The sequence below is a fragment of the Microlunatus endophyticus genome (assembly GCF_014646195.1).
In the GTDB taxonomy this organism is placed as follows: domain Bacteria; phylum Actinomycetota; class Actinomycetes; order Propionibacteriales; family Propionibacteriaceae; genus Microlunatus; species Microlunatus endophyticus.
This window is the reverse complement of the sequence record NZ_BMMZ01000002.1, coordinates 230268-345610: the sequence shown is the minus strand read 5'-3', so window position 1 is coordinate 345610 and position 115343 is coordinate 230268. Positions and strand designations below refer to the sequence as shown.

Below are 115343 nucleotides of genomic sequence, written 5' to 3'. Positions count from 1 at the left end.
CGACCGCGTCGGCGACCAGATTGGTCGCCAGGTTCGAGGACCGGATGATGCTGCGGCGACACAGCCAGCGCAGCGGCACCTGCTGACCGACTCTCGCCCATACCTCCGGGTCGGAGTCCTCGTCCGGATCGATGGCGTAGGGCTCGCCGGTGCGAGAGGTGAAGCTGTTGTGGACGGTGAGCGTCGAGTCCAGGTCGAGGGTTCCGTGGTCGTGCAGGCGGTAGGCGGCCAGTACCAACGGAAGTTTCATGGTGCTGGCGGAGTAGTGCTGCAGGTCGGGTTGCCTGGTATCGACCACTCCGTCGGTCGTCGCCAACTCGTAGGAGATCCGCAGGTGCGCCGCTGCGCTGAGCTCTTCGGCGACCAATGCGGTCAGGACGTCGTGCAGGTCGGCGGTCCAGGCGTCGGCGGCAGCCGCAACGGTGGCCGTCTCGGGCTTCATCACGCGGACAGTCTGACGGATGCTGCGCCGGACCAGGTAGCTCGATCGGTCAGCTGGATCGGTCAGCTGGATCGGTCAGCTGGATCGGTTAGCTGGGTCGGTTAGCTGGGTCGGTTAGCTGGGTCGGTCAGCTCGACCAGATCGCTCGAGTGGGCGGTTGCCGGTACTGGGCGGCTGCTGCTCGGCTGGTGGCCGGTGGGCGTCCGACCGGGCCGGAACGTAAGAATGCGATGTGACCTCTGATCCGGCCAGCTCCGAACCGCACCGCATCCTGTCGATCCAGTCCTCGGTGGCGTACGGTCATGTGGGCAACAGCGCGGCGACCTTCCCGCTGATGCGCCGTGGGATCGAGGTCTGGCCGGTCTACACGGTGCACTTCTCCAACAACACCGGCTACGAGTCCTGGCGCGGCCCGATGCTGACCGCCTCCGATGTGCTCGAGGTGGTACGCGGAATCGACGACCGCGGCGTACTCGGCAGCTGCGACGCAGTCTTGTCGGGCTATCAGGGCGGCGAGGACGTCGGCGCGGCGATCCTGGAAGCCGTACGCCTGGTCAAGGACCGCAATCCGGCCGCGATCTACTGCTGCGACCCGGTGCTGGGTGATGTCGACCGTGGGATATACGTCCGCCCGTCGATCCCCGAATTCATGTCCTCGACCGTGGTCCCGGCCGCGGATGTGATCACGCCCAACCAGTTCGAGCTGGGATTGCTGACCGGCCTGCCGACCGGCTCGCTGAATGAAGTGCTGACCGCCGCCGAAGCCGCCCGTGATCTTGGTCCGGGAGCGGTGCTGGTCACCAGCGTGACCACTCCGGACGACCTGGACTCGGTGTCGATGGTGCTGGTCGACCACTCGGGCGGCTGGCGGGTGACCACACCCCTCATCCCGCAGACCTTCACCGGCGCGGGCGACCTGACCGCCGCGGTGTTCCTCGGCGGCCTGCTCCAGCACGGCAGGGATGCGGCGGCCGAGGCTCTCGCCGAGACGGCTGCGGTCGCCTATGGGGTGCTGTCGCTCACCCGGGCCCGGGGCGCCCGGGAACTGCAGCTGGTTGCGGCACAGGACGAGATCGCGAGCCCGAGCCGCAGCTTCCCGGTCGTCCGGATCCGGTGAGGTCGGGGCCGAGGTAGTTGAAATTGACGTTTCCAGCCGCGTTTCGCGGGGCGATTCGCAGTCGGGTGGACCGAAGCTCGCGATAGCGTACGTGCGTCGTATAACCAACCCGGCTACCACTCGGCCGCTATGTGACGACGTCTCGAGACGTCAGGAGGAGAGTCATGAGGGGCTTCAAAAACTTCTTGATGCGCGGTGATGTGATCGTCATCGCCGTCGGCCTGGTCGTTGCCACCGCCTTCAGTACCTTGATCAAGGCGTTCACCGACAGCATCATCCTGCCGATCGTCGCGCGGGCGCAGGGCGCGAGCCCGGACACCCAGGGTCTGGGTATCCAGCTCGGTGCCCCCGGAGCCAAGGCGACCTTCATCGACCTGGGCTCGCTGATCTCGGCGATCATCTACTTCCTGATCTTCATGGCGGTCGTCTACTTCGTGATCGTCGTTCCGTACAAGCACATCCAGGCCCGTCGGGGGATCACCGTGTTCGGCGATCCGGCACCGGCCCAGACCTGCCCGGCCTGCCTGTCGGATGACCTCCCAGTCGGCGCGACCAAGTGCAAGTACTGCACCTCGGACCTGCCTGCGGCTGCCGCCTGAGCTTCTGCGACCCCGACCTGATCCCACCGTGGAGCCCGCGGTGACCATGTCGCCGCGGGCTTTCTGTTGCGCTTTTCTGTGGTGCGCCGCTGGGTAATGGCTGAGTGCCGGAAGCCTGGGGAAGGAGCACGATGGCACGAGCGGTATGGACCGGCGCCCTGTCGTTCGGACTGGTCAGCGTCCCGATCGGGCTTTATCCGGCGACCCAGGAACACGAGGTCCGCTTCCATCAGTTCGAACGGGGGACGAATTCGCGGATTCGCTACCGACGGGTCAACCAGGACTCCGGCGACGAGGTCGACTACAACGACATCGTCAAGGGTGCCGAGCTGCCGGACGGGGAGTATGTCGTCCTGACCGACGAGGAGCTCGAAGAGGTCGAACCACAGCGGACCAAGGCGATCGAGATCCTGGACTTCGTCGAGTTGGCGCAGATCGATCCGGTCTACTTCCAGAAGAGCTACTTCCTCAGCCCGCGTGACGAGAATGCCCGCAAGCCGTACGCTCTGCTCAGCGCCGCCATCGAGAAGTCCGGTCGGGCTGCCGTCGCCTCCTTTGTGCTGCGGAACAAGGAATATCTCGCGGTGATCAGGCCGTACCAAGGCGCAATGATCTTGGAGACGATGTACTTCGCCGACGAGGTCCGCGATCTCGACCAGGTGATCAACGACCGGCCGGACCATCGGTCACTGCGTAAGCAGGATCTTGAGATGGCAACCAATCTGATCGAATCGATGAGCTCGGGCTGGGACCCGAAGCGCTACCACGACAGCTACACCGAGCGGGTCAACGCCCTGGTCGAGGCCAAGGGTCGCGACGAGAAGTTCGAGGTGGACGAAGAGGAGCCGGAGTCGACCGTGGTCGACCTGACTGCTGCTCTGCGCGCCTCTGTCGAGCGCGCCCGTGCGAAGAACAAGGGGACGAGCAAGATCCGGGCCGGCAAGAAGCGCGCAAGCACGAAGATCGCTGCCAGGAGGAGTGCAGGCACGGCCAAGAGCGGCCGGGCCCTCCAGCAAGGGCAGGATCTGTCCGAGCTGTCGAAATCGGAGTTGTACGACCTGGCCCAGGAGTTGAAGATCGCCGGCCGGTCCTCGATGAGTCGCTCCGACCTGGAGCTGGCCGTCGGCGCCGCTCAGCAGCGTCGCGCTTCCTGAATCTGGGTGTCGCCTAGGTGTTGCCTGAGCAACCTGAAGGGCGAACCCCCGAGGAACCTGAGACCGACGACAGTTGGCTCCGCGTGACATATCGTTAGCGAGCTATGGCACGACTTACGGCAGTACGCAGAGCTGTGGCCGGGTGGACCAAGCCGCTCGCCGCCCGGATCCCCGGTCCTGCCCGCCGTCGGTTGCGGTCAGTGGCAGCCCCGCTGGCCGCACAGGGTTCGAGGCCGCCGGTCACCCGGATGCGGACGGTCGAGGAGGTGCTGTCCAATCAGCTGAAGCAGATCGCGGATCCAGTGGTGGTGATTATCGCCCATCGCCCGCTGCAACGGCTCCGTGAGACGGTGCTCGCAGGTCGGCCGCAGGCCACAGTGCACGACGTCGGAGCCGGTCTCTCGGATGCACAGCTGCACGTCGCGCTGGCCGCGATCGGGCCGTGCGATCTGATCATCGACGACAGCACGGTGCCGGACAGGTTGCCGCGCGTCCGGCGCTACATCTACTGCGTCCGTCCGGGCGGGGTGGTCCTGGTCCGCAAACTCGGCCGCGGCAACGGTGCCGAGGCTCTGCGCAAGCAACTCGGCGCGGTGCTGGCCGATGTGGCCGGTCAGTACGGCACAGAGCAGGGACCTGGGGATCCCCAGTGGGGCCGTACGGACCGGGCGCGGTTCGGTCAGGCGGTCCGGGAGCTGAAGCTCGGACGGGACTACCTGGTCCTGGTGGCCGGCGTTGCGGCACAGGCGAAGATCCGCGAGGAGCAGATCGACGACCTGCTCGACCAGCGCCCCGATCTCGGCCGCGTCCTCGCCCGCCGGCCGGGCGCTCCGGTTCCGCAGCCTCCGAGCCTGCGGATGAGCGACTACGACCACCTGCTTTCGGTCAGATCCCTGGAGCAGGCTCCGGCGCTGGCGCTGCGCGAGTACCAGGGGGTGCTGACGATTCCGGGCCAGATCGCGACGATCGGCTCCATCATCCTTCCCGACAGCTACCGGCACTGGCCGGTGGGACGGCTCCGAAACCCCTTCATGCGCGAGATCGCCCGCGATTTCGCCGACGCGACAGCAGTGCCCGAGTTCGCCGATGATCCGGGCCCGGAATCGGTCCGTACGCTGCCCGGCTCGTACTTCTACCTCGACGACGAGGTCCGGGGACACTTCGGGCACATGACCACGGAGGTCCTCGCCCGGCTCTGGGCCTGGGACGAGGCCAAGGCCGCCGACCCGTCGCTGAAGGCGATCCTGCACGCCAACCGGCGCCGGCAGCTGTCCGACTGGGAGGTACGGCTGCTCGGCGCAGCCGGCATCGACCGGGACGACATTGTGTTCGCCCGTGAGCCCGTCCGTGTCGAGCGTCTCGTCGCTGCGACGCCGATGCTGTCCAATCCGTACTACGTGCACCCCGGGATCGGCGAGATCTGGCGTCGCGTCGGTGACGATCTGGCCGCACAGTCCGAGCTGGGCGCCTCGCCCGACCGGATCTTCATCGCGCGGCGGATCAAGAAGCGGTCGTGCCGCAACGCAACCGACGTCGAGCAGCTGTTCGAGTCGCTGGGCTTCACCCTGGTCTATCCCGAGGACCATCCGCTTCCCGACCAGATCCGCATGTTCCGGCAAGCGGACGCGATCGCCGGCTTCGCCGGCAGCGGCATGTTCCACCTGATGTTCACCCCCGAGCCGAAGCAGGTGATCCTGGTTACCTCCGAGTCGTACACCGGCCGCAACGAGTGGTTGATCGCCGGAGTGTTCGGTCATGCAATCAATGTGGCCTGGTGCCGGTCCGAGGCCGAGTGGCGCGGTGACCACTTCGCGTCCGGCGGCTACCAGTCCGCATTCAGCTTCGACTTCGACCGCGAGGGCGTCTTCGTACGCGACACCGCGGCCGCGATGGAGCGCGGGTGAGCCGGCCGAGGTCGGCCCGATCGGTCGATCGGGGCCGGCGCGCCGTGACCGTGACCCGACGCGGACTCGGCCGGACACTGAAGGTGATCGACGGCCGGTCACCCGCGGTCGTCCGGCGGGCTGCCAGGGATGTGGCCCGCAATCTCGCCGGAGACCGCTTCGGACGATCACTGGTCACAATCGTGCTCAGTGCCTCCGACGACGACCTGGAGTATCTGGACGCGGCGATCCGGTCGGCCGTCGACCAAACCCATCCGAGCCTGGAGATCCTGGTGCTGGCCTACGGCGCCGCGGATCGGCTGCCGACAGCCCTGAAGGGATGGCTGGCGGCTGATCACCGGGTCCGGCTGGTCCGCGGTAGCAGCCCGACGCTGGCCGCGGCCCGGGACCGGGGCGCTCGATTGGCCAAGGGCCGGCTGCTGTGCTTTCTGCGGGGACACGACACGCTGCCTCCCCGCGCGGTCGCGGAAGCGTTCGATGCGCTGCACCGCAGCGGGTCCGATTTCGTGATCGGCCGGATGACATCGCCACCGTCACTGCTGCCCTCGGCCCTGCCGCGCCGCGATGTGGTCCACGACAGCGAGCGGCTGCACACGACGCTGGCGGACTTCCCGGCCGCGATCACCGAGATGTCGCTGGGGAATCGGATGTTCGCGACCGGCTTCTGGCGGCGCGCGCGGCTGTCGTTCAGTGGTGCCGAGGGCGAGACTCTGCTGGTGTTGCAAGGATTCGAGAAGGCGACCTCCTTCGACGTCATCACTGCCTCGACCTACACCGAACGTTCCCGGGGTGACGCACTGCCGGTCGAGCAGATGTACGACTCGACGGCCGACCTGTCGGACTGGCTGACCGACACGTCTGCTGTCGGGCAGCGGTTGCGGCGGCTGGGCGACCGGCTCTACGAGACCTGGCTGGTCGGAGTCTGCGAGAACCAGGTGCAGACCTTCCTTGGCGATGTCGAGCGGATCTCCGCCGAGCATTGGCGCCAACTCCGCGACGGCATCGTCGCCTTGCGGGAAGGGGTCGAGGCGCGGGTCTGGAACCGGCTGCGCGCCGAGCCGCGGGTCAAGCTCGAGCTGCTGATCAATGATCGGCGCGGGTTGCTGGAGGAATTCGTCGCCGCCCGCTGGTTCGAACGCGACAACGTCGCGACCACGATCGAGTCCGGCCGGATCTACGCACGACTGCCGTATTTCGACGAGCCGGTGACCGACGGTCCGGGTCTGGTCGTCGACCGGGAGGCGTACGTGCTGGCGGAATCCGAGACGCCGGCACGCGCGCACTTGCGGTCGGTGCGCTCCGGTCCCGGCGATCAGTTGGAGCTCGACCTGCTGGTACGGATGGAGTTGGTCGACCTGGCCGGCAGACAGCCGACGATCACCGCTCGGCTAGTCCCCGGCGATGTCGACAGTGCCGGCGATGTCGACGGTGTCGGCGACAGTCCCGAACCGATCGAGCCCGAACCGAGCGAGCCCGAACCGATCGAGCTGCCGGTCCGTGCTCGGTTCGACGATCAGGCCAATCTGACGGTCAGCCATCGGTACCAGGACTACCGGGCCGGCGGCTGCACGGTCACCATCGACCGGGCTGCGCTGCTCCAGGGGAGCTGGCACCTGGAGACGACGATTGAGGTCGACGGCCTCATCCGCAGCACTGAGGAGATCACGGTCGACCGGCGGGGCTCGGCCTTCCTGCTGGGCACTCGCTATGGCCCGGTGCACAACACTCGGTCCGGTACCGCCGTCACGCTCGCTGAGCGGCAGCGTCGACTGCTCATCCAGGTCAGGGACTGTGAGCCGATCGGACTCGGCGCGGTCTCGGTCCGGGGTCGTTCGGCACGGCTGACCGTCGGGCCCCGGCCGGGCAGCCTGCCCGGGGTCGAGGTGACCGCTGTCACCGCGCGCTGTGGCAGCGTACGAACCCAGGCCGCGGTCACCGACTCGGTCGCCGAGCTGGTACTGCCGGAGCATCCCGCCGGCAACTCGCCGATCTGGCAGTTGCGGGCCATCGGCAGCGACCGGGTGAGCTATCCGATCGCCTGGCCCGGGTCCGCGCACGCGCCCCAGGGAAGCCCGTCCGAGCGCCAGGATCCGGGTCCGTGGCTGGGGGAGGGTGAGGGCGATGTGGTCGCTGCCCGCAGCGAATGGGGCAACGCGATGCTGGTCGAGACGTCGCAGGTGGTCCTGCTGGACTCGGTCGAGCTTCGACCGCGGGCGGTCCGGGTGCGCGGGCACTGGATCGGGGCGACACCACCGCAGGACCTGGAGATCGTGGTGAAGGGGCCGCGCCACCAGACCAGTTACCTGATCGGCTCCGGTGATTTCAGCTTCGACGTACCGCTCTACTGGGATCCCTGGGGACTGGGCGAGGTCGGTGTGCCGCGCGGGGAGTACAGGTTGACCGTCCAGCGGGCCGGTGAGGACGCCGGCCCGGGCAGCGTCGATCCGTCCTCCGACGGGAGCACGACGCCGCGGCCGCCGGCTCCGGCGCGAGTCTGGGCGAGCCCGGAGTGGGTCGGCGCGCTGGCGGGATTCCAGTTCAACGACGTGGTCCGGCTGGGGCGGCTACTCCGCCGCGGCGGCACGATCGGCTTCACCCTGGCAGCCCCGATTCCGTTGGAGCACGCGGGCGCCTACCAACAGCAGCGGTTGCAGCAGGCCTGTCTGGATGGTCTGGGCCCGATCGACCAACAACTGGCGTACTTCGCCAGCTACGACGGGTCGCAGCCGACCGACAGCGGCGTGGCCATCCAGGAGGAGCTGCTTCGCAGCCGGCCTGGGGCGCGCGCGGTCTGGGGCGTCGCGGATCTACGGACCCCGGTGCCAGACGGTGCTGAGAAGGTGCTGATCAACAGCGCCGAGTGGTACCGGGTGCTGAGTACGGCCGGCTATCTGGTGCAGAATGTCGACTTCCCCCGCTGGTGGCGCAAACGACCCGGCCAGCAGTTCCTGCAGACCTTCCACGGCTACCCGGCGAAGTCGATGGGATTGCGGATGTGGCGGGCCAAGGAATTCACCCCGCGCCGGTTGCAGGCCGAGCTCGCGCGGACCATGGCCGGGTGGGACCTGATCCTGACACCGGCACCGGAGATGGATCGCTACTACCGCGAGGAGTACGCCTACCAGGGTCCGATCCACAACCAGGGCTACCCGCGCGACGACGCGCTGGTGCTCCCGAGTGCCCGGGAGCGCCGCCAGTTAGTCCGCGACCTGCTCGGGATCCGTGATGATCAGAAGGCGATCCTGTACGCGCCGACCTGGCGTGATCATCTGGCCAGCAGCTATCAGTCGGCCGCCATGGTGGACAACCTCGATGTGGCATCCGCGAGCGCGGAACTCGGCGACGACTACGTACTGCTGCTGCGCGGCCACCGGTTTACCTCGAAAGCGCGCCGGGTCGAGCGTCGTACCACCCGGATCATCGATCTGACCGAGTATCCGGAGATCAACGACCTGATCGTCGCTGCCGACGCGGCGGTGCTGGACTACTCGAGCCTGCGCTTCGATTTCGCGCTGACCGGACGTCCGATGGTCTTCCTGGTGCCGGATCTGGCCGACTACACCGGTGGTGTCCGGGGATTCCTGTACGACTTCACCGACACCGCTCCGGGCCCGTTGGCGGAGACTGCCGACGAGGTGATCGCCGCACTGCGTGATCTTGACGGACTGGCAGCCGGCTATCGGGAGCAACTAGCCGCCTTTCATGCCAAGTACCAGTACTTGCAGGACGGGCACGCTGCCGAGCGGGTGGTTGAGAGATTCTTCGGCGAATCCAGGGAATGACGCAGTCGCCGCGGCCGCGGCGGCATCCCGTCTTCCGGGACAGCCACTGCTGATTCGTCCACCTCCGTCCGGCGAAGCGTGCCGCACATGATGGCCGAGTACGATCACCGCGATGAATTCTGTTGCAGAAGGACCGGAGAGTGCCGAGCGCTCCGTCGATCCCTTGGCGGACGCGTTCGCCTCGGCTGTGCGGCTGCGGCTCACGGAACGCCGGCTGGCGTCGTCGCGGCTCGCCCGGTCCCGTTCCGATGCGGCGATTCGCGCGGTCGCCACCGCAGCGTCGTCGCGCCATGCTGGAAGCCCGGAGACCGACCCTCTGCTGGACCTCGACGTTGCGGCACAAGTACCGCTGGCGGTGCTGCGTACCGAAGTCGAGGGTCCCGTCGAGTCCGCCGAGCCGGTGGATGCTGCAACGATGGATCCCGGCTCGACGGACGACGGCTTGACCGCCACCAAGCAGCAACTGCAGGACGAACTCGGCATCGCCACCGAGGAACTGCAAAGGCGGCGCGCGGATCCGACGAACCTGCACCGACTGCCGCTGACAGCTCTGGCTCGACAGCTGCTCACCGGGCGCATGCCGGGAACCCGCCGTGGATGACCCGGCCACCGGACCTGGTGCCACCCGATCAGACACCGGAACGCCGATGAAGTCCGGGCCGACCGGCTTGCCTGCGATGGTGCTGCACATCGGCCCGCACAAGACGGGTACGACGACCCTGCAGGCGGGGCTGGGGCAGAATCGGGCGAGTCTACGGGAGCAGGGTGTCGTCTATCCCGGTCGGCAGAACCACGAACTCAATGCAGCGACCGCCGTCTCGAGCAGAACTGTCGAACCCGGGCAGAGTGTCGAAACCTCGACGGCAGCTTGGTTCGAGATGCTCGACGAGATCAGGTCGTCCGGGGCCCGGCTCGGCGTTCTGAGCAGCGAGTTCTATTCCGAGACGCCCCAGGAGCGGATCGAGTGGCTGCTCGAACGCCTCGGCAGTGACGTGCAGGTGGTGATCACCCTGCGTCCGCTGGCCTCGATCCTTCCTTCCCAATGGCAGCAATACATCCAGAACCGTCTGGTCTACCCCTGGGACGAGTGGCTGCAGGCGATTCTTTCCGAGCCCCGCTCCGGCAAGATCACCCCGACCTTCTGGCTTCGCCATCGCCACGACCTTCTGGTCCGCCGCTGGGTGGAGGTCGCCGGACGCGAGCGCGTCACCGTGATCGCGGTCGACGAGCGCGACCCGGAATTCGTGGTGCGGAGCTTCGAGGAGCTCCTCGACGTGGTCCCGGGAACGCTGACACCCCGCGATCTGCGATCCAACCGATCCCTCGCGCTCGAGGAGGTAGAGCTGGTCCGTCGCTTCAACCAGCTCTACCGTTCGGCCGGCTATACCGGCACCGACTACACCACTCTGATCAGATACGGCGCCATCCGCCGTCTGCAGGAGCAGCCGGTCGCGGCGGGAAGTCACAGCATCCGGCTGCCCGGCTGGGCCGCACAGCGAGCCGGCGAGATCGCGCGGATGATGGTCACCGACATCATCGACTCGGGTGTGAAGATCATGGGACCGATCCGTGATCTGGACCGGTCGGCCCGGACACCGGCCGACAACGATCCTGCGGTCGACAATCCCACGATCGATTCCGTCAGCGCGGATCTGGCGGCCCGGCTGACGGTCGGGCTGGTCGAGACGATGGGCCGATATACACCGACCAGACCGCCGGATCCCGAACGTGCTCCAGTCTTGACGGCCATCGATCGTCGTAACCGCGAGCAGCGCGCGGCGGAACGGCGTCGGCGAACCGAGTCCGAGATCGAGGCCCTTCGGCACAAGATCGACTCGGTCCGCCGGCAGATCGCAAACCAACCGCTCGTCGCCGAGGCGACGCGGCGCGACCTGTTCAGCGAGCTGAGGCGACGGGCGCTGCGGCGTCTTCGCCCGAGGCGTTAGCCCGCAGCGCTAAGCCGCAGCTTCAGTCCCGGAACACCTCGATGTTGGCGCCGATCGCGTTCAGCCGGTTCGGCAGGTCCTCGTAGCCACGGTTGATCATGTAGACGTCGCGCAGCACCGACTCGCCACGGGCCGCCAGCATGCCGAGCAGGATGCAGACGCTGGGCCGCAGGGCCTGCGGGCAGACGATCTCGTAGCCTCGCCACCGGGTCGGGCCGTTGACGCGCAGCCGGTGCGGATCCAGCAGGGAGATGTCGGCGCCGAGTTTGTTCAACTCCAGCAGGTGGATCGCGCGGTTCTCGTAGACCCAGTCGTGGATCAGCGTGCTGCCCTCGGCGGCAGCGGCGATCACGGCGAAGAACGGCAGGTTGTCCATATTGAGGCCAGGGAACGGCATCGGGTGGATCTTGTCGATCGGCGCCCGCAGCAGGCTCGGCCGGACGGTGATGTCGACCAGTCGGGTCTGGCCGTTCTGGGCGCGGTATTCCTCGCTCAGGAAGAAATCCAAGCCCATCTCGTACAAGATCGACAACTCGATCTCCAGAAATTCGATGGGTGCGCGGCTGATCGTCAACTCGGAGTTGGTGACGATGCCGGCCGTGATCAGGCTCATGGCCTCGATCGGGTCTTCCGACGGGTAGTACTCGACGTCGGTGCTGATCTCGGACTTGCCGCGGATGGTCAGTGTCGTGGTGCCGATGCCGTCGATCTCGACGCCGAGCTTGGTCAGGAAGAAGCACAGGTCCTGCACCATGTAGTTCGGGCTGGCATTGCGCAGCACGGTCACGCCCGGATTCATCGCCGCCGCCAGCAGAGCGTTCTCGGTGCCGGTGTCGCTGCGTTCGGTCAGCGTGATCGGCCGGGTCGGCTCGACGCTGGTATTGACGATGCTCTGGTAGTAGCCGTTGGTAGCGGTGACGTCCAGGCCGAAGTGCCGCAGCACCTGCAGATGCGGTTCGATCGTCCGCGCACCCAGGTCGCAGCCGCCGGCGTACGGCAGCTGGAACTTGTCGTAGGCGTGCAACAGCGGCCCGAAGAACATGATGATGCTGCGGGTCCGGCGGGCGGCCTCGACGTCCATCGCATCGAGGTCGAGCTCGTCGGGACGGATGATCTCCAGATCGGCCTTGTCCGCCGACCATGTCGCCTTGACCCCGATCGACGTCAGCACCTCGACGATCCGGTTGACCTCCTCGATCCGGGCGATGTCCTTGATGACCGTACGGCCCCGGTTCAGCAGGCTGGCGCAGAGCACTGCGACGGCGGCGTTCTTGGACGAGCGGACCTCGATGCTGCCATGCAGCTTGTTGCCGCCGCGGACCCGGAGGTGGGTCGGGCCGTTGCCGCCGACCGAGATGATCGGACTGTCCAGCGCTTCGGCGATCCGGGTGACCATGTCCAGACTGAGGTTCTGATTGCCCGCCTCGATCCGGTGGACCGCGCTCTGACTGGTGCCGAGACGGGACGCCAGTTGGGTCTGGGTGAGTCCGCGGTGCTTGCGCGCGTCGCGGATCAGTCCGCCGATGTGGTCGAGAGTCAATTCAGTCACCACAGGACAATAACTCATGGGCGAGATATTTCTTCGTTCCAACTTGGTCACGAAGTGGGTGTCGCGGAGGGTGATACCCATTTGTCATTCAGTAGCCGACGACGCCGCCGCAAGGACCCCGCGACGCGGCCGGGGTTCGGTCCCACACTAGAGTTCGGTTCATGACCGAACACTTCGATGTCGTCGTCCTCGGGGCCGGTCCCGGTGGATATGAAGCCGCCATCCGCGCCGCGCAGCTCGGCAAGTCGGTGGCGATCGTGGAGACCAAGTACTGGGGCGGTGTCTGCCTGAACGTCGGCTGCATCCCCTCCAAGGCGTTGCTGCGCAACGCCGAACTGGCCCACGTGTTCAACCACGAGGCTTCGACCTTCGGCATCAGCGGTGAAGTGACCTTCGATTTCGGCGCGGCCTACAAGCGCAGCCGGTCGGTCGCGGACCGGATGAGCAAGGGCGTGCACTTCCTGATGCGCAAGAACAAGATCAAGGAGTTCGAGGGCTGGGGCACCTTCACCGGCCCGAACGCGCTCACCGTCGCGCTGGGTGGCGGGGGAGAGACCGAGATCACTTTTGACAACGCGATCGTCGCGACCGGAGCCACAACCCGACTGTTGCCCGGCACCCAGCTCAGCGAGCGGGTCGTCACCTACGAGGAGCAGATCCTCACCGACAACCTGCCCGGCTCGATCATCATCGCCGGCGCCGGTGCGATCGGTGTCGAATTCGGCTACGTCCTGGCCAATTACGGCGTGGATGTGACGATCGTGGAGTTCCTGGACCGGATGGTCCCGACCGAGGACGCCGAGATCTCCGCCGAACTGGCCAGGGCGTACCGCAAGCTGGGCGTCAAGGTGCTGACCGGCACCAAGGTCGGGACGATCGACGATTCGGGCGAGAAGGTCAAGGTCACGGTCAGTCCTGCCGCAGGCGGCGACCAGCAGGTGCTGGAGGCCGACAAGGTGCTGCAGGCGATCGGCTTCGCGCCGCGCACAGAGGGCTACGGGCTGGAGGCCACCGGTGTGAAGCTCACCGAGCGCGGTGCCATCGAGATCGACGAATACTGCCGGACCTCAGTGCCGAACATCTTCGCCATCGGCGATGTCACGGCCAAGATCATGCTGGCCCACAACGCCTCGGCGATGGGCCTGGTCGCGGCCGAGACGATCGCCGGCGCCGAGACGATGCCGATCGACTACGCCAATATCCCGCGGGCGACCTACTGCCAGCCGCAGATCGGCTCCTTCGGGCTGTCGGAGGAGCAGGCCAAGGCTGCCGGCCACGAGGTCAAGGTCGCGAAGTTCCCGTTCACCGCCAACGGCAAGGCCCACGGCTTGGGCGAGGCGGTCGGCTTCGTCAAGATCGTCGCCGACGCCCAGTACGGCGAGCTGCTCGGCGCCCACATGATCGGGCCGGACGTGACCGAATTGCTGCCGGAGCTGACCCTGGCCCAGAAGTGGGATCTGACCGCGGCCGAGGTCGGCCGCAATGTGCACGCCCACCCGACACTGTCCGAGGCGATCAAGGAAGCGATCCACGGCATCGAAGGGCACATGATCAATCTGTAGGCGTCCGTCTGGGTGCCGCTGCCGCCGGTCTTGGTCTTGTGGTGGCGGTTCCGGGGGACGACCCCCGTACCCCCCGTGCGCACTGGCGTCCATGATGAGCGAGACCCAGCCCCTTCGTACCTCGGGGCCGGCTCGCTGCGCTCGCGGGTGCCGTTCCCCGGTTCGGCGCGCCGGTTCTGGGGTCACTGGGCAGGGGTCACTGGGCAGGGCGAAAGTCGTGACAACTCGAGTTCGGCGGCCGAAATCGGTGCCTGACGGCGTGGAACTCATGACAACTCGAGTTTGTCGTAAGTCGTACCGGTCGGCTACGTGCTGACGTAGGCCTCTAGTTCGTCGCGCTCGGAAGTGAGCTCGCCGATCCGGGTCTTGAGCACGTCGCCGATGCTGACGATGCCGGCGAGCAGGCCGTCGTCGTCGAGGACGGGGATGTGCCGGACCCGGCGCTCGGTCATGAGCTGGGCGAGACTGTCGACGGTGTCGGATGCGGTGCAGGTGTGCATCCGGTCGGCCGGTGTCATGATCAGGTGAACCGGCTGGTCGAGGGTGGTGGGGCCATCCGTCAGGTGGCGCACGACATCGCGTTCGGAGACGATGCCCAGCGCGACACGGTCTTCGACCGAGACGACGACGGCGCCGAGATTGCGCGCCTTGAAAACGTCGAGCAGTTCCCGCACGAGCAGATCCGGTGGCACCATGACCACCTCGGTGCCCTTGGTCCGCAGGATGTCTGAGATATGCATGGGGCCTCCCGTGCTCCGCACGCGGTCGCTCAGGGTGTGATGGCGATCACACCGCCCACTGTAGTCGGCCCTCCCGCCGAAACACAGGGGGCGACTCCCTCCGGTCCGAGCTGTCAGGTGGCGATCCCGTAGCGGCCGAGCACCGCTGACGGGAACTGGTCAAGACCCTGACTGACGGGACACAATGGCCGCATGAGCGCACCGGAACTGCACCTGACCGGCAACGACGAGGCCGATCACCTGTTGTCGGCCAGCCCCAGCGCATTGCTGGTCGGGATGACCCTGGATCAGCAGGTGCCGATGGAGAAGGCGTTCAGTGGGCCGGCGGTGATAGCCGAGCGGATGGGCGGCAGCTTCGACGTCGGCCGGATCGCTGCGATGGAAGTCGACGACTTCGTCGCGCTCTGTGCCGAGCGACCGGCGATCCACCGCTTCCCGGGCTCGATGGGCAAGCGGGTGCACGCCGTCTGCCAGGCGCTGGTGGAGGAGTACGACGGTGACGCGGCCAATCTGTGGGCCGATGTCAGCGACGGGACCGAGTTGAAGAAGCGGATCGCGGCACTACCGGGTTTCGGCGATCAGAAGGCTTCGATCTTCGTTGCCCTGTTGGGAAAACAACGCGGTGTCACGCCTGCGGGCTGGCGCGAGGCGGCCGGCCGCTACGGCGAGGACGGTGTCTTCCGCTCGGTCGCCGACATCGTCGACCCGTCGTCGTTGATCAAGGTGCGGCAGACCAAGAAGGAGGAGAAGGCCCGGCAGCGGGCCGAGGTCGAGGTCAAATGATCAACTCCGCCGGCGCACGCCGTCCGGTATCGGCAGGGCTGGACTTGCTTTCCTGCCAGGTAACGGAAAGTCGGCGTACGGCTTCGGTCAGCACCGCTGGCTCCCCGACATAGGGCACCCGGAGATGCCGACGCCCGCCGCCACGCGGATAGAACCGCGGTCCCGGCGTCAGCACAAGATCGCGCTTGCGCGCCAGTGCGGTGATCAGATTCGATGACTCGGTTGGCAGCTCGAACCACAGTGACAGCCCACCGTGCGGAACGACGACGTTCCACTCCGGCAGCAGCCGGGCGGCCTGGTCGACAAGATGATCACGCTGGGACCGGATCCGCCGCCGCTGGTGCTCCAGGATCCGGTCCGCATCGGTCATCAGCTCGGTGACCACCAGCTGCTCGTAGGGCGCCGCACCGTTGTCCATCGTCGCCTGGGTCTCGATCAACCTGCGGACATAGGGCTTCGGCGCGCGGATCCAGCCGATGCGCAACCCTCCCCAGAACGACTTGCTCGCCGAGCCGATGGTGATCGCGTTGTCCAGCAGACTCCCCATCGGCGTCCGCTCATCATCTCCGTCCAGCCGCAACTCCAGCAGTGTCTCGTCGATGACAGTGACCACCTGGTGCCGGTTGAGCACCCGGGCGGCGGCCCGCCGTTGCTCCTCGTCCAGCCAGATCCCGGTCGGATTCTGAAACTCCGGGATCAGGAAGGCCAGCCGCGCCCGCGACCGCGCCAGCAAGGTCTGCAGCCGGCCCGGATCCCAGCTGTCGGCCGAGATCGGGAACGGCACCAACCGGGTCCCCAGGCGCCGGCAGGCCTCGATGGCGTTGTAGTAGGTCGGAGATTCCAGCAGCACAGGATCACCGGGATCGACCAGCGCCTGCAGGATCACGTTCCAGGCCGAGAGCGATCCGACCGTGATGATCAACTGCTCGGGGCTGGTCGGCAGTCCGCGACGACCGAACCAATCGGCCAGCGCGGACCGCAGCGGCTCCACCCCGTCGGGAAAATAGCCGGTGCCGCTGAGCAGCGACGGCAGCCTTTCGGCAGCAGCGTGATAGGCACGACTCAGCCCCGGAGGAGCGGTCGAGGACGCGGTGTTGAGCGCCACCAGCGCGTTGTCCTCGTCGGCGGCCAGGGTCACCGGCAGCAGACTGCTGGCCATCCCGCCCTCGGGCTGCTGGACGAAATTGCCGGCCCCGCGGCGGGCCGCCAGCACGCTCAGATCCCGGAGTGCGGCGTACGCATTGGTCACGGTGGTGCGGCTCAGCCCGAGGCCCGCGGACAGATCCCGTTCGCTTGGCAGCCGGACCCCGTCGGGCAGCTGGCCGTCGATCACCAACAGCCGCAACCGCTCGGCCAGGTCGCGGTAGACCGGCGGCTGCCAGCTCCGATCGCCCAACAGCTCGGCCAGCTGCGCCGCGGTGACCCAATGAGTCGTCGCCATGGGTCCACTCCTGTCCAGGTCCGCCGATCCAGAATTGGATATTGAGTATGAGGCCAATTTTGCCAGAATGCTCTGCATGCCGCGCAATCGATCCAGTACCGGGCTGTTGCCGCTCACGCCTTTGGGCCAACTCCGTGCCGGTCGGCTGCCGTCGCGCCTGACCCAGCTGATCGTCGGCCTGCTGATCTACGGCTTCTCATTGTCGATGATGCTCCAGGGCGCGCTCGGGGTCGCGCCGTGGGACGTGCTGCACCAGGGCATCGCCCGCAATCTGCATCTCAGCTACGGCCTGGTGGTGATCGCGGTGAGTTTCCTGGTGCTCGGATTGTGGATCCCACTGCGCCAGTGGCCAGGCGTCGGCACTATCGCCAACGCCGTGCTGGTCGGGGTTTCGGTCGACATCGGCCTGGCGCTGCTACCGACGCCACACCTGTTGGCTGAGCGGATCGGTTTCCTGGTCATCGGCATCGTGCTCAACGGGTTCGCCGGTGCCCTCTACATCGGAGCGCAGCTCGGCCCGGGCACCCGGGACGGGCTGATGACCGGGTTGGTCGCCAGGACCGGGCTGCCGGTGTGGGTGGTCCGGACCGGGATCGAGGTGCTGGTGGTGATCGGCGGCTTCCTGCTCGGCGGCGACCTGTGGATCGGCACGGTCGCGTACGCGGTCTGCATCGGGCCGCTGGTCCAGCTCTTCCTGCCGTGGGTGACGGTCCGGCTAGCGGTTGCGGACCCGATCGACACCCCGGCGGACACGCCGCAGGCCCGTCCGGCCGGCGGCGACAAGACGGTCTGCGACCGGGCCTGAACGCCTCCGGCTCTCGGTCCGCAGCCGGTTCAGCTCGTCCCGCATCGCATAGAGCTCGTGCAGCGGCAGGCCCTTCAGCGTCCGGACGGGGCCGGGGAAGTCGGTTGCCGCCAGCCGCCGGTCGAAGTCAGCGCCGCGGTCCTCGCCGGCCGCGAAGACCGTACGCAATCCGTGCTGGGACAGGAATTCGTCGAAGACCGCCCAGCGGTCCGGGTGGGACTTGGTCATCGGATCCCAGTCGGTGGCCGCATACAGCTCGGCGGCGTCGAGCTCCTCCGGACGGTCGCTGATCAGCCGATGCGGGATCTGGTGGTATTCGGCGAGCTCGCGGGTCCGGGCGTCGTGGACCAGCACCAGGGCCGGCACACCGGCCAGCAGCGCGGCGATGTTGCCGTGGATCCGGGTGCCGAAGGAGAACTCATAGCTCTTCAGGTGCTCGATCCAGGTGGTCGCGTCGAGGAAGAACCTGGTCCGGTCCTGCTCGAGCAGCGGATGGTCAAGGTCGACCGGGCCGCCCACCGAGCGCACCTTGGCATCGGGGTCGGCCGGGTAATGGCCCGTGATCAGCAGCCCCAGGGTCTGCAGGTTCTGGCCGAAGTAGATCATGTTCGGGTACCTGGCCGGCTGGTCGCGGGAGATCGCACCGACCTGGGGGACGTACGGGCTGATGTTGAGCGCGATCGGCGAATACCGGTCGAGCTCGCGCACACGCTTGGTGACCTGAAGATCCGGACCCCACATGAACATCGACGGGCAGCCGATGATCGCGACCTCGTCGTCGGCGAAGCCCAGACCGACGAGATAGTCGCGGGTGAACTCGCCGCGAACACCGATCGGTCCGGTGCCGATCCGGAGCGCCGCGGTGACGAAGCGGCGAACGGTCCGGTCGAGCCGGCGGTCGGGTTTGCCGTTCAAGCCTGCTTGGGCACCGACCCCGAGCACCGTCGTCGGCACCGATGTCCGCTCCAGCAACTCCGTCAGCCGGTCGATCGTCTGGCCGAAGCCCGGCCGGAATGCGTTGGCCAACGGGAGCACCAGCCGCTCGTACGGTGCCGGGTCCTGTTTCCGCGGTAGTGCGGCCGTACGGATCTGGGCGTCGGACGTGCTGAGCAGGCGGCAGACGGACTGGCTGAAGACGAGGTTGCCGACGTTGCCGCCGATCAGGTTGCGCCGCAGTGTCTGCCCGGCGGTCGCTACTCGGAAGGGGTCCTTATGGGCCCGGATCAGGATCGTGGTCACAGCGTGTTTCGTCGCTCCCTCGAGGTGGTTGCCGGGAATCCTAACCGGACCAGGGGACAATCCGGCGGCAGCCGGTCTCAATCGCGTCGGCCCGCACGGCAGGATGGGGGAGTGACGAACGAACAGTCGGCGGGCCGGGCGCTGCACCAGTCGGTCTACCAGATCGGACCCGAGTCCGCGGACGATGCGACAGATACTTTGGCCCCGCTCCGCAGCCGGTACGCCTACTGGCTCGGCCTGGACACGGGTGAAGTCCTCGACGACCGTGACGAGAACCCGGATCAGATTCGCGCAATGCAGCTGATCCTGCGGATGGAACGGGATCGGATCCCGTCCTGGCATGCCGCGGTCCGGTTGGCGGCCAGCGGCGCTGCGCGGCTCTGCCTTGATCCTCGGATCGACACTGATCCGACGTGGCGGCGGGCGATCAGCGATTATGCCGCTGGGCACATCCGCAAGGTCACCCGGCGCGGTCGCGGCGCTCAGTGGGAGGCGACTGCCGACCTCCCGGGGCTGACCCTGTCCGATGGCGACACCGAGGTGCGGGTGTTGTTGCCGGAGCTCGTGAGTCGGTTGGACAAGCGGGTCGCCAAACTACAGGTCGGAGGTACCGACGCTCCGGTCGACCAACCACCGGCCGGAGCGCCCGACGGCGACGCACTCCGGGTCTGGGTGCCTGAGGAGCCGGTGATGACGCTCGGCAAGACCATGGCCCAGACCGGGCACGCGGGCATGATCGCGGCGGCGCTGCTGGCGGGCGGGGACCCCGGTGGGGATCCTGGCCAGGAATCAACCCCGCTGCAGCGCTGGTACGCCCGTGGCTGCCCGGTCGACGCGCACCGCGCCGATGCTCGGACGTGGCAGGAGCTCAGCTCCCTGGTCGCCGACCCGGCTGCCGGCTGGCGAAATCACCGGGCGCTCGCCGTCCGCGATGCCGGATTCACCGAGATAGCCCCGGGAACGGTGACCGTGATCGCTGTCGCCCCGCGCTGAGGCTGCATCTGCCCGAACCGGACGGATCCCGGGGCGGGATCTCACCCGGCCGATTCGAGCAGCGTCTGCAGGCGGGCGGTTCGCTGCGGCGCCCGGTGATCGATGTGCACCGCAGCGCCGTCGATCAGGTTGTGCGGATCCGCGGCGGCGCCCACCATGATCCCGCGCGGATTGATCAGGTCCCCGGCCTCGACCTCGCCGATGATGCAGGTGATGTTGTCCCGACCGCCGGCGGCCAGGGCCAGCTCGACCAGCGCCTGGACGCCCGACTCGAGATCATGATCGGTCACCGTCGAGCACAGCAGCTCGTCGTCCACCAAGTCGGTCAGGCCGTCGCTGGCGAGCAACAGCCGGTCGCCGGGTTGCAGGTCCAGGAGGCACAGGTCCGGCTCCGGCGGTTCCTCGTGGGTGACCGAGCGGGCGATGACCGACCGGTAGGGAAACGTTGCCACGTCCTCGGACCGCAACTGGCCGGAATCCAGCATCATCTGCACCAGCGTGTGATCACGGGTGATCCGATGCAGCGATCCTTGTCGCCACAGATAGCCACGTGAATCGCCGATATGGGCCAGAGCGAAGCGCTCGCCATCACCGAGAACGGCGGTCAGCGTGGTCGACATCCCGTCCCGCAAGGGATCCATCCGGACGCCGTCGCGCAAATGCTGATGGGCGAAGTCGATCGCCTGCGCCAGGACGGCCATCGGGTCGCCCTCGCTGATCATGGACACCGTGCTGGTGACATAGGCCGTACTGGCCGATGCGATCTCGCCTGCTGCAGCACCACCGACGCCGTCGGCCACCAGCAGCAAATAGGCGCCGGCATAACCGGCATCCTCGTTGTTGCCGCGCAGCAGCCCAGGATGGCTCTTCGCCGCGTAGCGGAATCTCAGCAACGCAACCCCACTTTCTGCGCAGGACCCGTCGAGTTAAGCGCCTTCCCCGGCTCGACCGACTATCCGAACATTAGACCTGTTGTGACAGGAGTGGCGCGCGCTGGATAAGGGAATCCTGCGCGAATCCTGGGGCAGTGGGGCGCTCCAGCGGTGTGTGGCAGTGCCGGAGCGTCGAAGCCGAAGCCTGCGGAGAGTCGAAACCGGAGAAATGAGTTGACCTGGCCGGGCGGCCGATCGAGAATCCTGGCGAGTCCGGCAAACGGACGCGGCGGCGTCGCCGGCGACCTCACGATCAGGAGCTGACATGCGTGCAACGGGTTGGTCCACCCCAGTTCTTCTGATGTCTATCCGTGAGGACCAGCACCCCGTTGCGCACGCTCAATCTTGGAATTCTCGCCCATGTCGACGCCGGTAAGACCAGCCTGACCGAGCGGCTGCTCTACACCGCGGGCGTCATCGACCATCTCGGCCGGGTCGACTCCGGCGACACCCAGACCGACACCCTTGCGCTGGAACGTCAGCGCGGGATCACGATCAAGACGGCCGTGACCTCCTTCGTCACCGGCAGCGGCGACCGGGCTCGGGTCATCAATCTCATCGACACTCCTGGCCATCCCGATTTCATCGCCGAGGTCGAGCGGGTCCTCGACATCCTGGACTGCGTCATCCTGGTGATCTCGGCTGTCGAGGGCGTTCAGGCCCAGACCCGTGTCCTGACCCGCGCGCTACGGCGGGTCGGCGTGCCGACGCTGATCCTGGTGAACAAGATCGATCGGGCCGGCGCCCGGACCGACGAACTGCTGGCCGAGATCGAAGCCCGGCTCAGGGTCGCCGTGGTACCGCTGTCGCGGGTCGAGGAGGCCGGTTCCCGCCGTGCCCGTACGATCGCGTACGCGTCCACAGACCCGATCTTCCATGATTCTCTGGTCGAGCGCCTGAGCCGTGGCGATGATCAACTGCTCGACGACTTCGTCGCCGACAGGCACCTCTCGGCGGGCAGGCTCGGGGCATCGTTGGTGTCACAGACGATCCGCTGCCAGGTCTGCCCGGTGATCTTCGGATCCGCGATCACCGGTGCCGGGATGGATCAGCTGATGGCGGTGATCGCGGACATCCTGCCGGCGACCGAGCCGGTGACTGACGCCGATCCGTCCGGAGTGGTGTTCAAGATCGATCGCGGCACCCGCGGCGAGAAGATCGCGTACGTGCGGTCGTTCGGGGGCCGGATCGCCGAACGGGACATGGTCACACTACTCGGCTCCGACGACCGGACCACGCAGCAGAAGGTGTCCAGGATCACCGTCTTCGATCGCGCCGGCGAGCCGACCGGCGGTCCGCTGGAGGCGGGCCGGATCGGCAAGCTCTGGGGACTGGCCGAGGCCCGGATCGGTGATCAAATTGGAACCGGTGCCCGGCACCGGCTTGATCACTACTTCACCGCGCCGACGCTGGAGACCGTTGTGAGCCCGGTGGACGATGCCGACCGGGGCCCTCTCCGGGTTGCGCTCGACCAGCTGGCCGAACAGGATCCGCTGATCAACGTTCGCCAGGACGACGCCCACGGCGAGCTCTCGGTCTGTCTGTACGGCGAGGTGCAGAAGGAGGTGATCGGGGCGACCCTGCTGACCGACTTCGGAATCGATGCGACCTTCTCGGAGAGCTCGACGATCTGCGTCGAGCGGCCGGTCGGCGTCGGGACGGCGGTCGAATTCATGCGGGACGCGGCCAATCCGTTCCTGGCGACCGTCGGGCTGCGGGTCGAACCGGAGGCCGGCGGCAGCGGAATCACTTTCGACCTGGAGAAGAGCGTGCACGGCACGATGCCGGTCGCCTTCTTCACCGCGGTCGAGGAGACGGTGTACGAGACCTGCCGGCAGGCGTTGCACGGGTGGCAGCTGATCGATGCGCGGATCACCCTGACGCACACTGGCTACGCGCCGCGCCAGAGCCATGCACATCAGGGATTCAGCAAGTCAATGTCCAGCACCGGGGCCGACTTCCGTGACCTCACTCCACTCGTGGTGATGGCCGCCCTGCGATCCGCCGCTACCGAGGTGTTGGAGCCCGTCCACCGCTTCCGTCTCGAGTTGCCGGCGGCGCTGCTGGACAGGATCTACCCGGTCCTGGCAGCGCACGGGGCGATCCCGCAGCCGCCGGTGACCGATGGCACAGTGGTGGTCATGGAGGGCGATATCCCGGCCGGTGAGGTACACGGCTTGGAACAGGAGCTGCCGTCATTGACCCGGGGCGAAGGCGTCCTGGACAGTCCGTTCGACCGCTACCGTCCGGTCGTCGGCCGGCCGCCCGAGCGACGACGTACGGACCGAAATCCGCTGGACCGCAGCGAATACCTGTTGCGTGCCACGCGAGGAAAAGGAGCGCGGATCTGATGCCGGCTCGCGGTGAGCTCTCCGTGGATGGCCTGCACTACTACGACGGCCCGGACTGGGGCTGGCAGCCGCTCTGGCTGACCGCCGACCGGGTGATCGAGGCGGCGTATGAGCAGTATCGCGTCGCTGCGACCGGTGCCGCCCTGTTGTCCGAAGGACTGCTCAACCAGTCCTGGCGGCTGCATTGTGCCGACCATGATCGGGTGCTGCGGGTGAGCCGGACGGAGCGGACCCTCGAGCAGGTCAGATACGAGGACCGTGTTGTCGCGGCCTGGTCGTCCGTCCGGCAGGTCGTCGCGCCCGAGACGGAGGTGCATCCGGTGATCAACGGTCACGTGATCACTGTGTACCCGTTCTGCGACGGCGTGCCGGGGACCGGCATCGATCCGGTACTGCGCGCCCGGCAGCTCGCTGCGGTGATGGCACAGTTGCATCGAAGGTCGCTGGAGATCGATCTCCCACAGCGACCGGGTGCCCGCTCGATCGACGATCTTGCTGCAACTGATCAGTGGCTCCCGGTCCGGTCGGCAGTGATCGGACGGTTCGGTGACGGATCGGAGATCATGGCGGACGTCGGCGTCGTCGACGGCGCCGTCGCCGAGCTCGATGAGCAGGTCCGCAGCTGGTGCCATGATCATCCCGACGAACCGCGCGCGGTGGTGCACGCCGATCTCAATGCGCGCAACCAGCTCTACCGCGATGGCCAACTCGTCGGCATTATCGACACCGACGACTGTCGGATCGAGCCACTCGCCGCCGAGGTCGCAGGATTGGCCTACTCGGATCCCGCGGTGTCGCCGCAGCAAGTCTGGCAGGACTACGTGGCCGCCGGAGGCCCGCTCGATCCGTCCGCGGAGGAGATGTTGTTGCCCTTCGCCCGGCTGGGTGCGGTCGGCGAGTTGCAGTGGTTCACCGATGACGACGGCCGGGCGACCCACCTCGCTGCCGACCACCTGCGTAATCTCGTGGCTGATCTTGGTGGGCGGCCAGCCCGCGGGTGAGGCGTGATCAGACCGAGGCGTACGCCTTGGCCTGCAAGGAATACATCCGCGCGTAGCGTCCGTTGAGTGCCATCAGCTGGGGATGGGAGCCCTCCTCGATGAGCCTGCCGTGGTCGAGGACCAGGATCCGGTCCGCCGAGCGGACGGTGGAGAACCGGTGTGAGATCAGCACGACCGTCCGACCCTGGGCAAGATCACCGATGGTCTCGAAGAGTGCCGCCTCGGCCTCGGCATCCAGTGCCGCAGTCGGTTCGTCCATGATCAGGAAGGAGGCGTCGCGGAACAGCACCCGAGCGATCGCGATCCGCTGCCACTGGCCACCGGAGAGGTCGGTGCCGCCCTCGACCTCGACGCCCAGGGGAGTGTCGAATCCCCGGGGGAGAGCAGTCACGAATTCGGTGACGCCGGCCCGGTCGGCCGCCGCCTGGATCGCGTCGTGATCACCGGCCCGTCCCACGGCGCCGACGGCGATGTTGTCGGACGCCGAGAACCAGTAGCGGCCGAATTCCTGGAAGACGACCCCGACCTCGGAGAGGCCGCCATCGGTGGTGATCGTGGACAGCGGTCTGTCGTCCCAGTTGATCACGCCGTCGGTCGGCGGGTAGAGCCCGGCCAGCAGTTTGGCCAGCGTGGTCTTGCCGGACCCGTTCGGCCCGACGATGGCGATCACCTCGCCGCGGCCGATCGTGAACGAGACGTGCTCGAGAGCCGGCCGGGCGGCGGCGGGATAGCTGAAGCTGACATCGTCGGCCCGGAGCGACGTGAAAGCTTGCACGGTGACCTCTGTCGGGCTCGGCAGCCGGTCGGCCCAGTCGCCCAGCTCGAGGAACTCGCCGACGTAGTGGCTGTGCTCGACCAACTGTGCCGCACTGGTGGCAGCCTGTTGACACCGATTCGCCAGCAGCAGCACCGCAACACAGGCGGCAGCGGCTGCGGTCAGCGACATGGCGTCATGGCCGACCAGCAGCAGAATGATCACGAAGACGGCGACCAGCACGCCGGCACCGATCGCCGCGCCGAGGGCGGAACGGCGGACGAAGGTGCGGACCAGGCTGGTGATCTCGGTGATGCGGTCGTCGTAGTAGCCGGACCAGCGATCGGAAAGATAGCCGGAAAGCCGGAAGGCCCGGACCTCGGCCGCAGACTCGCGCTTGTTGATGATCGCCTCCAGATTGAACCGGGCACGGTCGTAGGCGGCGTGACCGAAGCTGAAGCTGTACATCTCGTCGCTGTTGCTGCGTCCGGTCAGCCAGATCGGGACCGCCGACGCCAGGGTGATCGGCACCAGGACCGGATTGATGGTCGCCAGCCCGACCAGCACTGCGATCGCTCCGATGGCCGCCGAGACCAGCTGCGGGACGGCGATCGCGATCTGGATCGGGCTGCCGTGGTTCTGCCGGACGCGTTCGAGTCGATCATGGAACTTCGGTGACTCGAATTCGCGGAGCGGGACCCGAGCGGCCAGCGCGAGGGTGATCGACGCGCAGTGCCGCATGGTCCGCTCGGTCAGCAGCCGGTGCAGTCCGGCACCGGCAGCACCGGCGAACGCGACGATCCCGGAGATCACCACGACGATGATCAGCATCGCCCAGATCTGCGGTGTCAGGACCGCGTTGTGGCCGTGGCCGACCAGGACGTTCAACAGCTGGTTGCCGATCATCAGCTCGACGACCAGACCGAGGCTGGAGGCCGCGAACAGCAACAGGGTTGCCAGGAAGGCGCCGCCGCCGGCGCGTTGTACCAGTCGGACCGCGTCGACGACCGTACGGAAGCGGGCCGGGCTCGACGTCGTGCTGTCGGTCATCGGTCCTCGTTCGTGCCGGTGCGCGAAGTGCGACTGCTGCGCAGGTAGGTCTCGCGGCGTCGCCGGGTGGGTGACGGGGCGGCCTCGGGCGGAGTACCGATCGGGAACGCCCAGGCCAGGACCTTCGCCTGGACCGCGCCGTCCGGCGACTTCTCCCGCGACGTGTAGCGGTCAAGGATCGCCTTGAACTCGGCCTCGATTTCGGCCAGGTCGTCGATCGTCAGCTTGAGCTCCCACTCCGCCGACATGGCTGCCTCCCGCCAGGCCGGGGGATAGGAGTGCTCGTCGTGCTCCCACGCCTCGATCGCCTGGAACGACCGCGTCCGGATGACGTCTCGCAGCGCCCGGGCACCGGCAGGCGCATCGGGACCGGACTCGTCACTGATCTCGATCTGCACATCGCGTGGGCGCCACGGCCTGCTGCGCCCTTTGCCGCCGCCTGCCTCCTCGATGAAGCCGTACTTCGCCAGGGTGCGCAGGTGGAACGAGCAATTGGCCGGGCTCTCACCGACCTCCTCGCTGACCTGGGTTGCCGTCATCGGCTCCGGGCTGGAGCGCAGCACGTCGAGGATCTGCCAGCGCAGCGGATGCGCCATCGCGCGCATCCAGGTGGGGTCGGAGCTCTCCCTCTCATCGAAAGGCATATTTCGAAGAATGCCTTTCGAAAGGACCGTTGTCAAACCGCCCGGGTTCGACGCCCTTGACCCGGATCTGTTGCTGAAGCAGGCTCCTGCTGTGAGCACATGGCAGCAGTCTGCGGTGACGCGGCCGCGTTTGGTGCTGGTCGCCGGACTGCCCGGCACCGGCAAGACCACGCTGGCTCGGAGCCTTGCAGGGCAGATCGACGCGACCTACCTGCGGGTTGATGCGATCGAAACCGCCATCCAGGTCGCGCGCCAGGACACTGCGCAGGTCGGCGCAAAGGGCTACTTCGTCTGCCATTTCCTGTCCAGGCTGAATCTTCAGCTCGGCCACGACGTGGTAGTCGACGCCGTATGCCCGGTACCGGAATCGCGCTTCGGATGGGCCGTGACGGCCCAGGAGGGCGGGGGAGAGCTGATCGTGTTGGAGACGTCGCTCCCGGACCCGGCGGAACATCGTCGGCGGGTCGAGGCCCGATTGCCTGACATGCCCGGCCAACGGGTTCCCGACTGGCAGTGGGTCCAGTCGTTGGACTGGACCCACTGGGAACCGGAGCGTGACGGGGATCGTACGGTCATCGATACCACGACCAGGGAGGGTGCGCTCGACGCCGCATTAGCAGTCGTCGGCCCTGCTGGGGCTACGCCGGGCGCACCGGCCTGATCAACCGACCGAGGTGGCGAACCGCTCCCAGACCCGATGTGCGGCCAGCAGCTCGAGCACGGACTCGACGGTCTGCTGGGCCGAGTCGGCCGTGACGATGCCTGTTCCGGCCTGGTAACCCGCCTTGGCCAGCGCGTCGGATCCCGCTCCCCAGGCGCCGATCGCCTTGGCCTGACGGAAACACTCCTCGATCAGCAACACGACCCGCGGATCAAGATCATCGCGGTCGGCCACGCCGGCCTTACCGTCCCGGGAGGCCAGTGCATCCGGAGCCGGCGCGGGGGACGCACCCAGCAGCAGGGCATCGAATTCGATCGATCGGCTCGTGGCAAACGTCCTCTGGGCCGGCGTGCCGGCGACGTTGCCGCCATGCGGCGCGATGACCAGCGGCACCAGACCTGCCTCGTCGATCGCGGTCCGCAGGTCGTCGAGCTCTCCGGCGTCGGTGTCGTCGTCGACGACGATGCCCACGATGCGTCCATCGACCGGCCATTCCTTGCCGACCTGGGACAGCGCCGGGCTCGGCTCGGGATCGGTGAGTGTCTCGGTTGGCTCGGGCGCCGGAAGACCCAGTCCGGTGGCAACCTCCGAACACAGCACCGGATCGATGTTGGCCAGCGCGAGGAGTTGGCGTTCCTTGATCGACTGCTCGTAGACCTTGCCCAACTCGAAGGTGTAGGAGCGAATGATGTGCTCCTGCTCCACCGGGGTCATGCTCAACCAGAACAGTCGGACCTGACTGAAATGATCATCGAACGACGCCGGCTGGGCGCGGACCTTGGTGGCCTCCGCGGCGATCTTGGTCGGCGCATCGATGAAGGCGTGATCATCGGCACCGGCGAAGAACGGGCAGCCGCCGTCCAGGGAATTCGGCTTGTAGGGGGCAACCCCGCTGTGCACGGCGTCCTGGTGGAAGCCGTCACGCAACATGTCGTTGACCGGTGCGTGCGGACGATTGATGGGGATCTGTCCGAAATTCGGGCCACCGAGCCGGGTGATCTGGGTGTCGATGTAGGAGAACAACCGGGCCTGGAGCAGCGCGTCGTCAGTCACATCGATGCCCGGCGGCAGGTTGCCCGGATGGAAGGCGACCTGTTCGGTCTCGGCGAAGTAATTGGTCGGATTGCGGTCCAGCGTCAGCAGCCCGATCGGCTGCACCGGCGCCAACTCCTCCGGAATGATCTTGGTCGGATCGAGCAGGTCGATTCCCTCGAAGGTCTGCTCCGGTGTGTCCGGGAAGACCTGCACGCCCAACTCCCACTGCGGATAGGCACCTGCCTCGATGGCGTCGGCAAGATCACGTCGGTGGAAGTCCGGATCCATACCGCTGATCAGCTGAGCCTCCTCCCAGGTCAGCGAATGCACGCCGAGCTTGGGTTTCCAGTGGAACTTGACCAGTGATGTCTCGCCCTCGGCGTTGATCAGCCGGAAGGTGTGGACACCGAAGCCCTCCATCATCCGCAACGATCGCGGAATGCCGCGATCGGACATGTTCCACATCGTGTGCGCCTGGCCCTCGGTGTGCAGGGAGACGAAGTCCCAGAAGGTGTCGTGCGCACTCTGCGCCTGAGGGATCTCCCGGTCCGGATGCGGTTTGCCGGCATGAATCACGTCAGGGAACTTGATCCCGTCCTGGATGAAGAAGACCGGGATGTTGTTGCCCACCAGATCGAAGGTGCCCTCGTCGGTGTAGAACTTGGTCGCGAAACCGCGGGTGTCGCGTACCGTATCGGCCGAACCACGGGAGCCGAGCACGGTCGAGAACCGGGTGAACACCGGGGTCTGCCTCCCCTTGCGCAGAAAGCCCGCGACCGTCAGCCGGTCGGCGGTTCCGTAGCCCTCGAAGACGCCGTGGGCTGCCGCACCGCGCGCGTGCACGACCCGCTCCGGGATCCGTTCATGATCGAAATGGGTGATCTTCTCGCGCAGGTGATGGTCCTGCAGCAGGCTGGGGCCTCGTTCGCCGGCCTTGAGCGAATGGTCGCTGTCCCGCAGCCGTACGCCTTGGGACGTCGTCAGATGGGCGCCCTGTTGGCCGTTGGCAGCAGTCGGCGCGCCGGTCGGAGCTCCCGTCGGGGTGATCACGTCCGGCGCGGCTTGGTCGGGCTTGTCGGACAGCGGGCCTTGCGGCTCGGTCGGCTCGTCGACGGTCGGAGTCGAGCTGCTCGGGCGTCCGGGAATCGGTTGCATCGCGAAGTCCTCCACTGGTTGTTCTGGGTCAGTGCGTGGAATCTGCCCCGTACCCAGATCCAGTCGGAATGCACGGCCGGCGGACGACTCTTGCCCCTATCCCTCGACTTGTTCTATCCCTCGATTTGCCCCATCCCACGATTTGCTCGTCCCTCGGTCGATCAGCGCCTCGAGCGGGCTCCAGTCCGATCGGTACGCCGGATCGAGCTCGCTCTGCCAGTCCGAGTAGCGCCGGGCAACCTGCTCGACCACGTTGGGGCGTGGCGTGGCGGTCAGCGGGACGGTGGCCAGCTCCATCGCCTGCTGCGCATCGCGATCCCGGTCGCTCCCACGGCGGTGGATCGTGGTGCCGAGATCCCGGTCACGTAACTGCATGGCCACCACCAGACAGGATCGGATCAACTCGAGCGTGAGATGGCCGCCGATCAGCAGGTCCCCCCGGCCGATCTTCGTCGCCGCCATCGCGGCGATGAAGCGGAAGTCGTTGTCCGGTGCGGGCTGCAGGCCGTCGATCCGTCCGGCGCCGCTGACCGTCAGATCGATGCGACGGCCGTCGCGCAGAACCATCCGGAGGGTCTCCCGCGTCGGCGTCCGGACGTCCTCGTACGCCCACAGACCGGCGCCGCCGGAGATCACGCCGGCCGGGATCGGGTCGTCAGCGGTGAGTTTGAGGTCGAGATCACTCCAGCCATCGGACGCGTCCGGAAGCACAACCGAGCCGTGCGGCCGGACAGCCACGGCCGGCAAGGCTGCGGCGATGCGCTCGTACTCAGTGCGTTGCCATCCCATAGCAGGATGATCCCAGGTCACCCGGGCTGTGTTGTGGCAGCATCAGTGGGGTGACCAGAGCATCGGAGGACCAGCGACGCCGAGACCTCGTCCGGCTGCGCCGGGTCCGGGACCGGATCGATCGGGAGTATGCCCTGCCGCTGGATGTCGAGACCCTGGCGCGGGACGTGCATCTGTCCGCCGGGCATCTGAGCCGAGGGTTCAAGCTGGCGTACGGGGAATCGCCGTACTCGTACCTGATGACGCGGCGGATCGAGCGCGCAATGGCATTGCTCCGGCGGGGCGACCTGAGCGTGACCGAGGTCTGCTTCGAGGTCGGCTGCTCGTCGCTGGGCACCTTCAGCACCCGCTTCAGCGAGCTGGTCGGGATGTCGCCCAGCGCCTATCGCGAGTTGACCGCGGGAATCTCCGACGGGCTGCCCGCCTGTGTGGCCAAACAGGTCACCAGACCGGTCAGGAATCGAGAAGCGCCGGGGGTCATCGCCCACCTAGCCTGAACGCCATGGACATCACCATCTACTCAAGCTTCCTGCCGCTCGACGATCCCGAGGAATCGCTGGCGTTCTACCGCGACGTCCTCGGCTTCGAGGTTCGCCTGGACGTCGGCGCCGGCGCCTATCGGTGGATCACGGTCGGCCCGGCCGGGCAGCCTGACACCGCCATTGTCCTGGCACCGCCGATCGCCAACCCCGGTGTCACCGATGAGGAGAAGAGGGTCATCGCCGAGATGATGGCCAAGGGGACCTACGGCGCCGTGGTGCTGGCGACCAAGGACGTCGACGCCACCTTCGCCGAGATCGCGGGCCGGGGTGCCGAGGTCGTCCAGGAGCCGACCGACCAGCCCTACGGCGTCCGGGACTGTGCGATCCGTGACCCCGCGGGCAACCTGATCCGGATCCAGCAGCGGAACTGAACCCTGCCAGGACAGCTGATGTGCTACCCAGGGATCATCGAACACTGCTACGCCGACGAACACTGCTCCACCGGCGAACACTGCTCCACCGACCTGACCGGCCGGTCGGCCGGACAGCTGTCCGAGGAGAGTCGGCCGCCCGAGGAGAGCCCTACCGTCGGAAGAGATGAGGCACCATGGCCGACACAGCGGTTGCACACCCCGCTGACAGTCACGATCAGCTCCGCGTCGTCGGAGCCCGGACGAACAACCTCAAGGACATCAGCGTTGATCTCCCGAAGCGCCGGTTGACGGCCTTCACCGGGGTGTCGGGCTCCGGTAAGAGTTCGCTGGTCTTCGGGACCATCGCGGCAGAGTCCCAGCGGATGATCAACGAGACCTATAGCGCCTTCGTCCAAGGATTCATGCCGACTCTCAACCGGCCCGACGTCGATGTCATGGAAGGGCTGACCACCGCCATCATCGTGGATCAGGAACGGATGGGTACCGACCCGCGGTCGACCCTCGGCACCGCGACCGACACCGGCGCCATGCTACGGATCCTGTTCAGCAGGCTGGGGGAACCGAACATCGGCTCGCCCCAGGCGTTCTCCTTCAACGTCGCGTCGATCAGTGGCGCGGGCGCGGTCAATGTCACCAAGGCCGGCCGCACGATCAAGGAGCGTCGGAGCTTCGCCATCCTGGGCGGCATGTGTCCGCGATGTGAGGGCAGGGGCTCGGTCACCGACTTCGACCTGACCGCGCTCTACGACGATTCGAAATCTCTCAGCGAGGGCGCGCTCACCATCCCCGGCTACAGCATGGACGGCTGGCACGGGCGGATCTTTCGCGGTTGCGGATTCTTCGACGTGGACAAGCCGATCCGCAGATTCACCAAGCGAGAGCTCAATGATCTGCTCTACAAGGAGCCGACCAGGATCAAGGTCGAAGGCATCAACCTGACCTACGAGGGACTGATCCCCAAGATCAAGAAGTCGATGCTCTCCAAGGACCGGGAGGCGATGCAGCCGCACGTGCGTGCCTTCGTGGACCGGGTGATCACGTTCTCCGTCTGTCCCGACTGCGACGGCACCCGGCTGAGCGACCAGGCGCGATCGTCCACGATCGACGGGACCAGCATCGCCGATGCGTACGCCATGCAGATCACCGATCTCGCCGCTTGGATCACCGATCTCGACGAACCCGCGGTCGCGCCGCTGCTGAATGCCTTGGCTCGCACCCTGGACGCGTTCATCGAGATCGGCCTGGGTTACCTGTCGCTGGACCGACCAACCGGCACCCTGTCCGGGGGCGAGGCCCAACGAACCAAGATGATCAAGCACCTCGGGTCGTCACTGACCGACGTCACCTACGTCTTCGACGAACCGTCGATCGGGCTGCATCCGCACGACATCCAGCGGATGAACGGGTTGCTGCGCCGGCTGCGCGACAAGGGCAACACCGTACTGGTGGTCGAGCACAAACCGGAGATGATCGCTATCGCCGACCATGTCGTCGATCTCGGGCCCGGCGCCGGCGCCGGTGGCGGCACGGTGACGTACGAGGGCAGCGTCGACGGATTGCGGAAGAGCAAGACCATCACCGGGCGGCACCTCGACGACCGCGCCCGACTCAAGTCCACCTTCCGTACGCCCGCGGGTGCGCTCGAGGTGCGGGGCGCCGACACCAACAACCTGCAGAAGATCGATGTCGACATCCCGCTCGGGTCGCTGGTGGTGATCACCGGAGTCGCGGGTTCGGGCAAGAGTTCCTTGATCAACGGATCGGTGGCCGGTCGGGACGGCGTGGTGGTCGTCGACCAGATGGCCATCCGCGGATCTCGGCGGAGCAACCCGGCGACCTACACCGGGCTGCTGGAACCGATCCGCAAGGCGTTTGCCAAGGCCAACGGCGTCAAGCCGGCACTGTTCAGCGCCAATTCCGAGGGTGCATGTCCCAACTGCAGTGGCGCCGGCGTGATCTACGCCGATCTCGGCATCATGGCCGGTGTCGCAATCATCTGCGAGGTCTGCGAGGGCAGGCGGTTCTCTGCCGACGTGCTCGAGTATCGCCTCGGGGACAGGGACATCAGCGAGGTGCTGGCGATGCCGGTGGCCGAGGCCGAGGCATTCTTCTCCTCCGAAGACACGGCGACCTCCACACCCGCGGCGCACAAAATCCTGGTCCGGCTGGCCGATGTCGGACTCGGCTATCTGACCCTCGGCCAGCCGCTGACGACGTTGTCCGGCGGTGAACGGCAACGACTCAAGCTGGCCACCCAGATGGGGGAGTCGGGTGACATCTACGTGCTCGACGAACCGACGACGGGTCTGCACCTGGCCGACGTCGAACAACTGCTGGGCCTGCTGGACCGGCTCGTGGACTCCGGCCGGTCGGTGATCGTGATCGAGCACCACCAGGCCGTGATGGCGCACGCGGACTGGATCATCGATCTTGGTCCGGGTGCGGGGCACGACGGAGGCCGGATCGTTTTCGAGGGCACGCCGGCCGATCTGGTGGCGACCCGCACCACGCTGACCGGGCAGTACCTGGCTGACTATATCGGTCCATAGCCTCCGCTAAGGTGGCGAACATGCCGACCGGGCAAACCCCGCCGCCGCGACGTCGCTGGCTGCGACGTCTGATCCTGACGGTACTGGCCGTTGCGGTCGGGGCCGTGATCATCAACCGCCTCGGTGACGTCGACTGGGGCGTCGTGTGGTCGGCGCTTCGCCACCTGAGCTGGTGGCAGCCGGTCGTGCTGCTGTTGGTGTTGGCCGTCCGCCAGGTGCTGAACGCCAGCCCGCTGCACTTCTACATCGAAGGCGTCTCGATCGGCCGGGCGACCCAGAACGATCTTGGTGCGATCCTGATGTCCACCGTCGCTCCGGCGCCGGCCAACTACGCCCTGCGGGTGGCGATGTTCACGTCCTGGGGCGTCTCCGCGGCGAAGGGCACTCCCGGGGCGACGATGAACACCATCACCTTGATGGTGACCCGGTTCTCCCTTCCGCTGCTGGGCTTCGTGATGCTCGTCTTGGTCGGCGGGGAAGTCTCCTACCGCTGGGCCGACGTGTTCAGCCTGCTGATCGCTGCCGCGTTGGTCGCTGCGGTGATCCTGATCCTGCGCAGTGACGGGCTCGCCCGGCAGGTCGGATTGCGGTCGGGGAGGATTGCGCAGCGGTTCCGCCGTAGCGTCGACCCCGAGCAGTGGGCGCAGAGCTGTGTTGACTTCCGCGGCCATATCTCCGATCGGTTCCGGTACGGCTTCCCGCGCTCCCTGGGCGGCATGATCGCGATGCTGGCCGACGATCTGGTGTTGCTGGTGCTCTGCCTGCGATTCGTCGGAGTTTCCGGGTCCGACGCCAGCATCATCGACATCGCGATCGCCTACATCTTCGCCTTCCCGCTGACGATCCTGCCGTTCGGCGGTATCGGGATCGTCGACTCGATCATCGTCGCCGCGCTGGTCCAATCGGGAGGTCCCACCGTCGAAGCTCCGGCGATCGCGGCTCTGGTCGTCTGGCGGATCTTCGACCTGGGCATCCCGGTGCTCGCCGGACTCCCGGCGATCGCGCTGTGGCGGCGTACGGCGGGCAAACAGGCCGAAGCCCGCGAGGCGTGAACCGCCCCGTCACCGCAAGGCGCTGCCGGCGGCGTACGTCTGGTAGCTGACGTTCCAGTCGGTCAGGCCGTTCTGGCCCTCCAGCGGGCGGCTGGTCCCGGTGACGGTTACCGGGCTGCCCGGCAGCGCCTCATCGAAGAGCCATCCCGAGTCGGCCACGCTCATGCCGACACATCCGTGGCTGGCGTTGGTGTTGCCGAAGTAGCCGGTGTTCCACGGAGCCGAGTGCAGGAACTGCCCGGAGGTCGTGATCCGCATCGCGTACGCGGCGACCAGGGAGTAGGACTCGGGCCCGGTCTTGGGCAGCCCGATCATCTCCGAGGTCATCGTGTAGTTGGTGAGCTTCTGGGTGATCACCGTCGTGCCGCTGCTGGTCTCGTCGCCTGGCTTGCCGCCGCTGACCAGGATCTTGCGGGCGAGCTTGCCGTCGACGTAGACCTTGGCGACGTCGGTCTTCAGGTTGACCTTGGTGATCACCGACTTGCCGACGGTGAAGCTGGTGCTGGCATTCTGCTGGCCGTACTCACCGTTGCCCGCGGGAACGCTGTTGAGGTCGGCCGTTGCGGTGACCTTCGTACCGGGCTTCCAGTACGTCTTCGGGCGCCAATGCACTTCGGTGTCGCTGTACCAGTGCCAGCTGCCGGGCTGGCTGGGCGTGCTGGTGACATGCAGGTGCTTCTCGAATTCCGCCTTGTCGGTCACCGGGCGGTCGAAGGTCAGCACCACTGGAGTGCCGACGCCGACCTTGGTGCCCAGGCTGACGAATGAGGGGTAGATCTGCTGGTCCAGTCCGAGGTCCTCGGCGGTGAACTTCCGCGAGGTCGTCGTGGTGTGGCCGTCCGCCCCGACGGCTGTGGCCTTCAGCGTGTAGCTGCCGCCCGGTTCGAGCAGGTCCGAGGCTTTCCAGTGGGTCTTGGCGTCGTTCAGACTGCCGGAAATCGTCGCCTTCTTCCGTACGCCGTGATCAAGGTAGCGGCCGCTGACCGTGATCTTGGACAGCGTGCCGTTGACAGCGGTCACCTGGATCATCTTGTCGACCTTGACGCCGTCCGCGCCCTTGGACACGTTGACCCGCAAGGTCGCAGGAGCTGCCGTCGACGGATCGGAGGCGGGCGACGAACCGGCTGTCGGGGACGGACTCGGCGATGACGAGCCGGCGGGGGAGACCGACGGGTGATCGCCTTCGACGACCGACGACGTACAGCCGGTCAGTCCGACCCCGGCGATCAACAAGGTCGCGACAGCGCCGACACCCAGAGCCTTCGTACGTCCCCCGACCGGCATACTGCCTCACTCGTCTCATCTCGGTGCCTGCGCAATTGGTACAGAGAGGAATATCGGGCTTGAAGGGATCAAATGTCGTCCCGGCGCTGCCGCCGTTGCCCAGATGTGACCTCATTGTGGCCAAACGAGTACTGCTTCGCCGAGATTCCCGGTCAGCACCTTGCGCGGGATGCCGCCGATCATCGCGATGAGCTCGCCGTGGCGATGCGGCTCCTTGCTCAGCGCCTATCGCCGGCGGGTGTGACACCAGGGCGCGGTGTTACACTTGAGATGTGCCGACTACGAAGACCCGCCACGCGGTGACCGAGACACCCGAGGTCTCCGAGGCGCTGCGCGCCGCCGCCCGGAAGTGGCCGGAGGATCATGACAAACCGGCTCGACTCCTGCGGCACCTGATCGAGGAAGGCTTCAAGAGCATCGAGCCCGAATCCGCCGATCGCCGCAACGGCCGCCTTGACGCTCTGCGTCGCATCAGCGGCTCCTACACCGGCCTTTACGAGCCCGGCTACCTCGAAGACCTGCGGGCGGAGTGGCCTGCGTGATCGCATTGGACGCGGGAGTGCTCGTGGCCCTGTTCGATGCGAACAACGCGCACCACGAGGCCGCCGAAGAGGTCTTCGCAGTCAACCCGGACGAGCCCATGACCATCGGCCCGATCAACCAAGCCGAAGTACTCGTGAGGGCGGCACGTGAGAACCGTGACCAGCAGATGCTGGCCGACATCCGTGCGCTCGGCATCACGACGACGGCACTTCCCGACGACGCTGCGACCAGGTTGGCTCGCTTGCGCGCGAACACTCGGTCGAAGATGCCCGGCTGCTGCGTCCTGCTGACTGCCGAGCAGACGTCTGCCCGAGTTGCGACCTTCGATGAGGGGCTCAAGGAATCCGCCCGCGCAATCGGCTTGGCGGTCGTCTGAGCAACCTGTTGAGCGCACTCCGCGATTGTCCGATAAGCTACATTATGTCAAGTAACACTCTGTGCATTGCAGCGGAGATTGCTCAGCGCCGACTGCGCTCGGCCAAGCGTTGACGATGCCTGACCGGCTGATGATCAATCGCGGCCGACTCCCCTGCTCGGCTTCGGGTAGTCGGAGCTGATCAGCGGTCCCTCGGCTCGGCGCGCTTCAGCACGATCACGCTGAAGGGGATGATCGGCACGAAGATCAGCAGGATCCCGGTGATGACGCCGCTCCGGCTCGCGTCGGTGGCGAGGATCACGGCGACGCCCGCCAGGCTCATCGCAAGTGCGATCGCCGTCAGCAGCCAGCCCTCGGCCGAGCAGGGATAGTAGCGTCCCCATCTCCGTCGGAACCAGTAGCTGGACATGGCCACGAGGATAGGTCGACACGGGCTCATGACGTGGTCTGCTCCAGTCTTGGATGACGTTCAGACAGCCTCGACCTAAGTATCACGAGTCGCCGTTGACAAGTCGTTGGCGGCTCGCTGCACTAGGTCCTCGTAGTTCTGGGCGAACGGCGCCGTGAGCAGCGGTTCGAGCGCGGCCGACAAGTTCCACAGCGCGATCTGTTCAGCCGCGTGGCGCGGCGGTTCGACGCCGCCGCTCCCCTCCCACGGTGCACAGCGTCGACTTGCCGGATCCGGAGAGCCCGTCGATCTGTACCACTGCCACATGAAGATCGTAGACGTGCGCCACAGACCGATGACGCCGCGCCAGGGCTAACCGAGCCCGTGCGATCACTCCTCCACGTCTCTACTGTCCACCAACGGTCGGTGCGCGGGATCATGGATCGGGGTCCTGCATATCACAACTTCGACGGCCAATGGCTCCTGACGCTTTCCTTCGCGGGTGCGCGACCAGCGCCGCAGTCGGTCAGGTCGTCGAGCCCGCTCCATCACCGATCGGCGACACACCGACAGTTGCCGCTGCGAATTCTGGCTATTCTCAACCGGATGACGGCGATCGATTGGCCAGTGCAGACGGAGCGTCTGTCCTTACGCAGCTACGAGTCCGAAGATCTGGACGCGCTGTGGGCGTACGAGCAGCTGCCCGAGGTCCAACGCTGGTTGGGCTGGGCGCCGCACACGCGGCAAGATCTCGGTACCGCGTTGGAGTCGCAATCCAGCACGACGACCCACGTCATGGTGCTGTTTGCCTCGACGATCATCGGGCACATCATGATCATGCCGCGTGACGGCTGGGCTCAGTCGGACGTCGCCGATCGCGCCAAAGGCCTCGAGATCGAGCTCGGTTGGATGTTCGATCCGGCGTACGGCGGAAAGGGCTATGCCACCGAAGCGGTCAGAGCCGTGGTCGGGCTCTGCTTCGGGCAGTTGAAGGTCCGGCGCGTCCATGCCGGATGTTTCGCCGACAACGCGCCCTCCTGGCACCTGATGGAACGGATCGGCATGCGCCGGGAGGAACACAGTCGAGCGACCGCGCTGCATCGCGACGGCACCTGGCACGACGGTCTCATGTACGCGGTGCTTCGTGACGAATGGCCCACTTCCGATTGACTCTCCCGGAATCAATGTGGTTGCCGAACAAGCGATCACCGGTGAGGATGACGCAGATGAGCATCGCTGCCGTGCTGGTCAACCACAACACCTCGGCATTCGCCGAACTGGCGGTGCGCTCGCTCTTCGTCCAGAATCCGGGGCTCGACCTGCAGCTGACCGTCTACGACAACAGCTCCACCGATGATCGTGCCGGACTGCTCGCCGCTGCGGATGATCATGGCGTACGCGTCGTTCCATCGGGCTTTTCGACGTCGACGCCGGGCAACTCTCACGGTGAGGTGCTGCGGAGTTTCGTCCTCGACCACGACAACGATCGGGCCGACCAGTTCCTCTTCCTGGATGCCGACATCTGCTTCACCCGACCCGGCACGATCTCACGGCTGCTGGCCCTGCTGTCCGAGCACTCGGAGGCCTTCGGCGCGGGGCCGCGGCTGTCCTGGGACGGCAAGACTCCGCTGCCTGCGGAGGTTGCAAACAACCCGGCGCTCTACCTCAACCGGCTGCATCCCTGTTGTGCGTTGATCAGCAACACGCAGGTCTTCCGAACCGTGGTCGAACACGTCGGGCTGTCCTCCGCCCGGATGCTGTACGCCACGCACGACGACTTCCTCGACACGTTCGAGTTGATGACCAGGGTCATGCAGACGCATGCGCTGCGGCACGTGATTGCCGACGACACGATGATCATGCACGCATTCGCGGTGTCATACCCGGATGAGTCCAGCGCACTGCTGGCGGAGAAGGAGTTCCGGCGCGATCGGTGGCTTGCTGCGATGCGCGACAGAAGATCCGCCGGGTGATCAGCCGGCGCGGAATCGGTACGGATCGAGCCCGAGACGGAATTTCGTGCCGACGGGTCAGCCCGGTAGCCTCGAGCGTCGGACGCGACTCCCTGTTACCCGACCACTGGCGGGCACAAGATCTTGGCCGGCCACTTGAGGGATGATCAACGGGCAGGATCCGGCACTGCGCCTTCGACGATCTCCGCCCACGCGGTGTCGAGGGTCTGGACGAACGCTTCGACCGGCTGGGCGCCGGAGATCGCGTACTTCCCGCCGAAGACGAAGAACGGGACACCGGTGATCCCCAGCTGACCGGCGTACTGGATGTCGGTGTCGACCTCGGCGGCATAGGCCTCGCTCGCCAAGGCGGACTGTGCGGCAGACGGGTCCAGGCCGACCTCGGCTGCGAGCCCGGCCAGGACGCCATGATCAGCCACATTGAGACCTTCGGTGAAGTACGCCCGGAAGAGCCGCCGAACCATCGCGTGCTGCTTTCCGTGCTGGGCCGCGAAGTGGCTGAGTTGGTGAGCGCTGCGGGTGCTGACGGCCTGTGCGAGGTCGAACCGGTAGTCCAGACCCAGTTCGCGGCCGCGGGCGGCGAGACTGTCGTTCATCGCAACGGCCTGGTCACGGGACATTCCATGACGGCTGGACAGCAGCTCGGCAAGATCAACTGGGGTGTCGGACAGGTCGGGCATCAGCAGGAAGCTGTGGTACGCGATGTCGATCGAGTCCGCATGCGGGAACCGCCCCAGTGCTTGATCAAGGATGGTGTCACCCAGGTAGCAGAAGGGGCACACGACGTCACTCCAGATGTCGATGCCGAGACGCCCGGGCACCTGGGCGAAGAGCTCGCGCTCACTCATCAGCGGCACTCCCCTTCGATCTCGCAGACGCCTGACGTGTCCGTACCGGCCACGAAGCTGAACCGGCCGACGGCCGGCCCAGCTCCAGCCGAGGCATTCGGTCCTCGCTCGGCAGGCTCCAGGGTCAGCGCCCTGGATGGGATCTCGGAGGATGGCGTCTGGATGGTCGGAGCCGACGTGTCAGGCATGCCGCAACGATACCCGCGCGGTGATACCCGGCCGGAGACTAGCCTGCCCACAGGTGTCGGATCCGGGAGCCCGAATTCGTAGCCGGGGTGAACGCGGCGCAACTTCGTGCCGCCGAGCTACAGGAGATGATCTTGTGCAGTACCTGGTTTCGGTGATCGACGATAACAACACTCGAGCCAACGATGACGAGATGGCCGCCGTGGCGGCCTTCAACCAGCGGCTCCGCGCCGACGGACACTGGGTCTTCGCCGGTGGACTCGCCGCGCCCGAATCTGCGACCGTGATCGACAACCGGGCGGACGCGGCAGTGTTCTCCGACGGCCCGTTCATCGAGACGAAGGAGTACTTGGCCGGCCTGTGGATCATCGAGGCAGCCGATCTCGACGAGGCGCTGAAGCTCGGGGCCGAGGCGTCCAAACACTGCAACCGCAAGCTCGAAGTCCGGCCGTTCGTTGAGCTCTGACGACCTCGACGAGACGATCACCCGGACCTACCACGAGCAGTGGGCCCGGGTGGTCGCCGGCCTCGCGCGCCGGTTCGGTGATCTCGACCTGGCCGAGGAGTCCACGGCCGAGGCATTCGCGACCGCTGTCGCCCGCTGGCCGGACGAAGGCGTACCGCCCAATCCCGGCGCCTGGTTGACGGTGACGGCGAACCGCCGGGCGATCGACCGGATCCGCCGTGAGACCAAGCGCGACGACAAGCAGAAGCAGGCGCAACAGATGTACGACGTACCGCCCGAACCGACCGGGCCGATCGAGGACGATCAGCTGCGGTTGATCTTCACCTGCTGCCACCCTGCCCTGTCGGTCGAAGCGCGGGTGGCGCTGACCCTGCGACTGGTCGGCGGGCTGACGGTCCCCGAGATCGCCCGTGCATTCCTGATCCAGGAGCCGGCTCTTGGCCAACGGATCACGCGTGCGAAGTCCAAGATCAGAGCGGCCCGAGTCCCCTACCGGGTGCCGTCCGCCGATGATCTTCCGGGCCGTCTCGCCAGCGTCCGGACGGTCCTGTATCTGATCTTCAACGAGGGCTATCTGGCAACCGGGCCCGACACCGATCCGGTACGGCGCGAACTCACCACCGAGGCGATCCGGCTCACCCGGCTGGTCCGTGAACTGATGCCCGACGACGGCGAGGTGGCCGGCCTCCTGGCGCTGATGCTGCTCTCCGGGGCTCGGCACGCCGCGCGCGTTTCAGCCACCGGAGAACTCGTCCCGCTGCACGAGCAGGACCGGGGCTCCTGGGACGCCGCGGTGATCGGCGAAGGGCGGTCGATCGTACGAGCGCGGCTGGCGACCGGGATCCCGCCCGGCCGCTATCAGATCCTCGCCGCGATCAACGCGGTGCACACTGACGCCGCGGACGCCCGTGACACCGACTGGTCTCAGATCGTCGCCCTCTACGACCAACTCCTGCGCATCGACCCGTCGCCGATCGTGGCACTGAACCGGGCCGTGGCCGTGGCCGAGCTCGACGGGCCGGAGGTCGCTCTGTCACTCGTCGATCGCCTGGATCCGTCGCTGGGCCGGTACCACGCCTATCACGTGACCCGTGCCGAACTCCTGCGACGGCTGGGTCACAGTCAGGAGTCCCGGGCCGCGTACGACACCGCGATCGGGCTCGTCGGCAACAGCGCGGAAACCGCCTACCTCAGCCGCCGTCGCGCTCAGTTGGGTGTTCGTCCGCCTACTGACTGACCGGCGTCAGCCGGAAGACCGGGATCGTACGCCGGGTGCGGATCTCGTACAGCGAGTAGTTGGGCCAGGTGCGCACCATCACGGCCCAGGCGTGGGCCCGATCATCGCCGGAGAGCTCGGTCGCGACGACCGGGATCTCGCGCCCGGCAAGTCGGATTCGCGGCGCGGACGCCGCTCGGAGGTTGTGCACCCAGGCAGGCATCACCGGACCGCCGAAATTCGAGCCGGCGATCAGCCAGGTGTCCTGGTCGGGCACGCAGAGCAACGGCGTGGTGCGCTCGATCCCACTGGTACGCCCCGGGACGCTCAGCATCAGATTCGGAAGGCCGGCCACCCTCAGCAGGCTGAGCCGGCCACGGCTCGCCAACTGCAGCCGCTTGTCAACCCACGTGATCTGCGGCAACAACCGCGGCAGCCAGGAGATCGCACCGATCCGGACGGCCAGCGGCGTCAACACACCCATGGCCGCCGATGCTAATGGAGCCCGGACGCCTCAGCATCGGTCGCCCGCCTGATCAGATCGGTCAGCCGTCGATGCAGGTCCTGCAACTCGTCCGCATTCATCTCCAGCTTGGCCATCATCGCCGGCGGGATGTCCAGGGCACGCTCCCGCAGCTTGCGTCCTGCGGGGGTCAGGCCGACCTGGAGCGCCCGCTCGTCGTCGGGATGCCGCGGCCGGGTCAGGTAGCCGATCGCCTCCAGCCGCTTCAACAGCGGCGACAGCGTCGCCGACTCCAACGACAGCTTGCCTGCAAGCTCCCGCACGGTCAGCGGCTCGTGCTGCCACAGCGCGAGCATCACGAGGTACTGCGGGTGGGTCAGTCCCATCGGTTCCAGGAGCGGGCGGTAGAGCCCGATAACCCGTCGCGACGCCACCGCCAGGGCGAAACACACCTGACTTTCCAGCGCCAACAGGTCCGGCGGCTCGGTGGTCTGTTGATCGGTCACGCCGCCAGTGTAATATGTGCACTAACTATTAGTCTACTAACGGGATGGTGGGCGTGGAGGACCGCAATCGCTCGGCGCGCTACGGGTCGACGAGCGGGATGAGCGACGAGATGACACCGCGCAGCGAAGCTGAGGCCATCAGCCTCGATCGCGTCCAACGAGTGCTCGCGTCGGTGCTGGTCGTGTTCGTGATGGGCCTGATCTCGGCCGTTCTGGACTCCTATTTGATCTTCAGTGGAAAGTCCCGGATGGAGCATTCCGATGTGATCGGGCTGTGGGGGCTCAGCGGCCTGATTGGACTGCTGAGTGCTGGAATGATCTTGATGCTCAACCGGCACAAGCCGTACCACCCGCTGGTGCTGATCGGGCTGATCCCGATGGCTGTGTCCTGGTACTGGATCTTCCACTAGCTGGCGAGCGGTGGACAGTCAGTAGATCTGCGCTGATCAGACGAGCCGACGGGCCCGGCTCGCCGCAGCAAGGTCGCCGAGCAGCTGGGCCGTCGCTTCCCAGGACAGGCAGGCATCGGTAACGCTCTGCCCGTAGACCAGCGGATGGCGTACGGGAACCTCGAGAGGCTGTGCCCCGCCGACCAGGAAACTCTCCATCATCACGCCACCGATACCCCGCTCCCCCGCCGCGATCTGGCCGGCAATCTGGGCAACGACTTCGGCCTGCCGCCGGTGATCCTTGCCGGAGTTGGCATGGCTCGCGTCGATGATCACGTACGGCTCCAGACCGGATCTGCTGACCTGCTGGATCGCAGCCGCGACATGATCGGTGGAGTAGTTGGGTCCGCTCCGGCCACCCCGCAGCACGATGTGGCTGTCGGGATTGCCGGTCGTGGTGGCCAGCGCCGCCCGTCCGTCGCCGTCGATACCGAGGAAGCTCTGCGGATTCCTGGCTGCAACGGCTCCGTCGACAGCGACCTGGACGTCGCCGTCAGTGCCGTTCTTGAAGCCCACCGGCATCGAGAGGCCCGATGCGAGCTGTCGATGGATCTGGCTCTCCGTCGTCCGTGCGCCGATGGCCGCCCAGCTGATCAACTCCGCGATGTATTGCGGGGTGATCGGCTCCAGCAGCTCGGTCGCCGTCGGCAGGCCGATCGTCGCGATCTCGATCAAGAACCTGCGGGCGATCTCGAGCCCGGCCTCGATGTCGTGGCTTCCGTCCAGATGCGGGTCGTTGATCAATCCCTTCCATCCCACGGTCGTCCGCGGCTTCTCGAAGTAGCTGCGCATCACCACGACAAGATCATCCGCGTACGCCTCTGCCAGCGGTCGGAGCCGCTGGGCGTAGTCCAGCGCGGCGGAGGTGTCGTGGACCGAGCACGGTCCGGTGATCACCAGCAATCGATCGTCGGCACCGGAGAGCACCGCGGCGATCTCCTCGCGGCCGCGGCGAACGACCGCCTCGACCCGCGGCGGAACGGGCAGCCGTCGTCGGACGTCGTCGGGTGTGGCCAGGCTCTGGAAGCCGGCGACGTGGGTGTCGCTGATCCGACTCTGGTCCTGCAGGGTGGTTGACATCGGGGTCCTTTTCCGGCGGACCGATCTTCAGAGCCCGCCTGATATGACGAAGGACCAGGATTTCTCCTGGTCCCGTTGGCTCTGGAAGATCTGTGGTCGCGGACTACTCCGACGTGGGCTCCTCCAGAGCCGACGCGAAATAGCGATACCAACGACCGAACACGGCAGGAACTCTACACCCCCGCGGTCAGTCCTGGTCCTGACCGGCGGAATCCTCCTGGATGTAGACCAGTCCGTTGCCGTCCGGGTCGGCGAAATAGAACATCGGTGCCACTCCCGGCAGCTCGATCACCTCGTCGTTGTGCAGCGTCACTCCCGACGTCTGCAGCTCGGCGTGCGCCGCGGCCGCGTCCGGGGTGCCCATCCGAACGGCCATCGGCAGTTCGGTATCGAGCGGCAGCAGGACGATCCCGACCGTCGATCCCGGCGGCACGACCTCGACCAGCCGCGCTCCGGGCCATGGCTCCATGTCCATCCGGACCTCGAATCCCAGGACGTCGCGATAGAACGCCAGCGCTCGGTCCTGATCGGCGACCGGCAACGAGACACTCAACACCCGTGTAGTGACAGCCATACCGCCATCCTGGCAGTGCCAGCAGTTCAGAACAGCGTGAAGCCGCCGTCGATCTTGACGATCGAACCGGTCATGAAGCTCGACGCCTCGCTGGCCAGGAACACCACGGCGCCGCCGAGCTCCCGCGGCTCACCACCGCGCTTCATCGGTGCCGGGTCGACGCAGTACGGCTTGTACTCGGGCTCGTAGATCGGCGAGTTGTCGGTGTGGAAGTAGCCCGGGGCGATCGCGTTCACCCGGATCCCGTACGGCGCCCATTCGGCAGCCAGCCCTTCGGTCATGTGATGCACCGCGGCTTTCGAGGTCAGATAGGAGATCTGCCAGCGCGGCTGGTTGACGATCCAGGCCGACATCGAGCCGATGTTGATGATCACTCCGCCACCACGTCCGGCCATCTGTTGGGCGACCGCACGGGAGCAGTACCAGACGCCGTCGACGTTGACACTCATCACCTGCCGCCAGGTGTCCTCCGCGGCGTCGAAGGCGGCGCCCCCGACACCACCGCCGGCGTTGTTGACCAGGATGTCGATCTCGCCGAAGTTCTCGGTGATGTCGGCGACCGCACGATCGACGTCCTCGCGGTCGGAGACCTCGAGCTGAACGCCGTAGGCGTTGATGCCGAGATCCTGCAGCTCACCCGCCGCACGACGGGCACCGTCGAGTGTGGTGGCCGACAACGCGACCGCCGCTCCGGCCTCACCGAGTGCCTGGGACATGGCGCGGCCGAGCCCCCGGCTGCCGCCGGTGAGGAATGCCGTCTTGCCGGCAAGGGAGAACGAATCCAGTACGGGCATCGGCGGTCCTTGGCTCAGGTGGTTCACCACGGTGATCGAGTCCGTGATCAATGCAGTGATCACGATGATCGAATGCTATCGGGGGCCACCCGCGACCTGTCGCCCGGAGCTCCGCCTCAGCCGGCGTGCTTCTGCAGCACCGCACCCAACCGTGGCAGTGCGGCGTGGACATTCTCGACCGCCTTGCCCCGCAAGGGTTTGTACGCCCGCTTCAGCCCTTCCCGAGAGGTTGCTGCGACCCGGTCGTCGGTGACCGCGACGAGAGCCTGTGCCACCTCCGGACCCCGACCGCTCAGATACTGGCCGAAGTCGCCGCCACCGGCTGCCTGGAAGTCGTCCCAGAACGGGTCGGCTGCCGTCGCGAAGTCCGGCAGCATCCGGGTCAGGGCGCGCTCGGCCAGGTTGGGCATGACCTTCTTGCCGGCTGCATAACCGGCCTTCACAGCAGCACCGGAGAAGCCCTTCTTGTCGTTCACCTCCTGATCGACCACATGGACCAGATCGGCGATCACAGCAGGCCGAACCTGCGGGGCGAGCAACTTCTCTGACAGCGACATGGGACTCCTCGTCGACGGGTCGGACGAACAGACTCTAGCGTCAGCCTGTCGTGATCAAACCGGATTCCCGGCGTCCGCCGGCAGGTCCGCGAGCAGCCGGGTGATGGCCTCGATCGTCGTCCGGTTGTCGACGTGCAGCAGCGGCACCAACCCGAGGTCCCGGGCGGCCTCGACGTTCTCCGCGCGGTTGTCGACGAAGATCACCGAACCCGGCCTGGCGTCCATCCGATCCAGCGTGGCCCGGAAGGCTCGCTCGTCCGGCTTGTTGACGCCGATCTCGTGGCTGTAGCAGATCGGGTCGAAGACGGCCGAGAATCCGAACCGGCGCTCTTCCTGTTCGCGGGCACCGTCGGCGGAGTTGGACAGGATGGCCAGGCCGACGCGCCCGAGCAGCGACCGGGCGAATTCGATCAATTCAGCATTCGCCCGTCCGCAGTAGGCGTCCCAGAAATCGTCGCGGATGGCCCGCAGCTGTCCGTGATCTGCGCCGACCGCCACCCCGTAGACCCGCCAGAACTCTTCCTCGACACCGCTTCGGGTCCCAGCGTCAGGCAGGCGCACCGTCGCGAGCCGGGCTTCGAACTCCTCGGCGCTGATCCCGAGCCGCTCCGCGCACCGGGCCACGAAGGCGATGGGCCAGGTCGCGTCGTCGACCAGTTCGAGGACGCCACCGACGTCGAAGAGGATCCACTGGCCGGGCACCCGGCGAGCGTAGCCGACGCCTGTACGGCACCGAGCCGGGTGCCGGACAACCCCAGGATCGATCAGGCCGGGCCGGGTGCCGAGCCGTTGCTGCCGGCGCGGCTGGTCGCCTGCTGTGCCTTGTCGATCGTTTGGTTGGCGATGTTCTGTACCGGCTGCGGGAGGCTTCCGGTGCGTTGTTTGGCCTTGTCGGCAAGGTCGGCTGTCCGAGCCTGGACGTCCGGGCGTCCGAGGAACCGGCCGCCGGCATCCTTGAGCTGGGCGAGCTTCTGCCGTCCGGACTCCGTGTTGAGGGCGTAGCCGATCGCCGCCCCCGCGGCGATCACGCCGAGTGTCCTGATCTTCATGGCTGCCTCCTGTCCGTCGGCGACGACTGCGCCGGGCTCAGCATGCTGGCGTACGCGTCGTGCGTACACAGGATCGAGAGTACCCACGACAGTGCCGCTGCGACATGGGTGAAATCCCGGGTGACGGTGCGGGGTCGCAGGGCGGCAGATCAGCCAGACTTGGCCCATGACCGACCCGGAACCGACCGGCAGCGGACGGCACGAGACCGAGCAGGAGCGTTACGACCGCAACTGGCACGACCTGCAGCAGGAGCTGCGGATCACCCAGACCGGCACCCAGCTGCTGGCGGGTTTCCTGCTGACGCTTCCCTTCCAGAATCGGTTCGGCACGCTCTCCCCGGCTCAGACGACGATCTATCTGGGACTGGTGGTGCTCGCGGCCGCGGTGTCGATCCTGGCCCTGGCACCCGTTGCCGCCCATCGGATGCTCTTTCGGCGGCATCGGATCGGCGATCTGGTCTCGATGTCCAACCGGGTCCTGATCATCTGCCTGGTGGCGTCCTCGATCCTCTTCTCCGGAACGGTGTTGTTGATCTTCGACGTGGTGCTCGGACTCCCGCTCGGCTGGGTCGTGGGTGTCGTCATCTTCCTCGCCACTGCAGCACTGTGGATCGGCGTCCCGCTGCGGCTGCGGCTGACCTCCCGGGGTGGCCCGGCAGGTGGCACGCTCGACTGAGTGCCCGACTGGCAGAATGCCGATGGTGAACCAGATGCCGACGACGCTGGGACCCCTGCGGGTGGTCGTGATGGACGACTATCAGCAGGTGATCGCCGGGTATGCCGATTGGGCCGCGCTCGGGCCGGATACCGAGGTGATCTTCCTCCAAGATCACCTCGAAGGTCCCAGGCTGATCGCGGCCTTGGCGGGTGCGGACGTGGTGGTGGCGGTCCGGGAGCGTACGGCGCTGCCCGTCCAGGTTCTTGATCAACTCCCCGACCTGAAGCTGATCGTCACCGCCGGGATGTGGAACGCGGCAATCGATGTCGACGCGGCACGGGACCGCGGTATCGAGCTCTGTGGGACCGGTGGCGTACCCCATTCGGCGGCCGAGTTGACCTGGGCGCTCATCCTTGCCTGTGCCCGGCACATCCCCGCCGAGGATGCGTTGATCCGCTCCGGCGGTTGGCAGTCGACAGTGGGCATCGACCTGGAAGGCCACACCCTCGGCGTGATCGGCCTCGGTCGGTTGGGGACGCGGGTCGCCACCATTGGCCTGGCCTTCGGCATGCGGGTCGTCGCCTGGTCCCCCAACCTTGATCATGATCACGCCCGGTCGCTCGGTATCACACCGGTCACCAAACAGCAGCTGCTGGTCGGTTCCGACATCGTGACGCTGCATCTGAAACTGTCCGACCGGTCCCGGAACACCCTGACCGCCGACGATCTCCGGTCGATGAAACGGACGGCCTATCTGATCAACAGCTCGCGCGGGCCGCTGATCGAGGAAGCTGCACTGGTGCAGGCATTGAGCCAGGGCAGGATCGCCGGCGCCGGCCTGGACGTCTACGACGTCGAGCCGCTGCCGACGGACCATCCGCTGCGAACCGTGCGCAACACCGTGCTGGCACCGCATCTGGGCTATGTCACCGCCGACACCTACCGGCGGTTCTTCGCCGACGCCGTCGACGACATCCTGGCGTGGCGCTCAGGGTCTCCCGTGCGGCGGCTCTGAGGGCGCCTGGTACGGGTAGGGGCCGCGCGGCAGCGGTGCCGGCGGGGTGAACGCCTGGCGTGCCTGGCCCATCAGATACGTCAGACCCTGCTGGCGGAAATTGAACCGCTGCGGCGTCACAGTCCGGGTCGTGGCGCTGGCATGCAACAACGCCAGCTCGGTCGCTGCCAGTTGGTAGTCGGCCATGGCCCGTGCGGCCGGGACACCCAGCCGGGCTCGGACCTGCTGTCGGGCCAGTCGACGGGATCGCAGATTGCTGAGCATCGCGATGTCGGGAGCCGACACGATCCCCGAGGGGATGTAGAGCGGAAGGTACTGCTGGATGGTGCCGATCAGCCGGCGGCGGTCGCGGACCAGCAGGACGACCAGGACCGCGATCCAGCCGAGGATGAAGACCAGGCTGACGGCGATCCCCGGCAGGCCGAAGCTGCTGCCGATATTCCAGGACATGTGCAGGAAGACGGCGATGCACCATCCGCCGATCACCGCCAGCACTCCCTTGGCGCCCCGTCGGCCGGTGGCCGCGTAGGCCACACCGACAGCGGTCGCGCTGGTGAAGGCCGGGTGTCCGACCGGCCCGAAGAGCGTGCGGACGATCCAGGTGAGCAGTGCCGCCTCTCCCGAGCGCCCCATCGCCTCGGCGAAGTAGTTGACGTCCTCGATCACGGCGAAGCCCATCGCGACCATGCCGGCGTACAGCACGCAGTCGGTGACGCCGTTGATCTCGTCCCGCCGCCGCCACAGCAGCACCAGCAGGACCGACCCCTTGAGGGTCTCCTCCACCATGGGCCCCAAGAACGAGGCCACCAGCAGATTTCCGCCGGCGGCCCCGATGGCCGAGCTCAGCACCACGATGCCCAGGCTGTTGACGACCAAGGCGATCAGCGCGGCCACCCCGCAGCCCCACAGGAAGGCGAAGAGCAGTTTGAGCGGTGGCTCGGGTTCGAACCGGTCCAGGTACAGCAACCCCGCCACGACGATCGCCCCGACCGGGAGCGCCATGATCGTCGCGACGACCGTGTGAACGGCCCCGTCGAAGTAGAAGTACGCCCCCATCACCGCCAGCGCACCGACGCCGGCGAGCACCAGCCCGATGATCAGGACGGTCGCAGGCCGATTGCCCGTACGGCCCTCGATGATGGCCTTCGGGGTGAGTGGTGCCATTGCCCGGCTCCCGTCCACTTGCCTGCTCCCGTCCACCGGTTCGCCGACCGACCCGGCGCGGTTGCGATGATCCTAGCCAGCGGTGAAGACCACCTCCGCCTCGTCGCGCGTGGTTGCACTGCACCGCCTCGGGCGTGGTCTGCGACGGCAACGTCGGGTGGTAGTTCGTGATCACCGGCGCCGGCGAATGCTCCAGCACGTCGATGCCGCCGAACGTACGGCGATCGCGGCGCCCATCCCGGTTCCGGCGCCGACGGCGGCCGGGCCGCCCGCCAGGCGTTCGACGCCAAGGTCGGCTAGACTCGCTGCTCGATTGAAACCATTCAACGGCACTGTGCGGCGCTTGCCGCCTGCCGGCCCGCACGACAGCAGTCAGCGACACGGGAGTCCTGCATGCCTATAGGTCAGAGCCTCGACGATCTGCGCGCCGGCTGGCTGAATCCGCCGCCGGACAGCCGTCCCATGATGCGCTGGTGGTGGTTCGGGCCGGATGTCGAGCGCGGCGAGTTGGACCGCGAACTGACGGCGATGGCGGCAGCCGGGATCGGCGGCGTCGAGGTGTCCTACGTCTATCCGCTCAGCCCGGACAGTCCCGAACTGCTGTCGGACACCTTCTTGGGGCAGTTGCGGTACGCGGCCGAACGGGCCAACGAGCTCGGCCTGCGCTTCGACCTGACCCTGGGCAGCGGCTGGTCCTTCGGCGGGCCGCACATCGGCACCGAACTGGCCGCCAGCATGCTGCACTGGGACCGGCGCGAGATCCCGCCGGCCGCAGCAACGATCCCAGCCGCGAGCACGGTCGGGTCGCCGTCCGGTGCTGGTGGGCCGAGTGAACGGGTGCTGGCGTGCTACCTCGGTCCGGGCAGCGTCGGCGAACCGGCAGACTTCACGATACTGGAGGCCGTCGACGGGACCCTGCGGATCCCTGCCGGCAGCGGTCCGCGTCAGTTGATCATCGTCTCGGCACGTCCCACCGGCCAGGTCGTCAAGCGGGCTGCCGCCGGCGCTGACGGACCGGTTCTTGATCACTACTCGGCCACGGCGGCGCGGGCCCATCTGGACCACGTCGCCGAGCCGTTGCTCGCGGCGGTGCCGGCGGACCTGATCGGTTCGGTCTTCTGCGACAGTCTCGAGGTCTACGGGGCCAACTGGACACCGGCGATGACCGAGGAGTTCGAGCGCCGGCGCGGGTATCCGTTGCTGCCCAGGCTGCACCAGTTGATCATCGCCGGCGAGGATTCCGACCACCTGCGGATCGACTACTACCGGACCTTGACCGAGCTGTACGAAGAGAACTTCGTTGCCGTCTTCCGGGATTGGGCAGCCGGTCACGGCGTCCCGTTCCGGATCCAGGGTTACGGCACTCCGCCGGCCTCGGTGAGCAGCTACCGGTTCGCCGATCTCTACGAGGGAGAAGGATTCGGCTGGAAGGAGATCACCCAGACCCGGTGGGCGTCCTCGGCCGCCCACTGCTACGGGCTGCCCGTCGTCTCGTCCGAGACCTGGACCTGGGTGCATTCACCGTCGTTCAGGGCAACGCTGCTCGACCTGAAGGGTGAGGCGCACGAGCACCTGCTCGCCGGGATCAACCAGTTCATCGGACACGGCTGGCCGTATTCACCGCAAGTCGATCGAGGGCTGGGCTGGTATTTCTACGCGGCCGGAGCACTGGACGATCGCAACCCATGGTGGCCGGCGATGGGTGAGCTGACTCGCTACCTGCAACGGCTCTGCTGGCTGATGCGCCAGGGACGGCCGGTGACCGACGTGCTGATCTACATCCCCACCGACGACATATTCCCCAAGCTCGGCCACGAGGTCTCCGGATCGCTCGATCTGTGGCGGGAGACGCGCGGCCACATCGACCCGGCGATCCCTGCCGCGATCCGGGAGAACGGCTGGGACTTCGATCTCGTCGACGACCACGCGCTGACGGTGCTCGACCCGGCTGCGGTGCCGGTGATCATCCTGCCGGCGACCAGCACGGTCCCGGAAGGAACCCAAGCCTGGTTGGAAAACCACCGACGAGCAGGCGGGTCGCTGATCCGGACGCGATCGGCCGACGGACTGGTGGAACGGATCGCCGACACGATCGGGCCGGATCTGCAGGTCTTCCCCGCGACCGGTGACATCGGGTCGGTGCATCGCCGGCTCGACGACGCCGACATCCATCTGGTGATCAACACCGGACCCCTGCGGCGCACGGTGCACACCGCGCCGCGCGATCGTCGGACGTCGTACGAAGTGTGGTCAACCGAGACGGGTGCCGTCATCGCGTCCGGATCCGGCGGTTCGATCACTCTTGATCTCCATCCCTACCAGTCGGTGGTGATCGTCCTGCATGACCAGCCGGTCCCCGCGCTTGTCGGAGGACACGGGAACGACCTTTCGACAAACTCAGGGATCGTCGGGGGCTCAGGGATCGTCGGGGGCTCAGGGATCGTCGGGGGCTCAGGGATCGTCGGGGGCTCAGGGATCGTCGGGAGCTCAGGGATCGTCGGGAGCTCAGGGATCGTGGAGCTGAGATCGTGGTCGGTGCAGTTCCCTGGCGACCAGCCGGCCGACGTCACGCTGCCGCACCGATGGGAGACCGATCCTGCTCGGCAAAGCTTCTCCGGGACCGTCCGCTACCGGACGACGTTCGAGCTCGACCCAAGCTTCGCGTCTGGACCGGTCGTGATCGACTTCGGCGCGGGTATCCCGATCGATGCGGGATCGCTCGAGCGCGACGGTGTCCGCGGAAACTCCTACCGCGTGCAGCTGACCACGCCGATCCGCGAGGTGGCCCAGGTGATCGTCAACGGCCAGCCCTGCGGCATGCTGTGGGCGCCGCCCTACGTGCTCGATGTCGGCGGACAACTGCACGCCGGCGCCAACACGATCGAGCTGCTGGTCAGCAACACCGCAGCCAACGCGTTGTCGGCGGACACCGCGATCCATGAACTGGTCGAGCAGAGCCAGGAACACTACGGGCGGCGGTTCGCAATGCAGGATCTCGACCGCGCGCTGGATGGAGTCAGCTCGGGTCTGCCCGGGATACCGGTGCTCCGCGCCCGGGTCTGATGATCACGACGGTGCGACCGGCGTCCACGTGATCATCAGGGCGTGACGAGGGTGCCGACGTCCTCACCGCGACAGATCGCAGTCATCGCACCGGCGGCGTCGACGTCGAAGACATGCATCGTCAGCCGATGATCATCAGCGAGCACGAATGCCGCGGTGTCCATGATCTTGACGCCCAGGTCCAACGCTCTGGCGTAGGTGAGAGTGCGGAAGCGGCGGGCATCGCCGTACCGGTTGGGATCCTTGTCGTAGACGCCGTCGACACCGCGCTTGGCGACCAGCAATGCGTCGGCCTCCAGCTCCAGGGCCCGCTGCACCGCCGGGTAGTCGGTCGTCACGTAGGGCTGGCCGATGCCGCCGGCCAGGATCACTATCCGGCCGACCTTCAGGTGCGCATCGGCCCGCAGCCGGATGAATGGTTCGGCAACGCTCTGCACCGGGATCGCGGTCATCACCCGCACGTCGGCGTCGGTCAGCGCGGTCAGTGCGCCGCGCAACATCAGCCCGTTCATGATCGTCCCGAGGATCCCGATGTTGTCCGCCTCGGCCCGGCCGATCCCCCACTCCTCCGCCTCACGACCACGGAAGTAGTTGCCGCCGCCGACCACGACGGCAACCTCGATGCCGAGCCGGTGCACGGCGAGCACCTCGGCGGCCAGGTGTTGCAGTGCTGCCGGGTCGACACCCCAGCCGGAGGGGCCGGAGATCGCCTCGCCGCTGAGTTTCAGGACCAGCCGCCGGTACCGATGGCCCACGCCGTACCTCCTGGTGTCTCTTACCGGGTTGTCTGTCTCCGGTGCAGGCCCTACCGTAGTGGTCATGGCATTCCAGCACAGCACGACGACGCCGGTGACCTCCGGCGCCCCATCGTGCTGAGCTGATCAAGCCAACCCAGCCTGCGAGCCCCGGAGTCATGACTCCGGGGCTTTGTCGTACCTGCCCTGGATCGGGCTCCGCGGACTCCCGAACCGACAGGAGACATTCCATGAATCACGATCACCGGGAACTCGCCCGGAACATGCGGCTGATCGCCGGCAGCACCGTCATCGGCTCGGGCCTGCCCTTGTGGCTGCCGGCCGGCGCGATCATCCGCCGGGAGTTGGAGCAGTACGCCCACGAGGTCGCCGTCCGCACCGGGTGTCAGGGAGTTTACTCACCGGTGCTGGCCAAGCGGGAGCTCTACGAGCGATCGGGGCACTGGGGCCAAGTTCAGCGACGACATGTTTCCGCCGATGGAGGTCGGCGGCAACACCGGTGATGATCAACTTGTGTTGCGGCCCGCCAACTGCCCGCATCACGCGATGATCTACGCAGCCGAGTAGCACGGCTACCGCGAGCTGCCCCTGCGCTACAACGAGCTGGCGCCGATGTTCCGGTCGGAGCGATCGGGAGTGTTGTCCGGGCTCAGCCGGGTGCGGCAGATCAACCTGGACGACCCCCACGTCTTCTGCCGCGCCGACCAGCTCGCCGACGAGGTCGCGCTGGCGATGCAGGCGGTGCTGGAGGCGTACGAGCTGCTCGGGATCCGGATCGATCACCTCCGACTGTCCCGGCGCGGCCCGGGCGACGGCTACCTCGGGGAGGCCGAGCGCTGGGTCACTGCCGAAGATCAACTGCGCAATGTGCTGTCGTCGATCCAGCATGATCATCCCGCGCTGCGCGTCGAGGAGGCCGAGGGCGAGGCCGCCTTCTACGGTCCCAAGATCGACGTCCAGGTGCTCGATGCCCGGCAACACCAGGAGACTCTGTCGACCGTCCAGCTGGACTTCAACCAGCCCGTCCGTTTCGGGCTCGAATATATCGCCGCGGACGGGTCCCGGCAGCCGGTGACCATGATCCACCGCGGCTTGCTCGGCGCGATGGAACGGATGGTCGCGTTCCTGCTCGAGATCACCGACGGCTGGCTGCCGCTGTGGCTGGCCCCGGTCCAGTTGGTGCTGCTGCCGGTGACCGCGGGCCACGAAGATCACGCACGGCGGCTGGCCGACCGCCTCCGGCGATCCGGGCTGCGGGTCCGGGTCGCACCGGACGGCACCCTCGGCAACCGGATCCGGGGTGCCCGGCTGGAGCGCAACACCCTGATCGGTGTGATCGGTGACGAGGAGACCCGCTCCGGCTCGGTCGCACTCCAGGAGCCGGCCACCGGGCGCCGGGAACAGGTCAGCGCCGATGATCTGCTGGCTCGATTGGACGCCGCTGTCACCGGACGGGTCCAGGCCCCATACCTCCTGTGACGCGCCCTGTCGCGACTTGCCCTACGACTTGCTGCCGACCGGGTAGACCGTCAGCTGCGCGACCTTGCCCTGACAGGCAGACGCCTTGAAGGGCACGTACGCCGCCGTGTAGGAGCCGGGCGGATACACCCGGAAGCCGTCGGAGGTCGTCGGCTGGCACTTCTGGGGGTCGAAGTTGGCCGCCTGGGCGATCTGCAGCAGCCCGGACTCGGTCGCCCCCGGTGCCAGGCGCACGGTGTGCGGCGACTGGGACCGGTCGCGTACCGCCGGCTTACCCAGCTGGGTGCCGTTGTGGTGGCCAACGAAGGAGACGCCGGGATAGCCGTAGATCGCGCAGGGGTCGGGGGACGTGTTGGTGAATCCAAGCAGTACGTACTGGCTGCCGGCACCGCCGGCCCCGGCCGGAGTGTCGACAGTGACGTCCAGATCACCCAAAGTGCAGGTCGCGATCCCCCCGGAGTCCGTCCCGCTGTTCGACGGAGCCGAACTCGTCTCGTCGCCGGGCTTGTCCGGCTTCTGCGAGGTGCGGTGCTTGCCGGGCTTCTCGGACTTGCCCGAGCCGGCGTCCGATGACGGCGACTTGGACGGGGTGGCAGAGCGGGTCGTCGCCGGCGCTGTCGGGCTCGCGCTCTCGGAGTCGGCCGAGCGGCTGGCTGCACTGGTCGGTGAGCCCTGTGGGCTGGTACCGGCGGCCGGACCGCCGACCTCGACACCGTTCCCGCAAGCGGCCAGGAACGCGGCGGCGGCCACACCCACGGCGAGTGCGGCGAATCGATGTCGCGTCGTCCTGCTCATGGACTGAACAGTACGACGTACGCCGAGCGATGACGTCTCACCCGTGTCACAGCCGGCTCTCGATCCCAGGAATCCCATCAGCATCAGCTTCAGGAAGCTTCAGTCTCCGATCATCGGCCCGGTTTGTCACTCCAGCGCGTCCGTGTGCGCCTCAGTGCGCCCCGGTGGTGCGCCGGGGAGCTCGATCCAGACCCGGGCGCCGCCCTCGGGGGCGTTGTCGAATTGCAGCGTGCCGCCGAGCACGGCGATCTGGCCCTGGGCGATGATCAGTCCGAGCCCGTGGCCGCCGCCCCGGCTCGGGGACGACCGCCGGAACCGCTGCGGCCCGCTCGCCAGGAATTCCGGGCTGAACCCGTCGCCGGAGTCGGTGACCACAACCTGGCTCCCGCTGGCGTCCAGGATCACCGGCGGCCGGCCGTGCTGGAGTGCGTTGCGGATCAGGTTGGACAGCACCCGTTCCAGACGTCGCGGATCGGTCAGCAGCGCCTCTCCGCCGCTGTGCGTGCGCACGATCACCGAATCCTGGGGGAATTCACCCTTGGCGACGCCGCGCTGGACCGCCCGGGTCACGATTCCGGGGATCATCGCGTACTCCAGCTGAGCGGTCTCCACCCGGCTGTCCAGCCGCGCCACCTCGAGCAGCTCCTCCACCAGATTGGTCATCGCCTCGACCCGGTCCCGGACCATCTGCGCCGGACGGGAGTCGTCGAGCAGCGACGCAGCGGCATTGAGCCCGGTCAGCGGCGTTCTCAGGTCGTGGGCGACGTCTGCGGTGAAGCGTTGTTCGGCCTGCAGGCGTTCGGCGAGCCGGGCGGCCATTCCGTCCACGGCGTCGGCCAGGTCCCCCACCTCGTCACTGCCCTCGCCTACCGCAGCCCGCAGCGTACGGTCCCTCGGCACGTCGCCGGTCGCACCAGGCCACAGGCCGGGGGTCGCGGCGGCGACCGCGATGGTCCGCGCGGTGCGGGCGGCCAGGCGCAGCCGGCGGGAGAGCCGGTTCGCCGACAGCGCACCCACCGCCGAGGCGCCGATCACGGTCGCGATACCCGCGACGATCAGTGCCCGGTCAACCGCGCGTACCGAGTCGTCGACCGTGGCGAATGTGGTGTGGGTGCTCAGGATGTGGGTTCCGACCCGGCCGGCTGCCCAGACGTCGCGGGTGCTCCGGCCGCTCACGTAGGTGCCGTGGCTGTTCGGCGCGCCCAGCCGGTCACGCAGCTCGGCCGGGACGCCCGGATCGTCCAGCCGGGCGTCGAAGGTGAGCACGCCCTGGTCCCGGTAGATCGACATCGCCACCTGGACCACGCTGTCGGCGGCGGACCGTTGCTGGTTGATCCGGTTCTGCACCACCATCAGGTGCACGGTCAGGGTCAGGATCACGACCGCGGCGATGACGATGCAGGCGATCGTCGCCGCGATCCGGACCCGTAGGCCGGTCTCCAGGCGCCGGCCCGCTCCCCGGCCGGTCCCGGGTTCGCGCGTCGGGTCGGGGGTCGGTTCCGACGCCGCCGCCGCGGACGGGTCGTCCGCTGCGTCGTCGGGTCGCAGGATCGACAGGCCGGCCATCAGCGGCGCAACTTGTAGCCGAATCCCCGAACAGTTTCGATCCGGTCGGTGCCGATCTTGGTCCGCAATCGCTGGATATGAACGTTCACGAGGTGATCGTCCTCCTCCCACTCCGGATAGTCCCAGACCCGCTGCAACAGGGCGGCACGGGAGAGTACGACGCCGGGCTGCTCGGCCAGTTCGAGCAGCAGCCGCATCTCCGTCGGGGTCAGATTGATCAGCTTGTCCCCGCGGCGCATCTCGAGCGCCCGGCGGTCGAGATCGAGATCACCGATGATCAGATGCTCGTCGCCGTCGGCCGGGCTCGCCTGCCCGGACTCGGCGTCGGAGACCGCCGGTTGCACCGCACGCCGGGAGACGCTGCGCAGCCGCGCCAGGAGCACCTGGATGTCGAAGGGCTTGGTGACGTAGTCGTCGGCGCCCGCTTCCAGCCCGGAGACGATGTCGATCGACTCGGTACGCGCCGAGATCAGCACCACCGGGGTGTTGCCGGCCTCACGGATCCGCCGGCAGAGGCTGATCCCGTCCAATCCGGGCAGCATCACGTCGCACAGGACGATCTGGAACGGGTCCTCCGTACTGCGCTCGGTGAAAGCGCGCCACGCGTCCAGGCCGTCCTGGACCCAGGTGACCTGGTAGTCGTACCGCTCGAGATTCAGTTGAGTCGCCTCGCCGATCACCTCGTCGTCCTCGACCAGCAGCAACGTTCCCGCCGATGTCATCTGTTCGCCTTCCCCATTCGCGTACGGATCACCGTTGCACACTTACCGCTTCCGGTCCGGACAACACGGCCGTCCCGCCGGGACGCCGCTGATCGCTCGGTCATCTGCCCCATTCTTCCCGCTGACCGCACGGCGGTCGTGCGCGGTCAGTGGAAGTCCCGGGAGACGTGCTTGCGCGGGATCACCTGGGCGGCACGCGGGACCACCTCGACGAGCCGTTCCAGCCGGTCGGCGGAGAGGTTGGTCACCCCGTCGGTGTGCTCGATGGTGCCCCGGATGACCATGCCGTTGGTGTTGCGGGCGATCCGCCGGAACCGCTTCCACAACACTTCGGTGCAGATGATGTTGAGCATCCCGGTCTCGTCCTCCAGATTGAGGAAGGTGACCCCGCCCGCCGTGCTGGGCCGCTGCCGGTGGGTGATCAGGCCGGCGACCTTGATCCGCCTGCCGTCGTAGTCCCGTCCATGATCGAAGAGCTCCTTGATCGCCACGATGCCAAGATCGTCGAGCTCGGCCCGCAGGTGTCCGATCGGATGATCATCGGGGGAGATCCTGGTTGCCCAGAAGTCGGCGAGGGTGAGCTCCGGCAGGCTCATCCCCGGCAGCTCCGGCGGCGGCGCATCGATCGCAGTCCCCTCCAGCTGGTCGACCCGATCGGCATACCCGGCATTCCACAGCGCCTGCCGGCGGCTCAGGCCGAAGCAGTCGAACGCTCCCGCGGTGGCCAGTGCCTCGGCCTGTTTGACGGTCAGCCCGGCCCGTCGGACGACGTCGTTGATGCTGGCGTACGGCTTGAGCTCACGTTCGGCGACGATCCGCTCCGCAACCTCCGTGCCCAGCCCCTGCACCTCGGTGAATCCGAGTCGTACGGCGAGAGCACCATCGCGACGATGAGCCGGAGTCGGATCGTCGACCTGCGGATCGAAAGTTCCGACCGGCGGTTGATCATGATCAAGGCAACTGTCCATTCCGGTCGGCCCTTCGACAGGCTCAGGGATCTTGCAGGGCTCGAGATCGGTCTCGGCGGCGGACAGCATGATGTCGGGGCGGCGTACCTCGACACCGTGCCGGCGGGCGTCGGCGACCAGCGACTGCGGTGAGTAGAAGCCCATCGGCTGGGCCCGCAGCAGCCCGGTCAGGTAGATCGCCGGATAGTGCAGTTTGAGCCAGGCGGTGGCGTACACGATCAGCGCGAAGCTGATCGCATGGCTCTCGGCGAAGCCGAAATTGGCGAATGCCTCGATCCGCTCGTAGATGCTGCGAGCAAGATCACCGGTGATGTGATTGGCTGCCATCCCGTCGAAGAGTTTCTGCTGCAGGCGTTCGATCTTCTCCACACCCCGCTTGGATCCCATCGCGCGGCGGAGCAGATCGGCGTCGTCGCCGGTGCAGCCGCCGACGGTCATCGCGATCTGCATCAGCTGCTCCTGGAACAGCGGGACGCCCAGGGTCCGGGACAGCACCGATTCCAACAGCGGATGCGGATAGCTGACCGGCTCGAGCCCGGTGGCCCGGCGGATGTACGGATGCACCGCGCCGCCCTGGATCGGTCCCGGCCTGATCAGCGCGACCTCGATCACCAGGTCGTAGAACTTCCGCGGCCGCAGCCGGGGCAGGGTGCCGACCTGGGCGCGGCTCTCCACCTGGAACAGGCCGACCGAATCGGCCTTGCAGAGCATGTCGTAGACAGCTGGTTCCTCCTTGGGCAGGCTGGCGAATTCCCAGTGCTCGCCCAGATGCTGGGAGGTGAGGTGGAAGACGTGGTTGATCGCACTCAGGATCCCCAGCCCGAGGAAGTCGAATTTGACCAGCCCCATCCAGGCACAGCTGTCCTTGTCCCATTGCAGGACGGTCCGGTTCTCCATCCGGGCGTGCTCGACCGGCACCACCTCGCCGACCGGCTGCTCGGTCAGCACCATGCCACCGGAGTGGATGCCCAGATGCCGAGGCGCGCCGATCAACTGATTGGCCAGCTTGACCACACCGACCGGGATCTCATGATCATCATCACTGGGCACCGACGCGAAATGGTCGATCTGCTTGGACCAGGCGTCCTGCTGTCCCGGTGAATAGCCGAGTGCCTTGGCCATGTCGCGGACCGCCGACTTCGGACGGTAACTGATCACGTCGGCGACCTGGGCGGCGTTACGGCGGCCGTAGCGCCGGTAGACCTCCTGGATCACCTCCTCGCGACGGTCGGAATCGAAGTCGACGTCGATGTCCGGCTCCTCTTCGCGGGTGGTGGCCAGGAACCGTTCGAAGGGCAGGTCGTACTTGATCGGATCGACCGCGGTGATCTTGAGGGTGTAACAGACCACGGAGTTGGCAGCCGATCCCCTGCCCTGGCAGAGAATCCCGCGCTCCCTGGCGAAGGCGACCATGCCGTGCACAATCAGGAAATAACCTTCGAAGCCCTTCTCCTCGATCACCGCGAGTTCCTTGTCCAGGCGCTGTTGTGCCTGCTCGCGGATGCCGGGATAGAGCTCGTTGGCGCCACGTTGGGACAGCTCACGCAGCCAGGTGGTCGGAGTGTGACCGTCCGGAACATTCAGCTTCGGCAGCTTCGGCTTGGCTGCCTGCAGGTCGAAGGACAGTTGCCGGCCGAGGTCAGCGGCCCGTCGCACGGCGCCGGGATAGCGGACGAACCGCTGCTCCATCTCCGCGCCGGACCGCAGGTGCGCGGCCGGTGGCGGCAGCCAGCCGTCCATCTCCGCCAGACTACGGCGGGCCCGGACGGCGGCCGTCGCGGTCGCCAGCCGGTAGTGCTGGGGATCAGCGTAATGGACGTTGCCGCTGGCGATCGTCGGCAGCCCGTGATCAGCGGCCAGCACCGCGAGTTGATCATTGATCAGGGAGTCACCGGGCAGCCCGTTGTCGATCAACTCGACCACGACCTGATCGAGTCCGAAGAGTGCCGTCAACCGGTCGAGCTCTCGTGCCGCTGCCTCATGATCAACGGTGAGAGCCTGGCGTACGGGGCCCTTGCGGCAGCCGGACAAGATCATCCAGTGTTCTCCGGCTGCAGCGGCCAGCTCCTCCAACTCGTAGACCGGCTTGCCTTTCTCGCCGCCGCGCAGGTGTGCCTCGGTCATCGCTCCGGCCAACCGTCGATAACCCTCGACGCCTTCGGCCAGCACCAGCAGGTGGGTTCCCGCCGGATCGGGGATGCCGGTCTGTGCCGCGGTCAGGTCCAGGGACAACTCGGCTCCGTAGACGGTGGCCAGGTCGTACTCCCTTGCTGCCTCGGCGAACCGGGCGGCACCGTAGAAGCCGTCGTGATCGGTCAGTGCCAGCGCCTCCAGCCCGAGGCGTACAGCCTCCTCGATCATCGACTCCGGGTCACTGGCTCCGTCCAGGAAGCTGAAATTGGAATGCGCGTGCAACTCGGCATATGGGGTGGTCGGCCCGTCCGGACGCTTGACGTCTTGCTTGGCCTCGTACTCCTCGCGGTGGTGCCAGCCAGGACCGTTGTCGGCGTGCGGATTCTCCCACGGTTTCGATATCCGCCCGGACAGCTTGCGTTCCAGCTCCGACCAGGGAACAGGAGGATTGTTATACGCCACGAGTCGGCTCCGATCCGTACGGGACCGGCCCCTGACCCGGCCCCTGTCCCGTTCCCTGCTTCGTTGTGCGTTTGGTAACACGTGCAGCCAAGAGCGGAGCAAAACCCAGAAATCGCGTGCGTTCGGTAACACCAGGCACCAAAAGCATCGACGGACCACAGCTTGGCCCTGCGTTCGGCAACACATGGCATGAAACGATCATCGACACTGGGACCAACCTCAATCGTATCGCGCTTCGGTGTGCCAGTCGGATCCACAGACGATCAGCAGCCAGGCGCTGCCATCGGGGGCGACGAGTTGGAAGCGGGCCCGGAGCTGGGTGTCAGGTTCCTCCCACCAGCGTTCGTCGATCGGCCACGGCCCGACCCATGCCTCGACCGGTGCGAAGCGGTGATCCTTCGACGGCCGGAATTTCGCCGGTTCGCCGGTGATCGCACCCCGTTCGGTGATCTTGATCGGCTGGCCCTCTGCGTCGAGGACGACGGCGGGTAGCGGCTGGGAGTAGATCCGGGTCGGCGCCGGCGGCGGCAGGCTACCCGGCCACGGCAGCCCGGTCGGACGCAAGCCGGTCGGCTGCTCTCCCCACGGCGTCTGGGCCTGCCGGTCAGCCGGCTCACGGCCACCTTGCAGCTGCGCGGTGACCACGCCGTCGAAGCCGATCATCCCTTGCACCCGGGCGATTCCGCGCTGGATCTTCTCGTCCGGTGCACTGCCCCATAACCCGTCGCCTTGATCACCGATGGATTCGAGCTCAGTCGGCAACAGACGTACGGAACTGACCGGATCGGGCGGCGGGTCGGCCTGCAACTGCCACCGCAGCCGGTCGATGATGTCGGCGGAGTCGAACCAGCGCGGGTGCGCCCAGCGACGGGACCGGACCCAGCCACCCTCGGTGCTGATCTCGATCGTGATCGCGGTACACACCAGACCATGCCGGCCGAGTCCTGCGACGAACCGGTCGGCGGTCTGCCGGGTGCTGAAGGCGATCGGCTCGATGGTCTCCAGCCCCGGCGCGAAGTCGACCTGCTGTTCGCGTTCCGGCGGGACGATCCGGCCACTGGCCTTGCGGGCCGACCGTCCGGAGGCGAGCCGGTGGGCGTTCGCACCGGACAGGCCGAACCGGGTCAGCACGTCTCGGGCCGGCAGCCGGGCGAAATCTCCCAGGGTGGTGATCCCCATCCGCAGCAGCAGCCCGACCAGTTCGTCGCTTTGATTGACATCGGTGGCCAGCACGCCGATCGGCAGCCCGGCCAGGAAGGCCGTACCACTGCCCTGCTGCACGACGACGTGATCCTGGACCGACGCCGCACGGGCTGCCTGCTCGGCGGTGAACAGATCATCGGCAATCCCGATCCGGACGTCCCAGATCCCTGCCGAGACAAGCTTTTCGGCCAGCAGTGCTGCTGCCTGTGCCTCCCCGCCGTAATAGCGGCTCGGCACGGTCAAGGCGCACAGTCCGGGACGGATCGCCTCGACCCCCGGGCTGAACACCTCGATGGTGGCCAGCGCCGACTCGAACGCCCGGGCATCGAGATCGGGGTTGTGATCGATGACGATCAGCTCCGGGCAGCGGGCCGAAGCGTCCCGCTTGCGCATTCCCCGCCGTACGCCTTCGGTCCGAGCCGCGACCGAACAGGCGAACACCTCGCCCTTGGCGATCACCGCGACCGGCAGATGGGACGGCAGGTTCTCCGCCTCAAGTGCAGCGATCACCGGCCAGTCCGGGAACCAGACCGCCATCACCCGCCGCTCGCCCGGCTGCTTCGCCCCGGCTGTGGTCTTCTTCGGCGCCACCGCTTCCGTCTTCGCCACCGCTTCCGCCTTGGCCGTGACGGTTCCCTTGGCCGTGATGGTTCCCTTCGCCGTGGTGGTCCTGGTCCGGGCGGCTGTCGTCGAGGATTCCGGGAGCATCGGCTGCAGTATCGGTGGCGTACTCACCTCTCCATATTCGAACTTTTGTTCGAACTAGTCAATATGGCAGCCCGCCACAGCCTCCCCTCATCCAGTTCGCTTCTACGGTTCGTAGAATCTCCGGGTGACGAAGTCGGATCTGCATCCAGGGTTTCGCGCAGCTGCAGGGAGTCTCGGCATCCTCACGATGACCGCCCTGTTCGGCTGTACGGCTCCCAACCAGCCAGCCGCCCAGGCACCACCTGCTTCAGCCTCGGTGGCCGCACCAACCTCCCCGCCTCCCGGCGGGGCGTCAAGCGCGCCGTCGAGTACGAGTGCGGCCAAGGCGCGCGGCGGCAGACCGACGATCGGCGCCCTGCGCGCCGGCCTGGTCGGCTACTTCCGGGATGATCTGAATCTCCCTGCGGGCAAAGCGCAGACCGCCGCCGATTGCGCCGTCTATCCGTCCTATCAGGAGCTGTCGGCGGCCGGACTGACCCAACTCGCCCAGCAGAATCCTGCCGGTCTGTCCACCGCGGACGAGAAGGTATTCACCGATGTCACGACCGAATGCGTCACCTCGGTCAACGGGGACTGATCATCCGGCCCTGGCCTCAGGCCTGACAACATACGGACCCGGTATCGCCTGCCCCAGATACTGACCGGACTCCTGCTCCGCCACCCGGGTCTGCAGGTCGACACCGGGCAGCCAGAGCTCGGCATCACGCTGTCGCCCGGTCTGCAGCCGGACGGCGACCCGGGCCCGATGCCCGGTCAGCCTGCCGTGACCGCGGCCGATCCCGGTCCAAGTCGACTCCTCGATCCATACTTTGCTCTCGGCATGCGGCCAGTCGCCGACCGAGATCAGCAGCGCGTCCCGCTGCCGCAACCGGGATGACAGCTTGGCCGCCTGGTGCTGGGTGACCTTCTGGGGCGGCCGTACGACGACCACCTGCAACACATCGATCAGGGCCGCGGCCACCTCGAGCCAGGCATCTCCCGGCTCGGGCACCAGCACCGTACGATCCAGGTCCACGCCGAAACCCGCCGCCGCCTCCAACCCGAAATCGGGAACTCCGACCACGGCGGACCAGGATCCAGCGCCGGACGGACCGGCCATCAGCGCCATCGCCAGCCCCGGCCGGTCGACTGCGTAACTGGCCCCGGTCTTCAGCCGGATGAGTCCGGACAGTGCCGGCAGCGTCGGTAACGAGTGGGAGGTGGCCGTCCCCTGCATCCGGTGCACCCGTTGCCGGAGCTCGGCGATGTGGGCCAGTCGCTCCCCGGCATCCCGGGCGGCAGGCAGGGTGGTGACCGTCATTGATCCATATTCGAACACCCGTTCGCCAGAGTCAAGTCACCCCATCCTGCCGAGGGGTCAGGAAGTGGTGGCCAGGCGGACGAAGTAGGCGTGCAAGCGGTGATCGCCGGTGACCTCGGGATGGAACGAGGTGGCCAGCAGGCCACCCTGCCGTACGGCGACGATCGCGCCCTCACCCGACTGGTCCGCGACGTGCGGGACACGGCCGAGCACCGTCACCCCGTCCCCGACCTTCTCCACCCACGGGGCACGGATGAAGACCGCGTGGAAAGCGCGCCCGTCGACGTCTCCGAGATCAAGATCGAGATCGGTCTCGAAGGAGTCGACCTGCCGGCCGAAGGCGTTGCGCCGGACCGTGATGTCCAGCCCGCCAAAGGTCTGTTGATCATCGATTCCGCCGACGATCCGGTCGGCGAGCAAGATCATCCCGGCACACGATCCGTACGCCGGCAGCCCGCTTCTGATCTTGTCGATCAACGGCTCGCGAATCTCGAAGATTCTGGACAGCTTGTCGATCGTGGTCGACTCACCGCCCGGGATCACGATCCCGTCGAGGTGATCAAGCTCCTCCGGTCGCCTGACCTTGGTCGCTCGAGCACCCGCGGATTCCAATGCCCGCAGGTGTTCGCGGACGTCGCCCTGGAGTGCCAGCACTCCGATCCGGGGACTTGTCATTGCTTCACCACCATCGGAACCAGTCGTTGGACGATCTCGAGTCGTTCGGCGATGCCTTCGGCATGGGTGCTCTCCTCGTAAAGACTGCCCTTGAGCAGATACAACCATCCGTTGTGCACCATGGCGTCATAGCCCGGTGCGGTCTGGAGTATCACACTCAGCAGATCTGGAGTGAAGAACGCATGGGCCTCGTCCTCCCTGGTCTTGTCGGCAAGTGTGAAATTCGCCTGCAGCTGATCCGGCGCATCATGCTGGGGAGATCTGCGATGTTTCAGGTGCATCCATGGCGACCTCGTGCTGAAGTTGATCGCAACGAAGTTCCAGTCGTCGCTGACGATGCCGTAACCCTTGCTGTTCCACGCGCGATCGCGGCTATCCCGGTAGGTGACATCCTGATGTCCCATGGCGACCTGGGGACCAGTGGTCGTCCGCAGCACATTGGTCAATTTGACGCTACTGACGTAGGGATAACCGGGCCTGTCCGGAGTGATGCCGGGAAAGCTGCGCGGATCGGACCGGAACGCGTACGACAGACCGTTGGCCCGGGCGAACCAGCTCAAGCGGTAGCGCACCACCCAGGTGGCATAGGTCGTCATACTGCGCGCAGTCATGATCAGCACGAACGAGATCGCCAGGAAGATCGCGCCAACGATCACCTGGCTGATCGGACTGGTCACGTCCTCGGCCGGGGTCGTCATGAATGCGACCCCGAACAGCACGAAGAACAGGCCGGCAATGCCGCAGCACACGGCCAGCACGATCACGCAGGTCTTGCTCAACGCGCCGCGCTTGGCCGGGGACGCCTTCTGCTCGTCGAACCCGTGCTCGTCGTCGTAGCCGCGTACCTCACAGGAGTGCCGGTACGCGATGACAAGCTTCTTCGGCGCTGCCGTGGTGAAAGCCGAGTAGTCGAAACTCCCCGGAACCGGACTCCCCGGAACCGGACTCCCCGAAACTGGGACGGTCACCAGCCGCGTTGCGCCAGCCGATGCGGCTCCGGGATGTCGTCGACGTTGATGCCGACCATCGCCTCGCCCAGGCCGCGGGAGAACTTCGCGATCACGTCCGGGTCGTCGTAAAAGGTGGTGGCCTTGACGATCGCCTGAGCGCGCTCGGCCGGATTGCCGGACTTGAAGATGCCCGAGCCGACGAAGACGCCCTCGGCGCCGAGCTGCATCATCATCGCCGCGTCGGCCGGGGTCGCGATCCCGCCTGCGGTGAAGAGCACGACCGGCAGCTTGCCGGTGGTGGCGATCTCCTTCACCAGGTCGTACGGTGCCTGCAACTCCTTTGCGGCGACGTACAGCTCGTCCGGCGACATCGATCGCAGGTGGTTGATCTCGGCCCGGATCTTGCGCATGTGGGTGGTCGCGTTGGACACGTCACCGGTCCCGGCCTCGCCCTTCGAGCGGATCATCGCCGCCCCCTCGGTGATCCGGCGCAGTGCCTCCCCCAGACTGGTGGCGCCGCAGACGAACGGCACCTGGAAGGCCCACTTGTCGATGTGATTGGCGTAGTCGGCCGGGGTCAGCACCTCCGACTCGTCGATGTAGTCCACGCCGAGCGACTGCAGCACCTGGGCCTCGACGAAGTGCCCGATCCGCGCCTTGGCCATCACCGGGATGGACACCGCCGCGATGATCTGGTCGATCAGATCCGGATCGCTCATCCGAGCGACCCCGCCCTGGGCGCGGATATCGGCCGGAACCCGCTCCAGCGCCATCACCGCGACCGCGCCGGCATCCTCGGCGATCTTGGCCTGATCGGCGGTGACCACGTCCATGATCACGCCGCCCTTGAGCATCTCGGCCATGCCGCGCTTGACGGGGGTGGTGCCCAACTGCTGATCAGTGCTGTTCTGGGGTCCTGACACGTCGCTCATGCGACCTATTCTCTTCCGGAACCACCGCAAGTGGACACCTACTGGATACCAAGAAGCAGTCCAATCCCGATCCGGTGGACACCGATCCCGGTTGCCCCTGTCCATCGCTTCCCCACGCTGTCACCTGAGTTTCGGGCTGGTCCGGGCTAGGTCCGGGTTGGTTCAGGCTGGGGCGAGCGAGGCGGGGGTCAAGCAGGCCCGGATCTCTACTCCGGGTCCCACACACCCTGGACGGACGGCCAGTAGTCCTGCTCCTCCGGCACCCAGCGGGACGGGTCGGCCGGCAGTTGCTCGCCGGTCCGGATGTCCTTCACCTCGCCGCCTGCACCCGCCTCAGCAGCGGTGAACCAGACGTACGGGATCGAGCGGCGGTCGGCGTACCGGATCTGTTTGCCGAATTTGTCCGCCTTCGGGGCGACCTCGGTCGGGATCCCGCGCTTGCGGAGTTTGGTCGCGACCGAGATCGCCGCGCCGCGGGTCTCCTCGGAGTCGACCGCGACCAGGACGCAGGTCGGCACCGGCCGACTGGCGGTCAGGTGTCCCTTGCCGAGCAACGGCGCCAGCGTCCGGGTGACGCCGAAGCTGATCCCGACACCGGGATAGCTGGTCCGCCCGTCGCTGGCCAGCGAGTCGTAGCGACCGCCGGAGGCGATCGAGCCGAGCGATCCGAAACCGACCAGCTCGGTCTCGTACACGCTGCCGGTGTAGTAGTCCAGACCCCGGGCGATCTTGAGATCGGCCACCAGCCGGCCGGGCTGTTGATCACCGGCAGCCATGACGAGGGCGGCGAGTTCGGCCAGTCCGACGTCCAGGAGATCATTGCTGACCCCGAGTGCCGTGACCTGATCGACGAACGACGCGTCGGTGGTGTTGATCTCGGCCAGCCGGGTGCAGAGATCGGCCTGGGCAGCGGTCAGCCCGATCTCGTTGATCAAGGACTCCCGGACAGCGTCGGGGCCGATCTTGTCGTACTTGTCGACCGTACGCAGCACCCCGGCCAGATCGCTGATCTCCAGGCCGGTGTAGAAACCCTGGGCCAGCTTGCGGTTGTTGACGTGCATCAGCGCGGGCGGCAGTCCAAGATCACGATGCAGCGCCTCCAGGGCGTCCAGCAGCACCAGCGGCAGCTCGACGTCGTGGTGGGCAGCAAGATCACCGTTGCCGACGATGTCGATGTCGGCCTGGGTGAATTCGCGATAGCGGCCTTCCTGCGGTCGCTCGCCCCGCCACACCTTCTGGATCTGGTAGCGGCGGAACGGGAACTGCAGGTGGCCGGCGTTCTCCAGCACATAGCGGGCGAAGGGCACGGTCAGGTCGAAGTGCAGCCCGAGCTCGTCGGCACCCTGTGCTGAGCCTGTCGAAGGATCACCGGCGCTCAGCCGGCGGACGACGTAGATCTCCTTGTCGATCTCGCCGCCCTTGGCCAGCCGGTCCATCGGCTCGACAGCGCGGGTCTCGATCGAAGCGAATCCGTGCAGCTCGAACGTCCGTTGCAGCCGACCCAGCACATGCTGTTCCACGATCCGGCCCTCGGGCAGGAATTCGGGAAATCCGGACAGCGGTTTCGGACGTGGCACGGTGTTCTAGGCCTCACTTGTCTGTCGGTGCGCCGAGTCGGCGCAGGAAGGGGTTGGTCGAGCGCTCCCGACCGATCGTGGTCCGCGCCCCGTGTCCGGGGAGCACGACCGTTTCGTCGGGGAGACGACTCAGGCTCGAGCTGAGCGTACGGTCCATGGCGGCCGGATCGCCACCTGGTAGATCCGTACGGCCGACGGTGCCGTCAAACAGTACGTCGCCGGTGAAGAGCAGGTCGTACGACGTTCCGGCCTCCCGATAGAACGTTCTATAGAGCGTGGAGCCCGGCGTGTGCCCCGGCGCGGGCAGCAACTCGAAGGTCAGACCGGCGGCCTCCAGCCGCGCGACCCCGTCCGCCCCGATGTGCGGGCCGGCGAAGCGGTCGGGAACCTTGATGGTCCGTCCAGCCAGATAGTTGGTCACCAGCGGCTCGAAATCCGGGGTCAGCGCGGACAACGGGTCTGCCAGCCAGGCCCGATCGGCAGGTCCGAGATAGCACGGGACGTCGTAGGAGTGGCAGACCTCGGCCGCCGAGGCGATGTGATCGAAGTGACCGTGGGTGAGCAGCACCAGTGCCGGTTGCAGGCCTCGTTCGTCGAGAACATCACCGAGCGGGCCGACGGCGTCCATTCCGGGGTCGATCACGACGCATTCGGAGCGGTCCGAGACCCCGGCGACGTAACAATTGGCCGCCAAGGCACCGGCAGCGAAGGAGGCGAGCACCACACGACCCAGGGTATCGGGCAGGATTGGTGCATGAGCGAAGACGCAAACGGGGCCGCGGATGCGACGCCGACTCCGTCTGATGGCCCGGCCTCCTACGGGCGTGTCGATTCCGACGGGACTGTGTACGTCCGGACCCAGGACGGCGAACGGGCCGTCGGACAGGTCCCCGACGCCAGTCCTGAGGAGGCGTTGGACTTCTTCGTGCGCCGCTACACCGCTCTGGAGCTTGAGGTGTCGCTGCTGGAGCGCCGGGTCCGGGGTGGCAACCTCTCTCCCGAGGACGCCGCAGCGTCGGTCCGCAAGGTGACCGAAGCCGTACGCGACGCCAACGCCGTCGGCGATCTGGACGCGTTGCGGACCCGGCTGGAGGCACTCAATCCACTGCTGGCCGAGAAGCGCGCCGAGCGCAAGGCGGAGCGGGCCCGCCAGCACGACGAGACGCTGGCTGCCAAGGAGCGCTTCGTCGCCGAGGCCGAGCGGCTGGCGCAGAGCAACGACTGGCGGGGCGGAGTCAACCGGTTCCGGTCGCTGCTGGACCAGTGGAAGCAACTGCCGCGCCTGGACCGGGCCACCGACGACGCGCTGTGGCATCGCTTTTCCAGCGCCCGTACGACGTACACCCGGCGCCGCAAGGCCCAGTTCGCCCAGCAGGCCGAGCGCCGGGACTCCGCGCGACTGGCCAAGGAGCAGATCATCGGCGAGGCTGAGACGTTGGTCGGTTCGACCGACTGGGGCCCGACCACCGGCGCCTTCCGCGACCTGATGACCCGGTGGAAGGCCGCCGGCCCGGCACCGCGCGAGGTCGAGGAGACGCTGTGGCAGCGGTTCCGCGGGATCCAGGACCAGTTCTTCTCCGCCAAGCAGACCGCGTTGTCGGCCCAGGACGCGGAATTCCGTGACAACCAGCGCGCCAAGGAGGCATTGCTCGACGAGATCGAGAGGATCCTCCCGGTCACCGATCTCGATTCCGCCAAGGCCCGCTTCCGGGATTTCCTGGACCGTTGGTCGGAGATCGGCAAGGTGCCGCGGGAATCGATGCGGTCGCTGGACGGCCGGCTGCGTGCGGTCGAGAACGCGATCCGGGACGCCGAGGACGAGCGCTGGAGGCGTACGAACCCGGAGGCCAGAGCGCGGGCCGAGGACACTGCCGCCAAACTCGAGGCACAGATCACCCAGCTGGAGGAACGGGCGGCCAAGGCCGAGGCACGAGGCGACGCCAAGGCCGCCCGGGAGGCGGCCGAGAGTGCCGCGACCTACCGGGAGTGGCTGACCCAGGCGCAACAGGCAGCTGACGAATTCCGACCCAAGTGAGACGGGCACCGCTTGTCCGGGTGGGTTGCGCCGTGCGACTAGCGACCTGCCGCACAGATCAGGGAATCTGTGACCCCTCGGCTACTGGTTGATGCGGTAGGCGTCGAAGACTCCGGGGATGCCGCGGACGACCTGAAGTACGTGATCAAGGTGGGTCGGATCGGCGGTCTCGAAGGTGAATTTCGCTTTGCAGATGCGGTTCTTCGAGGTGTTGAGCGCTGCTGACAGGATGTTGACATGCTGGTCGGAGAGCGCCCGGGTGATGTCGGAGAGCAGCCGATTGCGATCGAGAGCCTCGACCTGGATCGCAACCAGGTAAGAACTCTGGGCTCCCGGCGACCAGACGACGTCGACGATCCGTTCTGACTGGCTCTGCAAGCTCGCGGCATTGACACAGTCCGTCCGGTGCACCGAGACGCCGGCGCCGCGAGTCACGAATCCCATGATCGGATCGCCCGGGACCGGTGTACAACACTTAGCCAGCTTGACCCACAGGTCGGTGGCACCGACGACCTCGATGCCGGTCTCACCGCCGCCGCTCTTGCGGCGCCGGCGACCGGTCGCGACCCGGTCCTCGCTGGTCTCGTCGACCGCGGCATCCTCGCCGCCCTCGACGCTGATCAGCCGGTTGACAGCCGCAGCCGCACCGACGTTGCCCTCGCCGATGGCCGCGTACAGCGCATCGACATCGGCCAGCCGGAAATGGTTCGCGACCGCGGTCAGGTGCTCGACGGTCAGCAGCCGCTGCAGCGGCAGCCCGGCCTTGCGCAGATGCCGGGCCAGGATCTCCCGGCCCTGCTCGATGGACTCCTCGCGGCGTTCGCGGGTGAAGTAGTGCCGGATCTTGTTGCGCGCCCGGGCGCTCTTGACGAAGGCCAGCCAGTCACGGCTCGGCCCGGCGCCCTCGGCCTTGGAGGTGAAGACCTCGACGACGTCGCCGTTGGACAACACCGACTCCAGCGGCACCAGCCGCCCGTTCACCCGGGCGCCGACACAGCGGTGCCCGACCTCGGTATGGATCGAGTAGGCGAAGTCGACCGGCGTCGCCCCGGACGGCAGCGCGATGACGTCCCCGTTGGGGGTGAAGCAAAAGACCTCGCTGGAATTGATCTCGAAGCGGAGAGTGTCGAGGAACTCCCCCGGATCAGCGGTCTCCCGCTGCCAGTCCAGCAGTTGCCGCACCCAGACCAGATCGTCGGGCGAGCCCTTGGCCGGCGCCGGCACCCCGCCCTTGCCGTCCTGCTTGTACTTCCAGTGCGCCGCGACACCGTATTCGGCGCGGCGGTCCATCTCCTCGGTCCGGATCTGCAACTCCACCGGCTTGCCGCCCGGACCGAGCACGGTGGTGTGCAGGGACTGGTACATGTTGAACTTCGGCATCGCGATGTAGTCCTTGAACCGGCCCGGGAGCGGGTTCCAGCGGACGTGCATCACGCCGAGAGCGGCATAACAATCACGGGGCAGGTCGACCAGGATGCGCAGCCCGACCAGGTCGTAGATCTCGGAGAAGTCGCGACCCCGGACCACCATCTTCTGGTAGATCGAATAGTAGTGCTTCGGCCGGCCCGTGACGGTAGCGCGGATCTTGGCCGCCTTGAGATCGGCTGTCACCTCGTCGATCACCTGGGCCAGGAAGACGTCTCGTTTCGGTGCCGCGTCGGCGACCAGCCGCACGATCTCGTCGTACACCTTGGGATGCAGGGTGGAGAAGCACAGGTCCTCCAGCTCCCACTTGATCGTGTTCATACCCAGCCGATGGGCCAGCGGAGCGTAGATCTCGAGCGTCTCGGTGGCGATCCGGTTCTGCTTGTCCGGCCGTAGGTGGTGCAGCGTCCGCATGTTGTGCAGCCGGTCGGCGAGCTTGATCACCAGCACACGGATATCGCGGCTCATCGCGACGATCATCTTGCGGATGGTCTCCGACTGCGCCGACTCGCCGTACTTGACCTTGTCGAGCTTGGTCACGCCGTCGACCAGCAGCGCGACCTCCTCACCGAAGTCGTGGCTGAGCTCGGTCAGCGTGTACGGGGTGTCCTCCACTGTGTCGTGCAGCAGGGCCGCAACCAGTGTCGGCTCGGTCATGCCCAGCTCCGCGAGGATCTGGGTCACCGCCAGCGGGTGGGTGATGTAGGCGTCCCCGCTTTTGCGCAGCTGGCCCTGATGCAGCCGTTCGGCCGTCCGGTAGGCGCGCTCCAGCAGCGCGGTGTCGGCCTTGGGATGGTTGGCCCGGACGGTCTTGAAGAGCGCGTCCAGCACCGGCGTCTGCGGCCTACTGCTGCCGAACCGGGCGATCCGTTGCCGCATCCTGACCCGCGGCTGGTCCGAGGGGCCGCCGGTATCGGTCACCCGGACCGGAGATGCCGGGGTGGAGGGCGCACGACGTTCCTGCGTCCGGCTCTCGTCAGCCGGCCGCTCGTTCGTCCGGTCCGCGCCCTGGGAGGCAGCGGCTTCCGATCCGACGGCGGTTGCAGGTTCGCTCAATGGGGCCCCTTCAGCGTCTCGGCGTGTTCATCCGTGAAACTACCCTGTCAGAAAAATCTGAGGGGGAAGACAACTAGCGCAACAACTGCATAGAACAACACTGGATGCTTCGAGTCTAGTTCGCCGGTCCGCCACCAGAAATCCGGCCACCGTCGGTCCGTGAACCGCGGCGGACGACCACGATCCGATCGCCGGTGTCGAGACTGGCTACCGTCGGGTCGTCGTACGGTCGCAGCGTCTTGTTCCGTACGACGCCGAGCACCCGTTCGGGACGGATCTCGGAGGGATCGTGCCCGACCTCGTCTGCCGAGATCTGCCGCTCGACGATCTCCAAGCCCTCGTCGGCGGTGAGCAGATCCTCGATCACCTCGCCGATGTTCGGGCTGATCGAGCTCAATCCGACCACTCGGCCGACCGCCTCCGACGAGGTGATCACCGCATTGGCTCCGGACTGGCGCAGGAGTGAGGCGTTGTCCCGTTCGCGGACCGCTACGACGATGTGGGCGGCCGGGTTCAGCTGTCGTACGGTCAGGGTCACCAGGATCGCCGAATCGTCGCGGTCCAAAGTGATGATGACATCGGCGGCCCTGCTGATCTCGGCCCGCCGCAGGATCTCCCGCCGGGTCGCGTCGCCGGCGATGGCGGCGAAACCCTCCAGGTTGGCCTCCGAAACCACCCCGGGGCGGCCGTCGATGATGACCACCTGTTCGGCGGTGTACTTGGTGTCGATCAGGGTCTGGACGGCACTGTGTCCCTTGGTGCCGTAGCCGACCACGACCACGTGATTGCGCATCCGCTTCCTCCAGCGCGAGTCCAGGAAGATCCGTCGTCCCTGGGTGGCGAGCACCTCAAGGGTGGTACCGACCAACAACACCAGGAAGGCGATCCGCAGCGGCGTGATCACGATCGCGTTGATGATCCGGGCGTGCGGCAGCACCGGGGTGATGTCGCCGTAGCCGGTGGTGGTGATCGTGACAGTGGCGTAGTAGATCGAGTCGATCAGCGACACCGAACCGTCGTAGCTGTCGCGATAGGCGTCCCGATCGACGTAGACGATCACCACGATCAAGGCCAGCAGCCCGACCGCGATCAGTGCCCGGGCGGCCAGCTGCCGCGGCGGCGAGACCTGACGCGTCGGCAGGCTGACCAGAGGCTCGTTCACCCAGCCGCGACGGCGGATGTCGCGCCGGCCGTCGTCCGCGGGTCGGTCGTCAGGTCGGTAGCTGTCGAACATCGGTGTCACCGGCCGGTAGCCCGGAACTCAACCGTGGGTCAGGGCGATGACGTCCTCGATGCCTTGCTCGCTGAGGAACTGGCGGCCTTTGAGGAAGTCCAGCTCCAGCACCACTGCGACTGCGACCAGGGTGGCACCGAGTTCCTTGATCAACCGAGCCGTTGCAGCGATCGTGCCGCCGGTGGCCAGCACGTCGTCGACGATCAGCACCCGGGAACCGTCGGGGATCGCATCCCGATGCACGCTGAGGGAATTGGTGCCGTACTCGAGCTCGTACTCGGTGGTGATCACCTCACCGGGCAGCTTGCCCGGCTTGCGGACCGGCACGAAGCCCGTGCCCAGCGACAGCGCAACCGGCGCGCCGAAGATGAACCCACGCGCCTCCATGCCGACGACGACGTCGATGTCGGCCGGCACCTTGGTCGCAAGATCGTGGACGACCGCCGCGAAACCGCCCGGGGAGCCGATCAGCGGCGTGATGTCCTTGAAGACAACGCCCGGCGTGGGAAAGTCCGGGATGTCGCGGATCAGGTCGATCCAGGCCTGGTTGTTCATCGGCTACTTCTTCCGTTCACTGCGGGGTTTGCGTTGCGGCTGGGGCCTGCCCGCCGCACCGTCGGAGAGTCTGTCACGGCGGGCATCGGTCCCGCTGCTCCTGTTCTCCGTCGTGCCCGCTCCCCCGCTCTCGCCGGGCTCCCGGACGGCAAGAGTGATCCGGCCCAGATTCGGCTTCGGGCCCGCCGCTGCGGTCGTCCGGCCGCCCACTGTGTCGTCGTCGGTGGTTTCGTCGCTGGCCTCGTCGGAGCTTTCATCGTCGGCGGTCAGCGTCGCCGTCCCGGCCGTGGCGCCCCTGTCACCGCCGGTCGACCTGCCGGTCGACTTGCCGGTCGACCGGGTCGTACGCTTCCGGCCCCGCTCCGGCACTTCCTCGCCGCGCTCCCGGGCGGCGTCGCGGGCACGCCGGGCTTCGACCCGCTTGCGCTGCCGCACCATGTCCGGCTCGCGTTCCTTCCACACCGCCAGCAACGGCGTCGCGATGAAGATCGAGGAGTAGGCGCCCGAGATCATGCCCACGAACAGCGCCAGCGCCAGATCCTCCAACGGCCCGGTGTGCAGGATCACGCCGCCGGCGAACAGCAGCGCGGCCACTGGCAGAACGCCGATCACAGTGGTGTTGATCGAGCGGACCAGGGTCTGGTTGACCGCGAGATTGGCCGCCTCGCTGTAGGTGCGGGTGGCGTTGGCCGTCAGGTTGCGGGTGTTCTCCCGCACCTTGTCGAAGACCACCACGGTGTCGTACAGCGAATAACCCAGGATCGTCAGCATCCCGATCAGCGACTCCGGCGTGAAGCTGAAGCCCACCACGGCGTACACGCCGAGGGTGATCACCAGGTCGTGCAGCAGCGCGATGAGCGCAGCCAGCGACATCTTGGGATTGCGCATGTACGCCCAGAGCACCAGGCTGACGAGGACCAGGAAGACCACCAGGGCGATCAGGCCGCGTTCGGTGATCTGCCCGCCCCAGGAGGCACCGATCAGGCTGTAGTTGATCTGCTCGGCGTTCGCACCGGTCGCCTGGGCCAGGGCGTCCTTGACCTTCGGCACTTCCTGCTCGGTGTTCAGCGCGGAGGTCTCGACCCGGATCGTGCTGGAGCCGACGGCGGTGACATCGGCGTCGGCGGCGTGCGGAACGCCGCTGTTGGCCAGCGCATCCTCGACCTTTTGGATGTTCGCCTGGCTTGCGTGGACCGGGACCTGGAATTCGGCGCCGCCGGTGAACTCGATGCCGAGATTGAGACCACGGAAGGCGAAGCCGATCACCACGATGACGATCGCGATCGCCGAGATCAGGAACCAGCGTCGCCATCTGCCGACGAAATTGAGCGAGATCTCGCCGGTGTAGAGCCGGTGACCGACCCCTCGCATCCCGGAGGCCATCAGACGTCACCCCCGGCCGTCGTCGCGGACCGTGCTCGTCGGCGGCTGCCCGGCAGCGCCTGCACGCCGAGGTGCTCGGCATCCAGACCGGAGAGCTTGTGGCCGGTGCCGAAGAACTTCGTCCGGACCAGCAGCGTGACCAGCGGCTTGGTGAACAGGAACACCACCAGGATGTCGATGATCGTGGTCAGGCCGAGGGTGAAGGCGAAGCCGCGGACCGAGCCGATTGCCAGGATGAACAGGATCAGCGCGGACAGGAAGGAGACGCCGTCGGCGACCAGGATGGTCTGCCGGGCCCGCCGCCAGCCGGTCTCGACGGCCGTACGGATGGTACGGCCCTCGCCGACCTCGTCGCGTATTCGGGCGAAGTAGATCACGAAACTGTCCGCGGTCACGCCGATGGCGACGATCGCACCTGCGATGCCGGCCAGGCTGAGCGCGAAGCCGACCGCGGCGCCCAGCAGCACCATGGCCGCATAGGTGGTGCCGAACGCGACGGCCAGGGAGGCGATCACGACCAGGCCGAGGCCGCGGTAATAGATGAAGCAGAAGATCAGCACCAGCGCCATCCCGACCGCACCGGCGATCAGGCCGGCCTGCAGCTGCTCACCGCCGAGAGTCGCCGAGACGGAGTCGACGCTGGAGATCTCGAAGGCCAGCGGGAGTTGGCCGTATTTCAGCACGTTGGCCAGATTCTGCGCCGACTGCTGGTCGATGTCGCCGCCGCTGATGGTGGCCTGGCCACCGGCGATCGCGCTGCTCACCGACGGGGCGGACACGACCGTGCCGTCGAGCACGATCGCGAACTGGTTCTGCGGGCTGGTACGGCTGGCCAGCACACCGGTGACGTTCTGGAACTGGGTGGCGCCCTTGCTGTTCAGGCCCAGGTCGACCTGCCAACCGAGCGAGTTCCCCTGGCCGAGCCCCGCACTCGCGCTGGTCAGTTCATTGCCGGAGATCACCGTCGGACCGAGTAGGTATTTCGTAGTGCCGGCCTCGTCGCAGGCGAAGAGCGGCTGGTCGGACACATCCGGATAGGTGTCGGTGTCGCGCGGGCAGGTGAAATTGGCGAAATCGCTGGTGTCCTGGTCGGTCGGCTGCCAATTGATCGCCTTGTCCGGCGCGGTGCCCTTGCCGGGCGCCGTGGGCCGCGGCGACGGCGGCGCCGGTGGCTCGGTCGGCAGTGCCGGAGCCGGGCGGCCGTTGCCGGTGGCGGTCGCCGTCGGTGAGGAGCTCGGCGACGCTGTCGAATTGGAGGCGGTCGGGCCGGAGGCGGTCGGGCTGGAGGCGGTCGGCGACGACGTGCCCGAGGTCGTCGGCGCAGTCGTCGGCGAGGAGGTGGAACCTGCCTGCGGTGTCGGCTGGGAGGTCGGCGTCGTCGACTGCATGTCATAGACGGCACGGAACCGCAGCTCGGCGGTCTGGCCGACCTGCTCGACCAACTCGTCGCGCTGGACGTTGGGGGCGCTGACGATGATCTGGTTACCGCCGGCCGTGGTCACGTCGCTCTCGCCGACACCCAAACCGTCGACCCGCTGCTGGATGATCGTCCTGGCCTGTTCCAGGCTGGTCGCACTCACCGAACCGCTGCCGTTGGTGTTACGGGCGGTCAGCGTGATCGTGGTCCCGCCGCTCAGATCCAGCCCCAACCGTGGAGTCCAAGTCCGGGTAGCCGCCATCACGCCGTACAGCGCGGCAATGACGATGAAGAGGGCCACCAGCGTGCGAAGCGGGTGGCCGACCTTGGATGCCACGAGTCAGTCGGTCCTTCGGGTCGGGTCCGGGATCAGATTCGGATCAGAAGTCGGATCAGGGTCGGATCAGAGTCGGAAACGTCAACGACTCAGCGGTTCGAGTCGTTCCCCTCGGCGTTCTTGTCGGTCTTGTCGGTCGACTGCTCTACCTCGTCGTCGGCGTTCTTGTCCGGATACGGCTGGCTGTCCGGAAACGGCTGACCCGACAACGACGAGTTGCCCAGCGTCGAGCCCTCCGAGGACCCGTACGGCGGCCACGGAGCGGTCTCGTGCGGCTGCTGGTCGCCCTCCGGGGCGCTGAAGTCCGGTGCGGGCCCTGGGGCGTACTCCTGGATCGGGGCTCCGCCGGCCAGTCCGCTGGCCGAACCGGACTCCTGCCCAGGCTGCGCGGGTGCCGCATCGGTGCCCGGCTCGTCGCCGTCAGGATGGGCTGCCGGCGCGGCGCCGCCGCGATAACCCGCCAGCGACGCATCCTCCTCGTCCTCGCGGACGACCCGGCCGACCGCCTGCTTGAGCATGGTGATCTGGGTACCCGGTGCGGTCTCCAGGACGATCTGCTTGTCACCGACCGCGACCACGGTCGCGTAGATGCCGGTCGTGGTCACCACCCGCGAACCGGGTTCGATGGCGTTGATCAGCTGTGCCTGCTCGGCCTGCCGTTTGCGCTGGGGTCGCATGATCAAGAGCCAGAAGGCGATGATCATGACGACGATCAAGATGATCGATCCGTACGATCCCATTTCAACTCACGTCCCATCGTCGGCGCCTGCGCGCCCTGCTCAGCAATCGGCCAACATCCGGCCCCGACCGCCGTACTCTACCCAGGAACGCCCGCAAACCCAGCTTCGGGCGCGCCTGGCTGCGCTCATTGCCGGTGATTCACAGCCAATCATTCAGTGCCAACCGTTCAGTCGACCGTCCCGAACAGGTCCGGCCCCGTGTCGGCCCCGGCCCGGGCCGCCGAACCGGGCCGCGGAGTCAGGCCGAGGTGTCGCCAACCGGCATCGGTTGCCACCCGGCCGCGCGGCGTACGCATCAGGAAGCCGAGTCGGACCAGGAACGGCTCGGCCACTTCTTCAACCGTCTCGGCCTCTTCGCCGACCGAGATCGCCAGCGTGCCCAGGCCGACGGGTCCGCCGCCGAACCGGGTACAGATCGACTCCAGCACCGATCGGTCGAGTCGGTCAAGCCCCAGCGCGTCCACCTCGTACAGATCCAGCGCCGCACGCGCGATGTCGGCGGTGATCCGGCCGTCCGCCCGGACCTGCGCATAGTCGCGGACCCGGCGCAGCAACCGGTTGGCGATCCGGGGCGTGCCGCGGGACCGGCCGGCGATCTCGCTCGCGCCGGCCGGCTCCAGCTCGGCGCCGATCAGCTGGGCCGACCGGTTGACGATGTGCTCCAGGTCCGACGGGTCGTAGAAGTCCAGCTGTGCGGTGAAGCCGAACCGATCCCGCAACGGGCCCGGCAGCAGACCGGACCGGGTGGTGGCGCCGACGAGGGTGAACCGCGGGATGTCCAGCGGGATCGCGGTGGCGCCCGGACCTTTGCCAACCACCACGTCGACCCGGAAGTCCTCCATCGCCAGATAGAGCATCTCCTCCGCCGGGCGGGACATCCGGTGTATCTCGTCGAGGAAGAAGACCTCGCCCTCGGTCAGCCCGGACAGGATCGCGGCCAGATCGCCGGCGTGCTGGATCGCCGGGCCGCTGGAGATCCGCAGCGGCGCGCCGAGCTCGGCGGCGATGATGCCGGCCAGGGTCGTCTTGCCCAGGCCGGGCGGGCCGGACAGCAGGACATGGTCGGGCACCGCTCCTCGGGCCGTGGCGGCCTCCAGCACCAGGCCGAGCTGGTCGCGTACCCGCGGCTGGCCTTCGAAGTCCGCCAGCCGGGTCGGGCGCAAGGCCGACTCGGCGGCCGACTCCCCCGGCTCTGCTTCGGGATCGACAAGATCGATCCCGGGATCGAATCGGTGCTCGAAGCCGGGGTCGTCGCGCAGGTCGTCGGGTTCAGCCATCGCGACCATCATCGCCGATCCCGCCGACAGCGCTGCACGCACACGCCCGCAAGCCCGGCATCGACCGTGGTCAGCCGCGCATAGCGACGCCTTGACGCCAGTAGCCCATGAAGGCAACCTGCCGGCGATCCATGCCGAGCTCCTTGACCAGATAGCGCCGCAGGGCGGTGACCATGCCGGATTCGCCGGCAACCCAGGCGTAGCTTCCGCCGGTCGGGCCGAGGTACTCGCCGGAGGACGCATCGAGTTGCTCGCCGGACGATGAATACACCGGGGTTTCCCAGAGGTCTGGATCGACACGATCCGGGCCCACCTGATCCGGGCCCACCTGATCCGGTCCGGCCTGATCCGGTCCGGCCTGAATCACTGGCGGCGAACCAGCGCCGAGCACCCGGGCCACCTCGGCGATCGACCGGGAGCCGATCGGAGCCTGATCGCGGACGCACCACCGGACGTCCACGCCGGCTGGTGCCCGCACCTCCTGGACATCGTCGGCCTGCGGCACCTCCAGCACAGCGGTGCCGACGGCGTGCGCCGGAAGCGACTCCAGGATCGAGGCAACGGCCGGGACCGCGGTCTCGTCGCCGACCAACAGCAACCGGTCGGCATCGGCGGGCGGAGCCCACTCGATCCCACCGCCGGACTCCCCCTTGCGTGGGACGACGACCAGCACCTCGTCGCCCGGCCCCGCCTCGCAGGCCCAGTCCGATCCGGGGCCGTGCGCACCGGGGTGCACCACGAAGTCGACCACGAAGCCCGGCTCGGCTCCCGGAGCCGCATCAGCGACACTGCGGATGGTGTAGGTCCGCATCGAGCAGCGCTGGTCGTCATCCAGGGCCTGGAAATCCTGCCACCAGGCGTCAGGACGCAGCTCGGGCAGCCGGCCGGACGGACCGGGGAAGATGATCTTGATCCGTTGGTCGTACGTCGGCCCGTCGACCCCGAACTCGGACAGTTCGCTGCCGGCCAGCTCGACCCGTGCGAACGACGACGACAGCCGTCGCACCGAACGGACGGCGACCCGTGCGATCAGAAACATGGTCAGCTCTCTTTCGGATTTCTGCCGCGATGGCGGCCGATCGGCACCACCAGCGGAGTGTTCGAGACCGGGTCGGGTACGACCCGGCAGTCCAGGCCGAAGACACTGCGGACCAGGTCCTCGGTGACGATCTCGTCGGGCGCTCCCTCGGCGACCACGACACCGTCCCGCATGGCGATCAGATGATCCGCATAACGGGCGGCCAGATTCAGGTCGTGCAGGACCATCAGGATCGTGCGCCCGGCGCGCAGGTCAGCGAGCAGGTCCAACAACTCGATCTGGTGGGCCACATCGAGGAAGGTGGTCGGCTCGTCCAACAGCAACAGGTCGGTCTGCTGGGCCAGCGTCATCGCCACCCAGACCCGCTGCCGCTGACCGCCCGACAATTCGTCGACCACCCGATCGGTGAGGTCAACGGTCCCGGTCAGCTCCAGGGCCCGGGCGACCGCCTCGTCGTCGGTACGGCTCCAGCGGCTCAGCACGCCACGGTGCGGCTGCCGGCCGCGACCGACCAGATCCGCCACCGTGATTCCCTCGGGGGCGACCGGTGACTGCGGCATCAGTCCCAATGTCCTGGCCACCTGGACGGTGTGCATCAGATGGACCGCCTTGCCGTCCAGCACGACCTGGCCCGAGGTCGGCCGGAGCAGTCGGGCCATGCCGCGCAACAGCGTCGACTTCCCACAGCCGTTCGGTCCGACGATCACGGTGACGGCGTGGTCCGGGATGCCGGTCGTCACCTGGTCGACCACCGGCCGGCCGCCGTAGCCGAGCGTGACCGACTCTGCCATCAGTCTCACGAAACTCTCCTTCCGGTGCGGCCCGCAGCGAGCATCCACAACAAGAACGGAGCGCCGAACGCCCCGGTGACAACGCCGACCGGCAGGTTGACGTCGGCGATCGCGTACGCTCCCAGGTAGTCGCTGGCGACCATCGCGACCGCGCCCACCAGTGCGGAGCCGACCAGCGTCGTACGGCCGGCATTCAGGGCGCGGGCGATCGGTCCGGCGGCAAAGGCGACGAACGCGACCGGGCCGGCTGCTGCGACGCCGAAGGCGATCAGCAGGACGGCCAGCAACAGCAGGAATTCCGACGACCAGCGCCCGGCCCCGAGCGCGGTGGCCAGATCAGGCCCGAGTTCGAGGGCGCGCCGGGCCCGCAGCGTGCCGGCGACCAGCGGCAGCAGCACGGCCAGGCAGGCGACGAGAACCGCGATGGTCTGCCAGTCGGCCGCCTCGAGGCTGCCGATCATCCAGTGCAGGGCGAGTTGGGCGTCGTACTCGTCGGCCCGGGTGAAGAGATATTGGATCACCGCAAGCAGCGCGGCATCGGCGGTGACACCCACCAGGACCAGCCGGTAGCCCGAGGTGCTGCCCGCTATGAATCGGATCGCGAGCGCCGTCGCCAGTGCGCCGATGATCCCGGCGAGCGAGAGTGCCGGCCCCGAGATGCCCAGCACGACGATGCCGAAGACGGCGGCAGTGCTCGCCCCGGTGCTGACGCCGAGCAGGTCGGGGCTGGCGAGCGGGTTGCGCAGCGTGCTCTGGAAGATCGCGCCGGAGGTCCCGAACGCCACGCCGACCAGCAGACCGAGGACAGCCCGGGGCAGCTTGCTCTCCATCAGGATGAAGCTCGCGCCGGGGATCTGCCGGCCGCCCAGGATCCGGAAGAAGTCGGGCAGGCTGATCAGATAGTCGCCGCCGAGCACGCGCAGGCCGAACGCGACGACGAGCGCGAGTGCCAACGGGACCAGGACGAGCAGCAGCCGTCGTCGCTGCCGGGTGCGCGCTGCCCGGACAGTCAGGACTGCAGCCTCGGCACCGAGCTGCCGCTCGGAGCGTCCGGTCATCTCCTCGGTCACCACGTTCACAGGCCGGCCAGCCGACCGCGGCGCAGGAACCAGGCGAACACCGGCACGCCGACCACAGCGGTCATGATCCCGACCTGGACCTCGGTCGGCGGCAGCACCACCCGGCCCACGACGTCGGCGACCAGGATCAGCACGGCGCCGAAACCGGCGGAGAGCGGTAGCACCCGACGGTGGGCGCTACCGGTCACCGCGCGGGCGGCGTGCGGGACGACCAATCCGACGAAGGCGATCGGACCCGCGAGCGCGGTCGCCCCTCCGGCGAGCAACACCACCGCGAGTCCGATCAGGATGCGGTCCCGGATCAGCCGGCGACCGAGCGCGGTCGCCAGGTCGTCACCGAGAGCCAGCGAGTCAAGGGTCTTGGCACCAGCGAGGGCCAGGACCGCGCCGATCGCGAGGAACGGCAACCCGATCAGCACCACCTGCCAGGACCGGCCGCCGATCGTGCCCACCTGCCAGGACCGGAAGACGTCGAAGGTCTGCTTGTCCCCCAGCAGCACGCCACTGGTCCAGCTGGTCACCCCGGCCGAGACCGCCGCGCCGGCCAGTACCAGCTTCATCGGCGTCGCGCCGTCGCGGCCGAGCGAGGCGACCGCGTACACGACGATCCCGGCGACCGCAGCACCGGCGAACGCGAACCAGACATAGCCGATCAATGACCCGATGCCGAGCACCGCGACGGCGAAGACCATCGCCAGCGAAGCGCCGGCGCTGACCCCCAGCAGGCCGGGATCGGCCAGCGGGTTACGGGTCAGCCCCTGCATGCAGGCGCCGGCGAGGCCAAGTGCCGCGCCGACCATCAGGCCCAGCACCGTACGCGGCAGCCGGGCCTGCAGGATCGCCTGGTTGTCGCTGCCGTGGGCGAAGAAGGCGGTCGGCGAGACGAGCTGCGACCCGACCAGGACCGACGCCGCCACCGCCAGGACGACGACCAGCAGCAGGATCGGGACCAACCGGCGCGCCTGCGGCAGTGCGATCCTCACTCGCCCTCGACCGCCTGCGCGATCTTGGGCACGAAGTGGTCCAGCGCGTACGGGATCGCCAGCGGGGTCGGGACGCTCGCCGCCTCAGCGGGGATGTTGTCGGTCGAGGCGAACATGTGGCCGGACTTGATCGCCGGGATCTGGCCGATCAGCTTGTCGTCGGTGAAGGTCTTGGCATCCGAGGCCTTGACGGCGTACGTGATCAGGACGTCGGACTTCAGCTCCGCCGCCCGTTCGGCCGAGATCTGACCGTAGAACGTCCGCTTGGGTGCGATCTTGGTGATGATCGGCGCGTTCTTCATCCCGATCGAGGTCAGGAACATGGGCCGGGCGTCGATCGGTGTGTAGTACGAGATCGAGGACATGTCGGTCGTCGCCAGCGCCGCGAAGATGAAGGTCTTGCCCTGGATCTGCGGGAATCGCTGCTTGGCGGCCGTGAGGGTCGCCTCGGTCTGCTCTTCGATGCGCTTGCCCTCGGCGACCTTGCCTACTGCCTTGGCGTCCATCTCCAGGGACTGCTGCCAAGTCGTGGTCCACGGATCGCCCGGGAAGGCGACAACCGGGGCGATCTTGGACAGCTTGTCGTACTGCTGCTTGGTGATACCGGAGTTCGTCGCCAGGATCAGGTCCGGGGTCAGCTTGGCGATCTCGTCGACGGGGATCGAATCGGTCTGATCGACCTGCGCCGGCTGCTGGGCGCCGAGTTGGGAGAGCTTGGTGTCGAACCACGGCGTGGTGCCGTGGGCGTTGCCGCCCCAGGTGACCTTGCCGATGCCGACCGGGATCACGCCGAGGGCGAGCAGGTTGTCCGGGTCGTTGACGCCGATCGCAACGATCCTCGTGGGCTGCTTGTCGATCGTGGTCGAGCCGAAGTGGTGCTTGATCGTGACCGGGAACGCCGCCGGGTCGGCGCTCGCGCCCTGCGACGGATGGGCCGACGAGCCGGACTGGCTGCCTCCTGCGGGTCCGGTGGTGCATCCGGAGACGATGCCGGCCAGCGCCAGCACGGCGGCGACCAGGACGAGGGCGGAACGACGGATCACAGCGGCAGCCTTTGCGGGTTAGGTAACACTTACTTAGGTCAGCCTAACGGCAATTGCCCGATCTGCGAAAGCCGCCCCGACCGTACGCTGCCGAGCGGACCACCGAACTCGCGACAACACGAGTTACCCGACCCGGAACCGCCTATCGGACCATTGAACTCGCGACAACTCGACTTCCGCGGTCGGCGTACGGGTCAGCCATGGGACCGCAGGACGGCGAACCCGGCGCCCGGCGAGCCCGGATCGAAACCGTGCTCGATCAACCAGCGGGCCACACTCAGGCTGCGCACCGACCACCAGGAGCGGATCACGTCAAGATCAACGTCATCGCCATAGCCGGCGAGCAGATCACCCAGGCATTCCTCGTGGCGAGGGTGAGGATCGCCAGGTCGTACATCGGATCACCGGACCCGGCCTCGGACCAGTCGAGGATGCTGGTGACCTGATCAACCGACGGATCGCCGACGGACCCTCCGTGGAAGGCATAGGCACCGGAGCCAATGCCATCACCTCGATCTCGTCCACGATCGTCATTCTGGCCGGGATGCACCGGTGCGACTACTGGTGCGGAGGTATCTCGACGAGCCGGAACCAGCGGCCGCGGGGATTGAGCCGGGCCCAGACCGGCAGGAAATGCGGATCGCTGACGTGGCCGTCGAATTCGACCTCGGCGACGCCCCGACCGGCGAACACATCGAGGGCCCGCCGGACACATGCCTCGACCAGCCTCTCCCCCTCCGGCTCGTCGCGGACAACGGTTTCGGCAGTGATCACCGGCGGCTCGACGTCGTTGTACGCCATCGCGACCGCCCTGATCCGCCCCGAGGCGTCGACGGCGACCGAGGTGGCATCCAGGTCAAGATCATCTTCCAGGCCTTCGTTGAGTGCCTCGGCAAAGCCCTCCGCGACCGGACTCCACGACGCGTGGATCCATTCGTACGTCGCGGCATTGGCTTCCAGTAGGCGCGACCACGGCACCTCGCGGCCCGGAACGACGGCATCGTACGGCCGCAACGCGAAGCGTCCCACGACGTCGATCAGCGCCGGCGGTACGACCTGGACCGTCGTCGCACCCAGCGCGTCGGCGAACGCCAACCGCTCCTCGTCGACGTAGCCGCGGGTCATGAAGGCAAGATCATCCTTGCGCAGTCCTGACAGGTGAGCGAAGAGTGCAGTGCCGATCCCCTCGCGGCGCCTTGAGGGATCGACGACGAGGTCGATCCAGTAGCGATCCCCGTGCACCCGCGAGGTCCAGATCATCCCCGCCGCGACCACTTCCAGGCCTTCGACGGCTACTGCCGACCGGGTGTGATCATCCCGCCACCGGTCCGGCCGCAACTCGACCTGCCTCATCCACTCGCTGGTCGACAGGTCCTCTTGGCGGAGCTCACGAAACTGCACAGGTCATGATCGCATCCACGGATCGGTCAGGTCGGGTTGCGGTCGGAGCCCGCAACCCTATGCTGTGCGGCACCATCCGAACCGCAGGAGCCCGATGTGCAGCACCATGAGGACAGCATCGCCAGGTACGTCCGCCGGATCCGCGAGATCGACGGCGTCCGCGGGGTCATCGTGCATGGCTCGGTCACCAACCGCAACGAACGTCCGGACTCCGATGTCGATCTGTTCCTGTTGCTGACCGACGAGGCTTTTGACGATCACGTGCGCCAGGGACGGCTCAGCTACGTCGACCGCGAGGGAATCAGCTACGAGGGCGGCTACTACGACATCAAGGTGATCAACACGGAGTACCTCCGCGCCGCGGCGGACCATGGCGACGATCCGACCCGCGCCTCGTTCCTGAACGCCAGGGTGGCCTGGTCGCGTGCTGATGATCTTGAAGAGCTGGTGGCGGCGATACCGAAGCTCTCGCCGGCTGAGTGGGACCGCCGGATGGCCTCGTTCATCGCTCAGGTTCGACTGCAGGGCGGCTATTTCCTCAAACAGGCGGACCAGCTGGACAACACCTTCCTGCTGCACCATGCCGCGGTTCATCTGATCGGCGCCGGCGGTCGGGCCCTGCTGGCGCTGAATCAAACCCTGTATCAGGGACAGAAGTATCTCGAGCAGACCTTGGCATCACTTCCCCGGATCCCGGATGGGTACCAAGATCACGCCACGGCTGTGCTCGATCATCCCAGCGCGGCGGCCGGCGCCGCCTACTGCGAACTGCTGGAGGCGTACCACCCGTGGCCGTTGAAGCAGGAAAGGACACTGTCCACCTTCGTTGAGCAGAACGAGCTCGGCTGGTTGACCGGAGTCATTCCACCCGAATACTGCTGATGATCATCACCAGGTGTTGCCGCTGCGATCGTTCGTGCCGCGCTGCAAACCTCGGCGGTTGCAGATGGCGCGGACGAAGTGAACGTAACGACTGGGTCAACAAAATCGCTCTCGGGCCCCGGCCGACCTAGTCTTCTTGTGTGGCCACGCGACGGTTACTCAGAGTGCTGGTCGCAGTGGTGTTCGTAGCGTGGTCGGCAGCTCTGACGGCGAACTGGTGGCAGACGGCCCAGCATCTTGACCGGGCGGTGGCCTGGTAGCCGAGGACAGGCCAGACCGACCAGACGCTGATCGTCCTGGGTTACGTGCTGGTCGCAGAGCTGGTGTGGTTCGGGCTCCTGTCGGCCGTCGCAGGCAGTGCCACTGGTGCCGGATTCGGCATGGTTGCTGCCGTCGCCTGGTGGGGTCTGCGCTACCTCGGGCGTATCGGCGACGGATTCGCCGGCTGGTTCCTCGGCAGCAGAGTCGCGTTGATCGAGGTCAAGCTCTGGCAGCCGGGCATCTACTCCTGGGACGGCCCGTTGGCCGTGCTCTATTACGGTGAGCGGTTCCGAGGCGGCAGCGTCGAGCTCTCCACGGCAGCCAGCCTGTGCCGCGCGCAGCTGGGACCCGACGTCGATGTCCGGGCCTGGATCGTGGTGGTGCCCGGCGGCGAGTCGGACCGACACACCTACGTCCTGGACAACACCGGGGCACCCGAAGGGATCAATCTGTGTAGGACGGATGACCTCGACACCGTCCGCGAGTGGCTCGCGGACGCCCGGAACGAGATCGACCCCGCCCTCATTCAGACCCTTGTCAGCGCGCACAAGCTCCATCTGGCGAGCACCAAGCCGGCACCGGGCGCGGCGCACCATCGAAATCGTGTCAAGGTACTTCCGGGCCATTCCGCCTCCAGGGCACCGGAAAGGTGACGGCGTTTCGCCTGGTCACAGCGATATTCCTTGAGTGGAGCTCAGCGGACTCGAGCCCCGGACCTTCGCATTGCGAACGATTCAGCAGCGCGTCGTCCGCCTCCCATTCGCCGGACTCCAGCCAGCTGATCTCCAGTCCGTAGCCTGGTGATCATGAATCTCCGAGCGGCGCGCATCATGACGTCGATGTTCCTTACACGTGACGACAAGGTGCTGCTCCTGTATCGGATGGGGTCCTCAGCTGTCCCGGACTCCTGGGTCGGCATCGGTGGTCATGTCGAGCCGGAGGAGATCCGGGATCCTACCGCGGCGATGCTTCGCGAGTTGGAGGAAGAGATCGGGCTCACCGCCGACGACACCACCGGACCCAGACTGCGTTACGTTTCCCTACGAGACACCGGCCACGAACTGCGGTTCACTTACTACTTCACGGCTGGCCTCCTGCCGACGGCGACCCTGCCCACGGTTTGTACTGAGGGCGAGCTGCGGTGGTTCGATCTCAACACCGCCGCCATACGGAAGTTGGACATGCCGCCCACTGCCAGCGTTGCGCTCAACCACTGGCTGGACGAAGGACGTCGCGACGACCTCCTCCGCTCCATCGTCATGACGTCCGACGGTCCACGAGTCCTACCGCTGGCAGCTTCCTAGCGTTCGTCGCCGAGTGCGGCCTCCCCTGCGCCGAGCCTTCCAAGATCGCGAGCCGGTGCATGATCAGTCGCGGACTGAGCGTACGAACTCGGTCTTGCCCTCGGTGTAGGCGACGCGATCGGCAAGCAGCAAAGGGGCCAGCGCCTTCTTGAGCGTCGCATATTCCGTTCGTGCGCGCTCCTCTGATCAGGAGACATCGCCCGACATCACCGACCTCGATCAGCAGCGCCATACGGGTAGTCGGTCCAGCGGTGACATCTGGCAATAGCGTCGAAGATCTCCACCAGAAGCGGATATCCGCCATCGCCGTTGGTCAGAACGACGGCGCCCGCACGGTCGCTCCGATGGGCCAGCAAGTGGCACCGGAAGCCGGCGTTACCGCCACTGTGTCCGACGTAGTCGACTCCATGCGGAGTGACCCGGACGAACGGACCGATGCCCATGGCATTCAGCCCGCCCACCTTGACCTCCTCGTCGGTCGGAGTCTGTGGGGTGAGCATCTGGTCGAATGTCTCCGGCTTGAGGATTTGCTGATCATCGCTGGACCTGCCAGCATCATTCAGCCACTGGACGTAGCGCGCCAAGTCCCCTGCCGTGGTCCACAGTCCCGCGGCCGCCTGCTCGGGATACACGTGCCAATCGCCTTTGATCGCGGCACCGCTCTCATCGTGTCCAACCGCGGCCTCCGATCGCATTTCATCATCGGGCGGCTGTCGGTACGAGCTGTGAACCATCCCGAACGGCTCGAGGACCAGACGGGCGACAAGATCGTGGAACGGCTCCCCGGTCACCTCTTCCAGCACCAGCTGCATGATCACCGTGCCGCCGCCGGAGTAGCGGAACTGCTCACCTGGCACACACTCGACTCGCACCGGCCCCGTGTTTGCCGGCGCCGCCCCGTCCAGGATCTCGATCAAGCTCGGCGCCTGATCGAACCGTCCGTAGCCCGGGAACCCCGAGACACCGAGGCCGGCCGAATGGCTGGCCAGTTGCCGAAGGGTCACGCTGCCCAGAGACGACGCGGGTAACTGCCAGGATCTGAGGTAGGTATTGACGTCGCGATCGAGATCCAGAACTCCGGCGTCCACAAGGCGCAGCATTGCCAGACTCGCCAGTGGCTTGCTGATGGATGCCGCCTGAAACCGGGAGGTCGAAGTGACCGGCTCGGGACTCTCCGCGGACCGGACGCCGACGGCAAACTCGTGCACCTGATCGCCCGTGATCACCGCACCAGCGACGCCTGGGACGTGGCAGCGTCGCATCTGCTCCTGTAACGAGAAATGGTCAACCATGGGCACGGGCCAATCATGCCCTCCCTTCAGCTCTCGTCGCCGCTCCACCAGTCCTGCGTCTCGCGGATCCACTGCGCCTCACGTGCGAATGCCTGCAGCGCACCGTCCGCGGCGAAGCGATTCCAGGGATGCAGTCCCCGGGCAGCCAACTCCTCGGTGTCCCGCCGCTCGGCATCGATCACCTCGATCGCGGCTCTCACCACCGCCATCGGCGGGAAGTCACCGCCGTACGCGTCGCAGAGAACGCGTAATCGTGATCGGAGATCGAGCCGAGCGTCGAGGCCGTACTGCTCCCGTCGCCCCTCGGACTGCAACGGAACCAGTTGCCAGGCAAGGTAGGCAAGATCATCGACCCGCCGTCCAGGTCTCGCGAAGTCCCAGTCGATCAGGCCGACCACGCAGCCATCGACCCAGGTGGTGTTGAACGGGCTGAAGTCGCCGTGGCGGATGATCTCTCCGGGTCCGGCCAGCGGGTTGCGCCACTCAGCTCCTGGCGGCGGACTGAAGTCACTGACTGCTTCGTGGTAGCGGCGGAGCAGCCGCCCAAGCTGCGCGACGCCATCATCGCCACGGAGGACCGGAGGCCAGGCGGTCCACGGCATGGACTCCCCTGGCAGATAGGTCAGGATCTCCCGACCATGATCATCGATCCCGAGCACGCGAGGCGATTCCGGAAAACCGGCTCGCTCGAGATGCCGAAGCAAGGCGTGGACGGAGAGGGTCCACGCTCCCGTCGTACGACGCACGGTGTCGCCGACGCGGACGACCGCGTTGACGAAACCGCCCGTCAGCAGAATTTCATGATCATCGTGTTCGTGATCAGGGGCTGACGTCGAGTGGTCTGAGCTGGACAAGAAACACCTTCGTGAGCAGGAACAGATGCCTCGCCCGTCCTGCGGGCGAGGTCGCAGGTTTAGCTGCTCACGAGGTCATGACTCCATCCTGCCACCTGGCGACCCAGCGAGCAACGGCAAACGAAGGACACCGGGCCGGTCCACGACGGTGTAGCGTACGGCTCACAACAGCAGAGCTTCGTGTTCAGGGATTGAGGCGGGCGTCCTGAGGAGACGTCTGCCCATGATCAGATCATCCCGCCGGCCTGCCCGCCCGACCCGACGCAACCTCAACCGGTTGTGGTTCGCGCAGTCGACATCGCTGGTCGGACTCCAGACGGGCTCGGTCGCGGTTCCCTTGCTGGCCGTCGATGTGCTGCACGCCGACGCGTCGCAGGTCGCCCTGATCGGGACCGTGTCGAGTCTCCCCTGGCTGGTCGCACCCTTGATCGGAACGATCGCCGACCGCACGCGGCGCAAGCGTCTCCTCGTGACGTCCCACCTCGGCCGGGCCGGGCTGTGGCTGACGATCCCGGCCGCGTACGCGATCGGGAGGTTGACGATGCAGCAGGTCTGGATCGTCTCCGCGTTGGCCGGCCTACTGGGCGTCGTCTTCGCTGTCGGCCACCGAGCCTTCCTGCCGACGATCTTGGCGGCGGAAGACCTCGGCGCGGCCAATGGCCGGATGGGCGGCACGGACGCTGCAGCGCGGGCAACCGGGCCGGCGCTCGCGGGCTATCTGACGCAGTTCGTCGGCGCGATCTGGTCCGTTGTGGTCCAGGTGGCGGCATCCGTGCTCGCCGGCATCGCGACGGTCGGCATCCGACCCGACCAGCCGGGATCGTACGAGCCCGACGATGATCACAGGATCTCGACGCGGACGACTTGGTGGCGCGGCATCGTCGACGGATTCCGGTGCGTCTACGAGATCAAGCCGCTGCGTTGGCTCGCGATCGTCGAGACCGGATATCTGTTCTTCTTCGATCTCGTCTTCGCGATCGTGGTCGTCTTCTTCAGGAACACGCTCGGCCTGGGCGCCGCCGCGATCGGGGTGATCTTCTCCGCGGGGAGCCTCGGCGGCGTCCTCGCAGCTCTGATGACGAACCGGATCCGAGTGCGCATCGGCCTCGATCGCTCGATCAAGATCACTGCGATTCTTCGCGGTGTTGCGATCGCCGTGTTTCCGCTCAGCCTCTTGGTGCCCGGCCACATCGGCGTCATCGCGGTGCTCGTCGGTGGTCGGGGCGTCAATGCCTGCGCGTGGAGCGTCTATGAGGTCCTCAGCGATACCTACCAGCAGACCAGGCTGCCCGAGGAGAAACGCGGCAGCGCTATCGCCGCGATCCTCTGGGCCGGCAACCTGGCCGCGACGGTCGGCTCAGCTGGTGCGGCTGCGCTCGCGACGACACTCGATCCGACCGCTCTGCTCTCCGCCGCGGGAGTCGGTGCTGTCGTGGCAGGATGCCTCAGTCTCATGATCAGCACAGGTGCCCCGGACGGTCCGGCAACACCCCGTCTGCGCCGGACCCACCGTGATCGGCTTGGATAGCGGCATGCCGACCGAACTCATCCTGATCCGCCACGGCCAGTCCCACGCCAATGTCAATCCGATCGTCGCCGGCATGCGGGGTGATCGCGGTCTGACCGATGTCGGTCGCCGACAGGCCGAACTCGTACGCGACCGGTTGCGGGCCGAGGAACTGACGGCCCACGCCCTCTACGCCAGCACACTTCCCCGTGCGCAGGAGACCGCGCGCTATGTCGCGGATGCGCTCGGGTTGCCGATCAAGGACGACGACGGTCTCCAAGAGGTACGCGTGGGCGAGGCAGACGGGATGTCCAACGACGAGTGGGCCGCCCGGTGGCCGGGGCTGCGGCAGGGCCTGTCAGCCAATCCCTTCCAGGAATTCGCGCCGGGCGGCGAGAGTTGGGCCGCGTTCCTGATCCGCGCGGGAGCTGCGCTGACCTCACTCGTCGAGCGGCATCCGGACGAGCGGGTGGTGGCCGTGACCCACGGCGGTGTGATCAATGCATCGTTCTCGCTGGCGTTCGGACTCGGGCCGACGTCTCCGCGGGTGCGGATCGGACCGGAGAACACCAGCATCAATCGCTGGATCCACGACCCGGAGCCGCACCAGCCTCGCTGGACCTTGGTGGGATTCAACGATGCCCGTCACCTAGCGACCCTCGCCGGGTGATCGGAATGTCGGCAGCCGGCCCCAGTCAAGATCGGCCAGGCTGACGCCGGATTCGCTGAAGGTCACCGTGTCCGTCCTCCCGGACTGAACGAACCGGACTTGCCGCAGGCCATGCGAATCGGTCCAGACGTCAAGGACCAGACGCAGCAGGTCGTCGAACTGGTCGCGTTGCGGGGTGGCCAACCCCACGGCCGAGCCGGCCGATGCGTCCGCGAGGCTCGCGGTCAGCGTGAAGTGTCTCCACTGCTCCCCCGCGATCAACTCCGTGCCGAGATCCTCGGCGCCGGTCGTCCCTTTGATCAGATCGACCAGCCACAGCGGCGTACCGACGCCCGCCGCGGATGCCGACAACCCGGACACGGCACGGCCCGATCGCCCGCTCCACTCCTGACCGCCGATCTGCAGCACGGCGTACGATCCGTAGTCGATCATGGACCGCCGGCCTGCGAAGTCGACGAATCCTCTGGCGGTCCGATTCCGGAAGTCGGTGTCCTGGGTGGCCAGCCGCAGGAGCGGCCTGCCGACCGCCTTCCAGGCGATCCGCCCCGCCCCGATGATGGTGCGCCACGCGGGATTGGGAATCTGGTCGATGGAGAACCCGTCGCCCCAGTGGAACTGCGTGGCACCAAGGATCCGCGCGGATCCCGCGGAGACCAGGCGCTCGCGTGCGGCCTTGATCTCGGCAGCCTCGTCAGCCATCTCGTACGCCCCCTTTGCCGACCACCTCGAGTCTATGGATTGGAGCTCCTATCCGTCTGTAGCGGAAAGCGTGAGTGATCAACGCACCGATCCCGGCTTCGTACGCGAGCAGTACAGATCGGAGGCCGGCCTCAGTGCCCGCGCCTCGATCCGGCCACTCGACGCCCGACGTGCTGACAACGCGGGCAGTTGACGGTTGAGAGTCCCGACCGGCCTGCGCTCAGCCCGGCCGGCGCGCTCGCAATCGACTCAATTGACCGGATGGACGAGATCCCAGAGATCGCGATAGAAGCGGATCCGATCGTGGTCCGGTTCGATGCCGTACGACTCGAGATACAAATCTGCCCAACCCGGTCCATAGTTCCATTCCGTGCTCCAGGTGGCGACCGCGAGATCGGCCCAACGGTCAGCTACGCCAAGATCACCGAGATCGACATGTCCGACGAAGGTGCCGTCGTCGGCGATCAAGGTGTTCGGGACACAGGCGTCCCCATGGCAGACGACGAGCCTGTCCGGATCCGGGATGTTCTCCGACAGCCTCCGATCCCCGAGCTTGGACGGATGGATCTGCTGCCGACGAGCTTCGACTGACCAGTCGTACGGGCACTCATCGACCGGCAGACGGTCGTGCAACCGTCGCAGTCCGAAACCCGCCACCCGCACCGCGGTGCCGGGATCGGCCTTCCACCGTGATGAGATCGCCGATTCGCCGGGGATTCCTGCTGTCACGAGCCACGCGCCGGAGTCGTCCGCCCCGTACTCGACCACTTCGGGCACTGCAACGAACTTCCCCGCCCAAGCCAGGCGGCGCGCTTCGCCCTCAAGACTTCCGGACACAGGTCCGGGCCGCCACTTCACGTATCGGACGGACGCTCCGTGGATCCGAAACGTCACGCCCTGGTCGCCGCTCAACCACACCGGCTCCACTTCGCCACCGCGAGCGACGGAGCGCACAGCCACCGGGACCACGACGTCCGTGTCGGCGAACCTGCTGTCTGCCATGAGCCCATGAAAACACGTCGTGCCGTGATCGGCTGCTGCGACAATCAGACCATGACCCGGCCATTGTCGACAGAAGAGTTCGACGCGTTCATCGATGGGCTGGACTACCCGCTCTTCGTCGTCACGACAACTGATGGCGAAAAGCGCGGCGGCTGCCTGGTCGGATTTGCGACCCAGACAAGCATCGACCCACCGCGGCTGTTGATCTGTCTGTCGGAGGCGAACCACACCCGTCGGGTCGCCGCCGGCGCGACTGTCCTCGCCGTCCACGTGATGGGCTCGGATGATCACGCGGCAGCTGAGCTGTTCGGCGGTACGACCGGTGACGAGGTGGACAAGTTCGCCCGGGTGCGCTGGCATCCCGGACCAGACGGTGTTCCGTTGCTCGACGATCTACCGCGACGGATGGTCGGCGGGATCCTCAAGCCACTGCCACTGGGTGATCATGTCGGATTCCTGCTGGAGCCGATCGCTGAGGAGGTCGAGGAGGGCGAAACGGACATCCTGACGCTGCACGACATCGACGACGTCGAGCCGGGTCATCCGGCCTGACCTCGGGCGGCACAGGTCCCGGTGCAAGTCGATGGCCGGTTATCCCATGACAGCTTCATCTGGCGGGTGGATCGTGCCTTGTGAGCCATGGTCGGGTTGATCACGATCTGCTCGCGATTCGCTGTCTGCGCTGACGATCCGACGCAGGAAAGGAAACAATCCTGCTGTGAGACACAAGCTTGCGTTGGCTCTCATCCTTCCGATCCTGATGGCCTGCGGCGCCAACTCAGTAGCCGGCCAAGACACTTTGTCGGGTGCGTCCTGCGTGGGACCGTACCTCGATGATCAGCCACGCGTCGGAGGTCGTTTCGGTGCCTCATCCCCGACCGTGCATCCTGGTGACTCGATCACGGTCTACGGCCACTGGTATGCGAAATCCTGCAACGACAGCGGCGGCCATGATCCGATCCAGCCCTTGCCATCAGTACGACTGACTCTCACGCTCCCCGACGGCCGCGTCCAGCACCTGGATCGCTACACACCAACCGGACCGGACTTCGGATTCGCCGCGACCGTACGCATCCCGCCGAAGACCGCAGCGGGAACGGCGGTCGTCCGCGACGATCGCGATCCGGTTCGGGCGACGTTCACGTTCACCATAGGCAGCGCGTAGCGGGACCTTGCGAACCAGCCGTGACGTCTTCGATCAAGCGATCGAATCGACTTCTCATCTGTGGGCAGAATGACATCATGACCGAGCCCGACGACCCCGATCCGTTCGGAGATCGCGAGGTCATGCAGGTCGGGCCCCGCCGCCGGACGCCGCTGGTGATCGCGGTCTGCGTGATCGTTGTCCTGGCAGGAATCGGCCTCTGGCATTCTGTCCAAAAGGGGGAGGTCCCGCTGCCAGAACCAACGGCCGCCAGCTCGCCTCCCGCGGCCGATCCGACCGATGCTCCGAGCCAACAGTCGCGTCTGGACTTCGACATCGACCTGTCCTGGCTACATACTCCGACCGACTACAGCCTGGTCGTTCACGCTGGCGGCGCCGTCTATCGGATCGCGGCCCGTACGGGCCATGTCGAGAAGGTGTGGATCCCCCGGCTCGCCACCGACTCGGCCAACGATCCCGGCGCTGTAGTGCCGAGCGGCTCCAGCGTTCTGGTCCTCGCGACGGGTAGCAGGACGGTCTACGTCGTGCCTGACGGCAGCGGTTCCGCCAGCAGTTTCACGACCGCGGGCACTGACCTGCTGCCGGGCCCCGACTCCCGACACGTCTGGGTGCGCCAAGACGCAACGCATCTGGTGCTGGTGGGCCTCGACGGGACGCGGACCCGTACGACGCTGACCTTGCCCAGCGACATCGTCGGCATGCCCCAATCCGATCGCAGTGGGTACGTCGTCGTCCAGACGGATGACGGCGTGTACGACGTCCGGCCAGACGGCCGCACCCGGGTGGCACCCGGGCGTCTGGTGGCGTCAGGCTCGACGAGCTTGTTGATCACGAGTTGCCGACGAGTGGACTCCTGTAGCGCAGCCGTCTACGGCCGCGATCTCAAGCGAGTCCGAACCGTACAGCTGCACGAGGAGACGCCGGCCTCGAGCGGGTACGGCGTGGTCTCCCCCGACGGTCGCTACGCCGCATTGGCCGATGCGTCAGACCCTTCCGAGAATCCGGTCACGCTGGTCGACCTCACCACCGGAACATCGCGGCGACTGTCGGCTGCCGTGGGTTGGCAGGTCCTGGCACCGGGCAGCGGCCAGCTCGTCTTTTCGCCGGACGGCAGATGGCTGTTCGTGATCGACCGGAACGGAAATCTCACGGCGGTCGACGTCCGGTGCGCAGCGAGCGGGGCCTGCCTGAAGTCCCGCACCTTGGCCGAATTCGGCACCCTCCAACAGGTGGCCGTACGGCCCTGACGCCGAAGGAGTTGCAGGTAGTCGATGATCACGGTCCCGGAGTCGCTCCGAGTCCGGTTGCTTCGCACCGAGGATGCAGCCAAGGACTGGATCAACGACTTTCCCGATCTCGCCGACCAGTACCTGGCACGCTGGCACGGACAGGTCGACGGACCCGTGGTGGCAGGTGCGACCGCTGTCGTCATTCCTGTCCGGACACCGGTCGGTGCGGCTGTGGTCAAGATCAGCTATCCGCACCCCAGCACCGCCGACGAGCACAAGGCGCTGCGGGCCTGGGACGGCGACGGCGCCGTTCGCCTGTTCGACGCCGACCCTGAAGGACACGCGTTGCTTCTCGAGCGGCTCGCTGGCCGCGAACTGGCTGCCCCAGTCGACGAGGCGATCGCCATCGGCGGTCAGCTCTCTGCCCGACTGGCTGTTCCGGCACCACCGGATGTGAAGCGGTTGGCCGACACTGTCTCCGAATGGGAGCAGCAGATTCGCGACGATCACCATCAGGCCGGCGATCCCCTGCCCGCCCGCACCGTCGATGCTGCTGTCGAGACAGTCCGGGGCCTCGGACACGACGACACGCAGACCATGCTGCATGGTGATCTTCACAGCAAGAACATCCTGCACTCCGACCGCGGCTGGATTGCGATCGATCCGCAGGGCGTTGCAGGTACGGCCGCCTTCGATGCGCTCACCATGTGCTCCGACCGGCCGCCCGAGCCGCACTCGGGGGTCGATCTGGTGCGCGAGATGTCCCACCGGGTCGAGATCTTCAGCGAAGCTGCCGGAGTCGATGCGGCGTTGTCCCGCCGCTGCGTCCAGGCACGAGCGGTGACCGGACTGCTCTGGGATCTCGCCCGGGGCGATGTCGGCCGCTCTGCCAACTTCGACGTGCGCCGGCAGCTGTCGGAAGGATTCCTCGGCTGATCAGTACTGCCGCACGGTCCCGCTAGTCGACTGAGAACCGAATGATCCGCGCATCCGCCCGCGACTGGTCCTCGTCGATCACGACCTCGGACGAGGCCGCCTCCGCACAGACGGAGCTCCAGAACCTCTCTGCAGGTTGGTAGCCGCGAAAAGGCCGTACTTCCCAGTCGCCGGGAAATGCCGAGAGCAGTTGCCGGGCGGCCGACCGCCCTACCCCTGCACGCCGCCAGCGGTTCACAACGAAGAATTCCGCCATGTCCCAGACGTCCTCGCGACCACCGTCATGGCTCCTCCGGTCGACAACGGCGAAGCCGGCCAGCGACTCGGCGGCGTAGAACAGGAATGGATGCCGCCGGGATTCGGTCCAGCAACCGTCGAGCAGGTTGCCGTCGAACGTTCCGTCGTCGCGCAGATCCCAGCCGCCGGTCCGGGAGAGATCATGAAGATACAGCTGGGCGAGGTTCTGGAGCGTGCGACGACGATCTTCGCCAACGGCGACCAACCGTACGGAAACGTCAGGCATGGCCCTATCCTGCCCGCGCAGTCACTCCTGATAAGAACGGTTTCTGTTCAGCCGCGGCGATCGCGCAGCCAGGTGTGCCAATCGACGCCGGCGGTCGGCACGTCCGGCCCGGGCAGCATCGAGCCGGCGGCCATGCTCACCGCCGGGGCGGGACCGGGCAGCACGGTCAGGTCCAGCCCGTCGTGCACAACCAGCTCTCGTACGAGGTCGACCAGTCGCTCCTGCTGAGGCCCGGCAAGCTGGCGGCTGCCGGCATCGGGGTCGATCGCGATTTCGAGCAGCGCCCGTGCGACCTCGGCGGAGTCCACCGGTTGTGTCGGAACATCCATGATCTCGACGGTCCCGGTCGGCTCCCGCCCAACCAGAGCCCGCTGCAGGGCCTGGCCCGGGAACTCGTGGAACTGGGTGGTACGCAGCACCCGCGCGCCCGGAGCATGATCACGTATTGCCTGCTCATGCGCGAGGGTCGCGATGTACCAGTCGTAGTCCTGACCGTCTTCGATGCCGACGATCGACAGCACAACCGTCCGCTGGACCCCCGTCGCGCGGCCGGCGTCGCCAAGATTCCGTGCGACCATTTCGAAGAAGTTTCGCGCAGCGGACAGCTCCATCTGGGCCGGACGGGACACGTCGATAACGGCCTCCACGCCCGTCAACGCCTTCGTGACGGCTTCCACATCCAGAAGATCGATCCCGTCGGTACGGCTCATCCTCACGATCTGGTGCCCGGACGCTTCGGTAAGACGACACACCTGCGAACCGATCAATCCGCTACTTCCTGCCACCGCGATCTTCATCCGCCCACCCTTTCATCCGTGGGTCCCGACGCGTCCGAGCCGCGCGGTGCTCGCACACCAACAGTGGTGCAGGGCGTAGCTGCGCTCCGGCGCATCAGCTGGTCGAATCCCGCATCACCTCGTAGTGCAGTCTGACGGTGCCAGCCGTGTCGGTGTGCACCGAGAGCAGATGGAGCGGGGTCGGCGCCTCACCGATGTCCAATGGTCGGCCGTCCATGATCGTCGGCGTCCCGAGCCCGCCTACCAGCGCCGGGGCGATCGACACGTACAACTCATCGATCAGTCCCTCGCGCAACAGAGCACCCTGGAGGCCGCCACCCGCGGTCGAGAGCACGCAGGTGATGCCGAGTTCAGTGGCCATCGCTGTGATCGCTCGGGTCAGATCGACGCGATCATCACCCGCGACCAGATAGCAGATGCTCCGCCTGCGCAGGTAGGCCAAGTATTCGGGTGGCGTGGAGCGGCAGACCAGCACCAGGATGTCCCAGTTCTCGTGATCTTCGTCCCATCGCACGCGTCCACGCCCGTCGACAGTGGTGAACCACAATTCGCCGCTGGTGGTCCCCATCAGGATCTGCCTCCGCGTCAGCGCGACCTTGCCGTCCGCGCTTGCCCCAACACTGACGATGACGCGTGGCCGCTGCATCGCAGCCTCCTTCGGCTCAGGTCCGGGTCATGCCCGCTCGCCCCTTGCCTACCAGCCGCCTCCGACACTGCGACCAGTTCGCGTCGACGAATCAGACCCTGTTGTCGACGTACCAAGCAGGATCACATGGCTATCCCGCAGAAGCCGAAGCGTGGCAGCTGCGCACCTCTCGACCTCGGCCGGATGGCCCGCAGTTAGTCGCGAAAAGCGAGATAGTCCCGAGCGTGATCCTACGGAACCAGTTCGATCACGGCACGGCGCCGATCACAATGCCGCGAACCAGCGGCTGAAGTCGCCGGCTTCGTACGGGGGCAGGACGACCAGCGGGGCAAGGACGTGCCCCGAAGCCGCGAGCACGGTGATCGACCCCACCGGCACACCCTCCAGCGGCTTGCCACCGGCCGGCGGCAGAGCGTCGTTCACCCGGTACAGGTAAAAGAGTGCACCGCCGAACGATGCTTCGAGATTGTCCGTACGGCCGTCGAAGAAGTCCGCCAGTTCACGATTCAGGAAGCCGATCCCTCGTGACCGACCGTGATGTCGAGTCCGGGAACCGTGCGTCGGTTGAGGAATCCGGACTTGTGCTGAACCGACCTGGCCGTGAAACTGCCGTGCCGCCACTCCGCCGCGTTGTCCGGTACGTCCTTGGTTGGTTCGGAGTGCGCCACGATCCCCAACCTATTCAGGGTCGTGCCAGTGTTTGCAGCGCGGCCCGCATCAACACGGCCACGCTCACCGACGAGTCCTCCTCGGCCAGGTGTTCCACGCGGCTGCACGCGGCCTCGGCGTCCTTGGCCGACCAGCCGAGGCCCTGCAGACCTTGGCTGACCTGATCACGCCACTCGGCGGTCGGCACGGGCTCGGGACCGGGCGCGTCATTCGGCCGGCCGGCCAGGACGGCATTCACCTTGTCCTTCAACTCGATCACGATCCGCTGGGCACCCTTGCGCCCGACCCCTGGCACCTTGGTCAGGGCGACCAGATTCTCGGTCACGATCGCCTGCCGAAGATCATCCGGAGTCAACACCGCCAGTGCAGCCTGGGCCAGCTTCGGACCGACCCCGGAGGCCGTCATCAGCAGCTCGAAGAAATCGCGTTCCTCGGCCGTGCCGAAGCCGTACAGGGTCAGCGAGTCCTCCCGGACGACCAGCGAGGTCGCCAGCGTCGCCTGCTGCCCGTGCCGCAGCTCAGCCGTCGTGTTGGGTCCGCACAGGGTCTTGATCCCGATGCCACCCACGTCGACGACCGCCCAGGTCGCGCCGACGGCGACAACGCTCCCGGTGACTTGCGCGATCATCAGACTCCTCGTGAATTCAGGTCGGTGGGCAGCGTGCGCCGGGCCAAGGCGTACGCCCTCCGCTGCCGGGCGGCCAGCTGGGCAGCCTGATCGGTCGCCCGGCTGATCTTGTCACCGGCCGAACCGCGCCAGACGTGACAGATCGCCAACGCCAGGGCGTCGGCGGCATCCGCGGGTTTCGGCGTCTCGTCCAGCCGCAGAATCCGTGTCACCATCGCCCCGACCTGGGCCTTGTCGGCCCGCCCGGAACCGGTGATCGCGGCCTTGACCTCGCTGGGTGTGTGCAGCGCGACCGGCAGCTGGTGCCGGGCAGCCACCAGCATCGCGACCCCGGCGGCCTGCGCGGTCCCCATCACGGTCTGGACGTTGTGCTGGGCGAAGACCCGCTCGACCGCGACCACGTCCGGCCGGTACTTCACCACCCACTCCTCGAATGCGACCTCAAGCCGCAACAGCCGCTGCGCGACCTCACTGCTGGCGTCGGTGCGGACGACGTCGACCGCGACCAGGCCGGGACTCCGTCCGACCGTGCCGTCCACGACGCCGAAGCCACACCGGGTCAGGCCGGGATCGATCCCCAGGACGCGCACAGAACCTCCCACGACGGATCCGGATGGATCCGAACAGACGTTCGCACGGTATCCCAGCCGGTCCGGTCCGTGCCGGTCCCGCGTGGGCGTGTCGCCGGGGACAGATCAGCTCGATGCTCAGCCGCGGCCGATGAACGGCATGTTGGTCGCCATGATCGTCATCGTCTGGACGTTGACGTCCAGTGGCAGGAGCGCCATCTGCACCACGGCCTCGGCGGCGTACCGGGAGTCGAAGGTCGGTTCGGCCCGCATCGACCCGTCCGCCTGCCGGGTCGCCTCGCCGATCCCGGCGGTGATCCTGGTAGCCGCGTTGCCGATGTCGATCTGACCGCAGGCGATCCGGTACGGTCGCCCGTCCAGCGACAGCGACTTGGTCAGCCCGGCGATCGCGTGCTTGGTCGCCGTGTACGCCGAACTGCCTGGCCGCGGTGCATGGGCCGAGATCGAGCCGTTGTTGATGATCCGGCCGCCCTGCGGGTCCTGTCTCTTCATCTGGGCGAACGCGGCCCGCGAGCAGAGGTACGTGCCGGTCAGGTTGGTCGCAACCGAGGCAACCCAGTCGTCGATCTCGACCTCGTCGACATCACCGGTCGGCCCGAACCGTCCGGCATTGTTGTAGAGCAGGTCGATCCGACCCCAGTCCGCGACCACCGCTGCGAACGCGGCTTCCACGTCGGCAGGCAGCGAGATGTCGGCCGGCAGCACCAGAGTCTCTCCGCCGGCCAGGCCTGCGGTCTCCTCCAGGGTGTCACGGTGCCGTCCGAGCAACGCGACCTTGAATCCGGCCTCGACCAGAGCGATCGACGTTGCGCGCCCTAACCCCGAGCCCGCGCCGGTGACGACTGCTACACCTTGATCAACCATGTGGTGATCATGCCACTGTCAGCTAATCGACTCCGGACTCGATCGCGGCGCGGTCGAGCGCGTCTTCCTCCTGTGCCGCTGGATTCTCGGCGATCGCGTCGGCACCGCCGGGCTCGAGGGTGCCGACCAGGTTGGTATCGCGCTCAGGCAGGGCGCCGAGGCCTGCGTAGAACTCCAGCTTGGTCCGGGTATCGGCGATGTCGAGGTTGCGCATCGTCAGCTGGCCGATCCGGTCGGTCGGGCCGAAGGCGGCGTCCTCGGTACGCTCCATCGACAGCTTGTCCGGATGGTAGGAGAAGGCCGGGCCCTCGGTGTTGATCACCGAGTAGTCCTCACCGCGCCGCAGCCGCAGCGTCACCGTGCCGGTGACCGCAGAGGCGACCCAGCGCAGCAGTCCGTCGCGGATCATCAATGACTGCGGATCGAACCATCTGCCCTCGTACAGCAGTCGCCCGAGTTTCCTGCCCTCGTTGTGGTACGAGGCGACCGTGTCCTCGTTGTGGATGGCGTTGATCAACCGCTCGTAGGCGATGTAGAGCAGCGCCATCCCCGGCGCCTCGTAGATGCCGCGGGACTTGGCCTCGATGATCCGGTTCTCGATCTGGTCGGACATCCCGAGCCCGTGCCGTCCACCGATGGCATTCGCTTCGCTGAAGAGATCGACAACGTCGGCGTAGGCCTTACCGTTGATCTCGATCGGACGGCCGTGCTCGAAAGTGATCTCGACGTCCTCCGGGTCGACCAGCACAGACTGGTCCCAGTACTTCACGCCCATGATCGGCTCGACGATCTCGATCGACGCGTCCAGATGCTCCAGCTGCTTGGCCTCATGGGTCGCGCCAAGGATGTTGGCGTCGGTGGAGTACGCCTTCTCTGTACTGTCCCGGTACGGCAGGTCATGAGCGACAAGCCACTCCGACATCTCCTTGCGGCCGCCCAGCTCGGTCACGAAGTCCGCATCCAGCCACGGCTTGTAGATCCGCAGCCCCGGATTGGCCAGCAGGCCGTACCGGTAGAAGCGCTCGATGTCATTGCCCTTGAAGGTCGAGCCGTCGCCCCAGATCGAGACCGAGTCCTCGGCCATCGCGCGCACCAGCAGCGTCCCGGTCACTGCCCGGCCCAGGGGCGTGGTGTTGAAGTAGGTCCGGCCGCCGGAGCGGATGTGGAAGGCGCCGCAGGCGATCGCAGCCAGGCCCTCCTCGACCAGCTGCTGCCGGCAGTCGACCAGCCGGGAGAGCTCGGCGCCGTACTGCGCTGCGCGGCCCGGCACCGAGGCGATATCGGGCTCGTCGTATTGTCCGAGGTCGGCAGTGTAGGTGCACGGGACGGCGCCCTTGTCGCGCATCCACGCGACAGCCACCGAGGTGTCGAGGCCGCCGGAGAACGCGATGCCGACCCGCTGGCCGACCGGGAGGGAGCTGAGCACCTTGGACATGCGCATGATTATGCAGCATCAGGAATGGATATGCACAATCACCGGCCTGAGACGGTGTGAGTGCATGGCCGACGAGTGGGTAACTGGGGTCCGCCCGCGCTCTGTTCGGACGAACTCAGGAGGCACTGCGTGACATCGGGACTGCCGACGGTGGTCGTGGTGGATGACTCCGACGGGCTCCGGCGGCTGGTGCGATTGAGGCTGCACCGCTCGGGGATGTTCGACGTGGTCGGCGACGGGAAGGACGGCACCGAAGCAATCGGGCTGGCCTACCAACACCAGCCGACGCTGTTGTTGCTGGACACATCCATGCCGGGCATGGACGGACTTGAGGCGTTGCCCGGCATCATGACCGTCGCCCCCGAGACCCGGGTCGTGATGTACACCGGCTTCGAGGGCCGCAGCCTGGCCGACGTCGCGCTGGAGCTGGGGGCGGTGGACTTCGTGGAGAAGTCGTTCCCGATCGACCAGCTCCCGGACCGATTGGCCAAGATCGCAGGAGCCGAGCCGCAGGCGCGGACTGCTCGCCTGCGGATGATCGCCGGGAGCCGTCGTGACGCCGGCGACGGCCACGACCAAGAGGTCCTCAACGAACACCTCGAGCGATATCGCGAGGTGTTCGACGTCGCTGCCATCGGCATGGCAACCCTCACCCTCAACGGCAGCGTGGTGCGCGCCAACGCGGCACTGGCCGCCCTGCTGCATTGCGACGCCGCCGATCTGGTCGGGCTCGACTACGGACAGTTCACCTGCGGCCAGGGCGCTGCACTGGACAGCAGTCTCGAGCAGATCCGTACGGGACAGTCGCTGGCCAGCTTCGAACACGAGATCGCCGGCTACGCCGATCCGCACATCGCCCGGGCTACCGTCGCCCCGGTTCGCGATCGCGAAGGCGCCGCCCTCTATGCCCTGCTCCAGGTCCAGGACATCACGGCGCAACGCGCTGCCGAAGACCGATTCCGGCGCAGCGAAGAGCGCTTCCAGCTACTGATCGATGCAGTCGAGGAGTACGCGATCTTCATGCTGGACACCGAGGGCCGGGTCTCCAGCTGGAACCCCGGCGCCCAGCGGATCAAGGGATATCGCACCGAGGAGATCGTCGGCCAGCACTTCCGGGTCTTCTATCCCGAAGATCGACAACGCGAACGACACCCCGAGTACGAGCTGCAGGTGGCTCTGGAGAAAGGCAGCTACGCCGAGGAGGGCTGGCGCATCCGCAAGGACGGCAGCCGATTCTGGGCCAGCGTCGTGATCACGGCCGTCGTCGACCGCCAGAAGCGCCACATCGGCTTCGCCAAGGTCACCCGGGACCAGACCGAGCGTCGGGTGGCGGACGAGAACCGAGAACATGTGATCGAATTGCAGCGTCGACTGCTCGCCGTTACCGGGCACGAACTGCGCACTCCTGCTGCGGTCATCGACGGGTCGGTGGAGACTGTGCTTCAGCATGATCAACTCGATCCGGACGAGCGCGAACAACTGCTCGCGGGCGTCCGCACCAGCACCCGGCAGTTGCACCAGATGTCGGCCGACCTGCTCACGGCCTCGCGACTCGATGCCGAGACGCTGGCCCTGCACCGCGCCCCGATCAGTCTGCACACGCTGCTCTCCGGCGCCGCCGAACGCGCCCGGATCGTCCATCCCGAGGTCTCGATCACGGTCGACGGCGACCTCGAGACCATGATCACGGTCGATTCCGTACGCCTCGGCCAGGCCATCGACAACCTGATCAGCAATGCGATCCGACACGGCCGTCCGCCGATCGCGATCACCGCCGACGCAGGGGCCGTCCCGATCGCCGACGCAGGCCCGGACACTGCTCCGGCCGCCGAGTCCGGGCACGATGTCGTGATCACTGTCAGCGATGCCGGTCGGGGTGTCGATCCGGGTGTCCAGGACCGGCTCTTCGACCGCTTCGTCTCGGGCCCTGGCAGCGGGGGCGCCGGCCTCGGTCTCTACGTCGTCCGGGAGATCTGCCGGATCCACGGTGGCGAGGCCGAGTACCGGTCCGCAGACGACACCGAACCAGGCAGATTCGTGCTCACCCTTCCCCGCCGCTAGCCGGCTGGAAATCCGGCCCCGATCGCCCTACGGCCGTACGAGACTGCACGCTCGCGTTGTCACGACCTTTTCGCCACCGCCGACCGACCGCCGCCCCGAACCCGGCCCACCCCGCGAGCGAAGCGAGGCGGTTGCGGAGCCCGCGGAGCAACCGCGCCGCAACGACATCTATGGACGCCACCGGTCCGGGGGTCGAGGGGTCGTCCCCCCGAACGCAACCCGGCCAGACCAGCTCGCGGCAGCGGCACCCAGACGGACGCCTACAAGTACTGCCCGGTGTTGGAGACCGTGTCGATCGACCGCCCCGGCTGGGTGCCCTTGTTGGAGGAGATCAGCGTACGGATGAAGACGATCCGCTCTCCCTTCTTGCCGCTGATCTTGGCCCAGTCGTCTGGGTTCGTGGTGTTCGGCAGGTCCTCGTTCTCCGCGAACTCGTCGACGATCGCCTGCATCAGGTGACCGATCCGCAGCCCCTTGTTGCCGGTGTCGCGGAAGTCCTTGATCGCCATCTTCTTGGCCCGGTCGACGATGTTGTGGATCATCGCACCGGAGTTGAAGTCCTTGAAGTACAAGATCTCCTTGTCCCCACCGGCGTACGTGACCTCGAGGAACTGGTTCTCCTCGGAGTCGTCGTACATCCGTGCGACCGTGCGCTCGACCATCGCGTCGACGGTCCGCTGCCGGTCGCCGTCGAACTCCTTGAGATCCTCGTCGTGCAACGGCAAAGTCGGCGTCAGGTACTTGCTGAAGATGTCCCGGGCGGCCTCGGCGTCCGGACGTTCGATCTTGATCTTGACATCCAGCCGTCCCGGTCGCAGGATCGCCGGATCGATCATGTCCTCGCGGTTGGACGCGCCGATGATGATCACATTCTCCATGCCCTCGACGCCGTCGATCTCGCTCAACAGCTGAGGCACTATGGTGTTCTCGACGTCGGAGGAGACTCCGGTGCCGCGGGTCCGGAAGAGCGAGTCCATCTCGTCGAAGAAGACGATCACCGGCATGCCGTCGGTGGCCTTCTCCCGAGCCCGCTGGAACACCAGCCGGATGTGCCGCTCGGTCTCGCCGACATACTTGTTGAGCAGCTCCGGCCCCTTGATGTTCAGGAAGAAGCTGCGCCCCTCGCGGCCGGTCCGCTCGGTGACCTTCTTGGCCAGCGAGTTCGCGACCGCCTTGGCGATCATGGTCTTGCCACAGCCGGGCGGGCCGTAGAGCAGGATGCCCTTCGGCGCCTTCAGCTCGTGCTCGGCGAACAGGTCCTTGTAGAGGAACGGCAGCTCCACCGCATCGCGGATCGCGTCGATCTGGCCGCGCAGTCCGCCGATCTCCTCGTAGCCGATGTCGGGAACGTCCTCAAGGACCAGTTCCTCGACCTCCATCTTCGGCACCCGCTCGTAGGCGAAATGCACCCGGCGGTCGACCAGCAGCGAGTCACCGGCGCGCAGCCGCTCCGATCGCAACTGGTCGGCGAGCCGGACGACGCTCTCCTCGTCACCGTGGCCGATGATCAGCGCCCGCTCGCCGTCGGACATGACCTCCTTGAGGCTGACCACCTCGCCGACCTCGTCGAAGTCGAGCACGCCGACCACATTCAGCGCCTCGTTGAGGATCACTTCGCGACCGGGCTCGAGCTTCTCGATGGCCTCGGGGCTGACGCTGACCCGCATCTTGCGTCCCGAGGTCCAGATGTCTGCGGTCGCCTCGTCGACGGGCCCGAGGTAAACGCCGAAGCTGGCCGGCGGTTGCGCAAGCCGATCGACCTCGGCCTTCAGCGAGATGATCTGTTCGCGCGCCTCCCGCAGCGTGGCCGCGAGTCGTTCGTTGTTCGCCGAGGCCGCTCGGACATCGGCCCGGGCGTCGGCAAGCCTCCGCTCGATCATCGCGAGGTCGTGCGGATGGGATGAAATCCGATCCCGCAGCCGGTCCACTTCGTCATTCAGTTGCCCGATCCGATTCAGCAGAACATCCTCGGGCTCGTGCCCCTCGGACTCCTGGTCGTGCCGGTTCCGACGGTCGGGTGTTTCAGTCATCTGGACACCTCCATGACGAAACAGTACCCGCGGCCACCCGCGCACCAAGGGTCATTTCGGCGGGCTGAGACGCTCGATTGTGTTACGTTTCGGTTCCGCCCGCAGCCGGTTCGGCCCGACGCGGCCCGGTGTAATCCTCTCCGTACGCACCAGGTGCCGGCCGCCGCTTGCGGGTTGGCGCCACGACGCCGGGCGCCAGTCGACGCGAGGTCAGCAGGAATCCCGTATGCCCGACCATCCGGTGTGCCGGCCGGATCGACAGACCCTCCACATGCCAGTCCCGGATCATCGATTCCGAAGCCTCCGGCTCGGTGAATCCGCCGTGCACCCGCAACGTCTCGGTGATCCGGCCCAGCTGGGTGGTGGTCGCCACATAGCAGCAGATCACCCCGCCCGGCACCAGCCGCTCGGCGATCGTGTCGACGCATTCCCACGGCGCCAGCATGTCCAGCACCACCCGGTCGACCTGCTCCGGCGCACCTGGGTCCGCACCCTCGCCGGCGCCCAGGGCGACCGTGAGGTCACCGACCCGCAAGTCCCACGCCGGGTGCTCGGTGCCGAGGAAGTTGCGGACGTTCTTCGCCGCGACGGCGGCGAAATCCTCACGGCGCTCGTACGACGTCAGCCGCCCGGTCGGGCCGATCGCCCGCAACAGGGCCAGGCTCAGGGCTCCCGATCCCGCTCCGGCTTCCAGCACCCGGGCGCCCGGGAAGATGTCGGCCCCGACCACGATCTGGGCGGCGTCCTTGGGATAGACCACCTGCGCGCCGCGCGGCATGCCGACGGTGAATTCACCGAGCAGCGGCCGCAGCGCCAGATAGGCGACGCCGCCGACCGAGGTCACCACCACGCCCTCCGGCCCGCCGATCAGGTCGTCGTGTTCGATGGCGCCCTTGGCCGTGTGGAAGCGCTGCCCGGCGGCCAGAACCACCGAATGCCGGCGGCCCTTCGGATCGGTGAGCGTGACCCGCTCGCCCACCTGCAACGGGCCGGTCCGGACTCCGGAGTAGTCGGCCGGGTCGGGGAATCCGCTCACTGCGGGGTCGTTCATCAGTCGCTGGCTCAATTCTGAATCGTGAAGCCCCACAGGCCGAGCTGCCAGCCCGGTCCGAAGGCGTTGGCGGTCGCGGTGACATGCGGCCCGAGGTAGACATACTCCGGGCCTTGCGAGATCGGCAGCACCGTCTTCTCCTGGGCGGCGGCCTGCTGGAGCTCGGCCAGCGCCGCCGTCAGCTGCGGGGTGGCGTTCGGCGCCTCTTGCGCCTTGTGCAGAGCAGTCTCGATGGCGGCCTGCTCCGGCTTCAGCGGGTCGTCGATCACCGGCTGCAGCCAGGCGATCCCCGTCGAGGTCCAGGCCTTCCTGTCGACCAGCTGGAGGTCCGCGCCGGGATCATTGGGACGGAGCAGGACGCTCAGGCCGCCCGTCTCCTCCAGCCGGGTGCGGATCTGGGTGGCCAGATCAAGGCTGTTGGGTGCGGTCGGATCGTAGCCGAGGGTCAGTCGGATCCGGTTGTCCCAGGTGATCTTCATGTCGGCCTTGCCGCCGAGCGGGAAGGACGCGCGATGCCCCGGAACATTCGTCGGCACCACCGAGTCCAGGGTCCGGTCCTCCTGCAGCGCCCCGGCGATGACGTCACGCAGAGCCGTCGACCCGCGCCGCGACGAACCCGGATTCCAGATCAGCTGCTCCACCCGGCCGCCCGGCAGAATGAGCTGGCTGAAGCCGGCCTTCGTGGTCCTCTGCTTGGAGCCGGACAGCTGGCTCTCCAGCCGCTGCTGGGCGGCCGAGCTCAGACCACGCCACACCACATCGGTCTCGTGCTTGGCCATTGCATCCTCGATGCTGGCCGAGTCCGGCATCGTCTTGATCACCGCACTGCCGACCTTTGCCGCCGCAGCGCCCTCGTAGCCGAGATACTTCCCCAGCTCCAGCTGGTCCTTGGTCAGCGAGATGACCTTGAAGGGTCCGGAGCCGACCACCGGTTCGGAATTGGTCTCGATCCGGTCGGGGTTGTAGACCTTCGAGTCGACGATCGAGGCCGCCGGGGAGGCGATCGCGGCCGCGAACTGGGTGTCGTATCGGCTCAGCACGAAGCGTACGGTCAGCGGATCAGGAGTCTCGACCTTGCGTACCGAACTCATCAGCGACGCCGACGAGCCGGCCACGTCGAGCCGCAGTGCGCGCTCGATGCTGAATTTGACGTCCTTGGACGTCAAGGGGTCGCCGTTGCTGAATTTCAGCCCGGACCGCAGGACGCATTCGTAGACGGTCTTGGTCGGATATTCACAGTCCTGTGCGGCATCGGGCTTCAACTGCTTGAGCTGCGGCTGGGTCGGATCCATGGTCATCAGCCGCTGGAACACGTTGCCGGTCAGCATCGTCGACCCGGTGTCGGCCACTGCCGCCGGATCGGCGGTGGCGATCCTGTCGGTGGTCATGATCGTGAACGGCCGCCGCGGGGTCGGGCTGGCCGTGGGTGAAGGCTTCGGGTCGCCGGCCTGCCCGGTGCAACCGGTGATCAACGCCAGCACCATGGCGAGCGCGACGCCGACACCGGCCCAGGAGCGTCTCCGAGAGAATCGGTTCAGGTTGCTTCGGTGGAGTTCAGAACGCATCGGCGCCGCGGCGGTCGATCTCTGGGGTGTCAACGCGATCATGGGCTCGCCCCCCAGCGGAGCGCGCCACCAGCTCGGTCAGTGAGGTCGCGTCCAACTCCTCCAGGGACTGTACGCGGATCTGATTGGGCAGCTCGGGCACCGGCACGAAATTCTCGATCACGACGACCGTCGCGCCCGCATCGTGTCCCGACCGCGACCCTGGCGGGCTGTCCTCCAATACGACGCAGTCCTGCGGGCGAACGCCGAGCTTCTCACACGCCAGCAGGTACGGCTCGGGATCCGGCTTGCCGCGGGTCACCTCATCGCCGGCCACCGAGGTGACAAACGACCCCTCGGGCAGCCGCCCGATGATCACGTCCAGCAGCTCCCGGTAGGACGCCGACACCAACGCGCACGGGATCCCGGTCGCCCGCAGCGACTCCAGCAGCTCCACAGCTCCGGGCCGCCACGGAATCGGATTGGTCCGGCAGTATTCGACCACCTGCTGCAACAGCTGCTCGACGATCCAGGCCGGCGACAGATCGTCGCGACCGATCACCTGGGCGATGTAGGTGCCCGAGTCGATCAGGTCGTTGCCGACCAGCTGGTGGGCATGGTGGTCGTTCCACTCGCCGCCGAGCCGGGGAATCAGCTCGTATTCCGCGGCGATCCAGATCGGCTCGGTGTCGGCGAGGGTGCCGTCGAAATCCCAGAGCGCTGCAGCCAGGCCGCCCGGTCTCGGCGTCTCCTCGGTCAGCGTCGCGGTCTCGGGAGAATGGGTCTGGTCGGCTGGCGCTTCAGCTACGGGATCGGTCATGGCAGGCCCATTCTCGCAAAGACCGGGCGGTGGCCGGAATTCCTGCCACCCGCCCCGGCGTTGACGTCACGGAGAGCCCGGGGCGGACATTCCCGACGGCCGGAAAGTCCGGCGCCCCGCTGAGACCCGGCCCTAGACTGGGCGTCCACCCGAGCACCTGAGGCATCCAAGACCTGAACGAGGTTCACCCGTGGTCGATCATGGCACCGATCTCCGTGTCGCGGACGGACACCGTCCGGACGCGACGGCCGAGCTGACCGCTGCACTGCAGCAGCGGATCCTAGTTCTGGACGGCGCGATGGGGACCATGGTGCAGCGGCACAAATTCAGCGAGGCCGACTACCGCGGTGAGCGGTTCGCCGATTGGCACCGCGACGTCCAGGGCAACAACGACCTGCTGGTCCTGACCCAGCCCGACGTCATCCGCGACATCCACACCGCCTACCTCGAGGCCGGCGCCGACATCGTCGAGACCGACACCTTCAACGCCCAGCGGGTGTCGCTGGCGGACTACGGCATGGAGGAGCTCGCCTACGAGCTCAACGTTGCGGCTGCCCGGCTGGCACGCGAGGCCTGTGACGCGATGACGGCCCGGATCCCGGACCGGCCCCGCTATGTGGCCGGGGCCCTCGGTCCGCTGAACCGGACCGCGTCGATCTCCCCCGACGTCAACGACCCTGGCGCCCGCAACATCGATTTCGATCAGATCGTCGCCGCCTACCTGGAGCAGATCCGCGGTCTGCTCGACGGTGGCGCGGACATCCTGCAGATCGAAACGATCTTCGACACCCTCAATGCCAAGGCCGCGATCTTCGCGGTCGAGACGATCTTCGAAGAGCTCGGACGGCGTTGGCCGGTGATCATCTCCGGGACGATCACCGACGCCTCCGGCCGGACGCTGACCGGTCAGGTCACCGAGGCCTTCTGGAATTCCGTACGCCACGCCCGGCCGCTGATCGTCGGACTGAACTGTTCGCTCGGCGGTGCCGAGATGCGGCCGTACGTCGCCGAGCTGTCCCGGGTCGCGGACTGTTTCGTGCACGCCTACCCGAACGCCGGTCTGCCCAATGCCTTCGGCGAATACGACGAGGGTCCGGACGACACCGCAGGCCCGGTCGGCGATTTTGCCCGGTCCGGATTCGTCAACCTGGTCGGCGGTTGCTGCGGCACGACGCCCGACCACATCGCCGCGATCGCCAAGATCACCGAGGACGTCGAGCCCCGGACGCCGTCAGCGGTGAAGCCGGCGCTGCGGCTGTCCGGCCTGGAGCCGGTCACGATCGACGACGACTCGCTCTTCGTCAACGTCGGAGAGCGGACCAACATCACCGGCTCGGCCCGGTTCCGGAAGTTGATCAAGACCGGCGACTACAACACCGCACTCGACGTGGCACGCCAGCAGGTCGAGAACGGCGCCCAGGTGATCGACGTCAACATGGACGAGGGCATGATCGACGGCCTCGCCGCGATGCGGCGCTTCCTGCGGCTGATCGGTAGCGAGCCCGACATCAGCCGGGTGCCGGTGATGATCGACTCCTCCAAATGGGAGGTGATCGAAGAGGGCCTGAAGAACGTCCAGGGCAAGTCGATCGTCAACTCGATCTCGCTCAAGGAGGGTGAGGAGCCCTTCATCGAGCATGCCCGGCTGTGCCGCAAGTACGGCGCGGCCGTGGTCGTGATGGCCTTCGACGAACAGGGCCAGGCCGACAATCTCGAACGTCGTAAGACGATCTGTCGGCGGGCGTACGACATCCTCGTCGATCAGGTCGGCTTCGACCCGTCCGACATCATCTTCGATCCGAACGTCTTCGCGGTCGCCACCGGTATCGAGGAGCACGCCACCTACGGCACCGACTACATCGAGGGCGTCCGCTGGATCCGGCAGAACCTGCCCGGCGCCAAGATCAGTGGCGGCATCTCCAACGTGTCCTTCTCCTTCCGCGGCAACAACGCCGTCCGGGAAGCGATCCACGCGGTCTTCCTCTATCACGCGATCAAGGCCGGACTGACGATGGGCATCGTCAACGCCGGCGCGCTGGTCGTCTACGACGAGGTCGATCCCAAGCTGCGGGAGCGGATCGAGGACGTGATCTTGAACCGTCGCCCCGATGCGGCCGACCGGTTGCTGGAGATCGCCGGCGAGTTCGCCGGTACCGGCACCCAGAAAGAGGTCGTCGACGAGGAGTGGCGGTCCAGGCCGGCCGCCGAGCGGATCTCGCATGCGCTGGTGAAGGGAATCGACAGCTACGTCGAGGCCGACACCGAGG

At 67.0% G+C, this 115343-nt stretch carries 109 protein-coding genes (2 of these 109 cut by a window edge); 43 read left to right on the top strand and 66 right to left on the bottom strand.

The annotated features are described in order from the left end of the window. Positions 1-442: the start of a serine hydrolase gene (locus IEY07_RS05295; protein WP_229669798.1), read on the bottom strand. 455 nt of this gene lie to the left of the window's left edge; the window shows 442 of its 897 coding nt (coding positions 1-442); its start codon is at positions 440-442; its stop codon lies beyond the left edge, outside the window. 232 nt (positions 443-674) lie between these two features. Here IEY07_RS05295 and pdxY point away from each other — a divergent pair, with 232 nt between their 5' ends. From pdxY to IEY07_RS05260, 7 genes are all read left to right on the top strand, one after another. Further along, positions 675-1559: a pyridoxal kinase PdxY gene (pdxY, locus tag IEY07_RS05290; RefSeq protein WP_188894122.1), complete on the top strand. Its 885-nt coding sequence runs from the start codon at positions 675-677 to the stop codon at positions 1557-1559. 164 nt (positions 1560-1723) lie between these two features. Further along, positions 1724-2158 carry a large conductance mechanosensitive channel protein MscL gene (locus tag IEY07_RS05285; RefSeq protein WP_188894121.1) on the top strand — a complete coding sequence of 145 codons (435 nt, stop codon included), beginning with the start codon at positions 1724-1726 and terminating at the stop codon, positions 2156-2158. A gap of 131 nt (positions 2159-2289) precedes the next feature. Continuing rightward, positions 2290-3312: a non-homologous end joining protein Ku gene (gene ku / locus IEY07_RS05280; RefSeq protein WP_188894120.1), complete on the top strand. Its 1023-nt coding sequence runs from the start codon at positions 2290-2292 to the stop codon at positions 3310-3312. Positions 3313-3416: 104 nt separating this feature from the next. Beyond that, positions 3417-5216, top strand: a complete 1800-nt coding sequence (locus tag IEY07_RS05275; RefSeq protein WP_188894119.1) for a glycosyltransferase family 61 protein — start codon at positions 3417-3419, stop codon at positions 5214-5216. Further along, entirely contained in the window at positions 5213-8998 is a 3786-nt protein-coding gene (locus IEY07_RS05270) for a bifunctional glycosyltransferase/CDP-glycerol:glycerophosphate glycerophosphotransferase (protein ID WP_188894118.1), read from the top strand. Before IEY07_RS05275 ends, IEY07_RS05270 begins: the two co-directional genes overlap by 4 nt. 163 nt (positions 8999-9161) lie before the next feature. Then, complete coding sequence (locus IEY07_RS05265) at positions 9162-9599, top strand: hypothetical protein (RefSeq protein WP_188894117.1); 438 nt, start codon at positions 9162-9164, stop codon at positions 9597-9599. 46 nt (positions 9600-9645) lie between these two features. Then, positions 9646-10944: a hypothetical protein gene (locus IEY07_RS05260; RefSeq protein ID WP_188894116.1), complete on the top strand. Its 1299-nt coding sequence runs from the start codon at positions 9646-9648 to the stop codon at positions 10942-10944. Positions 10945-10966: 22 nt separating this feature from the next. On the opposite strand, the gene IEY07_RS05255 is transcribed toward IEY07_RS05260, so the two are convergent. Then, complete coding sequence (locus IEY07_RS05255) at positions 10967-12511, bottom strand: helix-turn-helix domain-containing protein (protein WP_188894115.1); 1545 nt, start codon at positions 12509-12511, stop codon at positions 10967-10969. A 143-nt stretch (positions 12512-12654) separates the two neighbouring features. On the opposite strand from IEY07_RS05255, the gene lpdA reads away from it, so the two are divergent. Beyond that, positions 12655-14055 (top strand): dihydrolipoyl dehydrogenase, encoded by a 1401-nt coding sequence (gene lpdA / locus IEY07_RS05250; protein ID WP_188894114.1) that lies wholly within the window; start codon positions 12655-12657, stop codon positions 14053-14055. A gap of 305 nt (positions 14056-14360) precedes the next feature. On the opposite strand, the gene IEY07_RS05245 is transcribed toward lpdA, so the two are convergent. Continuing rightward, the gene (locus IEY07_RS05245; RefSeq protein WP_188894113.1) at positions 14361-14795 is read right to left on the bottom strand and encodes a CBS domain-containing protein; all 435 of its coding nucleotides are present in this window, start codon (positions 14793-14795) and stop codon (positions 14361-14363) included. Positions 14796-14987: 192 nt separating this feature from the next. On the opposite strand from IEY07_RS05245, the gene IEY07_RS05240 reads away from it, so the two are divergent. Further along, a complete protein-coding gene (locus IEY07_RS05240; protein ID WP_188894112.1) occupies positions 14988-15578 on the top strand; it encodes an HhH-GPD-type base excision DNA repair protein in 591 nt (196 codons plus the stop codon). On the opposite strand, the gene yczR is transcribed toward IEY07_RS05240, so the two are convergent. Next, entirely contained in the window at positions 15571-17019 is a 1449-nt protein-coding gene (gene yczR / locus IEY07_RS05235) for a MocR-like transcription factor YczR (RefSeq protein WP_188894111.1), read from the bottom strand. The genes IEY07_RS05240 and yczR overlap by 8 nt on opposite strands. Positions 17020-17095: 76 nt before the next feature. Between yczR and yczE the strand changes: the two genes are divergently transcribed. Beyond that, positions 17096-17824 carry a membrane protein YczE gene (yczE, locus tag IEY07_RS05230; RefSeq protein WP_229669733.1) on the top strand — a complete coding sequence of 243 codons (729 nt, stop codon included), beginning with the start codon at positions 17096-17098 and terminating at the stop codon, positions 17822-17824. Here yczE and IEY07_RS05225 read toward each other — a convergent pair. Beyond that, positions 17735-19063, bottom strand: a complete 1329-nt coding sequence (locus tag IEY07_RS05225) for a polysaccharide pyruvyl transferase family protein (protein ID WP_188894110.1) — start codon at positions 19061-19063, stop codon at positions 17735-17737. The two genes, yczE and IEY07_RS05225, sit on opposite strands and share 90 nt — an antisense overlap. Before the next feature lie 111 nt (positions 19064-19174). Between IEY07_RS05225 and IEY07_RS05220 the strand changes: the two genes are divergently transcribed. Next, positions 19175-20056, top strand: a complete 882-nt coding sequence (locus IEY07_RS05220; RefSeq protein ID WP_229669732.1) for a peptidyl-tRNA hydrolase — start codon at positions 19175-19177, stop codon at positions 20054-20056. Between the two features lie 41 nt (positions 20057-20097). Here IEY07_RS05220 and IEY07_RS05215 read toward each other — a convergent pair whose 3' ends face one another. After that, a complete protein-coding gene (locus IEY07_RS05215) occupies positions 20098-20949 on the bottom strand; it encodes a PP2C family protein-serine/threonine phosphatase (protein ID WP_188894108.1) in 852 nt (283 codons plus the stop codon). Between the two features lie 350 nt (positions 20950-21299). Here IEY07_RS05215 and IEY07_RS05210 point away from each other — a divergent pair, with 350 nt between their 5' ends. Continuing rightward, entirely contained in the window at positions 21300-23339 is a 2040-nt protein-coding gene (locus tag IEY07_RS05210; RefSeq protein WP_229669731.1) for an elongation factor G, read from the top strand. Beyond that, a complete protein-coding gene (locus IEY07_RS05205; RefSeq protein ID WP_188894107.1) occupies positions 23339-24340 on the top strand; it encodes a phosphotransferase in 1002 nt (333 codons plus the stop codon). Before IEY07_RS05210 ends, IEY07_RS05205 begins: the two co-directional genes overlap by 1 nt. Before the next feature lie 7 nt (positions 24341-24347). Here IEY07_RS05205 and IEY07_RS05200 read toward each other — a convergent pair whose 3' ends face one another. Both IEY07_RS05200 and IEY07_RS05195 read right to left on the bottom strand, forming a co-directional pair. Next, positions 24348-26144 carry an ABC transporter ATP-binding protein gene (locus IEY07_RS05200; protein ID WP_188894106.1) on the bottom strand — a complete coding sequence of 599 codons (1797 nt, stop codon included), beginning with the start codon at positions 26142-26144 and terminating at the stop codon, positions 24348-24350. Then, positions 26141-26788: a winged helix-turn-helix domain-containing protein gene (locus IEY07_RS05195; protein WP_188894105.1), complete on the bottom strand. Its 648-nt coding sequence runs from the start codon at positions 26786-26788 to the stop codon at positions 26141-26143. Before IEY07_RS05195 ends, IEY07_RS05200 begins: the two co-directional genes overlap by 4 nt. 91 nt (positions 26789-26879) lie before the next feature. Here IEY07_RS05195 and IEY07_RS05190 point away from each other — a divergent pair, with 91 nt between their 5' ends. Further along, a complete protein-coding gene (locus tag IEY07_RS05190; protein WP_188894104.1) occupies positions 26880-27449 on the top strand; it encodes a P-loop nucleotide/nucleoside kinase family protein in 570 nt (189 codons plus the stop codon). Here IEY07_RS05190 and IEY07_RS05185 read toward each other — a convergent pair whose 3' ends face one another. Further along, positions 27450-29639 (bottom strand): catalase, encoded by a 2190-nt coding sequence (locus tag IEY07_RS05185; protein WP_188894103.1) that lies wholly within the window; start codon positions 29637-29639, stop codon positions 27450-27452. It lies immediately after the preceding gene. 96 nt (positions 29640-29735) lie between these two features. Then, positions 29736-30428 (bottom strand): hypothetical protein, encoded by a 693-nt coding sequence (locus tag IEY07_RS05180; protein ID WP_188894102.1) that lies wholly within the window; start codon positions 30426-30428, stop codon positions 29736-29738. A 50-nt stretch (positions 30429-30478) separates the two neighbouring features. On the opposite strand from IEY07_RS05180, the gene IEY07_RS05175 reads away from it, so the two are divergent. From IEY07_RS05175 to IEY07_RS05160, 4 genes are all read left to right on the top strand, one after another. Further along, positions 30479-30925: a helix-turn-helix transcriptional regulator gene (locus IEY07_RS05175; protein ID WP_229669730.1), complete on the top strand. Its 447-nt coding sequence runs from the start codon at positions 30479-30481 to the stop codon at positions 30923-30925. Between the two features lie 5 nt (positions 30926-30930). After that, on the top strand, positions 30931-31341 hold the full coding sequence (locus IEY07_RS05170) for a VOC family protein (RefSeq protein WP_188894101.1): 411 nt from the start codon (positions 30931-30933) through the stop codon (positions 31339-31341). Between the two features lie 176 nt (positions 31342-31517). Continuing rightward, positions 31518-33893 carry an ATP-binding cassette domain-containing protein gene (locus IEY07_RS05165; RefSeq protein ID WP_188894100.1) on the top strand — a complete coding sequence of 792 codons (2376 nt, stop codon included), beginning with the start codon at positions 31518-31520 and terminating at the stop codon, positions 33891-33893. Positions 33894-33913: 20 nt separating this feature from the next. Next, positions 33914-34945 (top strand): lysylphosphatidylglycerol synthase domain-containing protein, encoded by a 1032-nt coding sequence (locus IEY07_RS05160; RefSeq protein ID WP_188894099.1) that lies wholly within the window; start codon positions 33914-33916, stop codon positions 34943-34945. Positions 34946-34954: 9 nt separating this feature from the next. Here the strand turns inward: IEY07_RS05160 and IEY07_RS05155 are convergent, their stop codons facing one another. Beyond that, positions 34955-36229, bottom strand: a complete 1275-nt coding sequence (locus IEY07_RS05155) for a L,D-transpeptidase (RefSeq protein ID WP_188894098.1) — start codon at positions 36227-36229, stop codon at positions 34955-34957. 272 nt (positions 36230-36501) lie between these two features. Between IEY07_RS05155 and IEY07_RS05150 the strand changes: the two genes are divergently transcribed. Then, a complete protein-coding gene (locus IEY07_RS05150; protein ID WP_188894097.1) occupies positions 36502-36771 on the top strand; it encodes a hypothetical protein in 270 nt (89 codons plus the stop codon). Beyond that, positions 36768-37148, top strand: a complete 381-nt coding sequence (locus IEY07_RS05145; RefSeq protein WP_188894096.1) for a type II toxin-antitoxin system VapC family toxin — start codon at positions 36768-36770, stop codon at positions 37146-37148. The genes IEY07_RS05150 and IEY07_RS05145 overlap by 4 nt, the downstream gene beginning before the upstream one ends. Before the next feature lie 181 nt (positions 37149-37329). Here IEY07_RS05145 and IEY07_RS05140 read toward each other — a convergent pair whose 3' ends face one another. After that, positions 37330-37557 (bottom strand): hypothetical protein, encoded by a 228-nt coding sequence (locus IEY07_RS05140; protein WP_188894095.1) that lies wholly within the window; start codon positions 37555-37557, stop codon positions 37330-37332. 585 nt (positions 37558-38142) lie between these two features. Here IEY07_RS05140 and IEY07_RS05135 point away from each other — a divergent pair. Both IEY07_RS05135 and IEY07_RS05130 read left to right on the top strand, forming a co-directional pair. Further along, positions 38143-38706 carry a GNAT family N-acetyltransferase gene (locus tag IEY07_RS05135; protein ID WP_188894094.1) on the top strand — a complete coding sequence of 188 codons (564 nt, stop codon included), beginning with the start codon at positions 38143-38145 and terminating at the stop codon, positions 38704-38706. Positions 38707-38762: 56 nt separating this feature from the next. After that, positions 38763-39509, top strand: coding sequence for a glycosyltransferase family 2 protein (locus tag IEY07_RS05130; protein ID WP_188894093.1), 747 nt, complete (start codon positions 38763-38765; stop codon positions 39507-39509). Positions 39510-39655: 146 nt separating this feature from the next. Here IEY07_RS05130 and IEY07_RS05125 read toward each other — a convergent pair whose 3' ends face one another. Both IEY07_RS05125 and IEY07_RS05120 read right to left on the bottom strand, forming a co-directional pair. Beyond that, the gene (locus IEY07_RS05125; protein ID WP_188894092.1) at positions 39656-40357 is read right to left on the bottom strand and encodes a DsbA family oxidoreductase; all 702 of its coding nucleotides are present in this window, start codon (positions 40355-40357) and stop codon (positions 39656-39658) included. Further along, positions 40357-40545, bottom strand: coding sequence for a hypothetical protein (locus tag IEY07_RS05120; protein ID WP_188894091.1), 189 nt, complete (start codon positions 40543-40545; stop codon positions 40357-40359). The genes IEY07_RS05125 and IEY07_RS05120 overlap by 1 nt, the downstream gene beginning before the upstream one ends. 134 nt (positions 40546-40679) lie before the next feature. Here IEY07_RS05120 and IEY07_RS05115 point away from each other — a divergent pair, with 134 nt between their 5' ends. Together IEY07_RS05115 and IEY07_RS05110 are read left to right on the top strand one after the other, a co-directional pair. Further along, positions 40680-41009 carry a YciI family protein gene (locus IEY07_RS05115; RefSeq protein ID WP_188894090.1) on the top strand — a complete coding sequence of 110 codons (330 nt, stop codon included), beginning with the start codon at positions 40680-40682 and terminating at the stop codon, positions 41007-41009. Then, the gene (locus IEY07_RS05110; protein ID WP_188894089.1) at positions 40999-42246 is read left to right on the top strand and encodes an RNA polymerase sigma factor; all 1248 of its coding nucleotides are present in this window, start codon (positions 40999-41001) and stop codon (positions 42244-42246) included. Before IEY07_RS05115 ends, IEY07_RS05110 begins: the two co-directional genes overlap by 11 nt. On the opposite strand, the gene IEY07_RS05105 is transcribed toward IEY07_RS05110, so the two are convergent. After that, positions 42236-42709 (bottom strand): nitroreductase family deazaflavin-dependent oxidoreductase, encoded by a 474-nt coding sequence (locus IEY07_RS05105; RefSeq protein ID WP_188894088.1) that lies wholly within the window; start codon positions 42707-42709, stop codon positions 42236-42238. The two genes, IEY07_RS05110 and IEY07_RS05105, sit on opposite strands and share 11 nt — an antisense overlap. 11 nt (positions 42710-42720) lie before the next feature. Beyond that, entirely contained in the window at positions 42721-43194 is a 474-nt protein-coding gene (locus IEY07_RS05100) for a MarR family winged helix-turn-helix transcriptional regulator (protein ID WP_229669729.1), read from the bottom strand. Positions 43195-43238: 44 nt separating this feature from the next. On the opposite strand from IEY07_RS05100, the gene IEY07_RS05095 reads away from it, so the two are divergent. Further along, positions 43239-43604 carry a hypothetical protein gene (locus tag IEY07_RS05095; RefSeq protein ID WP_188894087.1) on the top strand — a complete coding sequence of 122 codons (366 nt, stop codon included), beginning with the start codon at positions 43239-43241 and terminating at the stop codon, positions 43602-43604. A 36-nt stretch (positions 43605-43640) separates the two neighbouring features. On the opposite strand, the gene IEY07_RS05090 is transcribed toward IEY07_RS05095, so the two are convergent. From IEY07_RS05090 to IEY07_RS05065, 6 genes are all read right to left on the bottom strand, one after another. Continuing rightward, positions 43641-44723, bottom strand: a complete 1083-nt coding sequence (locus IEY07_RS05090; protein ID WP_188894086.1) for a 3-deoxy-7-phosphoheptulonate synthase — start codon at positions 44721-44723, stop codon at positions 43641-43643. Between the two features lie 187 nt (positions 44724-44910). Then, the gene (locus IEY07_RS05085) at positions 44911-45297 is read right to left on the bottom strand and encodes a VOC family protein (protein ID WP_188894085.1); all 387 of its coding nucleotides are present in this window, start codon (positions 45295-45297) and stop codon (positions 44911-44913) included. A gap of 26 nt (positions 45298-45323) precedes the next feature. Continuing rightward, positions 45324-46154, bottom strand: a complete 831-nt coding sequence (locus IEY07_RS05080; protein ID WP_229669728.1) for an SDR family NAD(P)-dependent oxidoreductase — start codon at positions 46152-46154, stop codon at positions 45324-45326. Positions 46155-46207: 53 nt separating this feature from the next. Next, on the bottom strand, positions 46208-46648 hold the full coding sequence (locus IEY07_RS05075; protein ID WP_188894084.1) for a DUF6918 family protein: 441 nt from the start codon (positions 46646-46648) through the stop codon (positions 46208-46210). Positions 46649-46702: 54 nt separating this feature from the next. Beyond that, positions 46703-47350: an HAD-IA family hydrolase gene (locus IEY07_RS05070; protein ID WP_229669727.1), complete on the bottom strand. Its 648-nt coding sequence runs from the start codon at positions 47348-47350 to the stop codon at positions 46703-46705. Positions 47351-47412: 62 nt separating this feature from the next. Beyond that, entirely contained in the window at positions 47413-47766 is a 354-nt protein-coding gene (locus tag IEY07_RS05065) for a hypothetical protein (protein WP_188894083.1), read from the bottom strand. Positions 47767-47863: 97 nt separating this feature from the next. On the opposite strand from IEY07_RS05065, the gene IEY07_RS05060 reads away from it, so the two are divergent. Together IEY07_RS05060 and IEY07_RS05055 are read left to right on the top strand one after the other, a co-directional pair. Further along, positions 47864-48373 (top strand): DUF6328 family protein, encoded by a 510-nt coding sequence (locus IEY07_RS05060; protein ID WP_188894082.1) that lies wholly within the window; start codon positions 47864-47866, stop codon positions 48371-48373. 34 nt (positions 48374-48407) lie between these two features. Next, positions 48408-49370 (top strand): D-2-hydroxyacid dehydrogenase family protein, encoded by a 963-nt coding sequence (locus tag IEY07_RS05055; RefSeq protein ID WP_229669797.1) that lies wholly within the window; start codon positions 48408-48410, stop codon positions 49368-49370. Here the strand turns inward: IEY07_RS05055 and IEY07_RS05050 are convergent. Continuing rightward, positions 49344-50534, bottom strand: coding sequence for a PrsW family intramembrane metalloprotease (locus IEY07_RS05050; protein WP_188894081.1), 1191 nt, complete (start codon positions 50532-50534; stop codon positions 49344-49346). The two genes, IEY07_RS05055 and IEY07_RS05050, sit on opposite strands and share 27 nt — an antisense overlap. Before the next feature lie 393 nt (positions 50535-50927). Here IEY07_RS05050 and IEY07_RS05045 point away from each other — a divergent pair, with 393 nt between their 5' ends. Next, positions 50928-53597: a glycosyl hydrolase gene (locus IEY07_RS05045; protein WP_188894080.1), complete on the top strand. Its 2670-nt coding sequence runs from the start codon at positions 50928-50930 to the stop codon at positions 53595-53597. Positions 53598-53632: 35 nt separating this feature from the next. Here IEY07_RS05045 and pyrH read toward each other — a convergent pair whose 3' ends face one another. Further along, positions 53633-54352 (bottom strand): UMP kinase, encoded by a 720-nt coding sequence (gene pyrH / locus IEY07_RS05040; RefSeq protein WP_229669726.1) that lies wholly within the window; start codon positions 54350-54352, stop codon positions 53633-53635. A 230-nt stretch (positions 54353-54582) separates the two neighbouring features. Between pyrH and IEY07_RS24020 the strand changes: the two genes are divergently transcribed. Together IEY07_RS24020 and IEY07_RS05035 are read left to right on the top strand one after the other, a co-directional pair. Continuing rightward, positions 54583-54855, top strand: coding sequence for a hypothetical protein (locus IEY07_RS24020; protein ID WP_229669725.1), 273 nt, complete (start codon positions 54583-54585; stop codon positions 54853-54855). Between the two features lie 109 nt (positions 54856-54964). Then, positions 54965-55831, top strand: coding sequence for an aminoacyl--tRNA ligase-related protein (locus IEY07_RS05035; RefSeq protein WP_229669724.1), 867 nt, complete (start codon positions 54965-54967; stop codon positions 55829-55831). 21 nt (positions 55832-55852) lie between these two features. Here the strand turns inward: IEY07_RS05035 and IEY07_RS05030 are convergent, their stop codons facing one another. The 5 genes from IEY07_RS05030 to IEY07_RS05010 all read right to left on the bottom strand — a co-directional run bounded on the left by IEY07_RS05030 (position 55853) and on the right by IEY07_RS05010 (position 64415). Continuing rightward, on the bottom strand, positions 55853-56626 hold the full coding sequence (locus IEY07_RS05030; RefSeq protein ID WP_188894078.1) for a DUF4232 domain-containing protein: 774 nt from the start codon (positions 56624-56626) through the stop codon (positions 55853-55855). Between the two features lie 126 nt (positions 56627-56752). Next, on the bottom strand, positions 56753-58192 hold the full coding sequence (locus IEY07_RS05025) for a HAMP domain-containing sensor histidine kinase (RefSeq protein WP_188894077.1): 1440 nt from the start codon (positions 58190-58192) through the stop codon (positions 56753-56755). Further along, positions 58192-58914 carry a response regulator gene (locus IEY07_RS05020; RefSeq protein WP_188894076.1) on the bottom strand — a complete coding sequence of 241 codons (723 nt, stop codon included), beginning with the start codon at positions 58912-58914 and terminating at the stop codon, positions 58192-58194. The genes IEY07_RS05025 and IEY07_RS05020 overlap by 1 nt, the downstream gene beginning before the upstream one ends. Before the next feature lie 146 nt (positions 58915-59060). Continuing rightward, positions 59061-62477: an error-prone DNA polymerase gene (locus tag IEY07_RS05015; protein WP_188894075.1), complete on the bottom strand. Its 3417-nt coding sequence runs from the start codon at positions 62475-62477 to the stop codon at positions 59061-59063. Between the two features lie 219 nt (positions 62478-62696). Further along, the gene (locus IEY07_RS05010; RefSeq protein ID WP_229669723.1) at positions 62697-64415 is read right to left on the bottom strand and encodes a DNA polymerase Y family protein; all 1719 of its coding nucleotides are present in this window, start codon (positions 64413-64415) and stop codon (positions 62697-62699) included. A 97-nt stretch (positions 64416-64512) separates the two neighbouring features. Between IEY07_RS05010 and IEY07_RS05005 the strand changes: the two genes are divergently transcribed. Beyond that, a complete protein-coding gene (locus IEY07_RS05005; RefSeq protein WP_188894074.1) occupies positions 64513-64965 on the top strand; it encodes a hypothetical protein in 453 nt (150 codons plus the stop codon). Here IEY07_RS05005 and imuA' read toward each other — a convergent pair whose 3' ends face one another. The 6 genes from imuA' to IEY07_RS04975 form a co-directional block, all read right to left on the bottom strand. Then, the gene (gene imuA' / locus IEY07_RS05000; RefSeq protein ID WP_188894073.1) at positions 64966-65688 is read right to left on the bottom strand and encodes a DnaE2-dependent mutagenesis accessory factor ImuA'; all 723 of its coding nucleotides are present in this window, start codon (positions 65686-65688) and stop codon (positions 64966-64968) included. It abuts the gene before it with no gap. A 57-nt stretch (positions 65689-65745) separates the two neighbouring features. Then, a complete protein-coding gene (pdxT, locus tag IEY07_RS04995; RefSeq protein WP_188894072.1) occupies positions 65746-66363 on the bottom strand; it encodes a pyridoxal 5'-phosphate synthase glutaminase subunit PdxT in 618 nt (205 codons plus the stop codon). Then, positions 66360-67331, bottom strand: coding sequence for a hypothetical protein (locus tag IEY07_RS04990; RefSeq protein WP_188894071.1), 972 nt, complete (start codon positions 67329-67331; stop codon positions 66360-66362). Before IEY07_RS04990 ends, pdxT begins: the two co-directional genes overlap by 4 nt. Continuing rightward, entirely contained in the window at positions 67328-68245 is a 918-nt protein-coding gene (gene pdxS, locus IEY07_RS04985; RefSeq protein WP_188894070.1) for a pyridoxal 5'-phosphate synthase lyase subunit PdxS, read from the bottom strand. The genes IEY07_RS04990 and pdxS overlap by 4 nt, the downstream gene beginning before the upstream one ends. Positions 68246-68451: 206 nt before the next feature. Next, positions 68452-69822, bottom strand: a complete 1371-nt coding sequence (gene hisS / locus IEY07_RS04980) for a histidine--tRNA ligase (RefSeq protein ID WP_188894069.1) — start codon at positions 69820-69822, stop codon at positions 68452-68454. A gap of 13 nt (positions 69823-69835) precedes the next feature. After that, on the bottom strand, positions 69836-70546 hold the full coding sequence (locus IEY07_RS04975) for an MBL fold metallo-hydrolase (RefSeq protein WP_188894068.1): 711 nt from the start codon (positions 70544-70546) through the stop codon (positions 69836-69838). 30 nt (positions 70547-70576) lie between these two features. Here IEY07_RS04975 and IEY07_RS04970 point away from each other — a divergent pair, with 30 nt between their 5' ends. Further along, a complete protein-coding gene (locus tag IEY07_RS04970; RefSeq protein ID WP_188894067.1) occupies positions 70577-71857 on the top strand; it encodes a DUF349 domain-containing protein in 1281 nt (426 codons plus the stop codon). Between the two features lie 81 nt (positions 71858-71938). Here IEY07_RS04970 and IEY07_RS04965 read toward each other — a convergent pair whose 3' ends face one another. The 14 genes from IEY07_RS04965 to IEY07_RS04900 form a co-directional block, all read right to left on the bottom strand. Beyond that, positions 71939-74161: a RelA/SpoT family protein gene (locus IEY07_RS04965; protein ID WP_188894430.1), complete on the bottom strand. Its 2223-nt coding sequence runs from the start codon at positions 74159-74161 to the stop codon at positions 71939-71941. Positions 74162-74453: 292 nt separating this feature from the next. After that, positions 74454-75572 carry a potassium channel family protein gene (locus IEY07_RS04960; RefSeq protein WP_188894066.1) on the bottom strand — a complete coding sequence of 373 codons (1119 nt, stop codon included), beginning with the start codon at positions 75570-75572 and terminating at the stop codon, positions 74454-74456. Positions 75573-75599: 27 nt separating this feature from the next. After that, the gene (locus IEY07_RS04955) at positions 75600-76127 is read right to left on the bottom strand and encodes an adenine phosphoribosyltransferase (RefSeq protein ID WP_188894065.1); all 528 of its coding nucleotides are present in this window, start codon (positions 76125-76127) and stop codon (positions 75600-75602) included. Positions 76128-76130: 3 nt separating this feature from the next. Next, the gene (secF, locus tag IEY07_RS04950) at positions 76131-77510 is read right to left on the bottom strand and encodes a protein translocase subunit SecF (RefSeq protein ID WP_188894064.1); all 1380 of its coding nucleotides are present in this window, start codon (positions 77508-77510) and stop codon (positions 76131-76133) included. Beyond that, entirely contained in the window at positions 77510-79264 is a 1755-nt protein-coding gene (secD, locus tag IEY07_RS04945) for a protein translocase subunit SecD (RefSeq protein WP_188894063.1), read from the bottom strand. Before secD ends, secF begins: the two co-directional genes overlap by 1 nt. Before the next feature lie 89 nt (positions 79265-79353). Next, positions 79354-80004, bottom strand: a complete 651-nt coding sequence (gene yajC / locus IEY07_RS04940) for a preprotein translocase subunit YajC (RefSeq protein WP_188894062.1) — start codon at positions 80002-80004, stop codon at positions 79354-79356. A gap of 167 nt (positions 80005-80171) precedes the next feature. Next, positions 80172-81281: a Holliday junction branch migration DNA helicase RuvB gene (ruvB, locus tag IEY07_RS04935; protein WP_188894061.1), complete on the bottom strand. Its 1110-nt coding sequence runs from the start codon at positions 81279-81281 to the stop codon at positions 80172-80174. Positions 81282-81351: 70 nt separating this feature from the next. Further along, entirely contained in the window at positions 81352-82320 is a 969-nt protein-coding gene (locus tag IEY07_RS04930; protein ID WP_188894060.1) for a siderophore-interacting protein, read from the bottom strand. Positions 82321-82322: 2 nt separating this feature from the next. After that, a complete protein-coding gene (locus IEY07_RS04925; protein ID WP_188894428.1) occupies positions 82323-83111 on the bottom strand; it encodes an ABC transporter ATP-binding protein in 789 nt (262 codons plus the stop codon). Positions 83112-83116: 5 nt separating this feature from the next. After that, the gene (locus IEY07_RS04920; protein ID WP_229669722.1) at positions 83117-84190 is read right to left on the bottom strand and encodes a FecCD family ABC transporter permease; all 1074 of its coding nucleotides are present in this window, start codon (positions 84188-84190) and stop codon (positions 83117-83119) included. Next, positions 84187-85173: a FecCD family ABC transporter permease gene (locus IEY07_RS04915; protein ID WP_229669721.1), complete on the bottom strand. Its 987-nt coding sequence runs from the start codon at positions 85171-85173 to the stop codon at positions 84187-84189. The genes IEY07_RS04920 and IEY07_RS04915 overlap by 4 nt, the downstream gene beginning before the upstream one ends. Then, entirely contained in the window at positions 85170-86216 is a 1047-nt protein-coding gene (locus IEY07_RS04910) for an iron-siderophore ABC transporter substrate-binding protein (protein WP_188894059.1), read from the bottom strand. Before IEY07_RS04910 ends, IEY07_RS04915 begins: the two co-directional genes overlap by 4 nt. A gap of 307 nt (positions 86217-86523) precedes the next feature. After that, entirely contained in the window at positions 86524-86766 is a 243-nt protein-coding gene (locus IEY07_RS24015) for a phosphotransferase (protein WP_229669720.1), read from the bottom strand. 8 nt (positions 86767-86774) lie between these two features. After that, on the bottom strand, positions 86775-87617 hold the full coding sequence (locus IEY07_RS04900; protein ID WP_188894058.1) for a GNAT family N-acetyltransferase: 843 nt from the start codon (positions 87615-87617) through the stop codon (positions 86775-86777). A 96-nt stretch (positions 87618-87713) separates the two neighbouring features. Between IEY07_RS04900 and IEY07_RS04895 the strand changes: the two genes are divergently transcribed. From IEY07_RS04895 to IEY07_RS04885, 3 genes are all read left to right on the top strand, one after another. Continuing rightward, complete coding sequence (locus tag IEY07_RS04895) at positions 87714-88499, top strand: nucleotidyltransferase domain-containing protein (protein WP_188894057.1); 786 nt, start codon at positions 87714-87716, stop codon at positions 88497-88499. Positions 88500-88804: 305 nt separating this feature from the next. After that, the gene (locus IEY07_RS04890) at positions 88805-89413 is read left to right on the top strand and encodes a hypothetical protein (RefSeq protein ID WP_188894056.1); all 609 of its coding nucleotides are present in this window, start codon (positions 88805-88807) and stop codon (positions 89411-89413) included. A gap of 186 nt (positions 89414-89599) precedes the next feature. After that, positions 89600-90064: an NUDIX domain-containing protein gene (locus tag IEY07_RS04885; protein WP_188894055.1), complete on the top strand. Its 465-nt coding sequence runs from the start codon at positions 89600-89602 to the stop codon at positions 90062-90064. A gap of 206 nt (positions 90065-90270) precedes the next feature. Here IEY07_RS04885 and IEY07_RS04875 read toward each other — a convergent pair whose 3' ends face one another. Further along, entirely contained in the window at positions 90271-91356 is a 1086-nt protein-coding gene (locus IEY07_RS04875) for a serine hydrolase domain-containing protein (protein WP_229669795.1), read from the bottom strand. 26 nt (positions 91357-91382) lie between these two features. Continuing rightward, complete coding sequence (locus tag IEY07_RS04870; RefSeq protein ID WP_188894053.1) at positions 91383-92210, bottom strand: aminoglycoside phosphotransferase family protein; 828 nt, start codon at positions 92208-92210, stop codon at positions 91383-91385. Between the two features lie 223 nt (positions 92211-92433). On the opposite strand from IEY07_RS04870, the gene IEY07_RS04865 reads away from it, so the two are divergent. Together IEY07_RS04865 and IEY07_RS04860 are read left to right on the top strand one after the other, a co-directional pair. Continuing rightward, positions 92434-93738 (top strand): MFS transporter, encoded by a 1305-nt coding sequence (locus IEY07_RS04865; RefSeq protein ID WP_188894052.1) that lies wholly within the window; start codon positions 92434-92436, stop codon positions 93736-93738. 4 nt (positions 93739-93742) lie between these two features. Next, a complete protein-coding gene (locus IEY07_RS04860) occupies positions 93743-94387 on the top strand; it encodes a histidine phosphatase family protein (RefSeq protein ID WP_188894051.1) in 645 nt (214 codons plus the stop codon). Here the strand turns inward: IEY07_RS04860 and IEY07_RS04855 are convergent. Together IEY07_RS04855 and IEY07_RS04850 are read right to left on the bottom strand one after the other, a co-directional pair. After that, complete coding sequence (locus tag IEY07_RS04855; protein WP_188894050.1) at positions 94367-95086, bottom strand: hypothetical protein; 720 nt, start codon at positions 95084-95086, stop codon at positions 94367-94369. The genes IEY07_RS04860 and IEY07_RS04855 overlap by 21 nt on opposite strands. 249 nt (positions 95087-95335) lie before the next feature. Further along, entirely contained in the window at positions 95336-96088 is a 753-nt protein-coding gene (locus tag IEY07_RS04850; RefSeq protein ID WP_188894049.1) for an aminoglycoside 3'-phosphotransferase, read from the bottom strand. A gap of 51 nt (positions 96089-96139) precedes the next feature. Between IEY07_RS04850 and IEY07_RS04845 the strand changes: the two genes are divergently transcribed. The 4 genes from IEY07_RS04845 (at position 96140) to IEY07_RS04830 (ending at position 99418) form a co-directional block, all read left to right on the top strand. Then, positions 96140-96640: a flavin reductase family protein gene (locus IEY07_RS04845; protein ID WP_188894048.1), complete on the top strand. Its 501-nt coding sequence runs from the start codon at positions 96140-96142 to the stop codon at positions 96638-96640. Between the two features lie 166 nt (positions 96641-96806). After that, positions 96807-97253: a hypothetical protein gene (locus tag IEY07_RS04840; protein ID WP_188894047.1), complete on the top strand. Its 447-nt coding sequence runs from the start codon at positions 96807-96809 to the stop codon at positions 97251-97253. Positions 97254-97330: 77 nt separating this feature from the next. After that, positions 97331-98500, top strand: a complete 1170-nt coding sequence (locus IEY07_RS04835; RefSeq protein ID WP_188894046.1) for a hypothetical protein — start codon at positions 97331-97333, stop codon at positions 98498-98500. Positions 98501-98524: 24 nt separating this feature from the next. Then, positions 98525-99418: an aminoglycoside phosphotransferase family protein gene (locus tag IEY07_RS04830; protein WP_188894045.1), complete on the top strand. Its 894-nt coding sequence runs from the start codon at positions 98525-98527 to the stop codon at positions 99416-99418. A 22-nt stretch (positions 99419-99440) separates the two neighbouring features. Here the strand turns inward: IEY07_RS04830 and IEY07_RS04825 are convergent, their stop codons facing one another. The 9 genes from IEY07_RS04825 to argG all read right to left on the bottom strand — a co-directional run bounded on the left by IEY07_RS04825 (position 99441) and on the right by argG (position 105570). Further along, complete coding sequence (locus tag IEY07_RS04825; RefSeq protein WP_188894044.1) at positions 99441-99941, bottom strand: GNAT family N-acetyltransferase; 501 nt, start codon at positions 99939-99941, stop codon at positions 99441-99443. A 47-nt stretch (positions 99942-99988) separates the two neighbouring features. Beyond that, entirely contained in the window at positions 99989-100738 is a 750-nt protein-coding gene (locus IEY07_RS04820) for an SDR family oxidoreductase (RefSeq protein WP_188894043.1), read from the bottom strand. A gap of 94 nt (positions 100739-100832) precedes the next feature. Beyond that, on the bottom strand, positions 100833-101384 hold the full coding sequence (locus tag IEY07_RS04815; protein WP_188894042.1) for a RibD family protein: 552 nt from the start codon (positions 101382-101384) through the stop codon (positions 100833-100835). 264 nt (positions 101385-101648) lie between these two features. Further along, positions 101649-101807: a hypothetical protein gene (locus IEY07_RS04810; RefSeq protein WP_188894041.1), complete on the bottom strand. Its 159-nt coding sequence runs from the start codon at positions 101805-101807 to the stop codon at positions 101649-101651. A gap of 83 nt (positions 101808-101890) precedes the next feature. Beyond that, positions 101891-102052: a hypothetical protein gene (locus IEY07_RS04805; protein WP_188894040.1), complete on the bottom strand. Its 162-nt coding sequence runs from the start codon at positions 102050-102052 to the stop codon at positions 101891-101893. 14 nt (positions 102053-102066) lie between these two features. Continuing rightward, a complete protein-coding gene (gene ruvA, locus IEY07_RS04800; protein WP_188894039.1) occupies positions 102067-102681 on the bottom strand; it encodes a Holliday junction branch migration protein RuvA in 615 nt (204 codons plus the stop codon). Then, a complete protein-coding gene (ruvC, locus tag IEY07_RS04795; RefSeq protein WP_188894425.1) occupies positions 102681-103271 on the bottom strand; it encodes a crossover junction endodeoxyribonuclease RuvC in 591 nt (196 codons plus the stop codon). Before ruvC ends, ruvA begins: the two co-directional genes overlap by 1 nt. A gap of 117 nt (positions 103272-103388) precedes the next feature. After that, positions 103389-104135, bottom strand: coding sequence for an SDR family oxidoreductase (locus IEY07_RS04790; RefSeq protein WP_188894038.1), 747 nt, complete (start codon positions 104133-104135; stop codon positions 103389-103391). Positions 104136-104157: 22 nt separating this feature from the next. Next, positions 104158-105570, bottom strand: a complete 1413-nt coding sequence (gene argG, locus IEY07_RS04785; protein WP_188894037.1) for an argininosuccinate synthase — start codon at positions 105568-105570, stop codon at positions 104158-104160. A 129-nt stretch (positions 105571-105699) separates the two neighbouring features. On the opposite strand from argG, the gene IEY07_RS04780 reads away from it, so the two are divergent. Then, the gene (locus IEY07_RS04780; RefSeq protein ID WP_229669719.1) at positions 105700-107631 is read left to right on the top strand and encodes a hybrid sensor histidine kinase/response regulator; all 1932 of its coding nucleotides are present in this window, start codon (positions 105700-105702) and stop codon (positions 107629-107631) included. 260 nt (positions 107632-107891) lie between these two features. Here IEY07_RS04780 and arc read toward each other — a convergent pair whose 3' ends face one another. The 4 genes from arc to IEY07_RS04760 all read right to left on the bottom strand — a co-directional run bounded on the left by arc (position 107892) and on the right by IEY07_RS04760 (position 113076). Further along, entirely contained in the window at positions 107892-109661 is a 1770-nt protein-coding gene (arc, locus tag IEY07_RS04775) for a proteasome ATPase (protein ID WP_188894036.1), read from the bottom strand. Between the two features lie 82 nt (positions 109662-109743). Continuing rightward, a complete protein-coding gene (locus tag IEY07_RS04770; protein WP_308422912.1) occupies positions 109744-110727 on the bottom strand; it encodes a tRNA (adenine-N1)-methyltransferase in 984 nt (327 codons plus the stop codon). After that, entirely contained in the window at positions 110724-112277 is a 1554-nt protein-coding gene (locus IEY07_RS04765; protein WP_188894035.1) for an ABC transporter substrate-binding protein, read from the bottom strand. Before IEY07_RS04765 ends, IEY07_RS04770 begins: the two co-directional genes overlap by 4 nt. Next, the gene (locus IEY07_RS04760) at positions 112267-113076 is read right to left on the bottom strand and encodes an HAD family hydrolase (protein WP_188894034.1); all 810 of its coding nucleotides are present in this window, start codon (positions 113074-113076) and stop codon (positions 112267-112269) included. The genes IEY07_RS04765 and IEY07_RS04760 overlap by 11 nt, the downstream gene beginning before the upstream one ends. A gap of 190 nt (positions 113077-113266) precedes the next feature. Between IEY07_RS04760 and metH the strand changes: the two genes are divergently transcribed. Beyond that, positions 113267-115343: the 5' portion of a methionine synthase gene (gene metH / locus IEY07_RS04755; protein WP_188894033.1), read on the top strand. Its footprint extends 1730 nt past the window's final position; 2077 of the gene's 3807 nt are visible here — the first part of the coding sequence; the start codon lies at positions 113267-113269; its stop codon lies beyond the right edge, outside the window.

Excerpts from the sequence above, each read along its gene's own strand:
- IEY07_RS05285 (WP_188894121.1), top strand. The coding sequence starts at position 1,724 with ATGAGGGGCTTCAAAAACTTCTTGATGCGCGGTGATGTGATCGTCATC.
- ku (WP_188894120.1), top strand. The coding sequence starts at position 2,290 with ATGGCACGAGCGGTATGGACCGGCGCCCTGTCGTTCGGACTGGTCAGC.
- IEY07_RS05275 (WP_188894119.1), top strand. The coding sequence starts at position 3,417 with ATGGCACGACTTACGGCAGTACGCAGAGCTGTGGCCGGGTGGACCAAG.
- IEY07_RS05260 (WP_188894116.1), top strand. The coding sequence starts at position 9,646 with ATGAAGTCCGGGCCGACCGGCTTGCCTGCGATGGTGCTGCACATCGGC.
- IEY07_RS05255 (WP_188894115.1), bottom strand. The coding sequence starts at position 12,511 with ATGAGTTATTGTCCTGTGGTGACTGAATTGACTCTCGACCACATCGGC.
- lpdA (WP_188894114.1), top strand. The coding sequence starts at position 12,655 with ATGACCGAACACTTCGATGTCGTCGTCCTCGGGGCCGGTCCCGGTGGA.
- IEY07_RS05245 (WP_188894113.1), bottom strand. The coding sequence starts at position 14,795 with ATGCATATCTCAGACATCCTGCGGACCAAGGGCACCGAGGTGGTCATG.
- IEY07_RS05240 (WP_188894112.1), top strand. The coding sequence starts at position 14,988 with ATGAGCGCACCGGAACTGCACCTGACCGGCAACGACGAGGCCGATCAC.
- yczR (WP_188894111.1), bottom strand. The coding sequence starts at position 17,019 with ATGGCGACGACTCATTGGGTCACCGCGGCGCAGCTGGCCGAGCTGTTG.
- yczE (WP_229669733.1), top strand. The coding sequence starts at position 17,096 with ATGCCGCGCAATCGATCCAGTACCGGGCTGTTGCCGCTCACGCCTTTG.
- IEY07_RS05205 (WP_188894107.1), top strand. The coding sequence starts at position 23,339 with ATGCCGGCTCGCGGTGAGCTCTCCGTGGATGGCCTGCACTACTACGAC.
- IEY07_RS05200 (WP_188894106.1), bottom strand. The coding sequence starts at position 26,144 with ATGACCGACAGCACGACGTCGAGCCCGGCCCGCTTCCGTACGGTCGTC.
- IEY07_RS05195 (WP_188894105.1), bottom strand. The coding sequence starts at position 26,788 with ATGCCTTTCGATGAGAGGGAGAGCTCCGACCCCACCTGGATGCGCGCG.
- IEY07_RS05185 (WP_188894103.1), bottom strand. The coding sequence starts at position 29,639 with ATGCAACCGATTCCCGGACGCCCGAGCAGCTCGACTCCGACCGTCGAC.
- IEY07_RS05180 (WP_188894102.1), bottom strand. The coding sequence starts at position 30,428 with ATGGGATGGCAACGCACTGAGTACGAGCGCATCGCCGCAGCCTTGCCG.
- IEY07_RS05170 (WP_188894101.1), top strand. The coding sequence starts at position 30,931 with ATGGACATCACCATCTACTCAAGCTTCCTGCCGCTCGACGATCCCGAG.
- IEY07_RS05165 (WP_188894100.1), top strand. The coding sequence starts at position 31,518 with ATGGCCGACACAGCGGTTGCACACCCCGCTGACAGTCACGATCAGCTC.
- IEY07_RS05160 (WP_188894099.1), top strand. The coding sequence starts at position 33,914 with ATGCCGACCGGGCAAACCCCGCCGCCGCGACGTCGCTGGCTGCGACGT.
- IEY07_RS05155 (WP_188894098.1), bottom strand. The coding sequence starts at position 36,229 with ATGCCGGTCGGGGGACGTACGAAGGCTCTGGGTGTCGGCGCTGTCGCG.
- IEY07_RS05140 (WP_188894095.1), bottom strand. The coding sequence starts at position 37,557 with ATGTCCAGCTACTGGTTCCGACGGAGATGGGGACGCTACTATCCCTGC.
- IEY07_RS05135 (WP_188894094.1), top strand. The coding sequence starts at position 38,143 with ATGACGGCGATCGATTGGCCAGTGCAGACGGAGCGTCTGTCCTTACGC.
- IEY07_RS05130 (WP_188894093.1), top strand. The coding sequence starts at position 38,763 with ATGAGCATCGCTGCCGTGCTGGTCAACCACAACACCTCGGCATTCGCC.
- IEY07_RS05125 (WP_188894092.1), bottom strand. The coding sequence starts at position 40,357 with ATGAGTGAGCGCGAGCTCTTCGCCCAGGTGCCCGGGCGTCTCGGCATC.
- IEY07_RS05120 (WP_188894091.1), bottom strand. The coding sequence starts at position 40,545 with ATGCCTGACACGTCGGCTCCGACCATCCAGACGCCATCCTCCGAGATC.
- IEY07_RS05105 (WP_188894088.1), bottom strand. The coding sequence starts at position 42,709 with ATGGGTGTGTTGACGCCGCTGGCCGTCCGGATCGGTGCGATCTCCTGG.
- IEY07_RS05095 (WP_188894087.1), top strand. The coding sequence starts at position 43,239 with ATGGTGGGCGTGGAGGACCGCAATCGCTCGGCGCGCTACGGGTCGACG.
- IEY07_RS05090 (WP_188894086.1), bottom strand. The coding sequence starts at position 44,723 with ATGTCAACCACCCTGCAGGACCAGAGTCGGATCAGCGACACCCACGTC.
- IEY07_RS05085 (WP_188894085.1), bottom strand. The coding sequence starts at position 45,297 with ATGGCTGTCACTACACGGGTGTTGAGTGTCTCGTTGCCGGTCGCCGAT.
- IEY07_RS05075 (WP_188894084.1), bottom strand. The coding sequence starts at position 46,648 with ATGTCGCTGTCAGAGAAGTTGCTCGCCCCGCAGGTTCGGCCTGCTGTG.
- IEY07_RS05060 (WP_188894082.1), top strand. The coding sequence starts at position 47,864 with ATGACCGACCCGGAACCGACCGGCAGCGGACGGCACGAGACCGAGCAG.
- IEY07_RS05055 (WP_229669797.1), top strand. The coding sequence starts at position 48,408 with ATGCCGACGACGCTGGGACCCCTGCGGGTGGTCGTGATGGACGACTAT.
- IEY07_RS05050 (WP_188894081.1), bottom strand. The coding sequence starts at position 50,534 with ATGGCACCACTCACCCCGAAGGCCATCATCGAGGGCCGTACGGGCAAT.
- IEY07_RS05045 (WP_188894080.1), top strand. The coding sequence starts at position 50,928 with ATGCCTATAGGTCAGAGCCTCGACGATCTGCGCGCCGGCTGGCTGAAT.
- IEY07_RS24020 (WP_229669725.1), top strand. The coding sequence starts at position 54,583 with ATGAATCACGATCACCGGGAACTCGCCCGGAACATGCGGCTGATCGCC.
- IEY07_RS05035 (WP_229669724.1), top strand. The coding sequence starts at position 54,965 with ATGTTCCGGTCGGAGCGATCGGGAGTGTTGTCCGGGCTCAGCCGGGTG.
- IEY07_RS05030 (WP_188894078.1), bottom strand. The coding sequence starts at position 56,626 with ATGAGCAGGACGACGCGACATCGATTCGCCGCACTCGCCGTGGGTGTG.
- IEY07_RS05025 (WP_188894077.1), bottom strand. The coding sequence starts at position 58,192 with ATGGCCGGCCTGTCGATCCTGCGACCCGACGACGCAGCGGACGACCCG.
- IEY07_RS05020 (WP_188894076.1), bottom strand. The coding sequence starts at position 58,914 with ATGACATCGGCGGGAACGTTGCTGCTGGTCGAGGACGACGAGGTGATC.
- imuA' (WP_188894073.1), bottom strand. The coding sequence starts at position 65,688 with ATGACGGTCACCACCCTGCCTGCCGCCCGGGATGCCGGGGAGCGACTG.
- pdxT (WP_188894072.1), bottom strand. The coding sequence starts at position 66,363 with ATGACAAGTCCCCGGATCGGAGTGCTGGCACTCCAGGGCGACGTCCGC.
- pdxS (WP_188894070.1), bottom strand. The coding sequence starts at position 68,245 with ATGAGCGACGTGTCAGGACCCCAGAACAGCACTGATCAGCAGTTGGGC.
- IEY07_RS04970 (WP_188894067.1), top strand. The coding sequence starts at position 70,577 with ATGAGCGAAGACGCAAACGGGGCCGCGGATGCGACGCCGACTCCGTCT.
- IEY07_RS04965 (WP_188894430.1), bottom strand. The coding sequence starts at position 74,161 with ATGCGGCAACGGATCGCCCGGTTCGGCAGCAGTAGGCCGCAGACGCCG.
- IEY07_RS04960 (WP_188894066.1), bottom strand. The coding sequence starts at position 75,572 with ATGTTCGACAGCTACCGACCTGACGACCGACCCGCGGACGACGGCCGG.
- IEY07_RS04955 (WP_188894065.1), bottom strand. The coding sequence starts at position 76,127 with ATGAACAACCAGGCCTGGATCGACCTGATCCGCGACATCCCGGACTTT.
- secF (WP_188894064.1), bottom strand. The coding sequence starts at position 77,510 with ATGGCCTCCGGGATGCGAGGGGTCGGTCACCGGCTCTACACCGGCGAG.
- yajC (WP_188894062.1), bottom strand. The coding sequence starts at position 80,004 with ATGGGATCGTACGGATCGATCATCTTGATCGTCGTCATGATCATCGCC.
- ruvB (WP_188894061.1), bottom strand. The coding sequence starts at position 81,281 with ATGGCTGAACCCGACGACCTGCGCGACGACCCCGGCTTCGAGCACCGA.
- IEY07_RS04930 (WP_188894060.1), bottom strand. The coding sequence starts at position 82,320 with ATGTTTCTGATCGCACGGGTCGCCGTCCGTTCGGTGCGACGGCTGTCG.
- IEY07_RS04925 (WP_188894428.1), bottom strand. The coding sequence starts at position 83,111 with ATGGCAGAGTCGGTCACGCTCGGCTACGGCGGCCGGCCGGTGGTCGAC.
- IEY07_RS04885 (WP_188894055.1), top strand. The coding sequence starts at position 89,600 with ATGTTCCTTACACGTGACGACAAGGTGCTGCTCCTGTATCGGATGGGG.
- IEY07_RS04875 (WP_229669795.1), bottom strand. The coding sequence starts at position 91,356 with ATGGTTGACCATTTCTCGTTACAGGAGCAGATGCGACGCTGCCACGTC.
- IEY07_RS04865 (WP_188894052.1), top strand. The coding sequence starts at position 92,434 with ATGATCAGATCATCCCGCCGGCCTGCCCGCCCGACCCGACGCAACCTC.
- IEY07_RS04860 (WP_188894051.1), top strand. The coding sequence starts at position 93,743 with ATGCCGACCGAACTCATCCTGATCCGCCACGGCCAGTCCCACGCCAAT.
- IEY07_RS04855 (WP_188894050.1), bottom strand. The coding sequence starts at position 95,086 with ATGGCTGACGAGGCTGCCGAGATCAAGGCCGCACGCGAGCGCCTGGTC.
- IEY07_RS04850 (WP_188894049.1), bottom strand. The coding sequence starts at position 96,088 with ATGGCAGACAGCAGGTTCGCCGACACGGACGTCGTGGTCCCGGTGGCT.
- IEY07_RS04845 (WP_188894048.1), top strand. The coding sequence starts at position 96,140 with ATGACCCGGCCATTGTCGACAGAAGAGTTCGACGCGTTCATCGATGGG.
- IEY07_RS04835 (WP_188894046.1), top strand. The coding sequence starts at position 97,331 with ATGACCGAGCCCGACGACCCCGATCCGTTCGGAGATCGCGAGGTCATG.
- IEY07_RS04830 (WP_188894045.1), top strand. The coding sequence starts at position 98,525 with ATGATCACGGTCCCGGAGTCGCTCCGAGTCCGGTTGCTTCGCACCGAG.
- IEY07_RS04825 (WP_188894044.1), bottom strand. The coding sequence starts at position 99,941 with ATGCCTGACGTTTCCGTACGGTTGGTCGCCGTTGGCGAAGATCGTCGT.
- IEY07_RS04820 (WP_188894043.1), bottom strand. The coding sequence starts at position 100,738 with ATGAAGATCGCGGTGGCAGGAAGTAGCGGATTGATCGGTTCGCAGGTG.
- IEY07_RS04815 (WP_188894042.1), bottom strand. The coding sequence starts at position 101,384 with ATGCAGCGGCCACGCGTCATCGTCAGTGTTGGGGCAAGCGCGGACGGC.
- ruvA (WP_188894039.1), bottom strand. The coding sequence starts at position 102,681 with ATGATCGCGCAAGTCACCGGGAGCGTTGTCGCCGTCGGCGCGACCTGG.
- IEY07_RS04790 (WP_188894038.1), bottom strand. The coding sequence starts at position 104,135 with ATGGTTGATCAAGGTGTAGCAGTCGTCACCGGCGCGGGCTCGGGGTTA.
- argG (WP_188894037.1), bottom strand. The coding sequence starts at position 105,570 with ATGTCCAAGGTGCTCAGCTCCCTCCCGGTCGGCCAGCGGGTCGGCATC.
- arc (WP_188894036.1), bottom strand. The coding sequence starts at position 109,661 with ATGACTGAAACACCCGACCGTCGGAACCGGCACGACCAGGAGTCCGAG.
- IEY07_RS04765 (WP_188894035.1), bottom strand. The coding sequence starts at position 112,277 with ATGCGTTCTGAACTCCACCGAAGCAACCTGAACCGATTCTCTCGGAGA.
- IEY07_RS04760 (WP_188894034.1), bottom strand. The coding sequence starts at position 113,076 with ATGACCGATCCCGTAGCTGAAGCGCCAGCCGACCAGACCCATTCTCCC.